Source organism: Bacillus sp. WC2507, assembly GCF_052656125.1.
Window position 1 is genome coordinate 2,685,071 of record NZ_JBQXPN010000001.1, and the last position, 115,343, is coordinate 2,800,413.

The window sequence follows — 115,343 nt, forward strand, 5'->3', positions numbered from 1 at the left end:
TACTTACATCAAGGAGAAGCGGAAGCTCAATTTGAAGTAGACCATGAAGTCAATTCAGGAGCAGAACAAATTGTTGCCGTTCGTAAAAATGATGATGGGGATTTAATAGCTTTTAAAACAAGTAGCGGGAGAGAGTTAGATTATATGACTGCTCTTAGTGAAGCAAAATCAGGGAAGTTAGCTCATGTGGACGTATTTCATAAGTATGGTAGAGATATTATACGTAGTGAACCGGATGGAATAAAAGAAAATAACTTAGATAATTTACCTTCATTTTAAAAGGGTAAACCCCAAGAAGAGAATGTTCATTCCGATATTCTCTTCTTTTTTATAAAGCTTTCCCTACAAATAGAAGATTCATTTCTAAAGTGCAATCATACTTTTAAAGAGCGCTCTAAATTTCTCTTTATCTTCTGCAGTAAATGGTTTTGGTCCCTTTGTACGCTTACCGCTTTTTCGAACCATTGCACTTAAATACCGAGTTTGTAACAATTGTTCAATGTTTTCATTCGTATACTTATAGCCTTTATGGTGTAGAACGATACAGCCTTTTGCTAAAGCAAGCGAAGCAAGACCGTAATCTTGTGTTACGATTAAATCTTCTTTTTTTGCTAACTGCATAATCCGGTAATCTGCAGCATCTGCTCCAGAATCAACATAAATTGTTTCTACGCCTGTTGGCTGTTCTGCATTAGAATAATGAGAAAAGCTAGTAACGAGTGTAACAGGGATTTCTACATTCGTAGCTTCGGAAATAATCACATCTTTTACAGGACAAGCATCTGCATCAACGTAAATTTTCATTTTTATCACTCCTATAACTAGGCTCGTGTTGATAATAATGGTAGATTTTTCTTTTGTCAAACGAGAAAGCTTTATCTCACGTTATTTTTCACAAAGCAAAATAGCCTCACGTAAACGAGAAATCCCTTCCTCAATTTGATCAATATTCACTTTTCCATAAGATAAACGAATATAACCATCTTTCGCACCGAAAATACTACCGGGCATAAAGGCGATTTCTTGTTTTAAACTTTGCATAATAAGTTGTTTTTCGTTTATCGGTTCTTTTAATTTTCCCCATATGTATATACCACCGGTCGGGTTTGAAAATGAGATTTTATCGTGAAGTTGCTTATTTAGGGCACGAACGATAACGTCTCTTTTTTCTGCTAGTTGTTTTCGTAACGGTACGATATGTGACTGAAATGGTACAGTTTCGAAAAATTGCTGCATAAGCCACTGCGGGAAAATGCTCATACCTAATTCCATTTGATGCCGTGCGTCAGATAACCTTTCAACTACAGACTGCGGGGCGACAAGCCAGCCAACTCGTAAGCCTGGTGCAATCATTTTTGATAAGGAATGTACATAAATGACTGTCCCATTTTCATCTATTGATTTTAAAGTAGGGCAAGGTTGTTTCTTTTCTAGCGTAAGTAGACTGGACGGATCATCTTCCACAATCGCAATTCGTAAGTCTGCGCAAAGTGATAACAGTTTTTTTCTACGGTTTGGATGTAGCATTGTGCCCGTAGGATTTTGGAAATTTGGATTTAAAAAGATCATTTTAATACGGTGCTTTCTATATAACTCTTGCACATCGTCTGGATTAATACCGTGTTCATCGACAGGTAATGGGAAAATACGAATACCTGCTGATTGGAATAACGGTAAGGAATAACAGTGCGATGGACTTTCGAAAGCGACAGCATCACCGGGATTTAATAAACATTGTACGATAAGGTGAAGTGCTTGCTGTGCGCCAGATGTAATCATAATGGATTGTTCAGTCGCTTCAACTTTTAAATATTCCTTCATATATTTTACGACCGCTTGTCTTAGCGGAAGATAGCCTTGCGGATGATCATAACTTAATGAATGCGTTAACGGTTGTTCTCGTAAAATCGTTTGTAGTTGCTCGTGAGGATAGAGATTACAACCGAGCTCTCCGTTTGCAAAATCTATAATATTTTCATTTTGTTGTACTTCTGCTCGAATATGGCGAAGTAGGGGTAAGTTTGGTAAGAAAGTACCACCTTCTACGAAATTTCTCCAGTTCGGCGTTAATGTTGGAGAAACACCCCACATATGTGTACTCACACGTGTACCTTTACCAGTCGTACTTTCTACAATTCCCATAGCACGCAGCTCATTATAAGCAGTCGTTACCGTACTTCGGTTTACATTTAATTGCGTAGCTAATTTCCGTTCTGAAGGGAGGAAGCTTCCAGGAGGAAGTTCTCCGTATGTAATACGTTTTTCAATAAAGTCAACAACTTGCTGATAAATTGGGATTTTACTTTCGTTATCTAGCTTCCATTCCATACAAACGCCTCCGCATCTCTTATATACATTCAGTATAACAAATTGGCTGGGGAAAAAAACAGCCAATTGGACGGTGCTATATCCAGCCAATTTTACTATGCTAAATATGGAAGGGGAGATTCGGATGAAACGATGGCAAATGGAGTGGCTCCTAGTATCAGTAGCATTAGTATGGGGAGCAAATTATACAATTGGAAAGTATGGCGTGGCATATATGTCATCCATTCAATTTAATAGTTTACGATTTTTAGTAGCATCTCCGGTATTATTACTTATTACATTTATGATGGAACGCTCATTACGTATTGAAAGAAAAGATTGGTTACGATTAATAGCAGTCGGTATCGTTGGTACGGCAATGTATCAAACGATGTTTATGCTATCTGTGAAATATACTTCAGCAACGAACGCCTCATTATTAATTGCGATGTCACCTATTTTTACAGGGATATTAGCAGTATTACACAAACAAGAACGTTTTTCGATGAAAGTTCAAATTGGTTCAATCGTAGCGTTTATTGGTGCAGCATTCGTTTTATTAACAGGGCATACAGGAGGAGCTACTTACGAGTATGCGTGGCTCGGAAATATAATTGGATTAGTCGCAGCAATTGCTTGGGGATGGTATCCAATTTTAGCACAACCTCTTATTACAAAATACTCCGCAATGAGAGTGACTTCATGGTCTACTTTAATTGGAATTGTACCGCTTGTTATATACTGTTTATTCAATGTAAACACATTAACGTGGCCAGTAGACATGCCAAGCTGGGGTTCTCTAGCATATTCAATCATCTTTGCGACCATCTTTGGGCTAGCAATGTGGTATGTTGGCATTAGTCAAATAGGTTCAACGAAAGTAATGGTTTATATGTATCTTGTACCATTGTTCGCAGTTATCTTTGCGGCAGTAACAATTGGAGAGCAAATTAATATGATGCAACTCGTTGGCGGACTTATAATTTTTGTGGGTCTATATGTTGTAAAAAAAGGCGGAATCAAAAAGCCTGCTCTCAATTTGAAAAAAGTAAGTTAGTGGTAAAAAGGATCTCTTTCATATAGAAGGAGATCCTTTTTGTTTTCGTAATAAAAGAGCTTGTTCAACAGCCCATTTTTGATGATCGTGAATGAGAAGTTCAACAGCAAGTAATGGAGACATCCACCGTAAAACATGATCATCCTCACAGTTTTCAGTTTGTTTCTGCACCATGTTCGCAATATAAAAGAACCCATCGTTTAAATAATATGTTTCTTCCTTTTCCGCATAAAAATATCGTGCTGTATTACCGATATATTGATCAATTTCAATTACCCATCCTAATTCCTCTAGTAGTTCACGGTGCAAACATGCATCTTTTGTTTCATCACCTTCCATACCGCCACCGGGTAAAAAGTAACGGCCTCCTTTTTGGATAGCAGCAATCTTTGAAGAGGAATTAAAAATAATCGCATAACAACTAGGTCTTAATACATAATGAACGGTAGATTTTTTCGAGCCAAATGTGAGTTTCGAAATCATAAAACACGATCTTTCTCTATAAAATACATAAAAGGGATATTAAGGTAAAAATAGAATTATATAAGTATAATCTTATTAGATTGGAGTGGTAAAAATATGATAAATCGAAAATGTTCAAGATGTAAAGAAATAACTGGTGCATTGCATGGTGGTAAAAAAATTAAGGAAGAATTTTTATGTGAGGACTATTTGCAAAAAGGAATCGAGAGCGGGGAAATCGAATTATCACAAGTGGAGCAAGAACAAACTTCGTATCTTTCTATAAAAATATTAAAAATAATGAGTGTGATTTATTTAATAGCATCTATTTTTATGGCTTTTTCAACCGGTCCATTTATACACAATATGGGATTTGATGAAATGTCCGTTTCAGGATCAGAATTAGGTTTAATAAGTATTGTTATGCTAGGTTCTATATTCCAGTCTGTTCTTGTATTTTGCGGGATTTGGGTATTCATTCTCTTAGTAGAAACCGTAATTAAAATATATGAAAAAATGAAGTGAGTGAGAGGGAGAAACATATGCAAGTAAGAAACATCCAAGGGGAAGATTATGTAAAGATTCATTCTGTTTTAAATGATTGGTGGGGCGGGAGAGACATGGCTGCTATGTTGCCAAAATTGTTTTTCGTTCACTTTCAAGAAACGAGTTTTATTATTGAAGAAGATGGCGAAACGTTAGGTTTTTTATGCGGGTTTTTTTCACAAACATATAAAGATGAAGCATACGTTCATTTTATCGGTGTAAATCCAAAGTATAGAAGAAGAGGAATCGCATCGACATTGTATTCTTATTTCTTTGATATTACTCGTGCAAATAACCGTAAAGTTGTAAAAGCAATCACGTCACCAACTAATAAAAACTCGATACAGTTTCATCAAGAAATCGGTTTTCGAATTGATACAGGAGATGATGAGATAGAAGGTGTATCGGTACATACAAATTATGACGGGAACGGCGGTAGTAGAGTTTTATTTTTAAAGCATGTGTAAAAGTAGGCTAGCGCCAAGTTAGCCTTTTTGTTGTGAGGAGGCAAGGATATGGAGAGTTCTCAAAGTAGAAATGAGTATGTAAGACGCATACATACAGTTCAAGATTATATAGAATCAAACATAGACAGTTCACTATCCATTGAAGAGTTAGCGGATATAGCAGGATTTTCGAAGTATCATTTTCATCGGATTTTTAAAGGAATAGTTGATGAGCCATTATCTCGGTATGTGAATCGCTTGAAACTAGAAAGGGCAACACATCTACTTACATATCGAGCAGACATGACGATTACAGATATTGCGTATCACTTCGGATTCACAGATTCAGCTGTTTTCTCCCGAACATTTAAAAATTATTACGGTGTACGTCCGTCTCAATATCGAAATGACAATAGCAAGAATTGCAAAGACGTAAGCAGAGCTTCTCAATACAATGAATGTAAGAAGGTTCGAGGTAATGTTGAAATTGTAACAGCGGATGATATAAACGTCGCATACATAAGACATATTGGTACATATGAGGAGTTAACTATAGCTTTTCCAGAAATGATAGAGAAATTATTTTATTACGCAGCGGAGCAAAACTATCATGTATTTGGGGATACGAAAGTATTAACCATTTACCACGATCATCATGAGTTTACTGAGGATCATCATTTAAGAACAAGTTTATGTATAACAATTCCGGATGCGTCCGCAGTAAAAACGAGTGATATTGGAATAATGGTAATACCTTCTGGAAAGTATGCAGTAGGGCATTTTAAAATATTCCAGGATGAATATAAAGGAGCATGGGATTTCTTATACGGTGAGTGGCTTCCAAATAGCGGATATAAACCGAGAGATTCGTATCCTTTTGAAGTATATAAAAATGATCCCAAGCAGCATCCCAAGCATAAACATATAGTTGATATATATGTACCTATCGAACCTTTTTAATCATAGGTTAAAGGAGAAAGAATAATGAAAACTGCTGAAAAGTTAGATCAAATTATAAAAGAAGAATATAAAAATATGAATGGTATGTTAGTAGTGCAGAAAGAGAATGTTATTTTTGAAAAATATTATAACGGACACGGTCCAGATGATGCATTTCATGTAGCGTCAGTTACAAAAACGATAATCTCTGCGCTAATTGGGATATGTATAGATAAAGGCTATATAAAAAGCGTTGATCAAAAAGTAATAGAGTTTTTCCCGACATATACTGTCAATTCATCTGAAATAACAGTACGACATCTTCTTACAATGACGGCTCCATATCCTTTCATAGACTGGCAGGAACCATTAGAAGAACTATGTACACAAGAGGATTGGGTACAGTATACACTTAATAGAATGGGGAACGGCGGAGAAATCGAATCTTTTAAGTACTCATCTGCAGGAGCGCATGTACTATCAGCAATTATTACGAGCGCAACAGGAAAAAGTGCGCGTGAATTTGCGAATGAATACTTATTTCAGCCACTTGGCATGAGAGAAATTCCAAACTACAATATGAAAGCATTTGGATTTGATGACTTATTCAGAAAAGATGTGAAAGGATGGGTTCACGATCCAAATGGTATTTCGACGGGCGGATGGGGACTAACGTTAACGGTTAGGGATATGGCTAAGTTTGGACAATTGTATTTGAATGAAGGTACGTATGATGGAAAACAAACTCTTTCAAAATCGTGGGTACAAGAATCAACAGCGATGAATTCAAATCAATATGGTTATTTATGGTGGTTACGAAAAGAAGATGGAATCTTTTCATACTGTGCAATGGGTGATGGTGGGAATGTGGTTTGTTGTATTCCAGAGAAGGAATTGGTGGTGGTAATTGCTTCTGAAGTCATACCGAATGCAGGGGATAGATGGAAGTTAATGAAAGAGTGCATATTTCCTTATTTCAAAGATTAATATGGTTATTTTTATGAAAATAAGAATGAAAGGTTTAGTTAAACTTGCTTTGTTCTTCATGATAGAAAAAAGTGTTATATTAACCAAGTTGAGCAACTAAGATTAGAAAACTTCAACACCTATACGATTATTGAATAATTGCAAGGTGTTGAAGTACTTTATAATCTATTAAAGCTGCTTTCAACTAAAAGAAGAAACATCTTTTTTCTTAGCTGTTTAACTATTTTTTAACTTTGTGAAGTATAAGATACATCGTGCCCAGCACAATTGCTAGTAAGGTAAATTTGATTAATTCTATTAGGCTGGCATCCCACTTGTTTTGTACTACATCTGTTAAATAAAATACATTAAACATACCATGTAAAATTGCGGGTGATATTACAGAACCACCATATTCTCTCGTGTACGTCAAAATTAAAGACAATATAAATAATAAAGAGAGATAACTTAATATTCCTACAAACTGAAACTCATAATTTTTATAAAAGATAGCTACTGGTAAATGCCATGAAGACCAAAGCAAAGCTATAATAATAGCTGTTTGCATAAATGAATATTTTTTTCGTAAATAGAAATGAAAATTCCCTCGCCATATAATCTCTTCTAATAATGCAGATAAAGATCCAATTGTAAGACCAACGAGCAAGAGAAATCCTAATTCATTCCAATGATGATATAAGAACTTTATATCATAAATATAAAAATAAAAATGGAGACATAGCCCTAGAAGTAGTGGAAATAATATGGAGAAAATTAGTGTTTTTATTTTTGGGCGTGAAATTCCAAATGTATGAACTATTTTTTGTTTCTTATATAATGTTTGATATGAAATAACCGCTAAAAGCGGAACAACCATTGTAAACCCCAAATAATTACGACCATTTTCTATGTTCAGCAAGATCATATATACAAGTGATGTAAGAAAATAAATACATAATGTTGAATGATAAACTATGTGTTTATTAATATTTTTCACCTGCCTAAGTATGTATAAGTGGTTAATCGAATATCCGATATTTTAATTATATATGAAATGGAAATCGACAGAATGAATATTTCCATATTATTGTTTTTAAGATAGAAAAAGTGTCGAAATTGCATATATTGAACTTGTAGAAAAAAATAAATTATCCCCCGTAACTTTTCACAACAAAAAATCGTTAAACAAAAGAATAGATTTTTTATTACGAATGGGGGAGAACCATGAAAATTCTAATACTAGGCGGTACACGATTTTTAGGAAGAGCATTTGTAGAAGAAGTTTTGAACAGGGGGCACGAGGTTACAGTATTTAATCGTGGAACAAACAAAGAGATTTTCCCTGAAGTGGAACATTTAATCGGTGACAGAAATGGTAATGTATTAAGCTTAGAGAATCGAAAGTGGGATGTTGTCATAGACACGTGTGGCTTTTCTCCGCATCACATTCGGAATGTTGGAGAAGTATTAAAAAATCATATAAAGCATTATATATTCATCTCAAGTCTTTCCGTATATAAAGACTGGATTCCACATGACATAAAAGAAGACTATATATTACAACCTGAACCGACGGAAGAGCAAATAAAGGCTGTAGAGAATGGTGAAGTTTCTCCTTATGAGCATTATGGTGCGCTGAAAGTATTATGTGAAAAAGAAGCAGAGAAGTATTGGCCGGGGCGTGTTTTACATGTAAGAGCAGGACTTCTTTCAGGAATGTTTGATTATACAGATCGACTAACATACTGGATTCAGCGTGTTGCAAAAGGAGGTAAAGTGTTAGTTCCAGGAAGAAAAGACCGTCCAGTGCAGATGGTTGATATAAAAGATGTCGCGTGCTTTGGACTCAACATGGCAGAAAATAATAAAGCAGGTACATTCAATATAACAGGTCCGAATGATAAATTGACGATGGAAGAGCTATTAAATACGTGTAAAAAGGTTACGAATAGCGATGCTGAATTTGTTTGGGTAGACGAATCGTTTATGAGTGAACATAATGTGCAGCCTTGGACAGAAATGCCTTTGTGGATTCCAGAAACTTTCCCATTAGATGGTGAGACGAAGCCGTGGAGAGGCGGGTTTTCTATTTGTATCGAAATTGCGGTTAATGAAGGGCTTACTTTTAGAAGAATAGAAGAGACCGTTACAGATGTGTATGAGTGGATGGAGAGTACGGACGAATGGAAATTAAAAACAGGTATTTCAGGCGAGAGAGAGAAAGAATTGTTAGAAAAGTGGAATGGATAGTTTTTATAGATAATAGGAATGGATAGAAATATGATAGGTCAATTAAAAAAGGTTAGAAAAAGAACGATAATTTCAACTGTAATAATGCTCTTGCTAACTGTCATTCTCGTAAGAAATAGTACGTGGTATATCTCTCGTTCCTTTTCTTCTGAATTTTTTCAATTGCCGATGCCTTTGGATAGTAAAGTGATTAAAGATTATGAAGCGGATGAGAAAAATTGGATTGAAATAGGGAATGGCGGTTATTGGGAAGTGGTAGCGAATCGAGTTATAGAAACGAAGCAATCGAGGGCAGAAGTAATCTCATTTTATCAAAAAATAGGGAAGTTAAAGTATCCAAATTCTAACGTGGTCGGTGTAGAAATTCAGCTCTATTTTAAAGGTGATAGTACGGTAGTAGAAACCGAAAAGGGAAATTATTACCGAGATAAGACGGGAGATACTCGTTATGTAAGTGAATATGCTATTAGAGATATAAAGAAGGAAAAACAACCAAATGATCCAGAGATGATAACATATGTGATACAAGTACATACCCAATTTGATTATTGGTATAAACTTGATTGAACATGAAGAATTATAGGAGGAGAAAAGATTATGTGGAAAAAACACCATTCGCAGTATTTCATCAAACTTAAGTTTAAAAAATCCAGCTATAAAGGCTGCACACGCCGAAGTTCAAAAAAATTTGCAGGTGGAGTTACCGAATGATTTATATCAATTATTACAGGAAACAAACGGTATAGCTGGTGAATACGGAGACTTTATTTGGGATGCTTCAAAAATTAATACTGAAAATATGAATATGAGAAATATAGTTGATTTCAAGGATTTATATATGCCTTTTGACTGTTTATTATTTTTTGCTGATGGCGGAAATGGTGATTTGTTTGGCTATTCCATTTTGAATGGGATAGTGCAAAGCGATGATATATACGTATGGAACCATGAAAATGATAGTAGAACGTGGATTGCTCCTTCGTTAGAAATTTTTATGGAGTGGTGGGAGAGCGGAAAGATAACAATTTAAACATAGTATTAAGAAAAAACGCCTTGTTACTAAAGAAACAAGGTGTTTTTCGTATGTAAATTTATAACTCAATTGGTTCTTCCCCGTACATTTCCCACAGCTTAGAAAACATATTTTTCAGTCCTTCTTCGTCATCCTCATCCTAGTCTAACTTGATATCAACTTCCTCAAATTTTTCTTCTATTTCAAACTCTTTCTCTTTCACACTATCAGTTGTGCCAATTTTTCTGTAAAACACAACGAAGTCTTTATCGTGTATTAGCTAGTAGCAAGACCTCCACCTCAAAATCCGGCTAATACAAGGGAGGCCCGTATAAATAAGTTGTATTAATTACATTATTAGATTGTGTTTGTGACTATATTTTGGAAATTTTCTGTTGATTTGAAATGTGCGATAGTATATATTGTATATAAAGTATATATACAATATTTTTCAAAAGAGGTATTTGCATGCAAATCATTATTAAGAACACTTCAAAGGAACCCATTTACGAACAAATTGGACTCCAAATAAAAAAACTTATTTTACTAGGTGATTTAAAGCAAGGAGATGCTCTTCCTTCAATGCGTCAGTTAGCAAAAGATTTAAGAGTAAGTATTATTACAACGAAAAGAGCATATGAAGAACTGGAAAAAGATGGTTTTATTAATTCGATTGTCGGAAGAGGGTCCTTTGTAGCAGAACAAAACATTGAAACTATGAAAGAAGAAAAATTAAAAACAGTTGAAGAAAAGTTATGTGAAGCGATTCAAAATGCTAAGCAAATGGATGTTTCTTTAAATGAGCTAAAAGAAATGCTTACAATTTTATACGAGGAGGAAAACTCTTGGAAAACGTAATAGAACTTCAAAATGTCAGTAAATCTTTTAAAGGGTTTCAAATAAACAATTTTTCGATGGAAGTAAAAAAAGGATTTGTTACGGGTTTTATTGGAGGAAATGGATCAGGTAAATCTACAACGATTAAAATGATTATGAATCTAATAAACCCGGATAGTGGAAACGTCTCCTTATTTGGCATGAACTATTCGACTGATGCGAAACGAATTAAAGAAAGAATTGGCTTCGTTTATGACGATAATGTGTTTTATGATGAACTCACATTAAAGGAAATTACTAAAATTATTGCGCCTGCTTATAAAAAATGGGATTTTAACCAATTTACATATTATAAAGATCTGTTCGAATTACCATTAAATAAAAAAATGAAAACATTCTCCAAAGGAATGAAAATGAAAGCCTCTCTCGCAATTGCCCTTTCACATCATGCTGAACTAATTATTATGGATGAACCTACATCTGGACTTGATCCTGTATTCAGAAGAGAATTATTGGATGTTCTACAAAATATTATGCAGGATGGAGAGAAAACTATCTTTTTCTCATCACATATTACAACGGATTTAGACCGCATTGCCGATTATATTACATTTATTCAAAATGGAAAGCATATTTTCACAAAAGATATTTATGCCATTGCAGAGGATTATGTTTTAGTCAAAGGACCACTAGATTTGTTAAAGTTTGATACTGAGCGTGAATTTATTTCTGTACGTAAGGCAAATACAGGTTTCGAGGGATTGATTGAAAATGCACATTCTATCGAAAACTTATTTGATAAGGATGTGGTGATTGAAAAACCAAGTTTAGAGGATATTATGTATTTCATGAAAAAGGGGGATTCAAGATGCTTAACTTAATTAAAAAGGATTTGATTTTACAAAAAACTTTCTTGCCTGCTTATCTCTTATTTCTAGTTACCTATTTGTGGGCCGGCATGGATGTAGCATATGTCATAATCATTTGTAGTGCCGTTTTTGTAATTAACACATATCAATCTGATGATAAAGATAATGCTAATATTTTAGTAAACTCATTACCGTATACTAGGAAGGAAATTATAAGTTCAAAATACGTTGGAACCTTACTTTTTACAATAGTAATCATCCCATTTTGTTTAGTTGGAAAATATTTTATTTTAGACAGCATGGAATTTCAACTTTCCTTAGAAAGTTACATACTAGGTTTCTTGGCAGTCATGCTGATAACAGCATTTTACATCCCATTTTTTGTTGCATTTAAAGTGAAAACACTTGTACCAGTTTTTATATTTTTATCTATTGGAGTTATATATTTAATGCGAAATACTCCATATTTATTAAATAAATATGCTAATGGCGTACTGACCTTTTTAAAAGAGATTTCAGATTTGAAATTATTTCTTTTATTTGCTGTCATAGCAGTGGGGTGCTATGGGGTTTCATGGATATTATCTATTCGTATCTATCAGAACAAGGCTCTTTAATAGCAAGTTCTAAAAGGAGGATGGTTTAAATGACATCAAAAAAAGAGTGTCCTAGTCGAATACGAAATTGGCTGAAAACTATTGGAGCATTTTTCGTTATGCAACTAATTTTTATCATCCTTGATATGAATTCGTGGATACCGAACTTCAAGGAAGGAGGAGTTGGGGATCGTCTCGTTAATTCAGAGTTCTTTACGGAATGGTTCGCTCCTTATAAAACAAAGCAATTTAATGTACTAACGGCAGTTATGGCTATTTTATTATTCCTAAATGTAGTAACAAGTGCAATAAAAGACGCTTTTTCTAGAAAAAGAATTAATTAGCACATAAGTTGACCTTGCGTCTTTTTAATAATGTCTTAACTATATTGAAAAACAACAGGAAAAAGATAAAAACTCCACTTATTGATGTTTCACTTTATCTTTTACAATGATTTCTTGAAAATCATTTGATTTTTCAGTTTTGTATATTGATAGAGATGCATTCGTCCCCCATAATGCTTCCAAAGTGTGCGCAGTAATTGTGACATATGTATTTATACTTGTGATGACAAATGATGTGTATTGTTTTTGGAAAGTTCGAAAATTATTGAACGAACTAGAGAAATTTAGTAATCTTATTTGTACAGCACATACATATTAGTTTTGTAATGGTTCGATATTTAAAAAATATGTAAGGGGGAATGGGTGTGGATCTTACGTTTAAAGTTGAGGAAACATGTTTTAATTACCGAGTCGGAGCAATTTGTAAACAAGGTAATAAAATCCTTATATTGCAAGGTAACGGTGAAGATTTTTGGTATGTACCAGGTGGACGAGTGAAAATGCTAGAAAATAGTGAAGACGCGTTAAAACGAGAGCTTGCAGAAGAATTAGGTGTTCCTATGAAAGGAAAGAGATTAATATGGTCAGTAGAAAATTTCTTTACACTTTCTGAGCGAAAGTTTCATGAAATTAGTTTCTATTATGAAGTAGAGCTACATGAGTTACCTGCAAGTGGAGCGAATCAATATATTTTGGAAGAAGAGGGTAGAACGTATTTGTTTAAGTGGGTGCCAGTAGAAGAGTTAGATGCATATAATTTACAGCCCGCGTTTATAAAAGAGAAAGTAAAGGATATAGCAGTTCATACAGAACATATCGTTTTAAAAAAGTAAATGTATTCGGAGGGGAAAAGGGTGAAGGGGACTAAAAAAGAGATTCATATAAATGACAAAGTAACTCATTACACACATATCGAAAAAGGTTCCAGTACGGTTTGCTTTATGTTCTCAGGTTCAGGCTACAATTATGATAAACCATTATTTTATTATGCAACGATGTTAATGCTTGAACATAAAATTGATGTTGTACATATTCATTATTCTTATGATGGACAATTAATGAATCAACCAATGGAAGAAGTAACGAAAATAATGATGGATGATATTAATCCTATAATGAAGGCAGTATTAAAAGGTGAGCAATACAGCAAATCGATGTTTTTAGGGAAATCACTCGGAACAATTCCAATTGCGAATGATTTAATGAAGAGAGAAGAGTTTTTACAGTCAAAAATGATACTACTTACACCTTTACTGACGTTTGATACGATTTTTGGTTCTATCTTACATAGTAATCATGAAGGGCTTTTAGTAATTGGAGAGAAAGATCACCAATATAATGCAGGTCAAATGGATCAGTTACATAAAACGAATTTACAGATAGAAGTTGTCAAAAATGCAAACCATTCTGTAAATGTTGGGGAATTTGAAACAGAGAATTCAATTGAAGCGATAGCGAAAATAATAGAGAAACTTAAAGAAGTTGTTAGGGAAAACTAACTTATCAATACATGCAAAAAGAGGTGCGAATTGCACCTCTTTGACTTTAATAAGCCTTCAACACATGAAGCAAATAATCCTTCCGATTCAATGGATTATAATCAACACGTTTTCGAGTAGGGAAGGGAGGTTTCAGCTTTGTGAAACCAGCTGGCTTCGTTGTAAATATACCTTCTCCTTCTGTAAAGGAATGGAGCATTCTTTTAAAATTCTCTGTTTTTGCAACAGGTAACGCTCCTGTTAATTGGTAAGAATCATTATATAATATAGGCTCTGCAAAAGTTGCTGGAACGGCAGCGAGCTTATACATTGCAGTACTAATTGCGTGCTCCGGTATAGTTAATTCAAACTCATTTACTGGTTCATATACATATGTTTCAGCTTGCTTTAAAGCATCCATTAATACGATCGGTGTTAAATTTCTAAAGTCACTCGCTGTTGTAACAGGACTAGCATAACCTGTATGTGTTAACGTGACAGAAATGTCCGTAACTTCCCATCCGTATAAACCTTGTTTTAACGTTTGAAATACTGTATCTTCAATCGCTTTATGAAATGCTAAAGGTAGTGAGCCGAGCTCAACACCTAATTTATATGTTATGCCAGAATTAAGTTCACCACGTTCGATTTTAAAGCCAATTGTTGCGTAAAATGGATTCGCTTTTTCGCCCATTACTTCAACGCTATTACCTACGCCAATTGGTTTCTCAATGCATACAACTCGCGTATTTGAAAAAGTAACCTGCAAATTATATTTCTCATATAGTGTTGTTTCAATGACTTCTTTTTGCACCTCACCGAAAAGGCGAATGTATAGTTCATTATGAACATTGTCTTTCCACACTTTAATGAGTGGATCTTCTTCACATAGTTCCATAAGAGCAGCGTACAAATCATGAATTCGTTCCGTAGGCACCGTATCAATAGTAGCTTCCATTTGTGGTTCGGCAAAGTGAATATCCTTTATATAATCAGTTCGTTCACCGATAATATCACCAATTTTTATATCACTTAGTCCCCACACTTTACAAAATTCACCGCTTGGAACGGTAGAAGTTTGTAAAGCATCTCCATTATGAAATATGCACATTTTTTTAATCTTTTCCTTATGTGGTAGAGATTCATTGCGCTGTATATCCACATATTTTCTAACTTGTAAGCTACCTGAAAAAACTCTTACATAAGCAATCTTTTCTCCAGAATATTCACGGTCAATTTTAAAAACTACACCGGACAATTTTTCATCTTGAGATGAAGAATTAGCTGGAAGTAAGGCTGAAATATTTTCGAGCAGTTCAGTTACGCCCATGCCTGTCATTGCTGAACCGAAAAAGACTGGATACACATTTGCTTGCGCTATTTGTTTAATGAGTTCTTCTTTTAATAGAGTGTCCGGTACAATTTCGTTATTTACGTATGACTCAAGTAATGATTCATTATATGGTGCTAACAGTTCCATACAATCGTCATATGATTTGTACTCAATGATCCGGGCTTCTTTCGTTCCTTCGTATAGGGCAGAGTAGAAAGGGAATGCTTCATTTGAAAGAATTTCTTTTATTTGTTTCATAACTTTTTCAGTATTTGCACCGCTACGATCAATTTTATTTACGAATAATATTGTTGGGATATTTAGTTTCTGTAATGTTCGCATTAAAATTTTTGTTTGTGCTTGCACACCTTCAACGGCAGAAATAACTAAAATTGCACCGTCTAAAACGCGGAATGATCGCTCCACTTCAGCGATAAAATCAGCGTGTCCAGGTGTATCAATGACATTTACTTTTATATCATCAATAAAAAAAGCAACGACAGATGCTTTAATCGTAATTCCGCGCTGTCTTTCTAATTCCATTGAGTCAGTTTGCGTATTGCCACTATCTACTCGGCCAATTTCTTTAATCACATTCGTTTCATAAAGAATACGCTCAGTCAAACTCGTCTTGCCAGCGTCTACGTGCGCGACAATCCCTATATTTATTGTTGTCATATGTGAATATCCTCATTTCATTTTCCATTTTTATTTCCTCATTTCTATTTGTGTATTGCCGCATTACAATCACTCTCCAGTCATTTAAATTAGTACTATTATAGTGCAATTAACATTTTTTGTAACGCGACAAAGCGCCTTAATTTGGAAAAATATAAATGAAAACAAAATGCTTGCATTCTAAATCGATATAGATTATATTAATTGACATATCAACTATTGATACATCAAATGTTTTTATTTTGATTGTGAAGGAGGGTTAATTTGACAAGTTCATGCTCAAAAGAAGCGATTATTTTATATAAATTACACTTTCTAAATAAAGAAGTAAGTTCGAAGTTTGAAGGGTGTACGGGTATGAGCCAGTCTCGATTAGAGCTTATACTTCAGTTATATGAAGTAGGTGAAATTAGTCAAAAAGCACTTCAACAAGAAGTGAATATTGATAATGCGGCGATTACAAGGCATTTAAAACAGCTAGAAGCAAACGGAATGATTGTAAGACGAAAAAATCCAGATGATAACAGAATTACGTTAGTTTCTCTTACAGAAGAGGGACGAAATAAAATTCAAGCGTTTCAAGAGGAAAAAGAACGTTTTGCAGCATCTGCATTTAAAGGATTAAGTGAGGAAGAACGCGATAATCTTTTAAATATGTTAAATCACATTCAAGAAAATATAAAAGAATTATAAAAAAGGGAGAATACAACTATGACTAACTCAGTAAAAACAAATGATTTTAACGAAATTTTAACAGGACGTCGTTCAATTCGTAAGTACGACCCAACAGTAAAAATTAGCAAAGAAGAAATGACAGAAATTCTTACAGAAGCAACACTTGCACCATCTTCAGTAAACATGCAACCATGGAGATTCTTAGTAATTGAAAGTGACGAAGCCAAAGCAACACTTGCGCCACTTGCGAAATTCAATCAATCTCAAGTAGAAACATCTTCAGCAATGATCGCTGTGTTTGGTGACTTAAACAACTTTGATAACGCAGAAGAAATTTACGGTACAGCAGTAGAGCGCGGTTTAATGCCAGCAGAAGTAAAAGAAGATCAAATGAAAAAACTTTCTGGTTACTTTTCAATGGTTACACCAGAAGTAATGAAAGATACAGTACTAATTGACGGTGGTCTTGTAGCAATGCAATTTATGCTAGCAGCTCGTGCTCACGGTTATGACACTTGTCCAATTGGCGGATTTGAAAAAGACCAAATCGCAGAAGCTTTCGGATTAGATAAAGAACGTCACGTACCAGTAATGTTAATTTCAATCGGAAAAGCTGCTGACAGTGGTTACCAATCAGTACGTCTTCCAGTTGAAAAAGTTGCTGAGTGGAAGTAATTTTAAAAGAAATAAGTGGAATATGAGAGGGGAAACACCATGATTATTATTCACGCAATATTTCAAGTAGATCCAGCAAAACAACAAGCATTTTTAGAAGAAATTCGTCCGCTTATTCATAGTTCAAGAGAAGAAAGTGGAAATGTATCTTACGACTTATATAAAGATACCGAAAAAGAAAATGTATATACGATGGTAGAAGTATGGAAAGATGAAGAGGCAGTTGCGAGTCATAATACGAGTGAACACTTCACATCTTTCGTTAGTAAAGCAACACAATTTTTAACTGCTCCGCTTGATATAAAAGCTTATAATGGAGAGTTAGTGAAATAATAAGGTAGAAAAAGATGACTTTAGCGTATAGCTGAGGTCATCTTTTTTGTATAAGTAGAACCTACTTCCGACACAGTTATGTTGAAAGATAAGTGTTATTCTTACCTTTAGTAACGGTGATTAATTATGTGTTAAATTCGAACATTCGGTTTATTAGAATATTTTTCGGTGGTATAATTCCCTTGTAAATAAATGGTAGAGAGGAGTAAGTGATGGGAGAATTTCAGAGTAAGTTGCATACGGCAACGCAACTTGCAACGAAAATGAGAAATGCTTCAGATCGAATGCAAAGTGCTACTAGTCGCTCTATAAATAAGGCAACGCGTACAACACTATCTGTGAACTTCAAAGCACAAGAAGCAAATCAACAAAATTTACAGATCACGACACAATTTTGCGCTGCTTTTCAACAAACGATTGATAATATCCATTCCGTAGCAAATGAATTTGAGAAAATGGATACCGGACTTCAAAAGACTTTTCAATAATGTAACGGCCTACGTAAAGGGGAAAAGGTAGGGAGAAAAGAAGAGTCAAGAACTTGAAACGAGAATAAGTCAATGTAATCAAAAATTACGAAGTATATTTGAAGAACAAAATGAAAACCGAATTGCACTGCAAAATCAAGAACAAGCTGAGGCTAGTTTCTATGAATGGAAAAATCGAAGTAATCGTTTATTCAGCAGAATACTAGAAACTTGGCATGGTGACAAAGAAGTATTTCACCTGTTCACGAATATGCGGCAAGAGATCAGGCAGTATGAAAGAAAACTTACATTCGAATTAGAGTACGAAAAAGAGACGTTGCTTAAAGAAAAACGGCATCTCAGTGAGAAAGAAAACGACCTTTCCTATGAACAGCAGCAACTACAAAGGGAGGTCAATACATGAGTTTAAACATGTATTTGGGAGAAGTACAAAGTCAAACTCAAAGTATGAACGCTATATGCAATGCTACGATTCAAAGTATGGAACAAGCCATTCAATCTATTGATGCATTTGCGATAGATACAGTATTACAAGGACAAACATACAGTAGTGCAAAGGCCTACCTTGTCCAAACATTTCGGCCATTAGCGCAAGGAATCATATGCTTATGTGAAGAATTAATTCGCCAAAACGAAGCATTTCCAAATGAGTTCCAAGCAAAAGTTGCTTCAACAGATGTGATCGAACATGAAATAAGACAACAAAAACAGGAAATCAATCAATCGATTGCAAGTATAGAAGCAATAGAAGTACTTACACCGATGCCTGGAGTAGACGCAATTGTAACGGTATTAGGAGCAATGAGAAAAAAACTGGAAGAAAAACTAGAGCATTTATATGAATTCAATCATTCGTCCAGCAACAATTACAGCACCGCCCTCCAATTAGCAGCTAGCATCACAGCCGGACTCGCTGAAGTGCAAAGCGGGAAAGGATTTAGTCCTGTGAGTGGTACGTTTAGTACACAAGGGTTGAATATGGATTGGGTGAGTTCTATTCAGGGGATTATGGAAGTACAAGCTCGTCAAAACGAGCTGAAAGAAATTAATTTGCAAGAACAACAATTGAACTTACAAGAGCAGGAAGACGATAGATCATGGCATGAAAAAACAGCCATTTATGCTCAATCATTTTTGCATGGAGTTATCGAATTTTTTCAAGGTGCTGGTGATGCAGCACTAGAAAACTTTGTTGGACTACAACCGCATGAGAATGATAAATTAGAAAGTAAGACAACTTACCTAGCTGGAAGGTTGGCTGGAAATGTTATATCAATAGCTGGGTCCATTGTAGAAATGTTTGAAGGTATTTCGCTTATAGGCGGATCTAATTTCTTAACTTTCGTGGCAGAAGTAGGAACTGGTGGGTTAGCGTCTCCAATTGTTATTCCACTAGATATAGCTGCAACAGCTACTGGGGCTAGTCTTTTTGTACATGGTGGATTTGTTTGGGATAAATCGATTCAAAACGCTAAGGATACTATTCAAAAAATCCAGTCTTCTGGTGGAGGTAAGGGTACGGGTAAGACTACAGAACCATACGATGTAGTACCGTATAGGCCAAGCAATTCACCACTAGAAAATCATCATGGCGTTATGGATGTATGGGCTAAACATAATGTCCCCGATTATGTTAGTAGAGGGGCGAATACTCCAACTATAACTTTAACTAAAGAGCAACACAATGCTACTAAAGCTGTTTATAGACAATGGCTCTTTGAAAAAACAGGGAAAAAGGTTGGAGGTAAAGTAGATTGGAAATCTGTTTCACCAAAAGAAATTCAAGAATTGACGGAAAAAATGTTTGATGCTGCGAATGTACCACGTTTAGCTAGACAAGAGTATTATAGGGCCTTTAATCAATATAATTTTAGGGAGTAATTTAGATGGAAAATATTAATCAGTTGATTAAAAAAGTAAAATCATTACCTAATTGTCGAGTTCAGGAGCCTACAGAATTACCGATAATTGATAAGAATAAGCATATGCTACCAGGTGATTTAAAAGAATTTTATAGTCTTTGTGGTGGTCTAACTTTATTTGAAAATGAGGAATATCCTATTCATATTGTTACCCCAGAGGAGTTTATTTTGGCTAATCCCGTAATTGTAGGAGAGTTATGTGAAGAAGATATTTCATCAAATTGGTATATTATATGCAATGATGGTAAGGATGAATATTTAACAATAGATCTTAGTGAAGAAAGACTAGGTAGATGTTATGATAGTTTTTTTGATCGACATGGAATAGTTGGGGAGTCGCAAATTATCGCAACTTCATTCACTGACTTACTTGAAAAACTTATTAAGAATAATGGACAATATTGGTATTGGCTAAAGAGTGAATTTGAATCACTTGGAGATGCTTATGATGATCAAGAGTGAAAAAGAGGGCCTTTAAGTGGGATAAGAAAGTGAAAGGGTTTTTGAAAGTATGTACTCTATGATGGTTGTACCATCATGAAGTACTATGTGCAATGATAGAATAAGAAAATGAGGTACGAGCTTAGGCGAAATGACATTTTATTGGGCGATGAATATAAACACATGGAATGGGCATGAAACTAACGAACTCGTACAAACTCGTAAGTTGTAACGTAGTAGTTGGCCCGACATAGAAAAGGTGTCATACTGTTACTACAAAACTTACAAATTTATGCTACTTAAAAACAGATGAATTTAAAGCACTTGGTTGTCTATTTGAGGCAATAAGTGCTTTTTTAATTGAAAGGTAAGCTATAAATTTATAGAAATTATTTTTATGAATTAAAGCTAACAGAATATGCACATAGGCTTCAATTGCAGTTATATAGTATGCTTTTCAATGCCAAAAAATATCAGAAAAAGCAGGGTAATATTATTAAATAGCTGGGTCCATTGTAAAAATGTTTGAAGCTATTTCGCTCATAGGCGGATCTAATTTCTTAACTATCGTCGCAGAAGTAGGAACTGGTGGGTTAGCATCACCAATTGTTATTCCATTAGATATAGCAGCAACAGCTGCTGGGGCTCGTCTTTTTGCGCATGGTGGATTTGTTTGGAATAAATCGATTCAAAATGCTAAGGATACTATTCAAAAATTCGAGTCTTCTCCACCTTCTGGTGAGCGTGTTAATAAAGTTAAAGAGAATGGTAAACTTAATAAAGAAGAAAATGCTACTAAGGGGATGGATAATGCTGGTGAAAAAACTAGCGGACTTAATAGTAGTGTTAAGAATGTTAATCCTTCAGAAATTAGATTCAGTCAAACTTCTGTAAATGGTTCAGAAGAGCTTATTGCTAGTATGAAAGCTAATGGCTGGAAAGGTGATCCAATCGATGTTGTTAAAATGCCAGATGGTAAGCTTACGACTATTGATAATACAAGGGTTGCTGCAGCTAGAGAGGTTGGAATAGAAGTTCAAGCAACTATTAGAAACTATAGCGATCCTCTCCCAACAGATATGGTTGCTAGATTTACAACTCCTAAAGGTACGCCTAAGATATGGGGGGAAGCTTTAGATTTAAGAATACAAAAACAAAAAGCAAGTTTTAGAAATAATAATCCAATGGGATCGTATGACCTAGAAAAAATGAAGTGGAAGGAAATGGTGGTAACTATGAAAAATTTTTATATGGATGAATCTATTTATAAATACCCTGAATCTTATGAAAGATTAGTTGAATTAGATTTAGTTAACTTTGATATATGGTTTTTAATGGAATCAGAACAGGCTACTAACATATACTCTGGTATGAAGAAAAGATATCCTAATCGTAAGTTGATTCCTTTTGCTAAAAGAGTTGATAATGATGATACTGCGTGTTTTGAAATTGGAAAAGGAAGTAAAGTTCAACTTATTCATGATTTTGCTTCTGAAGGTTTTGAACAAAGAAAAGAATTTGATGACTTTTGGGAGTGGGTCGAAGTTGCTATGAAAGAAATGATTGATTACAATCGGAGTGAAGAAATTGAATAAACAAAAATTCTATACAAATTTAAGTAAAGAAGTATCTTATGCTTTACGTCATGCTCCGTGGGAATACGAATTGGAGTTAGATGAGAATGGCTGGGTGTCTGTTGAGCAGCTTTTACACGCACTTCATCAATCCATTGAATGGAGCGATGTGAAGATAGAAGATTTAAAAATAATGATTGAGAAATCTGAGAAAAAAAGGCATGAGCTAAAAGAAAATAAAATTCGTGCGTTGTATGGACATTCTATTCCCATGAAAATAGTAAAGGAAGAAGGCGTTCCACCTAAATTTCTTTATCATGGTACATCTCCTCACTTTTTAAATTCTATTGAATCAAATGGGCTATCACCTATGTCTAGACAATATGTCCATCTTTCTGAAGATATTGTAACTGCTGAATTAGTGGGAAAAAGAAAAGATAAGCATCCTGGTATTTTAGAAGTTAATACTGAAAAAGCTAGAGAAGAAGGCGTTAAATTTTATTTAGGAAATGAAAAAGTTTGGTTAGCAGATGAGATTCCTAGTGAATTTATCGCAATTAATAAGAATTAATTGAATCTATTCTACTAGATTATGACGGCAGGAAAAGAATTTTTAGAAGAAAAAGTTTTTTTTAGGATGGATGTTTGAATCGACCATGTTATCTGTTTTAAAATAAACAAATGAATAGCGAGTTACATATGGAGAATAATCAACAAGAGAGACTTCACATTTGAGGTCTCTTTTGTTGATTTAAATTGAAAATTATTATTTAAGCGAATACTCTTTTGTACCTCGTATTTCACATACACACAGGCTTCAATTGCTGTTACATAGTATGTTTTTCAACGTCAAGAAACATTAGAAAAAGCAGGATAATATTATTCAATAACCGGGTCCACTGTAGAAATGTTTGAAGGTATTTCGCTCATAGGCGAATCTAATTTTTAAACTTTCGTGGCAGAAGTAGGAACTGATGGGTTTGTTTGGAATAAATCGATTCAAAATGCTAAGGAGACTCTTCAAAAATTCGAGTCTTCTCCATCTTCTAGAGAGCGTGTTAATAAAGTTAAAGAGACTAAAAAGCTCGATAAAGAAAGAAATAATTCTAAAAATACAGGTAATCCTAGTAAAAAACCAAAATCTCAACTTAAAAAGGTGTTCGATGCAGCTGACAATTATCCCTTACATAATAGAGTATATACTAATCATATTTTAGAAAGGCATGGAAGTAATACCAATAATCCAGCTTTTGCAAACAAATCAAAATTTAATTCTGACTTTGATATAAGGGCCGGAATAGATAGTACATTAAAAGGAAATGGTGTGTTAGTTAAGCAAAATACTTTTGGGAGAGAAGGATATATATTCGAACAAACTTTCAGACAACCCATTGGTATTAAAGCTAATGGAAGGCCTGTTAGCACTTTGAAAGTAGTTATTGATAAGAATGGAAATGTAATAACTGCGTTCCCTAAAAAATAGGAGGATTATAATATGAGTTTAGACTTTTACATCGGAAAAAATATGGATAGCATTAATTTTAAATCAAAATGTGTGGAATTCGATGATGAGCTTCAAAACTATCTATACTATATTAGAAACAAGGTTTCTTTTGATATTCAGCCTCTATATGGAATAGATCCTTATGACGATACAATTTTTGATGAAAATGATATAAAAAATATAATTGCAACTTGTGTTAATCTATTGGATAGTAAATTATTGGAAGGGTTTGGTGATGAAGCTTCAGTTTGTATATTAAATATCAAAAGATTATGTGAGGAAGCATTACAGAGACGAGAAAGACTATTTTCAATCGGAGACTAAAATGGTACATTTGAAGGTTCAGTAAAAATGCCTAGCGGTAAGGAGAACTATTCTTTCTGTGCTTCAAGATCAATACACTACTATGATATTGTAAATCTTGATCATTACAATGTTCCTAATAAAACTAATCCGATTTCAAAAGCAAATGAAAAACAGATTATCATTACTCTCATGGAGTATATCATCCCAAAAAAAGAGCTAGCTTATAAGCCTTAATATGTTTTTCCTTTCAAATGTTTATTTTTTAATATACTCGTACCACCAATCGCTATCATCCATCCAAGCTGTAATTTTATCCAGCTCACCATTTGTCAATACTTCTGTTTCAAAGTATGCCAATCCAGTTGACGGATTAGAAACCACCTTCCCTTTTGTTCTACGTTCATTCATAGCATTTATTACTTCTTAAACTATTAAAATGCCAAAACTACCAGATTTAAAATAATTAAGTTTTTAATCTTATATTTTACACACAAGAATGACAAAGCTTACAGTGTTAAAGTAATTATACACAGGCATATAAGACAAATGAGAAATAAAGAACTTATTTTTGAAGTGGAAAGAAAAAGAAGCAGGCTATTAAAAAGCAAAGACTCATGATAGTTGTACCATCATGGAGTACTGTGTGCAATACTAGGGTATAAAAACAAAGTACGAGCATAGGCGAGATGACATTTTATTGGGCGATGAGTCACAAAATAAAATCGGTCATATCGCAAAAGGAGCAAAAGCATCAAGTGGAGTAAGTACAATTGCTAATGCAGTAAAACTAGCAAAAGAATTGAAGCCAATGCTTGAAATGTTACAATCATTTAAGAGGGATGCGTCCTATGCATTCTCTAGTGTTGGTGGAACTATTGTAACCAAAATACCTCAAGGTGAATTGATAGAAGCTTATTATAAGTTTGCGAAGTCAAAAGATGGTGCTAAGGGTACGGGAAAAGTGTATCCAACGAGGCAAATAGATTCAGTAGCAGAAGCACATATAATTGATAGAGTGAAAGAGCTAAGAGGAAATTTGACTAGTGGATATAAAAAGTCTGGGAACTTTGCTCTAGCAGAAGTGAATGTTAATGGTATTGATAAATCAGAGTTTTTTGCTCAAAGTAGCATAGATGAGTTTACAGATAGTATAAAGGAAAGAGTGCCTAATATTTCTTTGCAACCTAAAAATCCTATGTTTAATGCAACAATTACACAGGACATGATTCGTACTAGTAGCAGAACTAGCCAATCAATTTCGATTTACGGGAGCAATAATTTAATGCATAAAGGTGTTACGTTAAAAGCAAGGGGAACAAATGATTTTTCTTTAGATGTTACAATAATAAATAAAAAATAGGAGTCGATTTATTTGGATAAGTTAATTAAAATTCTCCCTCCTCCAGAATTCCCACAAAAAACTGGGGATAAAGAACAATGGGGAAAATTTTTCGGCGCTCTTGGTACGGAATTGCCTACAGACTATGTAAAATTTATGGAAATTTATGGCGCAGGCGGTATTGACAATTTCTTGTGGATATTAACTCCTTTTGTAAACGATGAAAATGTAAATTATCTTGGTAGGCAGAAGGAAATGACAGATTCATATATTCAATCTAAGAAAAATTTTCCGCAATATTATAAACATGATGTTTACCCTTCAAGTGGGGGGATACTTCCATGGGCATACACTGATAATGGTGATGAATTGCACTGGTTAACAGATGGAAAACCTGATGAATGGAAAATTGTGGTATACGAATCGAGATCACCAGAGAATTATACTTACTCACTTACGATGGTAGAATTTTTATATCAAATAATAACGAAAGAATTAATATGCAATGCATTTCCTGATGATTTTCCAAGTGATGAAACTACATTTGTTTCAGTAAATGTTGAGTAGTTATTTAACCTTGATTGGCTATGTGCCTTTCAAGGTTTTTTAGTAAACTAAAAGGTTTTATTCTTTGAGAAATTTCACGTGTGAATCAAAAAATTATGATAGTAAATTGATATTCAAATATAGCGACAAACCTTACAGGAAAATAGTTATCTGTTAAAAGAAATCACAATTCATAAGTGTTGATTTCTTTTTATGGATTTGAATAACAAATATTATATCTCTCCTTGGATCAAGGCAAATAGCTACCACAATATTAGGCGATAAGGCACTAAATAAAAATAGGCCATATCGCAAAAGGAGCAAAAGCATCAAGTGGAATAAGTACAATTGCTAATGCAGTAAAACTAGCAAAAGAATTGAAGCCAACGCTTGAAATGTTACAATCATTTAAGAGGGATGCGTCCTATGCATTCTCTAGTGTTGGTGGAACTATTGTAACCAAAATACCTCAAGGTGAATTGATAGGAGCTTATTATAAGTTTGCGAAGTCTAAAGATGGTGCTAAGGGTACGGGTGATACTAGATTTGCTTATAAGAATAATCCTATAGATAATCCAAAGGCGGCAAAAGATATACATGAAAATCCAGATGCAGTTTAAGGGTTTTCTCCAAATCCAAAATCGGAGAGTATAGGTGGATTTGCTGATGCACTAGACTGGACAAATCCAGAACAAGTGGCTCAGGCAACTGTAAGAAGGCAGAGTTATCATGATAAAAATGATAATATTATAGAACTAGTTAATAAAATGAAGAATGAGGGAAATTCAATTGAAGAAATTGCAAGAGCGGTAAATAATCAAAGAAATCAGAATCGATTAAATGATTATATAGATGATCCAAAAGGACTAGAGCGTGTAATGGCTAAAAATGAGGTTAAATATGGTAATCCACATGGTCCAACAGCAGAATTTTCATTTAATAAGTATGGTTCATGGGAAAAAGTGATTGAAAAGTCAATGAGTGCAAACCCAGGAATGGACGCATGTTGTGGTTTAAATGATAAATATTATCATTTATATAGAATTGGGAGTAAGTAATAATTTATTGTATGGTTAAAAATGATAATCTAGTAAGTATACTACTTGGGAAGGTGTGCAAGAATGAATGACACTAAAATAAATATTATTAATGAAGACTTTGATAAAGATAACATAATTATTTTTTTTGAAAAAAACGGAAGAAACATGTGCCTTACTTTTGGATTATATGAGTTTGAAAATGAGATGGAGTATTGGGATATGCCAACGAAATTAAAAAAATATAATGGGAAAATGGGATTTATTTTTGATAAAAATATTAATAGAATTGATTTAGAAATGGAAATAGCTCGATTTATAAAACATAATGATTTAAATAAACTAGACTTTTAATGTGTTTTCAGGAAAAAAATAAGGTAACTATTCAGCTGCCAAATTGATTTAGTTATTTAATATTTTTATTTACATCCGACAATAATTATACAAATCGGGATGTCTGTTTGATGAAGCGTAATAGATATGATGTTTTATTTTTAGGGAAAAGAGACTCTGAGATTACAACTCATAGTGACTAGTTGATAAATATAAATACCTGGAATGGGTATAAAACTCACGAACTCGTACAAACTCGTAAGGTTTAACGTAGTAGTTGTCATAACATACAAAAGGTGTCATGACAACTACTACAAAACTTACAAATTTAATACTACTTAAAAACATATGAACTTAAAGCACTTGATTGTCTATGAAAGACAACAAGTGCTTTTTATTTTAAGATTACAACATAGGGTACGGGTGAAACTGTAAAAACAAAATTACATGTGAGTGAAAAATCTTTGGATCATGCAAACATTGGTGACTTTACTAGAAACCCTAAAAACGGAGAAATTTCAAAAATGAAGGGTGGTGGGCATGGTCAAGCATGGTTTCCTGAAAATTGGTCTAAGGAAGATATAAGGGAAGCTGGAGAATATGTGACAAATATGCCTGAATACAAGGATATTGCGGATGGTGTAACGATATTTGGCGATTATAATGGTGTTAGGATAGGGATAATCAAAACTAATGGAGAGATAGGAACTATTTTTCCTGATAATATGTTACAACCATAATTTTTACAGGGAGGTTTTAATTAATGTTTGAGGAAAAAGTAAGGATTGTCTTAGGGTTGCGAGCATTACTTGATGATAATGATCCAAGAATTGAGCAGAAATGGGAAGAACTTATAGCCTTACTGAGTGAAAGCGAAAACTTAACTTTGAATTTTTTACAAATATGTACAAAAAAGGAGCTCTTATTATTAAGTGAGGTTTTCGAAGAAGTTGCTTATAATTTGCAAAGTAAAAAGTATATTGAAATACTATACTCGTTAGATCAAAGATATCCAGACCTAAATTTAAAAAAACATATACAAATTGCTGAGAGCTACATGGACTAAAATTAGGTGATTAATATCATTGAATTCCACAACTCATAAGAAAAACAGTGTAGGAGATAAGAAAGTGTATACAGTTGAATTAATCATAATAAGCGGATTTGACTGTAGTTATACTACATTGTTTATTGGTGGATAGTATAAATTAATTTCCTCTTTAGAAGTAATAAGTTACTATATATAATTGTTTATTTGAAGATGAGTATTAAAAAAGAGGCATTAATAATTGTGCAGAACTTAAAGGGATACAAATAATAGAGGTAGATTAGTAGTTATTAAGAAGTGATTACAGTTCGAAAATGTAGCCTCATTGAAAAGAGAGGCCCTCGTTAGTAAACGGTTATAATACCCTATGGGTGAATTTTCCCTGTGGGGTTTAAGAGGGTGGAGTAAGGGAGCCAGCGTTGCCGAGGATATTAAGATACAATATTTATAGGAGGATAAAATGAATAGTAATTATAAATTTATTGAAGATAAAGAGAAAAATGATGAATTGATGTCAATATATTTTAACTTTATAAACGGTAAGTACTTGGAAAGAGCTTTGAGTTTTTTGTAAAAAAGGAGGGGTTTGGACAAGAAATAGTATTCGTTCATTTTCAATCTGATTTAGATGAATTTGATATGTCACAGCTACCTACACCTTTAGATGATAAACATGTGTTAGTTGAATTAGATTCTCCAGCTGTTGAGTCTGAACAACAATTGTATTTGGACTTTGAAACTTTTTATAATTATTTGGAAGAACATGTGAAAAAGGAAGTGGAAAAAAATCCAGAAAGAAATGGATTAATAGACTTATTAGTGCAAGTTAAGCGCAGCTTAAATTTGTAATAGCTTATAGCTATTTTGCTAAATTCTGAGGGCAGAAAAGAACTTTTTCAAAAATATGTTTTCATTAGTATTGTAGTATATTTCAATAAGGCAGATTGTCTGGTATTGAATTAGTAAAGAGGAAGTTATAGATGAAGAAGAGTCAACAAAAGAGACCTCATATTTGAGGTCTCTTTTGTTGAGTGTATTGAAAAAATCCCCAATTAAACATTAGCATGAGATAACAACTATAAGGGTATGGATAAAACACTATCTAAAAAGAAATCAATACCCGATTTTGTGAAAAAACAATGGGAAGCAGGGAATAGATTTAATAAGGAAAAGCGCTCTCGATATCCTTATAATGAAGTAGAGTTAGAGAAAAAGGAAATCAATAGGAAGAAATATGTTGTGGATTCTTATATTCCGGGTGAAGAAATTGTCTCGAGGAAATTTATCCAATTGGCTGAAGTAAAAGAAAAGACGGCATTAAGTTATTTAAGTGAGTTTACTAAAAAGTATTCTTCCGGTTCAGAAATTTCTTCAGGTAAATTTAATCCTAATGCTTTAAAAGGTGGTCGACTAGATGGAGAATTAATTTTGGAAGTCCCTGTACAAACAAAACCAGTTCCACAAAAAATTATTGAAGAGGCGAATGAGAAAGGGATTATTATTCGTGATATTAATGGGAAGGTGTATAATTAATGGAAATTTATTATTGTGATAAGTGGTCTAATATAAAGAAGAAGCCTTGGAATATTATTGATGAGAATGCAGCCAAGATACTTCATGGAAATCGACATTCTTATACTGCTGTTCTCAATGATGGAGAGCAGCCAAAGTATTTAGTAAATGTCACTGATAAATGGGTATCGGTAAGTTTTTTGGATGATTTTCTTCGTAAATATTTACACTACGATTTTATTGTTAAAGAAGATAATAGAGTATTCCTAAGGACAATAATGTATTGGGAATATGACGGGGATACACAGTTAAAAAGTATGATTTTGGGGTATCAAGAAAATGGTCATATTGCTATGGAACAAAAAGATTCTAAAACTGGTGAAGTAGAAGAACGAGAGATAAAAGATGATGTATCTAGAAATTGGGATATATTCCCCGAGTTTGGCCAATACCTATATTTGTGCAAAGAGGAGAGGTAACTCTTTTGAATATAAACATGAAACTAATGAACTCGTGATTTTTGAGCCTCAAGGTAATTACCTTAAGGTTTTTTTATTGCTCTCAAATAAATGTTTCCTTTATTCGAAATCTATAGATATGTTATTATTTTTGTATAAATTGGAAATTAGAAAGTGAATGTTAAACTGTGCTGCAAGATAATAAACTTGATAGTAGTGGAAATGTGAAAACATTTAGGATAGATGTAAAGGGAAATATTATTGGAGAATGGCCATAATTTAGAAGCTAGGAGGAATCAAATAGAATGAGAAATCAATTATGTATAGAAGAAAAATGTAAAAGGGGAATAGAGTATCATAAAGAGTTTATTGAAGAAAATAGAGAAGAGATTAAAAGTTTAGAAGAAGATGAAAAAAATGGTATTCAAAGATATCCTAATGATAACAAAAGTATTATATTAGAAAATTATTTGTCGAATTTTATACATGAGATGAACGATATTAGGGCCATGTATTCTTTAGGAGAAGACATAAGTACAATGGAAGCATATTTTTATAATGCATTGGATGATTTAGAGCAAACAGGTACTAACAATGTTGGATATATATATATGCTATGGATGATTTCCTTAGGAATTCTATTAGAAACGGATAAAAAGAATATAGAAAGATTAAAAAAGATAGTTGATAAAAAAAATATGAACGACGCAGTAATTGATTTTCTCTTATGTGCTAGTGATATCGGATACACAAACATGACGAATAGATATTATAAAGACAATCCATATGCAAAAACGAGAGAGATGATAGAACTTGCACAAACAGATAAAAAAGAAGCGTCTAAAAGATTACAAACGTATATGGAGAAAGAATGGTTTAGAGACCATTATGATTATGAGTGGAAAAACGCGCATAAAGAACCTGGATATGTAGGATATTGGAGCTTTGAAACGGCAGCGCTTGTGAAAATTTTGGAACTTGATGATACAAATTTAAAAGATAATAATCATTATCCATATGATTTGGCACATTATAAAAATGAAATAAAATTTAAGCATATAGACTTAAGTGAATATCACTATGAAGATGAGACAGAAGAAATAGAGGAAATAGTAGAAGGAATTGAACATAATCCTGCATTGGAAAATATTATTCCGCCAAAATGGCATTCATTGGTCGATGAATTAATCCATGATTATGAGAATATGGACGATAGTAGTTTTTATGAAAAATACAAAAAAACAATAGGAATAGGTCAAGTGTGGTTCTTACCACAAGAATATGAAGAAGAAAATGAGCAAAAGGATCTATTAGGAAGTTTAATTGTGTTTGCCCTTACGGTAAGAGATTATATATTACAACTGGACTATAAAGAGGATTTAGAGGACTACATTGATAATCTTAAAAATTTCTGGAATGGATCAGAAATAAAGTTAATTCAATTTATATTAGAGAATGATCAAAATTATTATGCATGGGTACCGAAAGAAATAAATATCCCAAATATGTATGAAGTGAAGATAGAGGTTGTCGAAGTAGAAGAAATTCAATAACCAGTACATCAAAAACATATAGAATTCAATAAATAAAAGAGGTTATAAATAGTGGTAGTTTTGGGAATCCAACTGCTATTTTGTTTGTATTTACAAAGGGGTTTGTTAGTTATGTAGAGTGTTACAGAGTTTTATGTAGGGGAAGTAAATAAGTTCAGGGCACGGATGGAGTTGAGAAGATTGTTAATCTTTCTAATAATGAAAAGGGAATCTTGAAATTAATCATAAGTTTAGAGGCAATAGGATAAAAAAGGATATGATGAATAAAGGAGATGTCGTGAAGGTATGGGAGAAAAACTTAGTTTTTTAAAAAAGTACAAAAAGAATATTCGGATCATTCCGTATCATGAGATAAATAAACTTGGTTGTTCGGAAATACCAAGCTCATGGTTTGAATTGTTTCAGGAAGAAAACACAAGCAAAAGAGTTGAGGCAATTTTAAAAGTATGGGAAAAGCAAGCTGGTGCGGAATTAAGAAACACTATTTCATATTTGTCTATGCATCTTGTAGAAGTCGAGCTTATGGAAACTGACGGTAAGTATTCAATTTTATACACTATTAAAACAGACACAGGTGAAATTCTATATTATGAGGGAGGTAATCCAAAAGCTGAGTTTAATAATGAAGCTTTAGAAACAAATTGGGGGGGATTCCCTTCGTCTATACAAGACTTCTATCAAACTGTACATAATGGTTTTTATTTTTATGCGAGTCACTCAATGGGATTAGTTCCTTTGAAAGAAGTAACTTTTTTTGATGATGACGAATGGGGAATTATCGAAGAATTAGAAGAACCTTTACAAATTGATTTACAAACTACTTTTGGTTTCTTCAAAAATGGTTCGGGTGGTTATGTAGCAGTGGATTATAAGAATTGTATTAATGATAATGCGACTTTATGGTGGACGAACGAAGAGCCTAAATACAATGTTGATTTTTGGGATGTAGTTGATGAATGGATAGTAATAGGATTTCAGCTTTAGATTAAAGAAAGGTCATAATTTTGGAAGCTAGGAGGAATTGAATGGTATGAGAGATCCTTTATGTATAGAAGAAAAATGTAGAGAAGAAATTGAATGTAATAAAGAGTTTATTGAGGAAAATAGAGAGGAGATTAAAAGTTTTGAAGAAGATGAAAGGAATGGTATTCAAAGAAAGCCTAACGATAATAAAAGTCTTATAGAAGGAAGATATCTATTAAATTTTAATTATGAGTTAGAGGATATTAACGCAAAATACTCCATAGGAGAAGCTATTCATACAATAGAAGGAGATTTTGACAACACTCTTATTGATTTGGGGCATATAGGGGAAAGAGAAGTTGGATATTTAAATTTAATTTGGATGATATCTCTAGGGATTTTATTAGAGACGGAGAAAAAGAATCTTGTAAGTTTAGCTAAGCTAGTTGAGAAGGAAAATATGAACGACGCAGTAATTGATTTTCTTTTATGCGCTAGTGATATCGGATACACAAACATGACGAACAGATATTATAAGGAAAATCCATATGCAAAAACGAGAGAGATGATAGAACTTGCACAAACAGATAAAAAAGAAGCGTCTAAAAGATTACAAACGTATATGGAGAAAGAATGGTTTAAAGGCCATTATGATTATGAGTGGAAAAACGCGCATAAAGAACCTGGATATGTAGGATATTGGAGCTTTGAAACGGCAGCGCTTGTGAAAATTTTGGAACTTGATGATACAAGTTTAAAAGATAATAATCATTATCCATATGATTTGGCCCATTACAAGAATACAATGAAATTTAAGCATATAGACTTAAGTGAATATCACTATGAAGATGAGACAGAAGAAATAGAGGAAATAGTAGAAGGAATTGAACATAATCCTGCATTGGAAAATATTATTCCGCCAAAATGGCATTCATTGGTCGATGAATTAATACATGATTATGAGAATATGGACGATAGTAGTTTTTATGAAAAATACAAAAAAACAATAGGAATAGGTCAAGTGTGGTTTTTACCACAAGAATATGAAGAAGAAAATGAGCAAAAGGATCTATTAGGAAGTTTAATTGTGTTTGCCCTTACAGTAAGAGATTATATATTACAACTGGACTATAAAGAGGATTTAGAGGACTACATTGATAATCTTAAAAATTTCTGGAATGGATTAGAAATAAAGTTAATTCAATTTATATTAGAGAATGATCAAAATTATTATGCATGGGTACCGAAAGAAATAAATATCCCGAATATGTATGAAGTGAAGATAGAGGTTGTCGAAGTAGAAGAAATTCAATAACCAGTACATCAAAAACATATAGAATTCAATAAATAAAAGAGGTTATAAATAGTGGTAGTTTGTGGAATCCGACTGTCACTATTTTTGTATTTACATTCGTGTATTTAATTTAAGTAAAGTGTTGAATGTCTTTCAGAAAACAGAAAATCATATAAAAAGTATATTAGTCTTTTGTTTATTACAACTTAGATGGAAAACTGAATTTTTATAGTTGGTTAAATCTTGATGGGAAGGTTAATAGATAAATAAAATGGGTTATAAAATTGATATTATATATCGAGATTTTCAACAACATGCTAATGGTTGGAAAGGTTTTTAGCAAACTGTAGACTTATTTAGTATTGTAATAAGTGGTTAAATGTACAATAGAAACTTTGGAATAGAATGAATGAATGAGAAGAAAGAAAAAAATTTTAAAGGCTTCCAATTTAGAGGTGAATTCTATGAAAATTGAAATTATAAAAAATGAAGGAATGTATAATGGTCAAAATATAGTGAGTTTTTCTACTAAGTTTGGTCGTGGGAAAGGTAGTTGGAATGGAGAAAATCCAATCGAAGGTCGAGAATATTATGTCGAGTTAGAAATAGGAGATACAGTAGTGTGGGGAGAAGAGGTTAATAAATCTGACAAAGATCAATACTGTATCAAAAATGATGGGAATTCCACAATTATAGTTTGTGAAGTGGAAACATTTTCTGAGTATGGATGTTGTGATTTTAAAATTGGGTCAAGTATATTCACTGTCGAAATTGATGGAGAAGCATATCGGAAAGGAACTTTTGTTGAAATCAGTACTCAAAATCTTCTTTTGTATGATATAAACTTGTAAGTATGAGACATTAATAGGCGAAATACATATTAAATTTTTGTTTGAAAAATATTATGCTTAATTGAAGCTTTAATTGGTGTAAAAGGATGTTTTTTATGTAAAAAAAATTGAGGTGACACATGGAACTGCTGGCCAATTCATTAGGCTTAAATAAAGAATTGGTATTGGTGCCTTTTAAAAATATATAAATTTGTTCGGTGCTAAAAAATCGTATTATCATAAATGTTAATAGAGACAAAAAAGTATGGGAAGAAGAGTTTTAATATTAGAAATTTTATTGGTGTTAATAACGAAAGTCTATATAAGGCAAGTTGAGGAATGCAGGTTGAGTGAGGAAATTCAATAGAAGTGGAGAATATTGATTTGAAAACAATAATCAAAAATATAGGTAATAAAAATATAAAAGCTAAAGTAGAAGAACCATTAAGTCTTCATGTAGAAACTTTATTTAATTTATTATCTAATGTAAAAGATAAATTAGCAGATAGATTTTCAATACAAATTGGATGGTCTGTTTATAGTTTATATAAGTATGAAGATTATTATCAAATTATCACCCGGGATTATACTAGAAACCCTTTTATAGATACGACGGAAGATTTAACGATTGCATTATGGATACAACTAGAGCAATCGCATTGCTTACGTCGATTAAATATAGAGGGAGAATTAATAAAATTTAACGATAAGATTGTGATAGCGAAAAATGTGTTGCAACAAGAAGAGGTGTATTTACAAAGATCTAGTGGTTGTGATGAAGGTGATTCAGGTTGGTATATAGGTCCTATCAATGAAGAAGTATCAGGAGAATTGGAAATCATATACGCCTACGAATTATTAAAAATGAAACCTGCAATTATTCAAGTGCTAGCTTTACCGTATGAGTATTTAGTAGTATTTGAGAAGGACAAAATTAAAGCGATTTTAAATGAATGTGATGTTGATATTTGGAGTGAAATAGAAAATAAATGAAGTGACTATAACGGGGAAAGTTTCATGGAGGATTAGAAAATGAATGTTGAAATGAAACCTGAAATTAAAGAAGTTCTGAAAAAAATTAAATTTATAGATAGATATAAAAAATTGTCTGGAAACTTTAGCTCAAATCTTAATGATTTAAATGATAGACTTGAGGGTTATGATATGGAAAAGGTAAATGAAATATTTATAAGGTTGGGATATGCAGCAACTTTTGATAAAAAGGAGAAATTTTTTAAGGTAGGTGTTCTAGATTATTCTCCAAATTATATGGTATGGTTTCATATAATTTTAGAACATGGAATGACAGTGTTTGTATGGGTTGTCTATCATAATAATGAAGTAAGACTAGGTAGTCCTTGGAGTGTTTATTCAAGGTTATTGATGAATGCAAGTGAAAGAATAAAAACACCAGTATATCGAAACTATATGGAGTTAGAGGAAATATTAAAAGAGGCATTTTTAATGTATGATGATTTTAAAAGTGAAATAAGTAATGTGTATAGTAAAACCCACAATTGAAAGTAGTAAGTAATACGATACTGTAAATTATTATACATAAGTGATTCATATACTCAAAACATTATTACTTTGTGTGAATGCAACAACCAGATGAAAAAACTAGAAAATAGGCATGTTTTTAAGAGGTATAGAAGGTAGGGATTATTAACTTTGAAAATTTATTATTGTGACGAATGGTCAGATATTAGAAAGAAACCTTGGAATATAATTGATGCATGTAAAGCATACTTGTGTCATCAAAATCACGAACCATATACGGCCGTGTTAACTGAAGGTGAAAGGATTAAGTATGTTATTAATGTTACAAAAGATTGGGTTTCAGTTGGGTTTTATGATGACTTAGTTCGTAAGTATTTAAATTATGATTTTGAAGTTATAAATGATAATAGAATTTTCTTAAGAACAGCTATGTATTGGGAATATAATGATACGAATGAAAAAGAAAAAGCTAGCATGATTTTCAATTTCCGCGAAAATGGTTATACAGTAATGGAAAAGGTGGATGTGAATAGAGGATTAGTTGAGGAACGAGAGGGTGATGATAATCTTGAAAATCACTGGGATGTGTTTCCTGATTTTGGTCATTATATTCATTTGTGCAGAGAGGAAAGATAGTGAATGTATATAAGGTGTCAAATGCCCAATATGAAAATTACGTGAGTTAAGCACTTCATTGTCAACGGACGACAATAGGTGCTTTTTTTACGTGCAGTGAAGAAAAAATATAAGTTTCCTTTTTGCTCTATTTCATATTTGAATTACATGTTATAATTTGGAAAAAATATGTATTGTTAATTTTCTGATAATAGAAAAGGTGGTAGATACTGTATGAGTACATTAAAGAAAATCACTAACAATATCTCGAAGGTTATTATAGGAAAAGATGAATCGATTGAACTTGCAGCTATAGCCCTTATAGCAAAAGGGCATATTTTATTAGAAGATGTACCTGGGACGGGAAAAACAACATTAGCGAAAAGTTTAGCGAAAAGTGTGGACGCTAAATTTCAAAGAATACAATTTACAGCGGATACTTTGCCTGGAGATGTTATTGGTCTTGAATATTTTAATGTAAAGGAATCGGATTTTAAAACGAGATTAGGACCTATTTTTGCAAATATAGTATTAGTCGATGAAATTAATCGAGCTGTACCGAGAACACAATCTTCGTTACTTGAAGTTATGGAAGAACGTACTGTTACGATTGCGAAACAGACACATTCATTACCAGAACCTTTTTTAGTTATTGCAACGCAAAATCCACTCGAATCAGCAGGTACATTTCCTTTACCTGATGCTCAATTAGACCGATTTTTACTTACGATTCGACAAGGTTATCCTACGAGGGAAGCAGAAAAGGAAATGATGAATCGTTTTCAAAAGAATGATCCGCTAGATACGTTACATTCTATTATTTCAGGTGAAGAAATTATTATGATGCAAAAACGCGCAAGGGAAGTGCTAGTAACAAATGATGTGCAAGATTATCTCCTTGAAATCATTGAAGCAACTCGTAATCATGAGCTGATTGAAATTGGAGTAAGTCCGCGGGGGACGTTGGCATTTATGAGAGCGATTCAAGCACGGGCAATATTAAATGAAAGAGATTATTGTACGCCAGATGATATAAAACTACTAGCTGCATCCGTTTGCGCTCATCGTTTAACGTTAACGATTGAGGGAGAGATGAAAACGACGAAAGAACAAATCATGAAAGAAATCCTTCATACGATTAGTGTGCCAGTGGAGAATGTACGATGAATCAACAGCTTGTGTATACACCTTTAGCGGAGCCTTTCGTAATGGGAGTTATGTCAGTGGTAGCCGTTATTTTAAGTGTATTTTCAAGTAATCTATTGTTTTTATCTCTCGTATTTTTGTATGTAATTTTAATAGGTGCTATGCATGTGTACATGCGTAAAGTATCTCGTGTTGAATGGGAATACAGTCAGGGGAATTCAAACGTTTTTATAGGTGAAACGAATACGTGTAAAATTAAAATTTCAAACAAGTCGATATTTCCTATTCTTAATATCGTATTTCGATTTAAATGTGAAAATAAGCTAACTTGGAATCATGATGAAATAAATAAAAATTATAGTACAGGTTCAAATTATTATATGAATTTTAATTTAAAAGGAAGAGAGTCAGTTTCATTTGATTTACAAGCTGTAGCGTTAAAAAGAGGAATTGCGAAATGGGAAGAAGTTGAAATTGTTATTACTGATCTCTTTGGATTCATAACGAACCATATAACATATAAACAAGTTGATACGCCCTCCTATTTAGTCTTACCAGCTGTTCCGAAAATGCAAGTTCCTGAATTACAAGAATGGTCACGGGGATTTCGAAAAGCGATGTCTTCACCGCTATATGATGAAACGAAAGTAATGGGAGTGAAGTCTTATGAAAATGAAGATTTTCGTTCCATCCACTGGAGTGCAACAGCGAAAACAGGGACGATAACTGCGAAAAAGTACGAGCGAACACAATCAGATAAATATGCGATTTATCTCAACTTGCAAAATAAAAGTGGTGTTTCTTTGCGAAATGATACAGAAGAATTAATTGAATTAACGGCAGGCATATGTAAACAACTGCTCATGCAAAACTGTTCATTTGAAGTATGGATCAATAGTGTAAAAGATAACGGTTTGCTACATATAAAAAATGGGGATAATCGGAAACATTTGCAAAATGTATTAAAGGTACTTGCCTCAATATCGAATCAGGACACGCCAGTATCTTCTTCTTATTTTTACACAGCAGGCTTTCGTCGAAAGAAACTGGATGCGGTTCCTTTAATTATTGGTACTTCACCAAAGAAATACAGTAGAACGAATAAATGGATTGTAATTAAAGAATAAGAAGGGGCTTATGTCATGGTTAATAAAGCGCGGCATATGAAAGTGAAGTTATGGAGTGTTAGAGTTTTAATGCTACTTTTCTTTACGGTTAGTGCGATAACGTTATCACAAGGTGTGGTGCATGTGCAAGACATAGTAAAAGAACGTTTTTTTAATAAGACGGAGACAATGTTGGAAAGAAATTATGATTTTACTAGTATAAACGAACAGTTTGATGAGCCTGAAAGAATTATAGATGAAGAAACAGGAGTTGTAGGTACAAGAACGAAAATAGATAGGAAAATCCCGCTTTTTAAACGGGAGAATTCATGGAGTGATGTGCTTTCTATGCTTTCAAATTCATGGATTAGTATAGTTTTTTATGTAGTTATTGCAGGGGTAATTATATATTTTCTTTATAAATCCGTTAGGAAAAAGTTAACGAAACCAGAAATAGAACAGGAGAAAAAATCGGTAACAAAAGAAAATACGGTAAGAACCGAAAATAACAAGAAAGTCATTCATCAGTTAGAACAGTCGTTACCGACAGATACGATAAGAAAAACGTTAGTTGGATGGGAAAGAACATTACCATTTCATGAACAGAGAAGGTCCTATGAAACGATGCAACAGTGGTTAAAAAGAATTAGTAGAACGAGAAATATTACTTCGTTATATGAGTCTGTTCGTTATGGTGAAAAGACGTATACGGAGTTAGATGTGGAAAAAATAATGAAGTGGGTAGAGGGAGATGGGAAGGTGGATATATAAATATCCACCTTTTCTTTTTTTATACGTAAATTTGATTAACATGAATTATTTTCTTATATGAAACCGTCTTCAAATAGGAAAACAAAATTAACTTTATTTACTTATACTTCATTACATGTTAACCTATACTTAATTTTTATAAATTATAATTAATTTTTAAGTTTTTTAAGGGTGTGAATGTGTAATGAAATCGGTATTAAAAAGCATACTTATTTCCTTTGTTTTTTCAGCAGTAGGTATGTGTTGGTTACTGTTCTTATTATTCAAAGGGGACGGAGACTGGTTATTGTCTTGGATAGGCGTATTAATGGCATATTTATCTTTATTCACTTTAATAGATTTATTTTGTAAAAATACATACGATAAAAAAATAAGTAAGTGGCTTATAAAAACAGCGGTGACTAGCTTTAGTTTTGCTGTATTAGGAATCTCATTTTGTATCATACACGAGCTATTAACACCATGGAGTCTCAGTTTAATGGTGTGGTATTGGTTGGTAATGTTAGTTTTATTTTTAACAACCATAATATCGTTAGTCAGTCTCGTATTTGTTAATCGTAAAAATCATAATTTCACCGGTGTATATAGAATACTTATACTTCTAAATGTACTGCTTACGTTAGGACCAGTATTATGGCCACTATTACTTTCTATTATCGGAAATGGTATGAACGCTAGTGCAGGATGGTAAAGGTGAATATAGATTAGTTGCTTAAATAAAAAAGAACGTATTTACATAAAAAGTGAAAACACGTTCTTTTTTTATTCATTTTAATACGAACACAATGAATAAATCATCTTAAAATAATTAAGACAAGGTGAAATGAAAATGGGGGCAGTTAAGGGACTGTCCTTCTTTTTTTATGTCCTTTTTATTTTCATACATAATTCTTTCTCAGCTTAGCGTAACAAAATTTGAACGTAAGTATTTCGTAAGGAATGGATAAGAAAAAAGAGAGGTTTATCATATAGGATAAAAGTATAGCTTGAATCAATACGATATGAATAGGGGAGAGAAAACCTTATGAAAAAATGTAATTTAATGAAGTTAGCGAGTTTGACAGTTTTATTAGCGGGTACTACTCTATTTACACCTGGTTTTACTGTGAAAGCAGAGTCTACTCAAAGTATTTCTAATTCGTCACAAGTACATGATCAAAAGAATCGGAATGGATGGAAACAAGTCATGCAGGAAACAATCCAAATTGGGGCGCCAGGGGTATTAGCTAAGACGTATAATAACGGAAGAGTTAATAGTTATACTGCTGGTTTGGCGGATTTAAATACAAAGAAACCAATGAAATTAGATTATCGTTTTCGGATTGGAAGTGTGACGAAGACTTTTACTGCTACGACTGTTCTTCAATTAGTAGGAGAAAATCGTGTGCAACTTGACGATCCAATTGAAAAGTGGCTACCGGGAATTATTCAAGGAAATGGGTATGATGGCAATCAAATTACGATACGCCAACTTTTGAATCATACGAGTGGTATCGCTGAATACTTAAAGTCAAAAGACGCTGATATTATGAATTCGAAAAAAACGTATACAGCAGAAGAAATAGTGAAAATAGGCCTTTCTCTGCCTCCAGATTTCTCGCCGGGTAAAGACTGGTTGTATTCAAACACAGGATACGTCATATTGGGAATGCTAATTGAAAAAATAACTGGTAATAGTTATGCGGAAGAAATTGAAAAGCGAATTATTGAACCTTTGGATCTGTCAAATACGTTTTTACCAGGAAATTCACCCGTCATCCCAGGAAAGAATCATGCTCGTGGGTATATGAAAATTGACGAAACAAGTGAGTTGAAAGACATGACGTATTATAATCCGAGTTTAGCAAATGCAGCTGGAGATATGATTTCTAATGCGGACGATTTAAATAAGTTCTTTTCATCTTTACTTGGTGGTAAGTTACTGAAAGAACGCGAGCTAAAAGAAATGCTTACTACAGTTCCTATAGAAGGGAAAGGTCTTGGTGATGGATATGGTCTTGGAATCTATGAAACTAAACTTCCAAATGGTGTCTCAGTTTGGGGGCACGGCGGATCAATTCCTGGGTTTATGACTTTTGCTGGCGGAGTAATGGGAGGCAAGCATACATTTGCTGTCAATGTTAACTCTTTAGGTCCGGTTGATATTCTTACACAGTTTAATAAAATGATGCAAATAGAATTTAAGAAATAAATGAAAAGAAAACGAATGGGATCCTGCTTTAAAGGATCGTATTAGCATCCATAGTATGACATCAAGTGTAATTCAATCGTATAGTTTAGTATAAAAAAGGATGTCAGCTGCATGACATCCTTTTTATTGTGGGGTAAAGAGGTATGTTTCATTTTGAAAATTGTTATTTTTGCGAGTATTCCATATAATGATAGGTATAGGGTCTATACAGGGGAATTATGAATGAAAAATACTTTAGTTTGTTAATTGTTTTTATTTTAATAAATAAAAGTAAATTGATGTGGAGTGAAATACATTGGGAGAAAATCAGTTTAGATGGAGTAACACACAATTACGAGAACATGTTGAAGTAATAGACGGCACAAGAAGTCCGCACATTTTATTAAAGAATGCAACATACTTAAATTCCTATATGCGCGAGTGGGTGCAAGCAAATATTTGGATCTATGATGACCGCATTGTATATGTAGGAGAAAAACTACCAGCGCAACTACATGAATGTGAAGTCATTGATTGTGATGGAAAGTATGTAGTTCCTAGTTACATAGAACCGCATGCACATCCATATCAATTATATAATCCAGAGACTTTAGCGAATCATGCGATGCAATTTGGGACAACAACTTTCATTAATGATAATTTAACTTTATTTTTTACATTACAACGTGAAGAAGCATTTCGTTTATTAGATGAATTTAAAAAGATTCCAGCAAGTATGTATTGGTGGTGTCGTTTTGATGGACAAACTGAATTGCAAAACGGGGAATCTATGTTTAATAGTGAAGAAATAATAGAGTGGCTGCAGCATGAAGCAGTTCTGCAAGGTGGTGAGCTAACAGCATGGCCCAAACTATTACATGGCGATGATGAAATGCTAACTTGGGTGCAGGAAACAAAGCGATTACAGAAAAAAGTAGAAGGGCATTTTCCAGGAGCATCTGAAGCAACGTTAGCAAAATTAAAGCTGTTAGGTACAGACTGTGATCATGAAGCGATGACAGGTCAAGAGGCGTTAACTCGTCTTATGCAAGGTTACACTGTTTCCCTAAGAAATTCTTCAATCCGCCCAGATTTAGAAGTTTTACTGAAAGAATTGTTGGAACTAGGAGTAAATCAGTTTGATAGATTTATTCTTACTACAGACGGCTCACATCCTTCGTTTTATGAAAATGGAATGACAAACGTTATGATATCTACCGCGATAAAACAAGGAATCCCAGTAATAGATGCTTATCATATGGCAAGTTATAATATCGCTCGTTATTATAATATGGAACATCTACATGGTTCAATTGCGACAGGTAGAATGGCTAATATGAATATTCTAGAAAGTAAAGAAAACCCAGTACCAATTAGTGTCATTGTAAAGGGACAATGGGTGAAGCGTGACGGTGTAAATACACATGAAGCATTACATATAGACTGGAGTGAATGTAAAGTAACTCCATTATCATTAGATTGGACAATAGAAAAAGAGGATATGATTTTCTCAAATAAAACGGGTATACACTTATTAAATAACGTGATAACAAAACAATATACGAGTGAAATCGACATAGACTGTGATGAATTGTCCATAGATCATGATGAATGTTTCCTTATGATGATTGCTCGTGATGGTACGTGGCGAGTGAATACAGTTGTAAAAGGTTTTGCCAAGGAACTAGGTGGTCTTGCTAGCACTTATTCTGGTACCGGCGATATCATTCTTATTGGGAAGAATAAAGAAGATATGCTTATAGCTTTTCATAGAGTAAAAGAGCTTGGCGGGGGAATGGTAATAGCTGAAAAGAATGAAATATTACACGAAATCGCATTACCATTGCTCGGAATTATGTCAAATTTAAAAATGAGTGAATTAATACAGGAAGAGAAACAAATGGTGAAACTACTCCAAGAGCGTGGTTACGCGTATGACGATCCGGCATTTACCATTTTGTTCTTTTCTGCGACGCACTTGCCTTTTATACGGGTAACGCCTATAGGGCTATATGATGTGAAAAATAGTAAGGTAGTGACTTCACCGGTGAATTTGATAAAGCAATGTTAATATGAAAGGCTCTATAAAAGTCCAATTTATAGGGCCTTTTACATTGTTAGCATAAGAATATTGTGAGCCTCAAATAATATAGTATCTAAATTACTTGAGGTGAAACGTAAGTATGAAAAAAATATTGTATATTTTAAGTGTATTTATATTATGTGTATCTATTCAACAAGTTGTACATTCTCAAACAGATGCACCAGAGCTATCTTCTGATTGTCTTGAAAAAAGGAAAATTCGAGATGACAAGCATGTGGAAAATATAATAAGTGACATTAAATCCACATTTAATTTAAATATTGATGAACATAGTTTTTGGGAAGTAAGTAAAAGAGATCTGGAGGCTGCCCATTTGATGTATGGTGGAAAGGAAAATGATTCTTATTATAATTCGCTAACTAAAATTTATGATAGTGGTGGATTTAGCGAGCAGCCCAGCTTATTTGTGAGGGCGCAAGAAGCATTTTTACTTTATAAAGAAAAAGATAATATCAATGTAATGAAACGCCTAAAACTAGACGTTGAAAAAGGGGAATGGCTCGTTATAAAAACGAAAAAGAAGAAAGGGAAAAAAATGAAATTCAAACCGTTGCAATGTGAAAAAGATTATTTGAAAAAGAGAAATGAGTATCATAATCCAAAATGAAATAACGGAAATTTTGAAAGAGAAAAATTTCGTCAATACTTGTAAATGAGGCGGTAAAAATCCCTAGTAATTTCGCCATAAAAAAACGTCATTTTAATGTTTGAAATGACGTTTTTTTATATCCTTAAATCTTTTGTATCGCACTCTCAATCTTCTTCACCAAATCAGCTGACACTTTATGAAAATACCCCAAAACTACCTTTCGAATATCATCGGATATAACTTTCAAATCACTAGCTAAGTTTTCAGCGAGATGTTCTTTTTCTATCGGCTGTAACTCCGTATAAAATTCTCCAGCCTGCGTAAAGTCATCTTGTTTCGTTATAGAAGTTCTTTCAAGTTTACCTTCAACGTACCTTCCGTCACCGCTCGTTATTTGATTAGCAGGTGTCCAATCTTGCTGTTGGTTAATCGTTAATTTGCGGAATTCAGGTCCAATTCTTCTTCTTTGAGAATCGCTGTAAATGTTAGCTCGCCCTTGCAACATTTTATCATCTGATAGTTCTGCACCGTCTAGTAAATTAGAAGGGGAGAAGGCGACTTTTTCTACTTGCTCCATATAATTTTCAGGGTTTTTATTTAATACCATTTTGCCTACTGGTATAAGAGGATACGCCTTTTCATCCCATACTTTTGTATCATCTAAAGGGTCATAAGAAAGATGTTCTTCATCTTTCGGATCCATGAGCTGGACATATAAACCGTATTCCACTGGCTTACCATTTGCAATTGCATCATATAAATCTCTCCCGCTATAATCAGGGTTTTCGGCAGCCAGTTTATTTGCTTCCTCACTAGTAATGAATTGTACACCTTCAAATGGGTACCAATGATACTTTACATACTTTCGATTACCTTCTGCATTTCTCCAAACATATGTATTTACACTATGCCCTGGGATATGGCGAAGACTTTTGGCTGTACCAGCATCAGAGTATAAATGGACAACGAAATGAATGGATTCAGGTGCTTTAGCGACAAAGCTCCAAAATCTATTCGGGTCTATTAAGTTATTTTTAGGTGAAGGTAACAACGCTTGAATTGTTTCTGGGAAACGCATCGGATCACGAACGGAAAAGACAGGAATGTGATTACATAAAAGATCGAAAATGCCTTCTTTTGTATAAAATTTTGTGGAAAAACCGCGTACATTCCTAGCAGTATCAGGTGTTCCTTTCGTACTAACAGCTAATGAAAATCGCACCATAACAGGAACTTTCTCATTAGAATGTTGTAGAAAACTAAGTTTAGTATGTTCAGACATGGGATAGATCGTTTGAAAATAACCGAATGCACCAAATCCTTTTACATGAACAGGTCTTTCTAAAATTTTTTCGTGAATAAATTCTTGTAACGCCTCGTGAAGTACGCTATCTTGCTTTAGAACAGGTCCACGTGAACCAACTGTTTGAGAGTGAAGTATAGCTTGTTCATTACGTTCTCCATTTTCATTAAAGCCTTTCCCTAGTAAAGATTGCCCTTGTTTATCATAGTTTTCATCCATCGATATAGCCTCCAAATCTTTTTTGCCCATTGTTACTAAATATGATTTCATAGCCTTGATTATGTATGACACGCAAAGTTCAAAATAGTAACAGACCGCTAGATGAAAAAAACGCGTATGCAGTGGACCTGTTGAAATAGAAGAAATTATGGAAAAATGAATATCGGGAAGAAAATTACTATTAAAATTTCAATCTTAAAAATGAATTTATACATGATTTTATAGAGAATGAACATCAATAAACAGGGAAAATAATTAGGAGGAATTGAACATGTCGGATTGGTTTCAATTAGATAAAGAATATATGATGCCCACGTATTGTCGTACGAAGGTTGCAATAGAAAGAGGAGAAGGTTGTAAACTGTATGATGTGGATGGTAAAGAGTATATAGATTTGTTTTCTGGCGTAGGAGTAAACGTATTAGGCTACAATCACCCGAAAATTGTGCAAACAACTATGGAGCAAGTTACGAAATCGTTGCATCTTCCATTTCATTTTTTAAACCCAGTTGCGATTGAGTATGCAAAGAAATTAGTTGATTGCTCTTTAAAAAATGGAAAAGTCTTTTTTACAAACTCAGGTACGGAAGCGACAGAAACAACGTTGAAATTAATTGATAAATATAGAGCTAATACGCATGAGGAACGTGAAGGAATCGTAGTGTTGAAGAATAGTTTCCACGGGCGTACGTTAGGAGCACTTCATTTTACGAGACAAGAAAGTGTATATCAAAATTTCCCTAAAACATCGATTCCGGTATATGAAGTAGAGCGCGAGAATATAGGACAATTAGAAGAAACAATTGTTAAAGAAAATCCAATTGCGATTATGCTAGAGCCAGTGTTAGGAAGCGGGGGGATATATCCTTTATCAAGTGAATATTTACATGGTGTTCAAAACTTATGTGAAAAATATAATGTCATTCTTATCGTTGATGAAGTTCAAAGTGGTATGGGGAGAACTGGTAAACTATTTGCTTATCAAAATTTCAATATTACACCCGATATTATTCAAATTGGTAAGGGAGCAGGAGGCGGGATACCGCTTGGTGGAATTATTGTAGGTGAGAAGTTATGTGATGTATTTTCACCAGGAGATCACGGCACAACGTTTGCTCATTCTTCAATGGGAACGGCTTTAGGGTTAACGGTTTTACATACATTGATTGACGATGGTTTAATGCAAGAAGCGTATGAAATGTCACTATATTTACATGATAAATTGAGAGAAATTCAGAATGAAAATTCTTATTATATTCAGGAAGTACGTCATGCTGGTATGATGTTTGGAATTAGTTTGAATGATACGAATAAAAATGTAAAAAAAATACAGATGGAGCTAATGGAAAAAGGGATGTTAGTTGACGTTACACAAGGGAATATCATCCGTTTACTCCCTCCGTATATAATTACAAAAGAGGAAATTGATGCATTTATTTATGAGTTTATCGCTTGTATTCATAGCTTAGCAGCAATAGCAAGTGTTTAAAAAGCTTTATGAAAAAGTACCTTATTTTTAATGCAAATAGGAAGAAAATAGGGTTGAAAAAAATAAATTTATGTATTTAAATAAAAAGCTGAAAAAGGTACTCGTATAGCGCCTTCTTCAGCTTTTTAAAATAGTAAATTACTTAACATAGGGAGCATCTCATTGGACAAATAATTAATTATGTGAAACAATAATAACAGATAAGGAGACATTAATTTTCCTTAAGTGCTTCGAATTAATTTTATTCAATAAGAGAAGGTGTGCTTAAAGAAGTTAAATTAAATAAGGAGCTGTTTTATTATATGCAACAAAATAATGATTTAAATTTTGAACCTCAAGACGTTAATATTGTCAATCCTAAACAAGCCAGGAAAGCAGTAGTTGCTACTGGTATAGGGAATGCAATGGAGTGGTTTGACTTCGGATTATACGCGTATTTAGCGGTTATCTTAAGTCAATTATTCTTCTCAGGTGTTGATAATAGTGGATTGCAACTTGTACTTACATTCGGTACATTTGCAGTAGCCTTTCTCGTTCGACCAATCGGAGGTGTATTCTTTGGTAGAATAGGAGATAAGTACGGCCGAAAAATCGTGTTAAGTACTACTATTATTTTAATGGCACTTTCTACATTATTCATCGCATTACTACCAACCTATGAACAAATTGGTGTATGGGCACCAATACTACTTTTAGTTGCCCGAATGATTCAAGGCTTCTCTACAGGCGGCGAATATTCAGGTGCAATGGTTTATATCGCAGAATCTTCTCCAGATAAAAAGCGTGGTATACTCGGTAGTGGTCTTGAAATTGGAACACTCTCAGGTTACATTGCTGCATCGGTAATTGTTACCATTTTGACGTTATTGTTAACAGATGAGCAAATGCTCAGCTGGGGCTGGCGTATTCCTTTCTTAATAGCTGCACCAATTGGTTTGGTCGGTTTATATTTACGCCGTCATTTAGATGAATCTCCCATTTTTGAAGAGATGGAAAAAGCACAAGAGGAATCTGAAGACAACGAACAATTTTCATTTATGGACATATTAAAATATCACAAAAAAGACTTCTTATTAAGCACAGTAATTGTCGCCTTCTTTAATATTACAAATTATATGATTCTTTCGTATATTCCTTCTTATCTAACTCAAGTACTTAAAGTCAAAGAAACAACTGGCTTATTAATTATTTCGATTACGATGGCACTTATGATTCCACTAGCATTATATTTCGGTAAATTAAGTGATAAAATTGGTAATAAACGCGTCGTGCAAATTGGTTTACTTGGTTTAACTGTATTTGCAATTCCAGCATTTTTACTAATAGGTAACGGACATATTGCAGCAATATTTGCAGGTATTTTCGTATTAGGTTTCTTCCTAAGTGTTTATGAGGGTACATTACCTTCATTATTACCATCACTATTTTTCACTGATGTACGTTATCGAGCACTTTCGATTTCCTTTAATATTTCTGTATCAATATTCGGTGGAACAACACCGCTCGTATGTTCATACTTAGTTCATGCGACTGGTAACCCGCTTGCACCAGCATTTTATTTAACAGGTGTAAGTATTATTGGATTAGTTGTATTTAGTGTATTATTCGTTACAACATCAGGACGTGCACTAAAAGGTTCATATCCTACAGTAGAAACGAAAAAAGAAGCACACCAAATCGCTAAAGAAGACCCTGAAGAAACGCTTTGGTGGCATGAAGAGTCATTAGAAATTGAAGCAGGGAAAAACGCGTCAATTTAAAAAGTAACGTAGAAATATAAAAAGACTCCTATGAAAATAGGAGTCTTTTTGTTGTGTTATTTTTTTCTTTTCTTCAAGCTTTTCTGATACACGTAAAGCTTATGAACCTCTTCCTTAAATTCCTGAAGTAGCATCATATTCTCATCATTTGAATAACGCACTGTATTATAAGCATTTATAATAATATGACTCTCAATATTTACATCTACTTCACTATTTATTCTATCTAACCATGCCTCAATAGTTTCTCCTCGATTTCTATTTAAAGGGGGAGTTAACTTACTTTCAAGCTTAAAAATCTCTTTTCGAATTTCGTTATGTGGCGGTTTGTTTCGTTTCAAACGTTTTTGGCTCATTCCTTCTTTATCAGTGATAATAGTAGATTCGAAGGCAGGCATATTTGGTAAACTAAATTGCTTTCGTCTTTTTATTATTTTCCAAACGACGTAAATAGCAATGGTTGTACATACTATAATTGTAATGCTATTTATGAGAGTTGGATCAAAATCACGCTGTCCAAATTCCTCCTTAATTTGAGGGTCTTTTAGATTTCCTTTATTCGACCAAAAATCGTCTGTCTCTTTTGATTCCGCTGCTGAAAATAAAGGATTGATAGCGTATCCGAATCCTAATGCAACTATTTCGACAATATAAGAAAAAATAAGACGTATATAAGGAAATACTAGAATAAGTAAAGCGCTAAATGTTCCAATTGTAATAATAGAAGTAAAACGTAATAACTGTTGATTACGATTGGAACCCGTTAACCAAAATGCAATCATAATGTGTAAGACTAATAGTAATAATTTCCATAATGGTGGAAAAGGTGCGAAAAATATAGCTGAAAAGACGAACCATACAATACCACCTAATGACTTTTGAACTGGATATCCAGGACCGACTACATGTACGATAAAGAAGAAAAGCGGTAACATAATTGTGCCAAATAGAGAGAAAGAGAGAAAGATTGAACAACCGATTATTTGAGTAAGTAACAGTATGACAAACCCTATTGTTTTTTTCTTCATAAATTTATGAATTAGAAATACACCCATATAGCCTGTTACTAAAAATATAGCAATAGAAACCAGTTCATCCCTTTCTGTTACTAACGAAAGGAGGAGCAGAATAAAGTCATGAACGTGATAGAGCCAAGTTTTCAAGCTTTTCCACCATCCCTTCGTTAGTAATGAGAAACGTAGGCTGCGAGAGAAGAGGGAGTTCATTTCTCTGTAAACCAATGTATATCATTGTAGACGTTCGTTCTCTTTTTCTCGTTACATAATGAAGAAATCCTTGTTTCGGAAGTAACGTACTATCATCTGAAATACGTGCTAATTCTTCTAAAGATATTCCGTAATGTGCTTGTCCTTCGTTTAATGGTAAGTGCAGTGGACCACCTTCAGCTAATACACTAATAAATAATTCAAACGGTATTTGATGCTTCGTTGCGTATTGACAAATGTATGTTGCAAATGAAATAAGGTCTTCTATATTATCTTTCCAACCAAACCCGCGATCAGCAGCTAATGAAAGACAAATTGTCCAACTATAATTTTTTACAGGTTCATATTGCTTCGCTTGTAATTCCTGCATTTTAGCAGATGCTTTCCAATGAATAGAACGGAAAGATTCACGCTCATATCGTTTAACACCGATAATAGATGTTTCATCATTGTAAAAAGAAAAATTCGTTCGATAAGATCCTGTTAAAAGTTGCTGAAGTTCTTGCAAACCTGCTACTTCTTTAGGAGAAGGATACACAATAATTTCAGTCCGTAATTTATTGAAAATAGGTAAATGTACAGTTAAAAGATGAAAAGGATCTTTCAAAACGCATTCGAACTGTTCAATTTGAAACACACCACGCTTCGTTGCGGTTAATGTTAAATCCCATCTTTGCGCTGAATGAGCAGGTTGTGAAAATGGGAAAGAGAATAGTGTTTTTGATATTTGTTCAATTCCTTGATCTTTTTGTGGTAGTAGTGACGGATTTAAATGAAAATAACAAACACCGTTAACGAGTGGTATATTTGCTCCATTTTTTAAATGAATAAAAAACTGTCCAGATTCATTAGGGAATAACCGAGTTATTTGTTTCTCGTTTATCACTTGAAACCTTTTCTCTATATAAGCGACATATTTATAAATGAAAATCGCAAATAAGTAATAGAAGAAAAAGAGAAACATAATAATTCGTTGTGGCATAAAAAATGTAAATAGTATAGCGCCTGGGACGGTTAGTTGAATAATATGGAGTTGGAAGAATAACGGTACAGTTACAACGCGCTGTCCATTCATGCTTGCTCAATCTCCACTGGTACGTCAACTTCTTTTAAAATTCTTTGCATAATTTCATTTTTTGTCGTACGTAATGCACCTTCCATTGATAAGACGATACGGTGATTCCAAACAGAAGGAACTAAAAATTGTATATCTTCTGGTGTGCAATATTCTCTCCCTCGTAAAAATGCTAATGCCTGTACTGCACGCACTAAAGCAAGTGTGGCACGTGGACTTACACCGTTAGCGATGTAATCATGATTTCTTGTAGCATGAGCAAGTTTAATAATGTAATGTTCTAACGGTTCTGATACGAAAATCTCCTTTACTCGTTTCTGTGCTTCTAAAATGTCTTCTAAAGAAATAACAGATGTGACACTTTCTAGAGGTGTATCCTTACGAAAACGTCGCATCATTTGTAGTTCATCTTCAGGATTCGGATACCCTATTGAAATTGTCATTAAAAAACGATCAAGCTGTGCATCTGGAAGAGGGAAAGTTCCTTGTGATTCAATTGGATTTTGCGTCGCAATGACAAAGAAAGGTTTCGGAAGCAGAGTAGATTGCTTTTCAAGCGTTACTTGTCGTTCTTCCATCGATTCTAATAAACTAGACTGTGTTCTCGGCATAGCGCGGTTAATTTCATCGGCAAGCAAAATATTAGTCATGACTGGTCCGAGTCTTAACTCGAATTCACTCGTTTTTGGATTGAAATATTCAATACCTGTCACATCGCTCGGAAGTACATCCGGTGTAAATTGGACGCGAGAAAAATTACCACCAATACTTTTAGAAAGTGTTTTCGCAAGTAACGTTTTCCCAGTACCAGGCACATCTTCGAGTAATACATGCCCGTCAGCAAGCAAGGAAACAAGGAGTAAATCTATTACATTCTCTTTGCCAACAAACACAGAACTTATATTTTCTTTTAATTTATTTATCATATGTATCATTCCTTTCAAAATATAAACGGATATTTCTATATTTTAACAAATTATTCAGAAAATTTATATGATTTTTCAATTCAAAGAAATAAATATTCGATTATTAAATTATACTCTTGCGTATTTTGGAATGCGAATATATAATATCGGTATACGATGTATCGTAAGTCGATATATCAGAAAGCGATGTATCGGAGGTGGTTATAATGAATGCGAAAGCGCAAAAATATATTCCGTTAACTGAAGCAACATATTACATATTGTTGTCATTAGTAAAGCCAATGCACGGTTACGGAATTATGCAAATGGTAGAAGAGATGACAAATGGAGAAGTAAAACTCGGTCCTGGTACTTTATACGGGAATACGACGAAGTTATTAAAAGAGAAATTAATAGTTGAAGTTGCCTCTACAGATAGAAAGAAGTGCTATGAGTTAACGTCCTTTGGGAGAGAAGTGTTGGAACTAGAGTACAACAGGTTGCAGAGATCAGTAAGAAATGGAAATAGTATTTTAGGGGAGTGAATGGAAGATGGAGACTAAAAGGGTATTCAAATTTTTTACGGCATGGAATTTAGAAAAAGAAGAAGCTTTTTTACGAAAGATGCATCAACAAGGTTGGGGATTACAAAAATATAATTTAATGTATACGTTTAAGAAAACTGAGCCAAAAGATGTAATATATAAAGCTGATTTTAGATTGGCCTATAGAGATTCAAAAGAAAAACAACAAGAGTATTTCGAAATATACGAAATGTCAGGTTGGAAACGCGTAACAAGTTTCACAAGATGGAATTATTTTTGTAAAGAAGTAGAAGAGGTAAATGAATTGCCTGATATTTACTCAGAAAAGGAGACGAGGATACAAAAACTAAATGAATTATTGCTATTCCTTGTTATTATATCAGCAAGTATATTACCATCAATGTATAACCTATTTTTAAGCCCGATGGAATCAAGAGTGCCAATTTGGGCGAAAGTTATGACAGGTCTTTCAGGTTGTATGTGGATGTATATCTTTATAAGACTCTCTTGGAAAATTAAGAAATTAAAAAGTGAAATATTATAATAAATAAAAAGTGGAGTTCAAAAGAAGTTGATTTTGTAAGGGGAATATCGGAATCAACTTCTTTTGTTTCTATATAATTATATTTTTGTTCACTCTTTTTTATATAATAAAAATCTATATGAAGGTACAAAATTAACAGTTACAAAGATAAACCCCACAATACCCCGAAAATAATGAATGAAGAAAAAACGATTTATATCGAGGATCAAAAAATAAAAGATGACTAAAAAGGTGTGGGGTGTGATTTATAATAAGGAAGAAAAACGTTTTTTATTAACATATAAAACGAAAAACCCCCTATAGAAAATTGGTAGGGGGTAATAAAAATGTTTAAGAAAAAGACTGATTTTGAGCAGGTTTAATAAATTGCTCAGGATTTTCAACAAGTCCACATACAGCACATTGGACGCGGTAAGTTGGTCCTTGATAAGCCATATGAAAAGCATTCATCGTTTCATTTGTGTATTCTTCTTCTACTTGACCAGTTTGTGGATTTAATTTGACTGGTTTTACTTGTTGCTCAAGAATATTAAAGCGAGTACGGTTCGTTTTACAACTTGGACATAGCATTGGTTCCATATGTATACACCTCCATTTGTAGCATTTCTTAAACTTTTTAATTTTATGCACGTAAAAAAACTTTCTCAATATAAATGGGTATTTAAAGTATTTAAAATTCAGAAAAAATAAAATATAATAAAAGTACGAACTGGTTATGTCCAAACCAAATCTCCTGTTTTATGCCAATAAGCTGGGGGCCGAGAAATCGGCCTCATTTTTTTGTGCTCGTTATTATAGGAAACAAGGTTTTTATGAGACTTTTGTCGAACTTTTAGGGATGGATATAAAGGGGGATGTAAAATGAATTTAAAAATGAAGTACATCATTTTATATGTAGAAAAGTTTGAAGAATGTTTAAGGTTTTATAAAGATGTTCTACAGCTACCTATAAAAGCAGAGCACGGTACATATATCGAATTTAATACGGGAACTACCATTTTAGCGATGAACACACGGCAAGATGTGAAAGAATTAACAGGACTACCACTTACAGAAGGCGAGTTACAATCTTCCCATTTCGAATTAGGGTTCGTTGTCGAAAATGTACAAGAAAAGATTGAGCAATTTAGAGAGCAAGGTATTAAGATTTTAGTTGAACCAATTGTGAAACCGTGGGGACAAACCATTGCATATATTGCAGATCCAGATGGGAATTATATTGAAATTTGCAGTTCATTAGAATAGAAGGAGAAAAAGAGATGGGGTTTCCGAAACTAGAAACAGAACGTTTACAATTAAGAGAACTAACACTGTTAGATGCAGAAACGATGTTCCGTTATTTTTCAAAAGAATCTGTTATACGTTATTTTGGAATGGATTCTTTTGAAAATATTGAGCAAGCGAAAACAACGATTCAAGCGTTTAAAAATCGTTATGAAGAGGGAACTGTATTTCGCTGGGGAATTGAGAAAAAGGGCACAGGCCAATTAATCGGAACGTGCGGATTTCATTTAATAAACAAGCATCATAAGCGAGCTGAAATTGGTTATGAATTAGACGATACATATTGGGGACAAGGGTATGCAACGGAAGCGTTACAGGCAATTTTAACTTACGGATTTGAAACGCTGCAACTTATAAGAATTGCTGCGGTTGTATATGTAGAAAATAAAGCTTCTCAAAAATTATTAAGTAAAGCAGGATTCCAAGAAGAAGGATTACTTCGAAAACATATGATTCAAAATGGAGTTGCTCATGATACGATTTTATATTCTTTATTAAAAGAAGAGTGGAAGAAGTAATGAGTACAAATGAGCTTATAAAAATAATGAAGAAACATAAAGAAAATAGGTTCATTCTAGGTATAGATGGCTTAAGTCGATCAGGAAAAACAACATTTGTAACAAACTTAAAGGAAAATATGAAACAAGAAAGTATTCCGTTTCATATTTTCCATATAGATGATCACATAGTCGAGCGTAATAAACGATATCAAACTGGCTATGAAGAATGGTATGAGTATTATTATTTACAGTGGGATATTGAGTGGCTTCGGCAGAAGTTTTTTCAAAAGTTACAAAATGAAACAAAACTGAAATTACCGTTCTATAATGATGAGACAGACTCATGCGAAATCAAAAAAGTACAGATCCCCATAGTAGGTGTAATTGTAATTGAAGGTGTTTTTCTACAGCGAAAAGAATGGAGAGATTTCTTTCATTATATGGTGTACTTGGATTGTCCAAGAGAGACAAGGTTTCTGCGGGAAAGCGAAGAGACCCAAAAGAAACTTTCGAAGTTTCAAAATAGGTATTGGAAAGCAGAGGATTATTATTTAGAAAATGAAACACCACAGAAGAGAGCGAACTTACTTATAGAATGATTAGAAAATAGAAGGGTGAATAGAATGAAGATTTTATGGGATTTTGATGGGACGTTATTTGATACGTATCCTGCATATACAATGATACTTTCTGAAGTATTAGGTGATACAGTAGATAAACAAGAAATATACAAAAATTTAAAAATATCATACTCACATGCAATCCATTATTATAAGGTTTCATGTGAGCAGGAAGAAAAGATTAAAGCTTTGAAGGGGAAATTCACTCCAAAAGATATGAAACCTTTTGCAGGTGTCGAAGAGATTTTGAAATTTGCGGATAAAAATGTGATTATGACCCATAAACATAGGGCGGGGGTTATGGGGATTTTAGAATATTACGGCTGGGACAAATACTTCGTAGACATGGTTACTATTGACGATGGTTTCCCACGTAAACCGAACTCTTTAGCGTATGATCACTTACATAAAAAGTATAATATTGATTTAGCTATTGGAGATAGAGAGTTAGATTTATTACCTGCAAAAGAATTAGGTATTTCAACATGTATGTTTCAAGGGAACTGTGATGCAGCGGATTATTCTATATCGCATTACTCGGAATTTTTTAAGGTAGTGAGTGATAAAAAACTCCCTTTATAAATAGTTAGAACAAAACCTCAGCTTTTTGCTTGAAAAGTTGAGGTTTTTCTATGTTATAACAAATTATTTTTTAAGTATTGAGAAGGAGATTATTACAACAATTTGAATTATATAGTTATAGATAAATCTATAGATGAAAAGATTTCAATAAAGCGAGTGATCACATGAGTATTTTTATTTTAGAAGACGATGTCATACAAGCACAGCAATTAAAGAGGCTAGTTGAAGAGATTTGCGAGAAATATATGTTGCCCTTTGACTTTATTGAGGCAACTAGTAAAAGTGAGAACATTATTACTAATATTCCTAAGGCGAGGTATGTCCCAATCTATTTTTTAGATATAGAGATAAAAAGAGAAGAGCGTAGAGGTTTACAAGTGGCGCAAGAAATACGTAAGTATGACACGCAAGGGATTATTGTGTTTGTAACAACGCATTCTGAATTTGCACCTATTTCATATCAATACATGGTATCAGCTTTAACTTTTATTGATAAAGGGTTGCGATACGAGGAGAGGCGTAAAGTTTTTGAACAATGTTTACTTCAGTATGAAGCGCGTAATAAGCATATCGTTCCATCGGACGATTTTATCGTTGAAAATAGTAATGCAACTGTGCGGGTTCCTTTTCATGAAGTTGAATATGTTATGACTGATGAACCGCACCGTTTAGCATTAGTGACGCTAGATCGTATCGTTTATTTTTATGGAACATTAAAGGAGATAGAAATAATAGATGAACGTTTATTTCGTTGTCATCAATCATATATCGTGAATACGAAGCAAATGTCTTCTTACGATGCGAAGCAAAAAATGATAGTTTTAAAAAGCGGGAAACGCATTCCAGTATCACGGCGTTTAGTGAGTAAAGTACGTAATATGTTAAAGGGTGAGATGTGATGTATATTTATGATTTATTTGCAATCCTGCTTACTAGTATGTGCCATACGTTTTTATACATTCAATTAATCCGGTACAACAGATTGTCAGTTAGAATGTTACTAGCTTTAAGTGCAGTATTCATTATTTTACTAGCTATTGTTGTAACAGTAACGAGATATCCAGAGTTGAATAGTACGATTGTGTTATTTTTAATAAGTTTAGGATTAATGCAAAATGAATTGAAATTTAAGCATAATGTATATTTTGCACTAGTCAGTATGGTTATTATAACGTTAGTGAAAATGTTGCTTTTTGATTTAGGAATGAAAATCTTTATGTTAACGCCATTCAATTTATATTTATGGACAGGTAGCATGATTCATCTTATCGTATCGATACTTACTTTTATCGGTATTTTAGTAGCTCGTAAAAGAATTCAAAAAATTGCTCAATATATAGTAGGTAGTCCGCTATACTATGTAACTTATGTATTATTAATTGTCGGATTTATGATTGAACTAATTTTGACTCGGCCATCTACTGCATTTTTAGCAAAATTAAATCAACAATACAGTGAAGAAAGTTATATTTCAGCGATTATTGTATTTTTATTATTACTAATCATTGTACTAATAAGCTCACACTTATCGAAAGAAAAGTTACGAGAAGAGCATGAAAAACGTTTAGATAAAGAGTTATTAGATTATGTCGAGAAATTAGAGGATATGCATGATGAGCTTGCTAGTTTCCGTCATGATTATATGAATGTATTACTATCGTTAGAAGAGGGAATACGTACAAAAAATGTGAAGGAAATTGAACAAGTGTATTATGATGTGATAGCTCCTACGTTAAAAACAATAAATGATCATGAACTTGATATTGCGAAATTATCTCGCATTCATATTCCTGAAGTGAGAAGTGTATTAAGAGCAAAAGTTGGAACAGCCCAGCAGCAACAAATAAAAGTAATGCTCGATATACCAGAGAGCATTGAAAGTGTTTCGATGACGATCATTTCATTTATTCGCATCATTTCAGTTTTAGTAGATAATGCAATTGAAGAAGCGGTACATAGTGAGGAAAAGATATTGCAAATCGCATTCTTTGAGATGGATTCACGACAATATTTTATTGTGCGTAATAGTTCAAAGGGTGAAGCGATTGATTTGCAAAAAATTTATGAGAAAAACCATTCAAGTAAAGAAGGGATTAGAGGATACGGGTTATTTTCATTAAAACGTATCATGAATAAAACAAATAATGCGACGTTAGAAACAACTTATGTAAGTCCTTATTTCACGCAAACATTCATATTAAAAGAAATGAAATGACCATCTATGATGAAAATGAAACCGAATAGGAAATAGCTACATATTTTCTTCACTCGTTTTTATACACTTTAAGTAAGAGGTGAAGCGAGATGAATGGTCTTATTTTCACAACAATGATTAGCTTTGGTTTACCGCTTATAGCACTTTTATATGCTGTTTGGAAGAAACGTTATATTCCATATATGTTAGGTGTATTGGCTTTTGTTGTATCACAAATATTGATCCGCATACCAATACTGAATTATGTAAATGGAACTAGCACAAATTTTCAGATGTTTTCTGTTATGCAGCCTGTACTATTTGCAGTTTTGCTTAGTGTATCAGCTGGAATTTTTGAAGAGATAGCTCGTTTTATCGCAATGCGCTATTTTATGAAACAACGAGATTGGCAGTCTGGTTTTTTATTTGGAGCAGGGCATGGTGGTATTGAGGCGGTACTGATAGTTGGTATCCCGGTATTGTCTTTATTATTGTCACAAACAGTCATCCAAAATGGTGATAGTTATTATTTCGGCGGTATTGAGCGCATCTTTGCGATGGTATTACATGTTGGGCTTTCCTTCATTGTATTGCAAGCTGTCGTCCAAAAGAAATTTCGTTATGTTGTATATGCAATTCTCATCCATGGCACTGCAAATGCATTAGCTGGAATTATATCGCTATATGTACCAGGGGAAAGCGGGATCATTATGTCAGAAGTTTCAATAGCAATTTGTGCTTTAGTCGTTTTTAGTTATAGTTTCATTTTAAAAAGAAAGGGTGTATGAAAATGAGAAAAATGTTACTTATTATGATAAGTGCTATCGCGGCGTTCGCGCTCGCAGCATGTACCGGTAATAAAGTAGATGAAAGTGCGTCTAAAAAATTTATTCCGAAAGCGGAAGAAATTGTATCATTATTAAATGAGGCGAAATATAAAGAAGTGCATGAAAAATTTGATAGTAAAATGAAAGCTGCATTGCCAGAAGAAAAGATGAAAGATCTTACACCTGTAATTGAGAAAGCTGGTACATTCGAAAAAATTGAAAAACAATCGATTGAAGAAAAAGATGGTTTATATACTGTTATTCTTGTAGCGAAGTATAGTAAAGAACAACGGACATTTATTATAACTTATAATGATAAAGAAGAAATAGCAGGTTTAGTTATTAAATAAAAGCAGATACAGTGGGAGTTTCCGCTGTATCTGCTTTTTGTTTTAATTAAATTATGGTTATTTTTGCTAATATGAACTTATAGTTATATAGAAGGGATGGGTTAGTATGAAAACTGAACTAGTTCCTAAAAAGAAGTACAGTATAATAAGCTACATATCTTTACTCATCGGCATTTTATGTTTTCTGTTCGTATTTATTACACCGACAAGAATAGCGAATGTGGGTAATGTAGTGGGAGATTATATTACAGTTGCCCTCACAGTTGCAGGTATCATACTTTCTGTCATTACGATGACGAGAAGACAGAGAAGAAGGGGATTGCTATTCTTTCATTCATACTGTCCTTATCATTATTTATATTTTGGGTTATCACGATTATATTATTGTTTACTGGTCAAATTAGTTTTGCGCCGTAATATGCAATAAAAAGAGTCCTTCTCGTATGAAGGACTCTTTTTATTCGGTATCTTCAGGTTGATATTCTAAAATATCCCCAGGTTGGCATTCTAATGCTTTACAAATGGCTTCTAAAGTTGAAAAACGAACTGCTTTTGCTTTTCCGTTTTTCAAAATAGAAAGGTTAGCCATTGTAATCCCAACCTTCTCCGAAAGCTCTGTTACACTCATTTTTCTTTTCGCTAACATTACATCAATATTAATAATAATTGCCATATTATTCACCTCAGACCGTTAAATCATTTTCTGATTTTATATCTATAGCATCTTTTAATAGTCTTTGGAGTACGGCAGCAAAGACCGCGATTACCATTGAAGCAAAAATCATAATCATTCCGATAATAATAATGCCAGGGGCGTCATCTCTCTCTGCCACAAGATAGAAAAGTGGCATACCTAATACATATAATACACTAATTGCTAGTGCACTGTACTTAATATTTTTTAAAGCTTTAACTGACAACTCTGAGAATGCGTTGTTTTTGTCAATATAGTTTAAAAGTTTAAATGTTTGATACAGCGCAAAATAATATGGTATTGCTGTTGCGTATAAGTTGATAAACACAAGATATTTAATATATGCAATATCAGGATATAGCTCTGCAGCGAAAGTACCTATTTTAGGGACTAAAAAAATGCACATAGCAAGAACGGGGATACCCATTAGAATCACAGCTGTCTTTAAGAAGAGTGTGGATCCTTGTTTCATAAAAAGCACCTCATTTATTTAATATCTTATTAATTTACCACAAAATTTATTGTTAAACAATAAATTTTTATTTATTTTGATTGTTGATTTGTTGTTAAACAATTAACTAATGAAAAGAATACTAAATCTTCTTTATAAGATAGATGATACATACCGATATGTAATTCACGAATAAAAGAGAAAGTAACTATTGTTAGCTTTATAAGAATTGGGGACTAATAAAACATATGTAGGTAGTGAAAAGTAAAGGGAAATCAGAACTTTGTATGTAAATGAATGTGAAACTATTGGAGGCGCAATAATGTCGGAAGTGGGTTTAAAGATGAAGAAGTTACTGTTAGTAGGAACAATCACACTAAGTATGTTAGGTACTGAAGGCATGATGAATCACCATATGGTGGAAGCAAAAGTGAAAAAAATAGAACGTCAACCGAAAAATGTAATCATAATGGTTATGGACGGAACGAGTTCTTCAGCAACTACATTAGCTCGCTTGTATAAAGGGAAACCACTTGCATTAGATGAAATTGTAACAGGAGGAGTTCGTACATATTCGGCGGAATCAGCTATTACAGACTCAGCCCCGGCAGCAACAGCTTTAGCGACGGGGAATAAATCCAATTCAGGATATGTAGGTGTATTACCTTCTACTGTGAGTTCACCTGGCTTAAAACCAATAGAAGAAGAGGACAAGTTACGGCCAGTTGCCAATGTTTTAGAAGGTGCCAAACGTACTGGTCGCGCAACTGGAATTGTTGCTACAGCTGAAATTCAACATGCTACTCCTGCTGGATTCTCCGCTCATCATGTGAATCGTAAGAATTTTGAAGTGATCGCGGAGCAACAAGTGTATCAAAATATAGATGTCGTATTAGGCGGGGGGAAATCGGCACTGCTCCCTATAAAAAATAACGGAATTCGAAAAGATGATGAAGATTTAATAAAAGTGATTCAAAACAAAGGATATGACTTTGTTGAAACGAAAGATGCATTATTGAAATCCAAATCTAATAAAATTTGGGGCTCTTTCTCACATAATGCCTTAGCATTCGATATGGATCGTGAAGCAACAAATCCGGAGCAGCCAACACTTTCTCAAATGACAGAGAAAGCAATTCAAACGTTATCAAAAGATAAAGATGGTTTCTTTTTATTTGTGGAAGGAAGTAAGCCAGATTGGGCAGCTCACGCAAATGATCCAATTGGGATAATTAGTGATGTGTTGGCATTTGATGAAGCGGTAGCAAAAGCGTTGCAATTTGCAAAAAATGATGGTAATACGATGTTAATTGCTGTAGCTGACCATGGTAATAGCGGGATTTCTATTGGAAATATGAATACGACAAAAGGATATAATACTACGCCGGTTTCTACATACATTGATCCATTGAAAAAGGCGAAGATGACACTTGAAGGGACTACAAATAAACTGAAATCTAATTTGTCGAATGTAGAAGATGTAGCTAAATTATACGGTTTGGACAATTTAACTTATGATGAAAAAGAAAGATTAAAAGCAGCAAAAAAGAAAATAGATGTAGGTCCAATTTATACTACATTATTGGCCAATCGTGCGAACATAGGCTTCACAACAGGAGGACATACAGGTGAGGATGTGTTTTTATATTCTTACGGTCCTCAAAAGCCATACGGTTTGATCCAAAACACAGACATTGCGAAGACAATGGCGAAAGCAATGGGCTTTAATTTAGAAGAAGTAACAAACAAATTATTTGTAGAGAGTGAATCAGTCTTTAAACAAAACGGTGCAACTATAACGATAGACAAAACTGATGCAGCAAATCCTGTGCTCATAGTAAAACGTAATAATGTAAAAGCTCAATTATTGGTTAACAAAAATATTATTCGTATCAAGGGTAAAGAGTATGAATTAGGAAGCGTTGTTGTAGAGAGTAAAGGGAAATTCTATGTACCAGAAAAAGCAATCCACTTATTTATAAAGCATTCTAGTTAAAAAAATGTCAATTCCTTAACTTGTACTTAGGAATTGACATTTTTTGTGTAGATGAAATTTCACTCGAAAAAAAGAGTAAAGAGAATCGCATTTTCTGTAAAAAAACTTGCTATCAGTTTATAAATTATTTTGCATGGAGATTTTGCAATATTAGACGTATTGTTATTTTATATTTTCACCCTGCATAAAAAAATATTTCTCAACAATTGTACATCAATAAAATATTGAATATTCACATTATAACGAATATTATGTTGTTATCGATAAAAAACGATGATTCTCAACAATCGGGGAGGAAATACATTGAAAAAGAATAAGAAGTTAAAACCTTTATCAGTATTAGCAACAGCCGCAGTACTAAGTAGTACTTTTGCTTTTGGAAGTCAAGCAGCATATGCTGATGCGCCATCATCTCTACCAATAGATGAGCATTTAATACCGGAGGAGCGTTTAGTGGAAGCGCTGAAACAACGGGGAGTAATTGATCCGGCTGCATCACAGGCTGAGGCTTCAAAGGCTGTCGAAAAATATGTTGAGAAAAAGAAAGGGGAAAACCCTGGGAAAGAAATTTTGACAGGAGATAGTCTTACGCAAGAAGCTTCTGATTTTATGAAAAAAGTAAAAGATACAAAAATGAAGGAAAATGAACAGGCGCAGCAACCTGAAGTAGGACCAGTGGCTGGACAAGATGCAGGATTGAATTCTAGAAAATTAAATGGAAAAGTACCTACAACACCAGCTAAGCAAGAAGAGTACAATGGAGCTGTTCGAAAAGATAAAGTACTTGTTTTACTCGTAGAATTTAGCGATTTTAAGCATAACAATATTGATCAAGAACCAGGATACATGTATTCAAAGGATTTTAATCGTGAACATTATCAAAAAATGTTATTTGGTGATGAACCATTCACTTTATTTGATGGATCGAAGATTAATACATTTAAGCAATATTATGAAGAACAATCTGGTGGTAGCTATACAGTTGATGGGACTGTAACAGAATGGCTTACTGTTCCGGGAAAAGCGTCAGATTATGGTGCTGATGCGGGTACAGGGCATGATAACAAGGGGCCTTTAGGACCAAAAGATTTTGTGAAAGAAGCATTAAAAGCAGCGGTAGCAAAAGGAATCAATTTAGCAGACTATGACCAATTTGATCAATACGATCAAGATGGTGATGGAAATAAAAATGAGCCAGATGGAATTATTGATCATTTAATGGTTGTACATGCAGGGGTTGGTCAAGAAGCTGGCGGTGGTAAATTGAAAGATGATGCGATTTGGTCACATCGTTCAAAACTAGGTTCAAAGCCATATGCAATTGATGGCACGAAATCTTCTGTCTCGAACTGGGGCGGAAAGATGGCTGCATATGATTATACAATCGAGCCTGAAGACGGAGCAGTTGGTGTGTTTGCACATGAGTATGGCCATGATTTAGGCTTACCAGATGAATATGATACAAAGTACTCAGGACAAGGTGAACCAGTTGAGTCATGGTCTATTATGAGTGGTGGTAGCTGGGCTGGAAAAATTGCAGGAACAGAGCCAACGAGTTTCTCACCACAAAATAAAGAGTTTTTCCAAAAGAATATGAAGGGGAACTGGGCGAATATCCTTGAAGTAGATTATGACAAACTTAGCAAAGGAATCGGTGTTGCAACATATGTAGATCAAAGTACTACAAAATCTAAACGACCTGGAATCGTTCGTGTTAACTTGCCGGACAAAGATATAAAAAATATCGAATCGGCATTTGGTAAGAAGTTCTATTACAGTACAAAAGGAAATGACATTCATACAACACTTGAGACACCAGTATTTGACTTAACAAATGCAAAGGATGCTAAGTTCGATTATAAGGCATTTTACGAACTGGAAGCGAAGTATGATTTCCTTGACGTATATGCGATTGCAGAAGATGGAACGAAGACACGCATTGATAGAATGGGCGAAAAAGATGTAAAAGGTGGCGCGGATACAACGGATGGTAAGTGGGTTGATAAATCATACGATTTAAGCCAATTCAAAGGGAAAAAAGTAAAACTGCAATTTGAGTATGTAACAGATATTGCAGTAGCTTATAAAGGATTTGCGTTAGATAATGCAGCCTTAACTGTAGATGGAAAAGTTGTTTTCTCTGATGATGCAGAAGGTCAGCCAGCAATGACGTTAAAAGGCTTTACTGTATCTAACGGATTTGAACAGAAAAAACATAATTACTATGTAGAGTGGAGAAATTACGCTGGTTCTGACACTGCGTTACAACATGCACGTGGCCCAGTATTTAATACAGGAATGGTTGTGTGGTATGCGGATCAAAGCTTTACAGATAACTGGGTAGGCGTTCATCCAGGTGAAGGGTTCTTAGGTGTAGTAGATTCTCATCCAGAGGCAATTGTAGGGACATTAAACGGACAACCTACTGTGAAGAGCAGTACGCGTTATCAAATTGCCGATGCGGCATTCTCATTTGATCAAACGCCAGCATGGAAAGTAAATTCGCCAACTCGCGGTATATTTGATTATAAAGGATTACCAGGTGTTGCGAAATTTGATGATTCTAAGCAATACATCAACAGTGTTATTCCAGATGCCGGACGTAAGTTGCCGAAACTAGGATTGAAGTTTGAAGTAGTAGGTCAAGCTGAAGACAAGTCTGCAGGTGCAGTTTGGATCCATCGCTAAAATAAAATGAAAAGGAGCTGTCATAAGTTGGTGAAACCTGACTTGTGGCAGCTCTTTTCTTCTTGTGAAAAAGTTCTCAGTTTTTTTATATATTTATTGGCAAAAATAGAAGTTTCTTCGATAAATGAAATGCTCCATCTGTCCGATTATATAAGCTATTTTGGACGTAAGTAATTTGTAAGTAATGAGTAAGAAAAAAGAGATTTTTATATTATATAATATTTATTACATCTACTTTTAACACCTGATACTAATAGTATGCTATAATGTGAATTAGCAACAAAAAGGAAAGGAATTAGAACAATGACATTAGAAAATACTAAAAATTTAAAAAAACAAGTTGCTCCGTATGAAAAATCAACGATTAAAAAAAGTGTGTGGCAACTTATTAACACAGTCGTGCCATTTATTGTTTTATGGTACCTTGCTTATAAAAGCTTGTCCGTTTCTTATTGGTTAGCATTAGTGCCATCTCTGTTAGCTGCTGGTTTTATGACAAGAATTTTCATAATTTTTCATGATTGTACCCATTATTCATTCTTTAAAAGTCGACCTGCAAATAGAATAGTAGGGACATGTATGGGTGTTTTAACATTATTCCCATTTGATCAATGGGGGCATGAGCATTCTATTCATCACGCTACAAGTGGTAATTTAGATAAGCGAGGTACAGGAGATATTTGGACGCTTACAGTGGATGAATATGTAGCTGCGCCATTTAGACTTCGTTTAGCATATCGTTTATATCGCAATCCATTTGTTATGTTTGGATTAGGTCCAATTTATGTTTTCTTGCTTAAAAATAGATTTAACCGAAAAGGTGCTAGACAGAAAGAACGTATGAATACGTATTTGACGAATATTATAATCGTTGCTTTAATAGCTATACTTTGCTGGGCAATTGGGTGGCAATCGTTCCTGTTAGTGCATGGTACGATATTCTTAATAGCAGGTTCAGTAGGAATTTGGCTGTTTTACGTACAGCACACATTCGAGGATTCTTATTTTGAAGAGGATAAAGATTGGGAATATGTGAAAGCGGCAGTGGAAGGAAGTTCATTTTATAAACTTCCAAAAATCTTGCAATTCCTAACTGGTAATATTGGATTCCATCATGTTCACCATTTAAGCCCAAGAGTACCTAATTATAAGCTAGAAGAGGCACACAATAATACGCTTCCGTTAAAAAATGTACCAACGATTACACTTGCTACAAGCTTACAATCACTCCGTTTCCGTCTTTGGGATGAGAAAAGTAACAATTTTGTTAGCTTTAAAGAATTCAAAAAAATAATTAAAAACAATGTTTCTGTTCGAGTGAAATCTGAACTATAATTTCATCGAATATAAAAAACTCTCCTTAATCATTTTCGATTTAAGGGGAGTTTTTGTTTAAATAGTAAATGTCAGATAAGAAGAAAACTTAAAGAATTCAATTTGTAATCGCGGAAGATTAGGAAATGTTCGTTAGGCATGAATATAAGATAACAGTAATTATATTATGTTAACAACTTGAGATGTTATGAATTTTTTATATATTATTATGACTGTTCATAAATCCGCCGAAAATTAATAGTAAAAGGGGGATAGTACAAAAATACTTGTAGAATAATATTTAAAAATAAGGAAAAAAGCTATTCTTTTCGTAAGAATAGCTTTTTTGTAAATGTTCTTAAGTTGATGGGCATGGGATAGAATATAAAAAATAAGGATTCACAAAGCTAAGAAGTTTTTATTTACTTTATTGAATTAAAGAAGCTGCTAATTCAATAGCAAATGATTACAACCCGCTATTTCTCCCAAAGCTCGATCAATCGACCTTCAGGGTCCTTTATCCAAATAAACTTTCCAAAATCACTAATTTCTTCTTTCTTTTCCAGAGGTACACCAATTTGTTCAAGATGCTGAATAGTCTCATTCATATTATGTACTTGGAAATTTAACATTACTTGCTGTTCTATTGGAAAATAATTATCGTTTTCGGTAAAGAAAGAAAAAATAGTCTCATTTCCTAATTGGGGTTTAATCACAGTCCCATTCCAATTGTCTATTTCAATTTTCAACACATCACTGTACCATTTTTTTATAGCATCAATATTTTTAGTTCTCCAAAATATTCCCCCGAAACCTTTTATCATCGTAGATAGCCCCTGTCTCTTTTAAAATTTTATGGCATTATATATTCAATATATCAAAACAGTAATAGTAAGGGAAATAGAAGAGTTTGACGTTCCAGTATTAAATATGGGGCCGGTAGGAAAAGATGCACATCAATGGACAGAACGTCTCGACGTGAATTACGCATTTGAAACGCTATTAGATATGTTACCGAAATGTATTGAAAAATTATTAGTTTCTAATAAAATTACACAAGCGTAGTAGGGCGTAGGTAAGGGATAAAACTAGATTTAAATGTTTATAAAAAAGTCGCATCGTTTTGAAAAAAGCTTAACCGTTTTACAATTATACCCAATGTGCTAAAATCACTTTGGGTATATGGTAGTTTTTTAAAATTTCTATATTAAAAAGAGACAGGTGTAGGGATATTTTCTTAACTGCTTTTTTTTATTAATGTGGGTTAGAAAGGGTTTGTTTCGAAATGATGTTAAAAAGTTAAATGATGAGACTTATCAAAAGGAGTTGGACACTGTGATTTATGATAAAGCTAAGTACTACTTTGACGATATTCCAGAGGATCTCCCAATTGAGCAAGCATATGTACATACTGGTATGTTTCTTGGGTGGATAATTGAAAAAAATTTATATAGTAAAGAATTTGAAGAAAAGTCTAAAGATGATATTAATAGGTTTAAGCTTAGACAAATCACCGGTACGCAAATCTATATGAAGTGGGGTGGTGTGTTTGCAGACGACATGTTAAATGATGAGGGCAATCAATTTGCAATGTATTACTTTAATACTGAAAAGCGTTGGGAGTATATGAATGATTATATGGATGTTTTTGTACATGTTGGCGAAACACTTTATCAAGTACAAGATAATTGGGAAAACTATTTTGAATTAAAAGAAGAGATTGAATATAGCTATATGTTTTGGAAAAGTAATATACAGAAACTGTAATAGCTTATTCTTGAAAAAAAGATTAATTAAGAAATACGAAAGAATAGTATAATGTCGCATGTAATGGGGGATTGATTTTTTATTTAATCACAGCAAAATAACTAAATTGTTACTTAACAGTTTCATAATCCATCTTTCCATTTAGACGTTTTGTTCCTTTTTTCTATCCGCTTTTTTAGCTTTCGAATCAAATATAGAAAGAGGACAAAACGTCAATTTAAATTTTATTCTTACAAGAAATCACAATGTGCGATCCATTCATTTGTTTTACTATTTTTAGCAAAGTAAATTCCGCCGCCATGAATAATCTTTAATTGTGCTTTTGGATCGCCTGTTATTTGAAAAATATATTCATAATCCGCGGGCCATTGGATACCTGATTGGGCAAAGCTAGCATAACCTCCTAATTTGTGTATGTAGTGATTTTCTTCAAATATGTCCTCGTAGTAGTCAATCTCAATTGTGTTTTCAAGTTCAGAAATTCTATCTTGCAAGTTGTTTGGGAAATCTTCCGTATCCCATTGTGGAAACTCATTAGTTACTAACCTTGGTATTAAAGGAAAAGGTTTTAAATTTGGAAACGTAAGTGACATTTCATTCGGTACTAGTCCCTCTAAAGAATCATATTCTCTAATACAAAAATTTCCTGATAAATTAGATAAATCTTTAGCAAAGTTTGGAGAAAGAAATACTGCGATGGCTCTCAAATCTTTTACTGCTTCTGGAATGAAAGGTAATTGAGTTAAATTAAGCATCATGATTGCATACATTTTGTCTTGATAACGGTCGATTGGGTAAGTTTCACCTGGTAATGAATAGAGAATCTTTCCAATCCAACTTTCATTTATACATAATTCGGGTCTTTTTCCACCTGTTTGAAAAATAGTTGCTCTTCTTCTTAGAATATTCTTTATATGATCTAATTCCAAAGTGTTTCTCCTCCTATATATTTCATACTCTCTTTATTTTAATGGTTTTGAAATAAAGTTCCAATGCTTATAAAAAAGTTACGATGATTATAATAAAGTGGCGATAAAATATAAAAAGGAAATTGATTTTTTGTTAAAAATCAATTTCCTTTTTACGTGTTAAAAATATTTTAACTTTATTATAAAGGAACCTAAATCATAGCCTGTTTTAATTATAGCTACAGTTGAAATTAAAGCTAATGAGTATTTAATATATTGATTGTTGAGGAATTTCTTTATGTTTTTCACTTTGTACATCTCCATTGTATTGATAATATTAGTTTATAGTATCACAAAAGTAATGATTAATAGTCATTACTTTTCTAAGGAAAGATACTTAATTGACGGAAAACTCAACAAAATAATGGATAACATAACGATGAAACTTTTTTAAAAATTTCATCGTAATTCACAAGGAAAGACTTCATTCTGATTCAATCTTTTATCAAAATAGATCATATTTGTTAACTATAGAATACAGATTTGTAAGGGGTTATTGAACAAACTTTTTTTAAAACTACACTAGAATCTCAAAAGAATATTGAAATAAAATTATTACAATATAATAAAGAATAAAACGGGAGAGTATGTAATCCACTATTTACTAATTAAATGCATGTAAATTCATAGCTAACGTGATCTCTTTTATACTTTTACTTTTTCGTTTGTCCAGATAATTCAACAGACTTTTGCGTACAGCGCTGCATTGCTGAAATGATAGCTGTTCGTAAGCCTTTTTCCTCTAATGTTGCTACAGCTTCTATCGTTGTTCCGCCAGGAGAACAAACCATATCTTTCAATTCACCTGGATGTATGCCTGTTTCTAGCACCATTTTTGCAGAGCCTAATACAGCTTGAGCTGCAAATTTATATGCTTGATTTCTTGGCATACCATCTAGCACAGCAGCATCTGCCATCGCTTCTATAATCATATATACGTATGCTGGTGAAGAGCCACTTACAGATGTTACAACGTCCATTAATTTTTCGCTTACAATCTCTGTTTGACCAAAGCTATTGAAAATGTTTAGCACATCTTCTAAATCTTTTTCTGTAACCATTTCATTAGGGCATAATGCAGACATTCCTTCTCCAACAAGAGCAGGTGTATTAGGCATTACTCTTACAACCTTTAATTTTTTATCAAAAGATTCCTCTGTACTTTTGATGCTTTTTCCAGCAGCGATTGTTACAACAATAACATCGTCTTTTATCTGCTCTTTCACTTCGTTAATTACTGAAGAATATAAGTCTGGTTTAATTGATAAAATTAAAATATCAGCATTTTTAGCGACTTCATTGTTGTCAGTAGTTGTAGTTAGTCCATATTGTTCACTAGCATTTTTTAAATTCGTCGTGTTTAAATCTGAACAAATGATTTTATTTGAAGACACTATATTTTTATTTAGCATCCCGCCAATGATAGCCATCCCCATATTTCCGCATCCGATAAATCCAATTTGTTTGTCCATAATAACTCAATCTTGCTCCTTTTATCATAAATTATATCGGTCTGATATTGTTATTCTAAAATAATAATGATATCTTCATGCAATATAAAGAAACATTCTAAGAGAATATATTCCTTTTTGCAACACCAAAAGTTAAAAATCAATTATATTCGACATTATGTAAATATATACACTGTAATTTAAGGTTTAATATTTATGTATATGACTTAATATTATATCGATTTGTATTTTCATTCAGTAGATCAATAATTTCATACAAGTAACTTGCGGGTCTATTTATTTTAAAAATACCTCTTGACACCGAATCGAACTATATCGCATAATATAAAAAAATTAAACCGAAAATCGTTGAAGGGAAATAGTACATATGTCTTCTTGCGAAAGAGAGTGGAATTCACCGGCTGAAAGATTCCTCGTATAGAATATATCGAACCTATCCCTGAGTCTTAAATGAAAGTTTAGGCGTTCGCCTGCGTTATAGGCACCAAGTGGATATCTATGTATATCAATTAAGGTGGTACCGCGGAACAATGACCGTTTCGTCCTTTTTATTTTATTAAGGGCGAAGCGGTCATTTTTATTTTGTCCTCTAATACGATAGGTGCAGCATTGATGAGAAGAGACATAGCAGCAAATTGTATGAATAAAAGTGTGATTGATAAAAAACTTTGATTTTAGACTTGGGGGATATAAAAGTGAAAAAACAACGAATTGTTGTAAAGATTGGGAGCAGTTCTTTGGCGGATAGTCACGGGAGCATCTCTATAGAACAACTTTCAGATCACGTTGCCGCATTGGCTCGATTGAAAGAGGAAGGGCACGAGGTGTTATTGATTACATCTGGGGCTGTCGCTGCAGGTTTTTCGGCTCTAGGATATCCTAACAGACCTGTGACAATTAAGGGAAAACAGGCTGCTGCGGCTGTCGGACAAAGTTTGTTAATGCAGGCGTATACGGAGGAATTTCGTAAATATGGCATCGTTACTGCGCAACTATTACTGACGAGAAGTGATTTTTCTAGAAAAGAACAATATAGTAACGCTTACGCTACTTTAGGAGAGTTACTAAACCGTTCTGCTCTTCCAATCATTAATGAAAATGATTCCATCTCTTTAGAGGAGCTAACATTCGGTGATAATGATATGCTGTCAGCTTTAGTAAGCGGGCTTGTTTCGGCGGATGTGCTTATGATTTTTACGGATGTGAACGGTTTATATGACAAAAATCCGCAGAAAAATGCGGATGCGAAAAAATATTATTTCCTTCCTGAAGTTACGGAAGAAATCGCTTCTCTTGCAGGAGATGCTGGCTCAAAACTTGGGACTGGCGGTATGAAATCAAAAATTGATGCGGCAAAAACGGCACTATCTCTTGGAGTGAGTGTATTTATCGGAACAGGACGTGGACAAGAGAAATTTGTAGATGTGTTGAAGGGCAAAGGTGACGGAACGTATATCGGAAATGCTCCTCAAAAAGAAATGAAGATGAATAAGCAATGGATTGCTTTGCATTCGCTTGTTAGCGGACAAATTGAAGTAGATGCCGGGGCAGCTTCTGCTATCATTCAGCATGGTAAGAGTCTTCTTCCTGCTGGTGTTACGAATGTATCAGGATTTTTCAAAGTGGGCGAAGTCGTAGAAGTGATCACGCAACAAGGGCGCATAATTGGAAAAGGACAATGCACATATAGCGCAGAGGAACTAAGAGATGTCAAAGGTATGCAAAGCCAAGATATTCAGGCAAGAGGCGACAGGCATAATTATGAAGTCATCCATAGAGATCATTGGGTTTCATTTTAAGAATAGAGATCACTTTAACATTAAGAAGGAGGAAACAAAAATGAATGAAGTGTTGGCAAAAGGGAAAAGGGCAAAAGAGGTTGCTCGAGAACTTGTGCTTAAATCTACAAGTCAAAAAAACGAAGCACTTGCTGCAATTGCTGAAAGGCTAATAGTAGAAACAGCTTATATTTTAGAGGAAAACAAACGTGATATCGAAGAAGGGAAGGCGAAAGGATTTTCTCATTCTCTTCTTGATCGCCTTATGCTTACGGAGCAGCGTATTATTGATATGACAGAGGGGATTAAGCAGTTAATTGAATTACGTGATCCTGTTGGAGAATGTGTAAGTGCATGGGAAAGGCCAAATGGATTATCTATTCAGGAGATGCGCGTACCACTTGGTGTTGTTGGGATGATTTACGAGGCAAGGCCGAATGTAACCGTGGACGCTGCTACAATTTGCTTGAAAACAGGAAATGCAGTTATATTACGTGGTAGTTCTTCTGCTATTCATTCTAATAAAGCTATTGTTGCTGTACTTCACCGAGCGCTTAAACAAACGAGCTTGCCACAAGAAAGTGTACAACTCATAGAAGATACGTCGCGAGATAGTGCAAAGCAGTTGTTTACAATGAATGATTACCTAGATGTTCTTATTCCAAGAGGTGGCAAACAATTAATTGATACTGTAGTGAGAGAAGCCTCTGTTCCAGTACTTGAAACGGGTGCGGGAAATTGTCATATTTTCATTGATGAAACAGCGAATAAACAAATGGCATTTGATATTATTATAAACGCAAAAACGCAGCGTCCATCTGTATGTAATGCAATTGAAACAATTGTACTTCATGAGAAGTGGGCGCAGCAATATGGTAACGAGTTGTTTTCTAGATTGAAGGAAAGAGGCGTGGAGTTACGCGGTGATCAGAAAGCACTGGCAATTGATTTTTCAATGGTACTTGCTTCAGAAGAAGACTGGGAAACGGAATTTTTATCTCTCACGTTAGCAGTGAAAGTAGTTTCTTCTATAGAAGAAGCGATTCATCACATAAATACGTATGGATCTATGCATTCTGAAGCGATTATTACTGAAAATGAGGAAAACGTCAGCAAATTTTTCACTTCTGTTGATGCGGCGGCACTTTATCATAATGCATCAACTCGTTTTACTGATGGATCTGAATTCGGATTCGGAGCAGAAATTGGCATCAGTACACAAAAGCTACACGTAAGAGGACCAATGGGGCTTCCAGCATTAACTTCTACAAAATATGTGATTCGTGGAAATGGACAAATTCGAAAATAAAAATAAAAGACACTCAATTCGTTTGGGTGTCTTTTATTTTAAAAACTATTTACCATACAAATAACCCAACAAGCATAGCGCTTAATAAGGAAACAGCCATTCCACTCACAAGAAGCTTCCAAACATTTTTCCCGATGACTGATGATTTTTCGCCGCCAAATAATGAATTGTAAGTTCCATAAATCATACCTACTGTACTAAAGTTAGCAAAAGAAGCTAGAAATGTTGTTGCAACCGCAACTGTATGCGGTTGTAAAGACTTTAAGTTTGATTTTAAATCCATCATGGCAACAAATTCATTCGTCGTTATTTTGATCCCCATTAGTTCAGCTACATACATAGCATCACTGCCCGATAAACCGAGTAAAAAAGCGAAAGGACTAAAGATAATGGAGAAGATTTTTTGAATTGTTAAACCTGTTACAAAAAATCCTAAAATCCCATTTAAACATGCTGTTAAAGCTACATATCCAATTACCATAGCTAAAATAACGATAACCATATTCATCCCGACTAACATACTGTTTGAAATAGTAGAAAAGAAATCCTTTTTTTCATGTTTTGAAGGTGTATATACGACATCTTCTTCTTTCGAAACTTCCACAGGATTTAATACATTGGCTAAAATTAATGCGTTAATACAGTTTAATGGGATTGCGCTGAAAATATATGTTGCTGGAACCATTGATAAATAAGCGCCAAGAATGGATCCGCTTACGCTACTCATACTCATAATTCCAAAAGTCAACAAACGATTTTCTTTTAACACAGATAATTGATCACGAACAACTGCAAGTGCTTCCGTATTTCCTAAAAACATCATTTGAATGGAAAAGAAGCTTTCTAACTTTGGCAAGCGAGAAATCTTTGAAATAACTGCACCTACTTTATCAATAATCCAAGTTAAGATTCCGAAATAAGATAGAATATCGAAAAAAGTAATAACAAAAATGATAGGAAGTAATGCACTAAAGAAGAAATCAATGTGTGGACTGTCCATAGCTGAAGGAAATGCAAATCGAATTCCTTCATTCGCACACGATAGTAGCCAACTGAAAAATGACGCAATTTTATTAATGATAATACTGCCGAGCTTCGTGCCTAACATAAACCATGTAATAAAGAGTTCCAATATGATTAGAATAACGATCGGTCTCCATTTTATATGTTTTTTATTAGGCGAACATAGAAAAACGATTAATATGACAACGAAAATCCCTAACATATTTAATATGAAATGCATCTCAACAACTCCTTGAGAGTTATTATTTGTATATAAAAAAGCTCCTATTCTTCCTAATTTAGAATGAGTGTATTTCAATTTATATTTTTTATTAATTCTAAAAATTTAGAAGGTATAATTCGATAAAAATAGAATTTAATACATAACAAACAAGGAGGGGATAAAAATGGAGGTCTATCACATAACGAGTAGAAAGAGGGAAACTTATAACGTTCAAGTAAAATATTCGATACTTTTCGAATGCGCGCTTGGCATTGCAGCAATTACTCATAAAAGGCTAATCGATACTCTTGAAAAGAGTCAAACTGAATGGGAAGAAATTAAGGAATCCTTAACAAAAGAAATGAGAGAGCACTTACAGTTTGTAGAAGAACATAATACTTGGAAAGCGTTGCTTCAGATGTTGTATGAAGAGGATTCTCAGGACTTATCGCAGTTTAATTTTAAAATTGATTCACTTTTAGAAGAAGATTTGAAATATATATGTTTACCGTATTTAGGAGAGAAGTATGAAGAGAAAAGACGTTTAGCAGCAAGTGGAAACGTAACTGCAATACATGAACTAATGGAACTGACACAAGAACATCAGTTTTTCTCTACTTATATTCGTTTTATATGTGATGTTGATGTACAAGTGCTGAAATCTCATTTAATCGCTGTTATGACAGGTTGGTATGAGAGCGTTATTCAGAAAGAGGAAGAAGAAATCCTTTCTATATTAAAACGAGACTATGAAGCGAAAAATGAAATGAATAAAAAGATGAAACCAGAAGAGTTTGTCGAGTGGGCGACTGGCGGTGTGAACTATATGCCAGAACCAAGTGTTCATCACGTGCTTCTTATCCCGCAAATGACATACAGACCGTGGAATATTGAGGCGGATATTGAAGATACGAAAGTATTTCATTATCCAGTTGCAAACGAAAGTATCCATCCTGAAGATCCATATGAACCGAATTATTTTTTAGTTCAAAAACATAAAGCGCTTGGAGATGAAGCGAGGTTACGCATTGTAAAAATGTTGTTCGAAAAAGAACGAACATTGCAGGAAATAACGGAAAGACTGCAACTTGGTAAATCGACTGTACACCATCATTTGAAATTGTTACGTGCAGCGAAGTTAGTGGATATTCATGATGGAAAATACGTATTAAGAAAGAAAGCAGTACAGTCTTTAGCGAAAGAATTAGATATGTTTTTGAATAGATAATTAACAACGAGAATGTACATAAAGGGAGGAATATAAAAGAAAAGTTGGTGTATGAAATTGAAAAATGTATTGAAAAATCGTTCGTTCTTTTTTATGTGGATTGGTAGTGCAATCTCAGAATTAGGAGGGGGTTTCGGAACGTTATGTAATTCAATTCTAGTATATGAGTTAACAGGATCGGAAATGGCATTAAGTAGTATGTGGTTATTATATTTCATCCCATCACTCATACTGCAATTAATAAGTGGCCCATTTATTGATAAATGGAGCCGGAAGTGGATTATGATTTTTTCACAATGGATACGAGCGTCCGTATTCTTATTACCTTTGGTGATGCTAGTTTCAGGTAGTATAGAAGTTTGGCACATTTATGTTGTTCAAATTGTAGTGGGACTTATTACACCACTTTATACACCTGCAAGTCAAGCAATTACACCGAGCATTGTAGGGACAGAACAACTTCAAGATGCAAATGCGTACATTGATGGAATGACTCGCCTTATGATGTTTCTTGCGCCAGTATTAGGCGGAGTAGTCATTCATTTAATTGGAACAGAACTTACATTATCTTTTGTATGCATTTGTTTATTTGTTAGTGGTGCATTATTACTTAATATAAAAGAAAAAAGAACAAAACAACCTATTCGGAAAACATGGCTAGAACAGTTTCTTCGCGGTTTTACATATTTTTTCACAAAACCAGTTATTGTTTGGCTCGGTATATTTCTTACTTTCGTGCAATTTGGGGTTGGCGTAACGATGGTTACAAATCTTCCTTATATAAAAAACGAGCTGTCAGCGGGATATGCGGAATATGGTTATTTTATGGCCGGATTCCCACTTGGCTATGTAGTTGGATCTATACTAGTCGGAAAAGTAACGTATAAAAGTCGACGTATACTTATGCTTGGGGGATTGTTTATAGGAGGACTAACATACATTTCTCTAGGGTTCAATCATAGTATAGTAATTGCGTTGTTCATTGAAGTAGTTGCAGGTATTTGCATTGCCTTTTTCAATGTTCATAACACAACCATTTGCCAAAAAACAGTACCAAACAATATGATAGGACAAGTATTTTCAGTGCGATTATTTTTCATACGATCCGCTATGCCGTTAGGTGTGTTATTAGGAGGCATACTGAGTGAAATGTGGGGAGTAAGAGCGCTATATTTAATCATCGGTGCAATTATATGTGTCACTTCTTTAATAGGAATATTACTTCCGTATTTCAAATTTTTAGATGAGGCGATAGAAGAGAAATCAGCATAATTCAAAAAATTAAAACTTTATAATTGAAAATAATTATCATAATCAACTATAATAGGAGCATACTAGTATTCGTATTACAAAGAGGGAGTGGGAGTATATGTTTATTGAAACGAAGACATTTACAGTAAAAGAAGGTACATCAAATATAGTCGTAGAACGTTTCACTGGAGAAGGAATTATTGAAAAATTTGAAGGTTTCATCGATTTAAGTGTTCTCGTGAAAAAAGTAAGACGCGGAGACGAAGAAGTAGTCGTTATGATTCGCTGGGAATCTGAAGAAGCATGGAAAAACTGGGAAACAAGTGAAGAACATTTAGCAGGGCATAGAGCGAGTCGTGGTAAACCAAAACCAGATCATATCATTAACGTTGATCACGCAGTTTATTATGTAAAATCATCGAAAGCGGCTTATCAACAGTCGTAATATATATGTAAAGATAGAGGATATTTGTTTAGTAATAAACAAATATCCTCTTCTTTTGATTTATAGTAAAATATGGATGTGATATATGTTTAATTGTTTCGTTATAAATGGAGGTAAATGAAGTGAAAAAAATGTTTCTAATGGCAGCCTTGGCGACGACATTATTATCAGCGTGTAGTAATAATAATGTGAAAGAAGAAGTATCTAACAATGAGGAAGAAAAACGTGAAACTAGTGCAAAAATAGTAGAGCAGAAAGAGTATATTATTATTGATAAGAAATATAATGAAATATTTCTAAAAGATGCTAGCTCAAATAAAGAAGATAGTGTGAAAATAAGTTTAAATGATTTAAATTCAACAAAATGGGAGGCACCTGTAAGAAATGGTATCCCAGATATAGGTGATTATATTTCTTTAGAAAAAGAAGAGGGTAAGTATACACCTACATTAGTAAAAGATCTTGTTGGCGAAATAAAGTATGATGGTACAATTAAATATAAAATTTTAGAAGCAACTAATAAATCAGTAAAGTGGTTTCCGCTAAATAAAGAGAACAATGGAGGATATGTTCCGCCAGAGATGGTAAAAGTAGTGAATGCTTCGAAAATAAAAGCTGGAGATATTGTTACAATTCAAGATAAAACAAAAAGTAGTAAAGACGCAATTGTATATGAACTGACAATCGTTGAATAAGTAAGTAGAAGGTTATAAGAAAAGTACAATATATTTAGGTGAGGAATAACTCCATAATAATATGTTTGGAGGTTACAAATGTTAGAAGCACAGACATCTATTAAACATGAACAACATAAAAAATTAGTGCAAACAATAGTAGCGGAAACCTTATCTATGGAAAAGGTAAATGGATTCATGCTAATTGGATCTGTCGCAAGAGGTGATGCATATCCTGATTCGGATTTAGACTTATATATTCTTTTAGAAGACGGACAAAAGAAGAAATTTCATTCTGAAACGAGAGAAGATATTTTAGTTGAATATAAGTATGCAGATGTTAATCAAATACTAGTAAACTTTAAAAACAATCCGATGGAACTATACTCATTTTTAGAAGGGAAAATTTTATTTGATAAAAGCGGTGAGTTGAAAAAGTTAAAGGAAATAGCTACATATGAATTTGAAAACTATCGTGTTTCTAGCGACAAAGTGAAAGGCATTTCTCATTGGTTGCATAGTTCGTTTATTAAAATTCAGTCTGCTTTGAAAGCAAGTGATGAGTTAAAAGCTTCATACATAGTTCATACGTCAACTTGGACATTGTTAGAAGGGATATGGGCTATTAATAATAAGCCAGTACCGCCAGCTGGGGCTGTTTTAAGGTACATTCAAACGTTACCGAATAAGCCAATTCATTTAGATGAGTTACTTAATAAACTATTTTTAGGAGATACAACAGAGCGCACCCCTGCAGCAATTATCCTGATTGAGTGGGTTTTACACAATTTGAAAAATAAATAATGTGGCTATTTTCTATAGGTAAATTAATATTTCACGTCGAACGGTTTATGTAATTACAGTCATAAAAAAACGTTCTAGGCTATGGAGAAAAGTATTAGACTATAAAACATAGTCTTAGACGGAACGCTTGAATATCTTACCTTACATATTTAAGTGTTATGAAGAAGAGTCTACATACCCACTGTTTAAAAGGAGATGAGTGAATGAAGTTAAATCATTTGAATTTAGTTGGTTCGACGCGAGGTTTAAATTCACCTTCGTCCATCATGGAAGAGAATAGTGAATTTAGATAGTCTGGATAAAATCCGTATTGCTTTGCCCATTTATAAATTGCTTCATCATGTGGAAAACCTGGATCACCACCTGAAAGTTCCTTCCGTTCTTTTAATAATTCACAAATTTTTTCATCGATAGTATATAATCTATCATCGTAATAATCAGTAGGGCGTTCAAAAGACATTGTTTTCATAATCATTCCTCCTTTTCTTTATTTTAACAAAAAAGAAAGAACGATACATTTTCTAATGTGAAAATTAAGTAAAAACCTAAAATCATTCATAAATCAAATATTGTAGATTTAAAATGAAGTTTGATAAAAAGGTCTATTTTGCAACGGAATTGTTTATGCATAAAATAACAATAATGTATGCTGATGTAAGAAAATCTAGAGAATTAAGCAGGTTTCCCATATGGTACAGTACGAAACTATTATAAGTAGTACAGTGATATAAATAGGAGGTTACCGCTATGACAGCTGTATTTAAAGATATGGCGTTCCAGTTAAAAACGGAACGACTCGACCTGAATATGTGGGAGGAATCCGATGCAGTTTGGCTTAGAAAATTAGTTGGTGAACGTGGTGTAGACATGCCATCCCTGGACTCTGTTCGTAGCAGTCTTATTGAGATGCGTAAGAAAGCAGCTGAAAATGGTATTTCTCTTCTCACTATTCGTAGACGAGACGAAGGCGATTTCATCGGATACTGTGGCTTAATTATCGGTCGTTCCACTCTTGAAGAGCCGGAGATTGCATACGAGTTATTCCGCAGTGCTCATCGCATGGGTTATGCGACAGAGGCAGCATCAGCAGTATTGGAGGCTGCGATTGCTACGGGTCGCCATAGACTTTGGTCTTCTGTAGGCGCTTGGAATACAGCGTCTTTCCGGGTATTAGAAAAGATAGGATTTAAGCGGCATCACAGTACGTTTGGTGAACGCGGTGAGATTGTTTGGAACGTACGCGATCTGTAGAAATCTGATTAGATTCGAAACAATAAAAATGTAAAAGGAAGCCCATATGTTAGATATGGGCTTTTCTTTATAGTAAAAATTGATTTTGAATATATTTAAGTGTAATAGTCTATCTTTTACCTTAGTTTTTTACATCATCATATAATTCCAGCGCCTCTTTCACATTTAATCCATTCTTCACAATACCATGAATTGCTTGAATCATCGCAGCTGGATGTTCAGATTGCCATATGTTTCGGCCCATATCTACTCCGATTGCACCTTCTTGCAATGCATTGTACGTAATGTTTAATGCGTCTTCGATTGAATCTAGTTTCGGTCCGCCAGCGATTACGACTGGGGCAGGGCATGTGCTCGTTATTTTTTCAAATCCTTCGCAGTAGTACGTTTTAATAATGTCAGCACCCATTTCAACGCATACGCGGGAAGCAAGTGCTAGAAAGCGAGCTTCACGTTTTTGTAATTCTTTCGCAACAGCGGTAATGCCGAGTACTGGCAAGCCGTAATCGTGAGCTTCTGAAACTACATTTGCGAGATTCGTAACTGTTTGTGTTTCATAGTCTGATCCGACGAAAACAGACACGCCGACGCCAATTGCGTTTTGTTTTACTGCTTCTTTTACAGGTGTAACAATTGTTTCATTCGCTAAATCTTTACCAACGACAGTTGCTCCGCCAGATACACGCATAACCATCGGTGTACTGCAGTTTTCAGGAATACAGGAGCTAAGTACGCCACGCGTTAAAAAGAGAGAATCTGTGTAAGGAAGTAAGTTTTTAACTGTTTCAAGTGGTTGTTCTAGCCCGTGAATGGGTCCTAAAAAGTAGCCGTGATCTATCGCTAACATTACCGCTCTGCCATCAGGTAAAATTGTATTTAATCGATTTTTAAATCCCCAAGTCATTTGAAATCACTCCTTCGTTAATGTTGGATTTTCCGTTTGTACCGTATCTTTATTTGGTAAATGTGGTGACTTAATAAAAACTGCTTTAAAAGGTTTGTCAGAATGGTTAATTAAATAGTGAGATTCATGAGGGCGAACTTGCAACACATCGCCTTGTTTAATTGGAACTCTTTCGTTATTCACATAGAAATCTATTTCACCTTCTAATGCATAAAAGACTTCCTCACACGTTGTATGATAGTGATTTTGAAACTCTTGCCCAGGCTGAATGACAACAAGGCCAAGATCAATATTCGGACCTTGTATTAAATATTTCGGCCCGTTATCACCGAAGCGATAGGAGAAGTCATTTTCATTCGCTTTTAACATACATTTCACTCCTTTATGTAATATGTTACAGTGCACCAGGTGCAATCCACATATGTGAGGTGAGCCCTTTATCAGCTAAAGCGAGCTGATTGTCATACACAGTTTTCCATGTTTCATAGAACTCTTTATATAGTTCGTGATTTTCAGTAATTGGCTCGAATGTGTTTTCCCACTGTACAAACTGTTCAGCAGTTTCTTCCATAGAGGAATATATGCCAGCGCCAACTCCAGCAGCAATCGCAGTTCCTAGAGCAGCTGCTTCTTTCACAACTGGTACTTTTACAGGAATTCCAAGTACGTCTGAAAGAATTTGTGGCCATAGTTTTCCTTTAGCAGCACCGCCAGCAAAAACGACTTCAGAAGGGAATGTCCCTGTGAGATTTTCTATTAATTTCAAGTTCCCAAGTGTAACAAAGGCGGCATTTTCTTCAATAGCACGGAACAGTTCTTTTTTTCCGCATTTGTCAGCATCTAAACTTAAATTTAAAAAAGAAGGTGCGGCATGTCGCCAAGAAATGTAGTTCATAACGTTTGAAAAAGTAGGGATAATGCCATGTGAGCCGACAGGTACGTCTTTCGCTTGTTCTTCTAGTAATTCATAAGTATCTACACCGAGTTTGTCAGCGAGTTTCTTTTCTTCTTGGCAAAAAGCATCTCGAAACCAGCGCATAACAAGACCAGGGAAAAAGGCAATTGTTTCATATTGCCATAGGTTAGGAACGACGTGGCAATTTAAGCGAATCGCAGCATGTGGATCTGTTATTGGCTCTGTAATATTCACTTCTTGTTGCCAAAAGCTGCCCCCGCATATTAAAGTTTGATTTGGCTTAACAACTCCAGTTCCGAGTGATGCCATTTGAGCATCACCACCGCCGGCAACGACAGGAATTCCTTCACGTAATCCAGTTAATGCTGCGCACTCTTTTGTAATATTGCCGATAACTGTACCAGCTTCATTTACTGTTGGTGAAAATGGCAAAGTTAGACTGCACTCTTTAGCGATATCGTTATCCCAATTTCTATTTTGTAAATCAAAAATACCGGACGTACATCCGTTTGAAGGATCGATTTGCAGTATGCCGCTTAATTTATATAGAATCCAATCGTTTAGCATCGTAAAAGAATGAATGTTTGTGTATACGTCTGGTTCATGTTTTTTAATCCAAAGTAGGCGAGGTAAAGCGCCTAATGAAAATGTTTGCCCAGACCTTGTATATAACTCTTCCTCAAGTTGTGACCGGATTTCTTTTAGTTCACTAACTTCAGAGGATGCGCGCCCATCAACATTTGCACAAGCCCATATTTCTTGCCCATCTCTATCATATAAAACAAAACCTTCTCGCATACTAGTAGCGCTAATAGCTTGAATAGAAGAGGGAGGTATATTACTTTTTTGCAGAACCTCTTTCGTGCATTGTTGTACGAGCTGCCAGTTTTCTTTTACATCAAAGTTCATAGAGCCTGGGTAACGAGGATCCGTTTTATGAACCCATTCTTTTTGACTTACTGCAATTTGATTACCTAGTAAATCAAAAAGAACAGCTCGAATGCTTCCTGTACCAGCATCGAAAGCTAATAAAGTAGACATTAACAATCACCATCCTTTCGTAATAAGGAGAGGGCAGTTTCCTCATCGGTAATTAAAGTATGAATAAATCTCCCCTTTAAAGCCCCATAAATGGCGTCTATCTTTTCTGTACCTCCAGCAACACCAACGACATGCTTCATTTTGCGCAGAATAGAGAGCGGCGTACCAATAAGGCGGTTGTGATGCGGAAGATGTAATAAATCACCATTCGTATTATAAAACTGTCCTAAAATATCGCCAACACCATTTTGGCTACGAATATACGTCATTTCACGTAGCGTTAATTTTTCTTCTTTTACAATAGTTGCATCTTGAGATAAACCGCCAATACCAACAATTGCCGTATGAGCAAGCGAAGCGACATGAAGCATATCTTTTACACTCGGCTCTGATAGAATACTTTGTGCCATTTCGGTTGTAGATGCTAGAAACGGCGTAGGGATAATGTGAAGACAGCCTTGCATGTAGTGTAAATAGTTTTGTTTTCTCGGGAGATAGTGATTTACTCCGCCTGTTAGCGTTACGATTGAAAGATTAATAGAACTTTCGAAATGTATGTTTTCTAGCATTTTGCTAATTGTTTCACCCCAGCCAATACCGAGTAAATCACCATGCTGGAGATGAGTTTCTAAATATTGTGCAGCAGCTTTTCCGAGAGAAGCGTGATAATTGTCTATTGGAGTCGGGATAATAAAAGCATCTTTTAAGTGGAATTTTTTCATTAGGTCACGCTCAATACTTAAACAGTGCAAACCAGTTCCTTTTACGTGAAATGTAACGATGCCTTCACTACGCGCCTTATCTAATAACCGGACGACTTTATTTCTTGAAATATGAAGAAGTGAAGCGATCTCCTGTTGTGTTAATTGATCTTTATAATAGTACCAAGCTACTTTCGTTAATAAATTCTCTTCAAAGTTCAGCTGTGTCATACTCTTCATCCCTTTCAACAATTGACCACTGCTTAAACATATGTGCCGTATATTTTGTTTATTCCAGTTGAAACGATTAATAGTCTGGTGAAAAAAGTGTTCTAGATATGAAAAAAGGAATATACAATGCTACAAAACAAGTAGAACAAATAATCATTTTCTCAAAAAATGTTCTGTATAAAGGCAGGTGACATCATGTGGAGAAAGTGCCCTTATTACAAGTGAAGAAAATGAGTAAGTCATTTTCAAATCAACTTGTACTAAAAGAAGTGAATTTACAAGTAGAGCGTGAAGATATATACGCTTTAGTTGGGGGAAATGGTGCTGGAAAATCAACATTAATGAAAATATTAACGGGGTTATATTCGTATGATAGTGGAGAAATGTATGTAAAAGGAATGAGGCACCAGTTTTCAAATCCGTCAGAAGCACACGGAAAAGGTATTTATTTAATACCACAAGAACCACTCATTTTTCCGCATATGACCATTGAAGAAAATATATGTATCGGACTAAATGGAAAGAAAAAAGAATTAAAAGTAAAGATTCAGCAATTGATTGAAAGTTTAGGGTGGGATATTGACCTTAATGAACTAGGAGGATCACTATCCATTGCCCAGCAACAGCTAGTAGAAATCGTTAGAGGATTAATAAGAGAAGCTGAGATTCTTATTTTAGATGAGCCAACATCGACATTAACAACTCACGAAATGAAGAGTCTTTTTGTGCTGTTGAAAAGTTTGCAAAAAAAAGGAATTGGGATGATATATATTACGCATCGCTTTCCAGAAATTTTTGAAATTGCCAATAAAGTGGCGATATTACGAGATGGAATGATTGTAAGCCAAGGGGATGTATGTGACTATACATATGACATGTTGATGGAGGGGCTATTGCCAAAAGGGTATAAACAAAAAGAGAAAAAAGAAGTAGTTCAAGAGACAGCAAAGACGAAAAAAATATTAGAAGTGATCAATATAAATGGTCACGCATTCGAAAATATATCACTTACTATACATGCTGGTGAGATTGTAGGTATTGCTGGCATTGTTGGATCAGGCAGAACGGAATTAGCAGAAGTGATATTTGGGTTGAAACCTATAAAATCAGGTTCTATTTTATTAGAAGGAAAATCAATTGATTCAAGCTCTTTGCATAAAAGACTAAGCGAAGGACTTGTTTATGTACCAGAGGACAGAGCAAGAAATGGTACTTTCTCAATTGCATCGGTTAAAGAAAATATAACTGCAGCATGTTTACATCAAAATAGTTGTTTTTTCATTAATCAAGAAAAAGAAAGCGCTTTAGTGAAGGCGTATATAGACCAGTTTCGAATTGTCGTTCCGAATATGAATGAAGAACTTGCATCTTTATCAGGAGGTAATCAGCAAAAAGTTGTGCTTGCAAAATATCTTGCGTGTAATCCAAAAATTATTATTCTTGATGAACCGACTCGCGGAATTGATGCGAAAGCAAGGCTTGAAGTATATGAGACGATAGAAAAAATGAAAAGTGAAGGACTCGCAATATTATTAATCTCTTCAGATGTTGAAGAAATTGTTCAATTAGCAAACCGTGTATATGTAATGAGAAATGGGCGATTTGTTTCTCATATGGAAAAAGAACAAGTGAGTGTGAATGAAGTTACACGTCTAGCATACGGAGGTGTAACGGAATGAAACGTATGTATAAAATGCACGAAACAACTATCATACTGTTATTACTAATTTACATTGTCATTGTCGGAATGATAAATCCTAGTTTTGTTCAGTTTAACTCGTTATCTTTAGTAATGAAATCAAGTGTTATTTTAGTCGTTCTAGCAATCGGCCAATCTTTCGTCTTATTTACGAAAAATATAGACGTATCAGTTGGCTCGATTATGGGATTAAGTGCAGCTGTTTGTGGGATGTTGTTAACGGATGGATATAATGCATTCTTGTCAATACTTGCTGCTATTATACTTGGGGCCATTATCGGTTTCGTAAATGGTATTGGAGTTGCGAAGTTTCGGGTACCAGCCATTATTATGACATTAGGTATGTTAGGAATTATTAGAGGTGCGATGTTAATTTTCACAGGCGGGAAGTGGATTGAAGATATTCCAAACGATTTTAAGCAGCTGTCATCTATCGTCATTCTTGGCTTGCCCATAACTGTATGGTTCGTTCTTATTATTTTACTACTACTATATTTCTTTTTAAGGAAAGTACCATACCGAAGATATTTCTATGCAGTAGGTGATAATGAAGATGGTGCGAGACTTATTGGGATACCAGTAAATAAAGTGAAGATCTATGCGTTTATTATATCGGGCATAAGTGCCGGGCTTGCTGGTTGTATATTTGTTATGAATATCGGGTTCGTTCCTAATCAAACGGGTACAGGATTAGAATTACAAGTAATTGCAGCCGCTGTACTTGGAGGAATTCATTTAAAAGGGGGAACAGGATCTATTTTTGGAGCCGCATTAGGAGCATTATTTTTAGAGGCGATAAGCAGTTCACTCGTCTTTTTAAAAATACCAGCATTTTGGAATAATGCTATTTCGGGCTTTTTATTATTACTTATCATCATATTGGATAGTGTTATGAAAAAGTGGAAGGCAGAAAGGAGGATGAATCTATGAAGTATTTTTACAGATGGGAAGGTGTTCTAATTGTATTACTTCTTATAGAATTCATTCTCTTTAGTTTAATCAATAGTGATTTTTTAAACGTTAGTAATCTCTTATTTAGTACAAATGATTTTCTATTTATAGCAATCGCGGCGATACCAATGACTTTTGTTATTGTAACAGGCGGGATTGATGTTTCTGTAGGATCTATTATGGGGCTAACTTCGATTATAATTGGTGTACTTTGGATGAATGGGATACCTATTTTACTAGCAGTTATAATAGCTCTTATAATTAGTTGTTTAGCAGGAGCTTTCAACGGAATCATTATAAAAATGACAGATGTAGAGCCACTTGTCGTTACACTCGGAACGATGTTTTTATACGGAGGAATTGCACTCGTCATTTCAGGAGGGGCAGGTGCTTCTGGATATGAAGGGATAAGTGGTTTACCTGACGTATTTGTACACCTGGCAAACGGTAGTTTTATAGGAATACCGAATTTACTATGGCTACTGATTATAGTAACGATTTTATGCACTGTATTGTTTCACCGCACCATATATGGGCGCCAAGTTAAACTAACAGGTGCGAATGAAAATGCAGCAAAATACACCGGGATTAAAACGAAAAAAGTAGTCATCATCGCTTACATACTTTCTGGGTTAGGAGGTGGATTAGGGGGCGTTTTCTTAACTGCTTATTTCGGTTCTGCACGTGCTGATATAGGAAGTGAAACAATTTTACCAATCATTACGGCAGTCGTATTAGGCGGGACACTAATTACAGGGGGAAAAGGAAGTATTATCGGTACAGTACTCGCTAGTATTTTCATTGGACTTATGCAGTACGGTCTACAAATGACAGGTTTAACAAATGAACAATCCAACGTAGTAATTGGTATTATTCTTATTCTTTCAGTTATTATGCGACATTTCAAATTACATCAATTCACAATGGGGAAAAGAAGGAATTTGCATAAGGAGGAAATGTCATGAAGAGAAAACTGGGGATTGTATTCATTGTATGCATTTGTTTAATTGGTTTAATAGCTTGTTCTAGTCAGACGGCAGATAAGAAAAAAGCGGATGATGTGAAATTTGCATTTATCCCGAAATTAACTGGAGTTGGCTTCTTTACATCAGGTGGTGAAGGAGCAAAAGAGATGGGGGATAAGCTAGGTGTCCAAGTAAAATATGATGGACCATCTGAAGCGAGTGTTTCGGGGCAAGTAAAATATATAAACAATTTCATTAACCAAAATTATGATGCACTTATGGTTTCTTCTACGTCAGTAGATGGTCTATCCCAATCATTACAACGTGCTAAGAAAAAAGGAATGACTGTTTTAACGTGGGATTCTGATGTGAATCCGAAAGATCGTTCATTTTATATAAGCCAAGGAACACCAGACCAACTTGCTAACTTATTAATTGAAATGACTTCCAAACAAATTGGAGATAAAGGAAAAGTAGCATTCTTTTATTCTAGCCCAACAGTAACAGATCAAAACCAATGGGTAACGAAAGCGAAAGAAATTATTAAAAAGAAATATCCGAATTGGGAAATTGTAACGACGCAGTACGGTGAAAATAATGCGCAAAAGTCTTTATCTGTAGGAGAGAACATTTTAAAAACGTATCCAGATATTAATGCAGTCATTTGTCCAGATGCAACGGCACTTCCGGCGATGGCACAAGCAGCTGAAAACTTAAAAATGGATAAAAAAGTCGTTGTAACAGGGTTTTCTACACCGAATGTTATGCGTGATTATGTAAAACGAGGAACAGTACAGCAATTCGGATTATGGGATGTAAAACAACAAGGTGCACTCGCAACGTATGTAGCAAATGAAATAGTAGTAAAAGGAAAGAAGTTAAAAGTAGGGGATAGCTTTGAAGTAGAAGGAATCGGAAAAGTGAAAGTAGAGCCAAACTCTATTCAAGGATATGATTATGAGGCAGAAGGAAACGGAATTATCGTACTACCAGAACGAGTTGTATTTACAAAGGATAATATTGATAAATATAATTTCTAGTAACGAAAAAACGTCCGAATATATCGGACGTTTTCATTTCTTCATTAATTATGAACCGTTTCTTTTTCATTTAATCCAAGGGTACGACCTGTAGAAGTGTGAAGGTCTTGGAATAATCTTGGATTTTCTGTTAATGAAATGCCGTAAGAAGGAATCATTTCTTTTATTTTTCCTTCCCATTCTACCATTCGGCTTGGGAAACATTTTTCTAATACTTCAAGCATGACGTGAACGGCAGTAGAAGCACCCGGTGATGCACCTAGTAACGCCGCGATTGATCCATCAGCCGCACTAACAACTTCTGTACCGAATTGAAGTGTTCCTTTACCGCCAGCATCAGTATCTTTAATTACTTGTACACGCTGACCAGCAACTACAATATCCCAATCTTCACTTTTTGCGTTCGGAATGAATTCGCGTAATTCTTCCATACGTTTTTCGTGTGATAACATAACTTGCTGAATTAAGTATTTTGTTAATCCCATTTCTTTTACACCAGCAGCTAACATCGTTAAGACGTTATTCGGTTTTACAGAACCTATTAAATCAAGGTTTGAGCCAGTTTTTAAGAACTTAGGAGAGAACCCTGCGAACGGTCCGAATAGTAAAGCTTTTTTATTGTCTATATATCTCGTATCAAGGTGAGGTACAGACATAGGCGGAGCGCCAACTTTAGCTTTACCGTATACTTTTGCATGATGTTGCTCTACAACTTTTTGGTTTTTACATACCATAAATAGTCCACTTACTGGGAATCCACCAATATGTTTTGATTCAGGAATGCCAGTCTTTTGTAGTAGAGGTAGACTACCGCCACCGCCGCCAATAAAGACGAATTTTGCAGTATGATGCTCAATTTTACCACTATTCATATCGTGTACTTTTACTTCCCACAAACCATTCTTCGTGCGTTTAATATTTTCGACACTATGTTTGTAGTTTAGCTCGACATTTTTCGTTTGTAAGTAATCAAACAACATACGTGTTAATGCACCGAAGTTAACATCTGTTCCAGAGTCAATCTTCGTTGCAGCCATCGGTTCGTTTGGTGTACGACCATCCATAATGAGTGGAAGCCATTTTTTTAATGTTTCAGGAGCATCGGAAAATTCCATACCTTGAAACAGTGGATTTTTTGAAAGCGCTTCAAAACGGTTTTTTAGAAACTCAACATTTTTTTCACCTTGTACTAAACTCATATGAGGTAGAGGCATAATAAAATCTTGTGGATTACGAATTAATTTGCTTTTTACAAGATATGCCCAAAATTGTCTTGAAAGCTGGAATTGCTCATTCACTTTTACAGCTTTACCAATATCTATAGATCCGTCAGATTTTTCGGAAGTATAGTTCAGTTCGCATAGCGCAGAATGCCCTGTACCTGCATTATTCCATTCATTAGAGCTTTCTTCCCCGGCACTAGCGAGTTTTTCAAAAACTTTAATTTCCCATTCTGGTGCTAATTCTTTTAGTAATGAGCCTAGCGTTGCACTCATAATTCCTGCACCAATTAAGATAACGTCTGTTTTTTGCTGCATGTTGCTCATGATAATCTCTCCATCCCCTATATTGGCAAAAAAGAGTAGGTGTTTTTTATATCTAAGCCGTAAATTGAAAACACCGCCTAGGCCCCACCTAGGTGTATACCTTTTTTGTCTCAATTATATAACCATCTCATACTCTATTATAATAATTAATAGACTAAAATATCTAGTGTTATCTGATAATTTTAAACTATTTAACGTTTTATTTGCCAAAATTCTTATTTAACAAGCACTTTTCAGTTTAAGAATAGAAAAAAATCACAGTTTGAAATTATCTCGAAAAAGCTTACGTATCGTAAAGTAGGTAGAATGGTTACCTTTTTATGGAATTTATGTTCTTTTAATAGTAAGATTATTCTGTAAGATGATAAAGGGGGATACTAATGCGTACACAAGAACAAATCGCAAACTTATTTCGAAATTTTTCAATAAAGGAATGTAAAGGGTCAAGTGACTTATACGAATACTTATCAATAAAAATTGCTGAAGATGAGGAAGTACTTACACTATCTTCCTACGCTCAAGTAGGCCAACCAGTTCCAAACTTATTATTAGGTGCAGCACATTATTTATTACTAGCAGGGAAAGAACATCCTTTAAAAACGTATTATAGTAGTTTAGTTGAAAATGCGAATACAAATTTAGATAAAGCTTTCGATCACTTTAAAGACTTTTGTAAAGAGTACCGAGAAGAAATTATTACTTTATTACAAACGAAACTTGTTCAAACGAATGAAGTAAGGCGATGTGCGTATTTATATCCAAGCTTCTGTTACATATTTAATAAAGTGAACAAACCGTTAGCGTTAATCGAAATTGGTACAAGTTCTGGATTACAACTGTTCTGGGATCAATATAGCTATTCGTACGGAACAGATGAAACATACGGAAATATAAATTCAAATGTACATTTAACTTCTGAAATAAGAGGGGGAAATGTACCCCAATTTCTAAAAGTAAGTCCACCTGTTGTTGAAAGAATTGGGCTTGATTTACATGTGAATGATTTACATAATGAGGAAGATTATTTATGGCTACGTGCACTAATTTGGCCAGAGCATAAAGAAAGACTTGAAATGTTTGACCAAGCAGCATCTTTAGTAAAAAAAGAATCTGTCGAGTTAATAGAAGGAGACGGTGTAGAGCTGCTGCCATCTATCATTGAACAAATAAGTGAAGATGCTGTAATCTGTATTTTCCATACACATGTCGCAAATCAAATTCCTGAACAAGTAAAACATAAGTTAGAAAAACAAATACAAGAAATCGGTGCAAAACGTAATGTATTCCACCTTTATAACAACATGTGGGACCGGGACCTTCATATTGATTATTATATTAACGGAAACGAATATCGTGAAACGGTTGGGGAAACGGAAGGGCATGGGAGATGGTTTAGTTGGAAGATTGGAGATCGGACTTTATGCTAAAGAAAACCTAACAATTATGAGTTTTGTCACCAATATTCGTAATAAAAACAGTTGACAGAAGGAAATCCGTCAACTGTTTTTTCTTGTTATTAATCTTATTATGTATTCGATGTAAACATTAAATATTTTCCTGCTGCACGTTGCAAATAGCCTATGAGATAATCTTCTTCCTAAAAGAAGTTAAAGAAAGTGGCTTGTTAAAATATTCCTAGTGTCAAAAAAGAACCCACAAGTTATTCAGCTATATTACTAGTTCAAGAAATTATTACTTCAAACGGAAAAACCAAAGGAAAGTAAATGTTTAAAATGAATATATAATACATGCGAGAACGAGCACAATTTGATAGGGGGCTTCCAAATGCATATGGACGAACGAATGAATTGGCAGGTAACTAGTCAGGCTCTTCAGGTAATGAATAACGGAATTGCTATTATAAACCATGATGGTATCATCACATATAGTAACAAACTATTCTGTAGCATGTTACATAAAAAAGAAAATGAAGTAATAGGTGAGCATATATCAACGATTATTCCTAATCGTAAAAAGTTAGTAGTGAATCAAAATGATAGTTTGTACAGGTATGAGTGTAGGAGTGGCAACCGAGTTTTAATTGTGAATGAATCTCATGTATATAAGAATAAGACAGAATATGGATCAATTGCCATTCTGGAAAGCAAGGGAAAAAGTATACAGTCTTTGGAAAGCATCATAAGTCGATATGAAAGTGCCTTAAATTTACTGTCTGAGTGCATTTTAGGTGTAAATGAACAAGGAATTGTCAATTTTTTAAGTGGTTCGTATGCACAATTTTTAGGGATTGATGATCCGAAGGAAGCGATTGGTAAGCATTGTACGGAGGTTGTTGAGAATACGAGGATGCATATTATCGTAAAGACGGGACAGATGGAAATTGGGCATATCCAGCGTATAAGTAATCGGAATATAATCGCAACGCGCATACCTATCATTAAGGAAGGTAAGATTATTGGAGCAATTGGTAAAATTATGTTTCATGATATACAGCAGTTTAAAGCTTTGGGAGATCAAATTAGTGAAATGGAATCGAAGTTATCTTACTATCAAACAGAATTACAGCGGCTACAAGAAGGGCGACTTTCCTTTCAAAGCATTATAGGAGAGAGTGCAAAAATGAAAGAAGTCAAAATGATGGCTTTGAAGGTTTCTAAAAGTCGGTCTACCGTTTTGATAAGAGGAGAGAGTGGTACAGGAAAAGAGCTATTTGCACATGCGGTACATCGTGCAAGTCCGCGTGCTAGTGATACATTTATTCGATTAAATTGTGCTGCGATTCCAAAGGATCTTTTGGAGGCTGAATTATTTGGATACGAAGACGGGGCTTTTACAGGAGCGAAAAAAGGTGGTAAGCCTGGGAAAATTGAGTTAGCGGATAAGGGAACGTTATTTTTAGATGAAATTGGTGATATGTCTTTGGACATGCAGGTGAAGTTGCTTCGTGTATTGCAAGAGAAAGAGATTGAAAGAATTGGAGGTACGAAAATTCAAAAGGTTGATGTTCGTTTCATTGCGGCGACACATAGAAATCTCCGTGAAATGGTGCAAAGAGGGGAGTTCAGAGAGGATTTATATTATAGGTTGAATGTGTTTGAAATCGATATTCCTCCATTACGAGATAGAAAAGAAGATATGATACATATAACGGAATTTTTAATTAAGAAATTGAATGGTGAGCTAGGTAGTAACGTTATTTCATTGGATGAGAGAGTTAGAGATATATTCATGGAGCATGATTGGCCAGGGAATATTAGGGAGCTAGAAAATGTGTTAGAACGAGCGATGAATGTTATAGAAGGAATGATTATTCAAGTGTATCACCTTCCTGCCTATTTACGGAAAAAAAATTTGGAAGAGGAGTTAAACCATGAAATATTTACGATGGACCAAGAGAAGCATGAGACGAGTTATTTACTTCAGGCGGAAGTGGAATCCGCTGAAAAACGTGCGATTACGAGAGCTTTGGAAAAAACAGCTGGAAATGTAAAAGAGGCAGCCGAGCTTTTAGGGATTCATCGGGCTAGCTTATATCGAAAAATAGAAAAATACGAAATGTCATGAAGGAAAGTAAAGGGCAAACAGGCCCTTTTTTTGTTTGTAATAATAACACTGTCTCTTTTTTGCGACATTTTCTTATAGATGCGACATGGTTGCTAATATTTGTAGCGCAAATGCGACATATGAGATTGGACAAGTAAGGGAGATTACGAAGGAATAAGGGAATAAGGAAGGAGTCGATTTTTGGCATGTTTCTTGCTATATAAATAAAAAGGCTTATAGCAGGAAGGGGATGGAATTCAATGTTGGAAAATCAAAGCTTACCGCATTTTATTATGCAAAGTATCGAAAAAACACCAAGTAAAGTGTATTTACAATTTGAAGAACAAAGGGTTACATATGAGGAGCTATATCATCGAATTACAAGAGCCATAGCGGGATTTTGTGAACTCGGTATTCAAAAAGGAGATAAGGTTTGTATTATGCTTCATAATACTCCTGAATATCTGGATGTATGGTTTGCTTTATCTTTTATGGGAGCAATCGCGGTGCCTCTGAATGTGCATTTAAAAGGAGAAGGTTTGCAGTATATTGTATCTCACTCTGATTGTAAGTTAATTATCGTTGATAAGGAATTTGTTCCTCAAATTGTCTCTTGTTTGTCATTTATACATAGGGACATCCAAATTGTTGCTTACGGAAAAAATGAAAGCGCGATCATTGAAGGCGATGGTAAAGAGCGGTTAGTAATGGAATTGAAAGATGTACTAAATACAAATAACCATCACCTTCCAACTGAATTTATTTCCGCCACTTCTATTAACAGTATCCTTTATACCTCAGGAACGACTGGATTACCTAAAGGAGTCATGTTAAGTCATGCTGCCTATGTAAATTCTGCGAAGTCATTTGCTAACTATATGGTTGGCGCAAGTTCAAAAGATGTCTTATTTACTGCGCTGCCGTTATTTCATATAAATGCCCAGGCTCATACAGTACTCGGAGCTATTTCTTCTAATGCGACGATCGCTCTTGGTAAACGGTTTAGTGCTTCTAGATTTTGGAGTGAAATTCGCAGTCATGGCGCAACCATTTTTAATTCTTTAGGATCTATGATTCCTATTCTCTGCAAACAGCCAGAAAAGGAAGACGATAATGACAATTTAGTAAGGGTGACGGCTTGTGCTGCTACTCCTAAGGAATTTTGGAAGCCTTTTGAGGAGAGATTTGGCGTTCGAATTGTGGAAGGCTACGGATTAACGGAAACAACGGGTTTTTGTGTAACGAATCCACTTCATGCCAATAAGCCACCTTCTATTGGAAAACCATATTCTTACGTAGAGACGAAGATTGTCAATGAGGATGGAAATGAAGCGCGGACGGGTGAGATTGGAGAGATTTTTATTCGTTCCTTACAGGGACAAGCATTCATGGAAGGTTATTATAAAATGCTTGATAAAACAGAGGAGGCGATGAAGGAGGGATGGTTCCATACAGGAGATCGCGGTTATCTAGATGAGGAAGGTTACTTATATTTTAGCGATCGAATCAAACAGTGTATCCGGAGGCGTGGAGAAAATATCTCCTCTTGGGAAATCGAAAAAGTTGTGAATAATCACCCGAAAGTACTTGAATCAGCGGCCATCGGTGTCCCGGCAGAAGTGGGAGAAGAGGATGTCAAATTATATGTGATTGTAAAGAAAGATGAAACGATGTCCCATGAAGAGATTATAGATTGGTGTCAAGAACGTATGGCTTACTTTATGGTACCTCGATATGTTCAGTTCAGTGAAACTTTCCCAAAAACTGCGACGGAACGGATTCAAAAATTCAAGCTGCAGGAGGAAGGCATCGGCAGCGCTTGGGATCGCGAACAGGTCGGTTATGTAATTAAAAGAACGAGTTGATGTGCTGATTCTACCTCATTATATATCGGAAAGAAGGGATTGAATTGGAAAATAAGCATGTTGTTACATGGTCCAAAGAAAATGGAATCGCAACGATTATCATTGATAATCCACCTGTGAATGTACTAAGCGATGCGGTGGTAGAGCAACTGACGGTAGTGGTCCATGAAATTGAACGGGATGATGAAGTAATTGTTGTACTTCTAACTGGCGCTGGAGAAAAGGCCTTCGTTGCAGGAGGGGACATTAAATCGTTTCCGGAATGGATTGGGAAAGGGAGTGAATATGCGGAGGGAAAATCATTGTGGCTCCAGAATCCGTTAAATAAAATAGAAAAATTGCCAAAGCCGGTAATCGCTGCTATTAACGGATTAGCGCTTGGGGGCGGGTGTGAATTAGCTTTATCGTGTGATTTACGGATTATAGAAGAACATGCCCAAATCGGGCTTCCGGAAGTGAAATTAGGTTTGTTTCCAGGTGCAGGAGGAACGCAACGTTTGCCTCGATTAATAGGAACTGCAAGTGCGAAGGAAATGATGTTTACTGGTGAAGCACTCACTGCTGAAGTAGCTTGGCGGGTTGGTTTGGTGAATCATGTTGTTCCGCGTGGCGAATCGCTGGATAAGGCGAAGGAACTAGCTGTGAAGATGGCTCGATTCTCTCTTCCTGCATTATCTTTGATGAAGCAATCTATCGATAAGGGGCTATCTTCTTCTCTTGAGGAAGGGTTAAAAATAGAAGCTGAAAATTTCGGACATGTGTTTCAAACGAGTGATGTAAGAGAGGGAGTGGAGGCCTTTATAGAAAAGAGGATACCAATCTTTCATCATAAATAAAAAGCTATAAATATAATAATATGCAAAAAGTAATGCCTGCCTCTGGCAGGCATTACAACAAAATATACAAACAGAAAAGGATACAAAAATAAAAAATCCGTATTATTGAGGGGGATTGGGGTTATGGATTTATTGATTGTATTGTTAGCGCTTGGCTTGCTTATTTTTGTGGCTTACCGAGGTTTCTCAGTCATTTTATTCGCTCCGTTATGTGCGTTGCTCGCTGTGTTTTTAACAGAACCGGCGAATGTTTTACCATTCTTTTCTAATGTTTTTATGGCGAAGATGGTTGGATTCATAAAATTATATTTTCCTGTATTTTTGCTTGGAGCGATATTTGGTAAAGTGGTAGAAATCACTGGAATAGCAGAAAAAATCGCGAAAATTATTATCCGTTTTATCGGTGTGAAAAGAGCGATTCTTTCCATCGTATTAATGGGAGCGATTCTTACATACAGTGGTGTCAGCTTATTTGTCGCAGTATTTGCGATTTATCCATTTGCGGCGCAATTATTTCGTGAGGCGGATATTCCGAAACGTCTTATTCCAGCGACAATCGCATTCAGCGCATTTACGTTTTCGATGGATTCACTTCCTGGATCACCTCAAATCCAAAATGTTATTCCAACTACGTTCTTTAAAACAGATATTTATGCCGCTCCTACATTAGGAATTATCGGAGCACTATTTATCTTTATATGTGGCATGTTGTATTTGGAAAGATGTAGGAAGAAGGCTGCTGCTAAGGGCGAAGGGTACTTCGGAAAAGGCGATGCTACTTCTGAGATGGCTGCTACAACTAGCGCGCAATTGGTGCAAAATCCGATTGCTTCCAGCGATGTAATTCCAGCTAGTTACTGGATAGCATTTCTTCCGCTTGTACTGGTTGGAGTGATGAATAAAGTCTTTACAGAATTCATTCCTGTTTGGTATACAAAGGGATTTGACTTTGCATCCATAGGTTTGAAGGAGTACGGAACAATTGAGATGGGACAAGTCGTGGGGATTTGGTCAGTGGAAATGGCACTTCTTATTGGAATATTATCTGCTATATTATTAAACTTCCAAGCGGTAAAAGAGCATTTTCAATCAATTACAAGCGTTGGTGTGAGTGGTTCAATCTTAGCAGCTATGAACACTGCAGCCGAGTATGGATTTGGTGCCGTTATAGCAGCTTTGCCTGGATTTGTCATGATTCAAAACTATTTAACGGGGACTTTCTCAAATCCTTTAATTAGTGGAGCAGTCATGACGAATATATTGTGCGGGCTGACGGGATCAGGCTCGGGTGGAATGAGTATTACATTAGGTTTGATGGCAGAAAAATATATTGAAGCGGCAACAAACTTTGATATTCCGTTAGATGTGCTGCATCGTGTGATTGCAATGGCGGCAGGAGGTATGGATACTTTACCTCATAACGGAGCAGTTATAACTTTACTTGCAGTTACAGGATTAACGCACAGGGAAGCTTATAAAGAGATATTTGGTATTACGATAATTAAGACACTTGCCGTATTCTTCGTTGTTGGTGTGTATATGATGTTTTCTATTGTATAGTAGGGAGCTTGATATTCAGTTAAAAAGAACGTATCTATCAATTAATTATGAATAAAAGTAATCAAAAATAGCCATCATGTTATGTAACGATGGCTAAGAGAAAAAGGCAATACTACTAGTGGTCGAGAAGTAGTATTGCCTTTTATTTAGTTAAATATATGTACTCAAAATCTCCCCAGGCAATCCATCAATCTCACAAACTTTCTCAGATGTAAAACCTATATTTATTAAAATTTTGCGAGAAGGGATATTGTTTGGATCGATTATTGCTTTTAGTACGTTTACATCTGTCTGCTTCGCAATATTCATTAATTCATTTGCAATCCTGCTACCATATCTTTTTCCCCAATGCTCTGGCAAAATCATATAACCAATTTCAGCTTCTTTAATATTATCCTCGTTTACCGTAACATGTCCAAGACCAACATACTCATTTGAAATAGAATCATATACTTTATAAGAGCCGAATAGTTGATGTTTTTCATTGCGCTTTAACAGCCTTGTAAAATCATTTCGTGCTTCATCTAACGGAATAGCGCGTTCGGTAATTTGCGCCATTACTTCTTCATTTGAAACGAGCTGGAAATATAAATTGAAATCTGTTGGTTCAAATTTATTAAAATATAGTTTCTTCATAATAACTCCTCCAAACTAATTTTTAATGTTCTTCAGAAAAGTTTAATGACACGTAAATCATAATTTCAATTATAAAAGATTATTAAAGGTAATTATTAATTTTTGGTTAGTAACGTACATACAATGTGTAATTAAGTGCGTGCACTATGGAGTGAATGCAGAAAAGGGTGAATGAAGCATATGAATCCATTTGAGCAAATGATGTACGTTGGTATCATTATGTCTATTGTACTATCCGTAATGATTTTAGGATCTTTATATTATAATCCCCGTCTTTCGTTAACTGAATATCCGAAAGATATTCAAAAGGTAGTTTTTCCAAAATCGATTTATGAAAAGAAGCAAACAATATACTTTAATATTGCATATAATGCTATTCTTTTCGGTACTCCTTTCGTTTCTACATATATACTACATAAACATGGAAAATTATTATTTATTGATGCCTATTTACATACTTTTGGTATTTTAATGATTTTTAATGTAGTAGATTTGTTTATACTTGATTGGCTAATCTTTTGCTGGATTACCCCAAGATTTGTTGTGATTCCTAGTACAGAAGGCATGAAGGAATACAAAGATTATAAGTTTCATTTAAGAGGGGCTATAGTCGGCACAAAATTTTTAGCAATCGTAAGTTTGTTTTTAGCGGGACTTGCGACAACTATGTAGCATAAAAAGTATTGTTTCATTTTGTTTGGATAGAAGAATTCTAGGTGACTTTTAACATGTTTTTAGTTTTTATAATACAGTCTCATAAATATTAATATATGTTATATAGATTGAAAATTTATTTTATAAAAAGGGGAAGTGTTATGAAGGAAACAAATGAATCTTCAGGCATTGATTTGAAAAAAGGTGTAAAGTTTTCTATTATAATCCCTGCGCATAATGAAGAAAAGTACATTGGAAAATGTTTAGATTCAATTTCAAAGGCAGCGGAAGTATATAAAGGTCAAACTGAAGTGATAGTGGTTTTAAATCGTTGTACAGATAAAACAGAGGAAATCGCAAAGGAGTATAACTGTATTACATTAAAAAATGATGATAAAAATTTATCTAAAATCCGAAATGCAGGGGCCATGATAGCTACTGGGGAAATAATCATTACTATAGATGCTGATACCCAAATGACAGAGTCTTTTTTGTCTAACGTAGACAAATATTTAGTTTCAGGTAAATACATTGGCGGTGGGGTAACTGGAAAGTTTGAAAGAATATCTTTAGGAATAATTGTTTCCGCACTGTTAATTATAATTCCAATATTTTTTAAGTATGGGGCTATATCTGTCGGGATTTTTTGGTGCTATAGAAAAGACTTTATGGCGATTAATGGATTTAATGAAAATATGCTTATGGCAGAAGATGCAGATTTTGCAAACAGGTTAAAAGAATGGGGAAAACAAAAAAATAAGAAATTCGGTACAATAAAAAATGGAATGATAACTTCGTGCAGAAGATTTGATACATATGGGGATTGGACTTTAGTTAAAAATCCAAAAATTATCTTAGCATATCTAAAAGGAAATGATAAAAAATATGCAGATAAAACCTATTATGATAATCAAGAAAGATAACTGTAGAAATTCTTAAACACATTATTAATAAATGAATTAGTGAAATAAAATAGACTAATAGAAATTAGTTTACTTTCAAATTATTTAAAATTGTTTTTTATGTATTATGAAGACGAATGCCCCTGAAATTTTGCATGAATGGTGGCTAGATATATTCGAAATATATCGCTAGAAACAAAGAAGATGTAACAAATAGTTTTTCCTCTAAAAAGATCACGTCATTTTATATAAGATGACGTGATTTTTTATTTATAGAATAACATATAAATTTGATATTTTTGAAGAAAAAGGATATTTTGAACAACAATATATTAAGTAATATTAATGTATTGTTACAAAAGTTTTGATATTATGTGAAAGTACCTGATTTTATGGAAGCATTTGATATAATAGAAGTCAAAAAATGTAATGGAGGATAATATGAAAAAAATAATTGGCGCAGCAACAGCAACAGTTTTTGGATTGGGGGCTTTTACCACATCTGCAACTGCAGAAACAATCGTAACAGCGGATATACTCAACGTACGTGAAAAGCCAACTACAGAATCAAAAGTTGTCAAAAAAGTAAAGGAAGGACAAAAGTTAAAAGTAATACATACGGAAGAAGGATGGTCAAAAATTGATTTAAATGGTAAAGAAGTATTTGTAAGTGCGGAGTTTACAAAAGATGTGTATCACGTAACAGCGAATTTGTTGAATGTCCGTTCTGATGCAAATACAGAATCAGAAATTCTTGGCAGACTGAAAAAAGATGATGTCATTGAATCAACGCATCAAGTAAAAGACGGATGGCTGCAATTTGAGTATAAAGGAAAAACAGCCTATGCGAATGTTTCTTTCTTATCAAGTACAGCACCAGTTGAAAAAAAGGCTGACGAGAAAACGAAGCAAGTAGCAAAAGTACAAAAAACGGTAAAAGCTAAGGAAGAAGCTAAAACACAGCAGGTAGCAAAAGTAAAGGCTAAAGAAGCAACAAAAGTGCAGGAAGAAGTGAAAGCACAGGAAGAAGTGAAAGTCCAAGAAGTAGTAAAGCCTAAAGAAGAAGCGAAAGTCCAAGAAGTAGTAAAGCCTAAAGAAGAAGTGAAAGTCCAAGAAATAGCAAAGCCTAAGGAAGAAGCGAAAGTCCAAGAAATAGCAAAGCCTAAGGAAGAAGTGAAAGTCCAAGAAGTAGTAAAACCTAAGGAAGAAGCGAAAGTCCAAGAAGTAGTAAAACCTAAGGAAGAAGCGAAAGTCCAAGAAGTAGTAAAACCTAAGGAAGAAGCGAAAGTCCAAGAAATAGCAAAGGCTAAGGAAGAAGCGAAAGTCCAAGAAGTAGCAAAGGCTAAAGAAGAAGAGAAAGCAAGAGAAATAGCAAAGGCTAAGGAAGAAGAGAAAGCAAGAGAAATAGCAAAGGCTAAGGAAGAAGAGAAAGCAAGAGAAATAGCAAAGGCTAAGGAAGAAGAGAAAGCAAGAGAAATAGCAAAGGCTAAGGAAGAAGAGAAAGCAAGAGAAATAGCAAAGGCTAAGGAAGAAGAGAAAGCAAGAGAAATAGCAAAGGCTAAGGAAGAAGAGAAAGCAAGAGAAATAGCAAAGGCTAAGGAAGAAGAGAAAGCAAGAGAAATAGCAAAAGCTAAGGAAGAAGCAAAAGCAAAAGAAGAATCTAAAAATAACATACAGTCTGCTAAACGTGAATTAACGGTAGTAGCGACAGCATATACTGCTGATCCAAGTGAGAATGGTACATATGGTGGACGCGTTTTAACTGCGATGGGGCATGATTTAACGTCAAATCCGAATATGAGAATTATCGCAGTAGATCCGAAAGTAATTCCATTAGGATCTAAAGTATGGGTAGAAGGTTATGGAGAAGCTATAGCTGGTGATACTGGAAGCGCAATTAAAGGTAATCGTATTGATGTATTAATGGGTTCAAAAAGTAAAGCGATGAATTGGGGAAGACAAACTGTTAAAGTGAAAATTTTATAGTAACTATAATGATCCAAATAGAAGTCAGTTCTCTTTATTGAGGCTGGCTTTTATTTTTGGATCACAACATCAGTAAGAATCGCATCAAATATATCTTTTTGCGTGAAGTTATCTGTAAAAATAGCTTCTCTGGTAACTTCAATTGTATCGTGCGGATTATACCATTTTTCTAGGGAATCCTCACCAAATTCATTTCGTTTATCCCTTGTGTTATGTCGTCGAATCGTTTCTTTTAACGATAAATCAAAGTAATATGTATAGACGTTTCCTTCGAAAAAATGTATTAATTCTTTCAGCATATCACCGTATCTACGACTGTTTAAAATGCCTTCTAAAATAACAAATTTACATTTTCCTTTTCCGTACTTTGTAATTTCAAATAGTAAATCATGTGATAAATTCCCCATCGTATCGTGTACTCTAAGCATATCTCTACGTACAACATCCTGTGATACTAAAAGTGTACCTTGTCCGAAATGTTCTTGTAATTGCTTTGCGATTGTTGTTTTACCACTTGCGGAGTTGCCTCTAAGAATGATTAAAGTTGATTTAAGTATAGGATTAGACATAATGTATTCCCCCAGCGTGAATGAGTATATAGAAAATTTTAACAAATAAAGTGCGAAAAGTGTATAATTAATAGGATTGAAATAAAAAGGTGGGAGTTAGATGGAACATGAATTAAATAAGGCGCAGCCGATTTGGAAACGGACATGGTTTCGCTATCTAGGGGCATTTATAATTGTTCAATTACTATTTATTATTTGTGAGATTACAGGATGGGCACCAAATTTTAAGCCAAGTGGAGAGTTTTTAAATAGAATTTTACATTCTGAATTTTTCACGGAATGGTTCACTCCATATGAAATTCCTCATTTTAATTTGTTTACAGCATTTTTTGCGATTACATTGTTACCATACGCATTAATTGGTGCAATGAAAGATTTCACAACAAGGAAAAATACAAATAATTAAAAAGAGGTATTATATGCTATTTCAAAAAGATCATGTATCGGTACGGTACGTAAAAGAAGAGGATGCACAGGTCATTTCAAAATGGTTAACAGACCCAGAAGTCTTGCAGTATTACGAAGGAAGAGATAATCCGCAATCTGTAGAAATGGTACTGAATCATTTTATACATAATCCAAATAGTCATGAAAAAAGATGTTTAATAGAGTTTGATGCCGGTCCAATTGGTTACATACAAATGTACCCAATTGATTCTGAGTGGAAAACATTATATGGCTATGAAGAATCACAAAATGTATGGGGAATGGATCAATTTATCGGAGAGCCGACTTATTGGGGAAAAGGAATTGGAACGAAACTCGTTCAGGCAGCAATTACATATATTATGGAGAACACGGGAGCAGAAGCAATCGCAATGGACCCGAAAGTAAATAATGAACGTGCGATAAAATGTTATGAAAAATGCGGATTTAAAAAGGTGAAGATATTAAAGGAACAGGAGCTGCATGAGGGGAAATTAGAAGATTGTTGGATGATAGAATACAAACAAAGGGAGCTGCGCGAAATGAAAAAAGCTTTAATAGTAATTGATGTGCAAGCAGGTATGTATACAGCAGGAACGCCAGTACATAATGGGGAGAAGTTTTTAGAAATATTACAAGAACTTATTGGGCAATGTCGTTCTAATGATATTCCCGTTATTTATGTACAACATAACGGACCAAAAGATCATCCGTTAGAAAAAGGTACAGAGGGCTGGAAAGTACATGAGGTGATTGCTCCGCAAGAAGGGGATAGTATTGTTGAAAAGGCGACGCCAGATTCATTCCATAAGACAAAATTAAACGAAGTATTACAAGAAAAAGGAATTGAACACGTTATTATTTCAGGTATGCAAACGGAGTACTGTGTGGATACGACAACGCGAAGAGCGTTTAGTGAAGGGTATAAAGTAACGTTAGTGAGTGATGCACATAGTACGTTTAATACAGAAGTGTTACGTGCGGAAGACATTGTAAAGCATCATAATGTGGTGTTTGGAGCGTTTGCTAATGTTGTTGCGTTAAAAGATTTGAAAGTGACTGCCTCTAAATAAGAGGTAGTTTTTTTATTATATGAACGATATCTTGAAAACATCGTTCATATAATTTCACGTACCATAATGAATACATGAAAAAGGAGCACCAAATAATTAAAAAGGGTGCTCCTGCATCGAAATGTTACTTCTTCTTATCTTTATCCAATATATTCTGTTCTTCAGCAAATTCAGTACCATATGCAAAGCGGCGATTAATATGAATGTTATCATTGTTGTGCCGTGTGTGCGAGCTAGAAAAGCGATGAACAATTACTTCAGATAATGTAAAGACAGTAGCGGAAAGGAAACTGCCCCATGCAATTTGCATGTAATTGTCTAATAAAATATTACCGAAAATCCATACGCTTAAATAAGTTAGTAAGAAATCCGACATAATGGCACCAGTATTGCCTATTCGGTTTAATATAATTTTATCAACGAACATATAGGATACGATTGTAACAAAAAGACTGAATGAAATAATTTGGACGAACGTTGCAGGGAAAAATAAAGCGAGTCCAATACTAAATGCGATAATGCACGATATAAATTTGATAAGTACTACAGTAAAACCATTCAATATTTACACCTCCGATTTATACATAGTTTTACAATAAATTTAGGAGTTCATACATTGTAACGAATATATTTACATAAAACTTTTTCATGTTCGATATCTGTCTAAATATTAAAAAAACAAAGGAAAAATGTTATAGTAAAATGAGAGTATATGACATTTTTAGGTAAGGGGGAATCCAAGGTGTGGATTACTTCAGAAGTAGAAATTCCAGATGAGTTATTTGATCATCTTGAACAAGGAAAGTTAGTACTATTTGTTGGAGCGGGAGTTTCTATGAAAGGGAAATCAAACTTACCGAATTTTGATGATCTAGTTGATGAAATTGCGAAAACGTTATATGTAGAAACACGTGAAATTACAGAACCGCATGATTATTATCTTGGTAAAATTGCGAAAACAAAGGATGTACATCAAGTTGCAAGAGATTTAGTTCATATTGAAAAGTCAAAGCCAAATCCGCTTCATTATGCGATTCCGAGGTTGTTTCCTTTAGATACGGAAGTCCGCATTGTAACGACGAATTTTGATAGACATTTTACAACTGCGATGAAAGAAATGAATAGAGAATTAAACGTATATTACGCACCTGCTTTACCTACAGGTAGAGCGTTTAAAGGGCTCGCTTACATACATGGCAATATAGAACAGGAGAAAGAAGCATTAATTTTAACAGATGGTGATTTTGGAAGGGCTTACTTGACGGAAGGATGGGCGAGAAGGTTTTTAGTTGATTTATTTTCAAATTACACCGTTTTGTTCGTTGGATATAGTCATAATGACCCAGTAATGAAATATTTAGCAACTGGTTTACCACCAAGTACAAGGCGTTATGCATTTGTTGCACAAGGAGAAAATACGTACCACTGGGAGCATTTAGGAATAAGACCGATTGTGTATCCGAATAAAGGTAATAATCATCAGTCTCTTGTTAAAGCAGTGAAACGATGGGCGGAATTAATGGGTGATAATTATATTACAAAACGAATGCGAATTCGGGACATAGTAACAGTGCCACCGTCAGTAGAACAGGAACAATTATCATACATAAAACAATCAATAAAAAAAATTGAAACAGTCCGCTACTTTGTTGAATTTGCTCATGATTATGAATGGGTGGAATGGCTTGAAGCTGAAGGGAAATTACAAAATTTATTTTTAGTTACACCAAACTATAATGAGGTAGATGAATTACTTGCAGAATGGTTAGTGGAACAATTTCTTTTTACTCATCAAAAAGAATTATTTCAATTAATTTTTAAAAATCACTCTAAAATATCTCCGTTATTTTGGAGAACAATTTGTAGCTACTTAAACGAAACGAAAAGTAAAATGGACCCGTTGTTGTTTGCAAGATGGACACTCCTTTTATTAGAAACAGCTGAAAAAGATAGTAAATCAATTGAAACAATTTCTTACTTACTACAAAAATGTTCTTTTCCTGAGCATAAAGAGATTGCTTTATTGTTACTAACGTTTATTTTGGATGGGAAACTTAAATTGAAGCGGGAAAGAAAATGGGGAAATGATACGCAAGAATCGATAGAACTTGAGGAATCGAGTCGTTTACCAGTGTCTACATTTTCTTATGTGGAGCAAATTTGGAATGAGAAGATGAAACCGCATATTTCCTATTACGCCGTTCCAATTATGATGATGGGAATAGAGAAGATGCGAATGTTATCACTAAGACAAACGGCACTGAAAAAAAAGGATAAGGAAAATGCGGAAAAAGACTTTCAGCAAAATGATCTTGCATTTTTAATTCAAATTGTAAAAGAGTGTTTAGCCTATTTATGTGAAAACAATGAGAAAAAAGCAAATTATTATATTACAGAAATGATAGAAGCAAACAGCATACTTCAAAATCGAATTGCAATTGATGCGATGAATAAAAATATATTTGTTAGCGCCGATGACAAAATGAAATGGTTGTTACAGGAAGAACTTTTTTTAGATGTCACGTATAAACGTGAAGTTTTTCAACTTATAAAAAATCATTTCGCACTCTCTTTAGAAAAAACGAAGGAAGAAGTCATTCAAATTGTACTGAAGGACCTTGCAGAGGAGCGGGCATTTGATGTTTGTTTCGTGTTAGATTTATTATTCACTTGTGATTCGAATAGTCCATCTACGGCAAAAGGTTATGAGTTAATGAAGCAAAAACATCCTCACTTTCATTCTGATCGATACAGTCTACAAAAGAAAGAGACCACAGAACAAAGTATTACTTGTAATGTAACTGCTGATGGATTATTGCAGCTGAAAGACGAAGAAATTATGAAACAAGTTCGCCAATTTTCTCAAGACGGTGTGTTTGAACAACGTCATTTTTTAGAGATGTTATCGAAAGCATGTAAATTGAATACAGAATGGAGCATTTCATTTGCTTATCAATTAGTTGGCATGCACGAAATAAGTAATGAAGTATGGTTTGTATGTATTAGAGAGTGGCGAAACAACCGAGGACTGACAAATGAACAAATCCAAAAAGTTATTCCGTTATTGCAGAAATTTGTTAGAAATACTGCTTTTCATTGGTTAATTAGTAGTTTTCTATATGAAATTAGTAATCGATTAGAAGAGTTAGAGGAAAATAGTATACGCAATTTGAAACGGTTTGCTTTTTCCGTATTCCCTCAAGTTATGAAAAGTGATACAGATTTTAAGCTGGGAAAACAAGATTTTTACAATGAATCAATCCAGCATCCTGTTGGGAAAATGACAGCTGTATTATTAAAACTGTTATCATATGATCATTTATACGATCGTAATGTGTATGAATATTTATTTTTATTTGAAGAACAAGTAAGAGTTAGTTCAGAACGGACAAATTTTATGCTAGCTCGTTTAGTAGCAGATATTACATTTCTTTATCATATAGAGAAGCAGTGGTGTCGAAAATATTTGTTACCGTATTTAGATTTAAAGAAGGAAAATGAAATTACGAAATATGCATGGGCAGGCTTGTGTTACACGCAAATAAATTTACCTTTATTTACAGAGATGAAGCGATTTATTAAGTATGCGGTAGAACATTTGGAAGTATTACATCCGCATACGAGGGAAGCTTTCTTGAAATGGCTTAGTTTTGTATTTATTAAATGTGTACTGTATTGGGAGCAAAAAACAGAATGGTTATACCCTTTACTTATACGAGAAAATGAAGAAAATAAAATTAAATTTATGCAAATTTTATGCTATTACGTCAAAACATTAAGTGCAAAAGAACAACAAAAATTTTGGACAGCTTGGCTCAGTGTATTTTTGCGAGAGCGACCGAAAATGGGTGAAATCACAGCTAGAGAATATGTAATGCTTTTACGTATTATTTTATTTATGGATGAAATAGTAGAAAGAGGGTTATCTATCATATGTAAAACATTTTTGGACGTGGGTCGAAAAGGAAATCAAACGGAGTTAAAACAGTTATTGAATGAAATACTTGAAAAGACAGAGAGCATAAAAATGTATAAAGAATTGTATGCAAATATATTTTTCACCTTACTGCAAACGCTTCAGGAAGCTGATATACTTGAAACTGAAATCATTCAAATAAAAGAAGTGTTAGTCCGGTATGGAGTAGAAAAATATGTATTAAATGCGATAGATAATGAGATAATTCGCATCGGAATTGTTATGGAGAATTTACAAAAAGAAATGTAGGACGAAAGTGGATTTTTAAAAAAATATATAAAAAGTTGTTGACAGTGTTTTGAAAAGCGTTCTATAATACGAATCATACTTATTCAATTTCAAAAACATTTGAATAAACAAAGTGCAATGAAGAGATCACAGTAGTGGTTAGTCTTACTGTAACAGAGAGCTGGTGGTTGGTGTGAACCAGTACAGGGATAATCATGAATTACAGTCTTGGAGCATCTTTTTCGTAGTAAAGATAGTATTGTCTTTATGAAGGAAAAGCGGTCAATTGATCGTTAACAGTGAAGAGAGGTAGACAGAAATTTAGTCTACAACTAGGGTGGTACCGCGATAAATATCGTCCCTACTGATTTATTCAGTAGGGACTTTTTGTATTTTAGTGGTCCAACTTGAAAATTAAATATTCATGCGTTGAAAGGAAAAGCAGTAGTTGTTGTTTCCCTGTAACAGAGAGCTGGTGGTTGGTGTGAACCAGTACAAAAACAAGAGCGAATTACAGTCCTAGAGCATCTTTTTCGTAGTAAAGATAGTATTGTCTTTATGAAGGGAAAGACGGTCAGATGATCGTTAACAATGAAGAGAGGTAGACGAAAGAAGTCTACAACTAGGGTGGTACCGCGATAAATATCGTCCCTACTGATTGGATCAGTAGGGCTTTTTTGTACAAAAAAAGTGGTTTTTTAGCTAGTAGATAGTGTCTTTGTACTAATTATTAGTTTAAAATAAGAAGAGGTATCGATTCCACTTTAAATTTGTATAATTGACCAGTTCAGAAAATAGAGAATTTTTCATTCTCTTACTATACTTTTAAAACATTAGAGGAGGATTTCCAAATGGCAAATCATGAATTAGATCAATTACGTAAACAGGTAGATGAAATTAACTTACAACTATTACACCTTTTAAACAAACGTGGTGAAATCGTTCAAAAAATTGGGGAACAAAAGCAAGTACAAGGTACGAAACGTTTTGATCCAGTACGTGAGCGTGAAGTGCTTGATATGATCGCAGAGAATAACGAAGGACCATTCGAAACGTCAACGGTTCAACATATTTTCAAAACAATCTTCAAAGCTAGCTTAGAATTACAAGAAGATGATAACCGTAAAGCATTATTAGTATCACGTAAAAAGAAACAAGAAAATACAATCGTTGATGTAAAAGGTGAATTGATTGGTAACGGCACACAAACATTCATCATGGGGCCTTGTGCAGTTGAAAGTTTAGAGCAAGTTCGTCAAGTAGGGCAAGCGATGAAAGACCAAGGCTTAAAATTAATGCGCGGTGGTGCATTCAAACCGAGAACATCTCCATACGATTTCCAAGGTTTAGGAGTAGAAGGACTTCAAATTTTACGTCAAGTAGCAGACGAGTTCGACTTAGCAATTATTAGTGAAATTTTAAATCCGAACGATGTTGAAATGGCATTAGACTACGTTGATGTAATTCAAGTTGGCGCACGTAACATGCAAAACTTCGATTTATTACGAGCTGTAGGTAAAGTTAACAAACCAGTATTATTAAAACGTGGATTAGCAGCAACAATTGATGAGTTTATTAACGCAGCGGAATACATCATTGCGCAAGGTAACGATCAAATTATTCTTTGTGAGCGCGGTATCCGCACATACGAAAGAGCAACACGTAACACATTAGACATTTCTGCAGTACCAATTTTAAAGAAAGAAACACATTTACCAGTTATCGTTGATGTAACACATTCAACTGGACGCAGAGATTTATTATTACCAACAGCGAAAGCGGCACTTGCAATTGGCGCAGATGCAGTAATGGCTGAAGTTCATCCAGATCCAGCAGTTGCATTGTCAGATTCTGCACAACAAATGGACATTCCAGAATTCCATAGATTCATGGATGAGTTAAAAGGATTCAAAAATAAATTATCTTAATTCCATATTATATATGCGCTGAAGAGGAAACAGTAGTGCTTATCTCACTGTTAAAGAGAGCTGATGGTCGGTGTGAATCAGTACAAAGGTAAGCATGAATTACAGCCTTGGAGCATCTTTCTCGCCATTTATGGAGGGGAAGACGGTCAAATGATCGTTAAAGAAGAAGAGAGGTAGACAGAAACTTAGTCTACAACTAGGGTGGTACCGCGATAAACATCGTCCCTACTGAGCGCTCAGTAGGGACTTTTTTGTACAAAAAAATAGTAAAGGGGCAAGAGAAATGAGATACATTACAGCTGGAGAATCACATGGGCCGCAGTTAACAGTTATTTTAGAAGGTGTACCAGCAGGTTTAACATTAACAGCGGAACATATTAATAAAGAATTATTAAGAAGACAAAAAGGGCACGGACGCGGAAGACGTATGCAAATTGAAACTGATACAGTTGAAATTGTAAGTGGTGTTCGTCATGGGATGACACTTGGCTCACCAATAACGTTAATCGTTAAAAATGATGATTTCAAACATTGGACGAAAGTAATGGGTGCAGAGCCAATTTCGGAAAAAGAAAGTAAAGATATGAAACGTACAATTACAAAACCACGTCCAGGACATGCGGATTTAAACGGAGCAATCAAATACGGTCATCGTGATATAAGAAACGTACTAGAACGCTCATCTGCAAGGGAAACGACAGTTCGTGTAGCTGCTGGTGCAGTTGCGAAGCAAATTTTAAAAGAGTTAGGCGTGGAAATTGCAGGACACGTTCTTGAAATTGGTGGTGTGCAAGCGAAGCATATTTCTAACTTATCAATAGAAGAAATTCAAACAATTACTGAAGATTCACCAGTTCGATGTTTAGATAAAGAAGTAGAACAAGAGATGATGGATGCGATAGATAACGCTAAAAGTAGTGGGGATTCAATCGGCGGTATTGTTGAAGTCATTGCAGAAGGTATGCCAATAGGTGTTGGTAGTTACGTTCATTACGATCGTAAATTAGATGCAAAACTTGCTGGTGCGATTATGAGTATTAATGCATTTAAAGGTGCTGAAATCGGCGTTGGTTTTGAAGCAGCAAGACAGCCAGGAAGTAAAGTACACGATGAAATTTTATGGGATGAGGAACAAGGATACACGAGAAAAACGAACAATGCTGGTGGTTTAGAAGGCGGTATGACAACAGGTATGCCGATCGTCGTAAGAGGTGTAATGAAGCCAATTCCTACATTATACAAACCGTTAGCAAGTGTTGACATTGATACGAAAGAAGCATTCCAAGCGAGTATTGAAAGATCTGATAGTTGTGCAGTACCAGCAGCAGGTGTAGTAGCTGAATCTGTTGTAGCATGGGAACTTGCACATGCGCTTGTCGAACAATTCGGAAAAGATCGTATGGATTTAATTCACCAAAATATTACACAACATAACAAATACGCAAAAGAATTTTAATAAAAAGGTGGTTTTAACATGCAAGTAAAAGATCAACTATCATCATTACAACCATATAAACCAGGTAAATCACCTGAACAAATGAAAGAAGTGTACGGAGATCATTCGTTTGTGAAATTAGCATCGAATGAAAATCCATTCGGCTGCTCACCACGTGTTTTAGGTGAGTTGCAAAAATCATGGTTAGAACATGCTTTATATCCTGACGGAGGTGCTACAACACTTCGTCAAACAATTGCAAATAAGTTACATGTACAAATAGAACAAGTACTTTGCGGTAGTGGTTTAGATGAAGTCATTCAAATGATAAGCCGTGCAGTACTTAAAGCAGGAGATAATATCGTAACGGCTGGTGCAACATTCCCGCAGTACCGTCATCATGCAATTATTGAAGGCTGTGAAGTGAAAGAAATTCCTTTAAATAACGGTGTATACGATTTAGACGAAATTTCGTCAGCAGTAAATAATAATACGAAAATCGTATGGATTTGTAATCCGAACAACCCGACAGGCACATATGTGAATGATCAAAAATTGACTCAATTTATTGAAGGTATTAGTGAAAATACGTTAATTGTCATTGATGAAGCGTACTATGAATACGTAACAGCAAAGGATTTCCCAGAGACATTACCGCTTTTAGAAAAACATAAAAATATTCTTGTACTTAGAACATTTTCTAAAGCGTACGGATTAGCTTCTTTCCGCGTTGGATATGCGATTGGACAGAAAGAGCTAATCGAGAAATTAAATGTCGTACGTTTGCCATTTAACGTATCTTCATTAGCGCAAAAAGCAGCGACGATTGCTTTTGGTGATGACGGGTTTATTCAAGAAATAGTTGGTGTGAATACAGAAGGATTACAACAATACGAGAGTTTTTGTAAGGAAAATGAAATACCATTTTATCCATCGCAAACAAATTTCATCTTCTTGCCAGTTGAAAATGCTGGAGAGATTTATGAAGCTTGTGCACATGCAGGGTTTATTATTCGTCCGTTCCCAAATGGTGTCCGTATTACAGTTGGAACAAGGGAGCAAAATGAAGGAGTGATTTCAGTGTTAAAACAACACTTTGAAAATAAAAAAAGAAAGTCTCGAGATGAGGACAATGCGTAAAAAAGTAGTTTTAATTGGAACTGGTTTAATAGGAGGCTCTCTCGCATTAGCAATTAAGAAAGAGCACGATGTAACGATAACAGGTTATGATATATTTCAAGAACAAGTAGAGCGTGCAAAAGAATTACATGTAGTAGATGAAGTAGCAGTAGATTTACAGCGTGCATGTGAAGAAGCGCATTTAATTGTATTTGCTTCTCCAGTTGAAGAAACGAAGAAGCTATTACACAAATTAGTGTCATTTCGTTTACGAGAAGATGTTATTGTAACCGATGTTGGTAGTACAAAAGGGACGATTATGAATGAAGCGGAAGCTTTATTTTCAAAGGAAGTTTCTTTCATTGGTGGACATCCGATGGCAGGTTCTCATAAAACGGGCGTTGAAAGTGCAAAAGCACATTTATTTGAAAATGCATTCTATATTTTAACGCCGATGAATCATGTGCCAAATGAACATGTGGAAGAACTTAAAATATGGTTACAAGGAACAGGATCACATTTTCTCGTTTTAAATACGGAGGAACATGATTATGTAACAGGGATTGTTAGTCATTTTCCGCATCTTATCGCAGCTGGATTAGTAAAGCAAGTAGAGAAACATGCAGGAGATAATCCGCTCATTCATCAACTAGCTGCCGGAGGGTTTAAAGACATTACACGTATCGCATCAAGTAGCCCAAAAATGTGGAGTGATATTGTTAAGCAAAATCGTGAGCATTTAATGGTATTATTAAAAGAGTGGATCTCTGAAATGGAAGATTTATATGATACAGTTTCTACCGGAGATGCTGGCGAGATTCAAAACTATTTTGCAGACGCGAAAGAATACCGAGACTCTTTACCAGTACGAAAGAGAGGGGCAATTCCCGCCTATCACGACTTATACGTCGATGTTTTAGATAAAGTAGGGGCATTGGCTCATATTACGAGTATTTTAGCG

At 34.4% G+C, this 115,343-nt stretch carries 116 protein-coding genes, 9 pseudogenes and 4 other annotated features (2 of these 129 running past the window's edge); of the genes and pseudogenes, 98 read left to right on the plus strand and 27 right to left on the minus strand.

Going from position 1 to position 115,343, the window contains the following annotated elements:
• On the plus strand, positions 1-279 hold the 3' portion of the coding sequence (locus ACUN28_RS14310) for a DUF3892 domain-containing protein (RefSeq protein ID WP_016087319.1). The gene continues 36 nt to the left of window position 1, outside the view; 279 of the gene's 315 nt are visible here — the last part of the coding sequence; its start codon lies beyond the left edge, outside the window; its stop codon occupies positions 277-279.
• Between the two features lie 84 nt (positions 280-363).
• On the opposite strand, the gene ACUN28_RS14315 is transcribed toward ACUN28_RS14310, so the two are convergent.
• Positions 364-804 (minus strand): YaiI/YqxD family protein, encoded by a 441-nt coding sequence (locus tag ACUN28_RS14315; RefSeq protein ID WP_000708783.1) that lies wholly within the window; start codon positions 802-804, stop codon positions 364-366.
• A gap of 81 nt (positions 805-885) precedes the next feature.
• On the minus strand, positions 886-2,328 hold the full coding sequence (pdxR, locus tag ACUN28_RS14320; protein ID WP_016136740.1) for a MocR-like pyridoxine biosynthesis transcription factor PdxR: 1,443 nt from the start codon (positions 2,326-2,328) through the stop codon (positions 886-888).
• Between the two features lie 124 nt (positions 2,329-2,452).
• Here pdxR and ACUN28_RS14325 point away from each other — a divergent pair, with 124 nt between their 5' ends.
• Positions 2,453-3,364, plus strand: a complete 912-nt coding sequence (locus tag ACUN28_RS14325; RefSeq protein WP_016087321.1) for a DMT family transporter — start codon at positions 2,453-2,455, stop codon at positions 3,362-3,364.
• Positions 3,365-3,382: 18 nt separating this feature from the next.
• On the opposite strand, the gene ACUN28_RS14330 is transcribed toward ACUN28_RS14325, so the two are convergent.
• Entirely contained in the window at positions 3,383-3,847 is a 465-nt protein-coding gene (locus tag ACUN28_RS14330) for an NUDIX hydrolase (RefSeq protein ID WP_016136739.1), read from the minus strand.
• 96 nt (positions 3,848-3,943) lie between these two features.
• Between ACUN28_RS14330 and ACUN28_RS14335 the strand changes: the two genes are divergently transcribed.
• The 4 genes from ACUN28_RS14335 to ACUN28_RS14350 are packed head-to-tail and all read left to right on the plus strand — an operon-like array spanning position 3,944 to position 6,744.
• Complete coding sequence (locus ACUN28_RS14335) at positions 3,944-4,351, plus strand: DUF3980 domain-containing protein (protein ID WP_016136738.1); 408 nt, start codon at positions 3,944-3,946, stop codon at positions 4,349-4,351.
• Between the two features lie 17 nt (positions 4,352-4,368).
• On the plus strand, positions 4,369-4,839 hold the full coding sequence (locus ACUN28_RS14340) for a GNAT family N-acetyltransferase (RefSeq protein ID WP_001198088.1): 471 nt from the start codon (positions 4,369-4,371) through the stop codon (positions 4,837-4,839).
• 48 nt (positions 4,840-4,887) lie between these two features.
• Entirely contained in the window at positions 4,888-5,778 is an 891-nt protein-coding gene (locus tag ACUN28_RS14345) for an AraC family transcriptional regulator (protein WP_016136737.1), read from the plus strand.
• Positions 5,779-5,802: 24 nt separating this feature from the next.
• Positions 5,803-6,744: a serine hydrolase domain-containing protein gene (locus tag ACUN28_RS14350; protein WP_016136736.1), complete on the plus strand. Its 942-nt coding sequence runs from the start codon at positions 5,803-5,805 to the stop codon at positions 6,742-6,744.
• A gap of 220 nt (positions 6,745-6,964) precedes the next feature.
• Here the strand turns inward: ACUN28_RS14350 and ACUN28_RS14355 are convergent, their stop codons facing one another.
• Complete coding sequence (locus ACUN28_RS14355) at positions 6,965-7,720, minus strand: CPBP family intramembrane glutamic endopeptidase (RefSeq protein ID WP_080120061.1); 756 nt, start codon at positions 7,718-7,720, stop codon at positions 6,965-6,967.
• Between the two features lie 227 nt (positions 7,721-7,947).
• Between ACUN28_RS14355 and ACUN28_RS14360 the strand changes: the two genes are divergently transcribed.
• From ACUN28_RS14360 to ACUN28_RS14370, 3 genes are read left to right on the plus strand one after another with little or no spacing between them, the layout of a single operon-like run.
• Positions 7,948-8,973: an SDR family oxidoreductase gene (locus ACUN28_RS14360; RefSeq protein ID WP_016136734.1), complete on the plus strand. Its 1,026-nt coding sequence runs from the start codon at positions 7,948-7,950 to the stop codon at positions 8,971-8,973.
• Positions 8,974-9,003: 30 nt separating this feature from the next.
• A complete protein-coding gene (locus tag ACUN28_RS14365; RefSeq protein ID WP_000580171.1) occupies positions 9,004-9,540 on the plus strand; it encodes a hypothetical protein in 537 nt (178 codons plus the stop codon).
• A 46-nt stretch (positions 9,541-9,586) separates the two neighbouring features.
• Complete coding sequence (locus ACUN28_RS14370) at positions 9,587-10,003, plus strand: SMI1/KNR4 family protein (protein WP_033658743.1); 417 nt, start codon at positions 9,587-9,589, stop codon at positions 10,001-10,003.
• Positions 10,004-10,064: 61 nt separating this feature from the next.
• Here the strand turns inward: ACUN28_RS14370 and ACUN28_RS14375 are convergent.
• Positions 10,065-10,151: pseudogene (locus tag ACUN28_RS14375) on the minus strand (DUF4240 domain-containing protein); the annotation flags it as partial.
• Positions 10,152-10,453: 302 nt separating this feature from the next.
• Here ACUN28_RS14375 and ACUN28_RS14380 point away from each other — a divergent pair.
• From ACUN28_RS14380 to ACUN28_RS14405, 6 genes are all read left to right on the plus strand, one after another.
• Positions 10,454-10,843 carry a GntR family transcriptional regulator gene (locus tag ACUN28_RS14380; RefSeq protein WP_001165710.1) on the plus strand — a complete coding sequence of 130 codons (390 nt, stop codon included), beginning with the start codon at positions 10,454-10,456 and terminating at the stop codon, positions 10,841-10,843.
• Positions 10,831-11,703, plus strand: coding sequence for an ABC transporter ATP-binding protein (locus ACUN28_RS14385; protein ID WP_000432458.1), 873 nt, complete (start codon positions 10,831-10,833; stop codon positions 11,701-11,703). The genes ACUN28_RS14380 and ACUN28_RS14385 overlap by 13 nt, the downstream gene beginning before the upstream one ends.
• Positions 11,691-12,308: an ABC-2 transporter permease gene (locus ACUN28_RS14390; protein WP_006927587.1), complete on the plus strand. Its 618-nt coding sequence runs from the start codon at positions 11,691-11,693 to the stop codon at positions 12,306-12,308. Before ACUN28_RS14385 ends, ACUN28_RS14390 begins: the two co-directional genes overlap by 13 nt.
• Positions 12,309-12,337: 29 nt before the next feature.
• Entirely contained in the window at positions 12,338-12,631 is a 294-nt protein-coding gene (locus ACUN28_RS14395) for a YfzA family protein (protein WP_016136733.1), read from the plus strand.
• A 365-nt stretch (positions 12,632-12,996) separates the two neighbouring features.
• The gene (locus ACUN28_RS14400; RefSeq protein WP_016136732.1) at positions 12,997-13,464 is read left to right on the plus strand and encodes an NUDIX hydrolase; all 468 of its coding nucleotides are present in this window, start codon (positions 12,997-12,999) and stop codon (positions 13,462-13,464) included.
• Positions 13,465-14,130: an alpha/beta hydrolase gene (locus ACUN28_RS14405; RefSeq protein WP_116329450.1), complete on the plus strand. Its 666-nt coding sequence runs from the start codon at positions 13,465-13,467 to the stop codon at positions 14,128-14,130. It abuts the gene before it with no gap.
• Positions 14,131-14,176: 46 nt separating this feature from the next.
• Here the strand turns inward: ACUN28_RS14405 and ACUN28_RS14410 are convergent, their stop codons facing one another.
• On the minus strand, positions 14,177-16,120 hold the full coding sequence (locus ACUN28_RS14410; RefSeq protein WP_016136730.1) for an elongation factor G: 1,944 nt from the start codon (positions 16,118-16,120) through the stop codon (positions 14,177-14,179).
• 264 nt (positions 16,121-16,384) lie between these two features.
• Here ACUN28_RS14410 and ACUN28_RS14415 point away from each other — a divergent pair, with 264 nt between their 5' ends.
• The 12 genes and pseudogenes from ACUN28_RS14415 to ACUN28_RS14470 all read left to right on the plus strand — a co-directional run bounded on the left by ACUN28_RS14415 (position 16,385) and on the right by ACUN28_RS14470 (position 24,056).
• Positions 16,385-16,813, plus strand: coding sequence for a MarR family winged helix-turn-helix transcriptional regulator (locus tag ACUN28_RS14415; protein ID WP_000204180.1), 429 nt, complete (start codon positions 16,385-16,387; stop codon positions 16,811-16,813).
• An 18-nt stretch (positions 16,814-16,831) separates the two neighbouring features.
• On the plus strand, positions 16,832-17,470 hold the full coding sequence (locus ACUN28_RS14420; RefSeq protein ID WP_000185396.1) for a nitroreductase family protein: 639 nt from the start codon (positions 16,832-16,834) through the stop codon (positions 17,468-17,470).
• A gap of 39 nt (positions 17,471-17,509) precedes the next feature.
• The gene (locus tag ACUN28_RS14425) at positions 17,510-17,803 is read left to right on the plus strand and encodes a putative quinol monooxygenase (protein ID WP_016087332.1); all 294 of its coding nucleotides are present in this window, start codon (positions 17,510-17,512) and stop codon (positions 17,801-17,803) included.
• Between the two features lie 212 nt (positions 17,804-18,015).
• On the plus strand, positions 18,016-18,291 hold the full coding sequence (locus tag ACUN28_RS14430) for a TIGR04197 family type VII secretion effector (RefSeq protein WP_016087333.1): 276 nt from the start codon (positions 18,016-18,018) through the stop codon (positions 18,289-18,291).
• Between the two features lie 64 nt (positions 18,292-18,355).
• Positions 18,356-18,694, plus strand: a complete 339-nt coding sequence (locus tag ACUN28_RS14435) for a DUF3958 family protein (RefSeq protein WP_033660085.1) — start codon at positions 18,356-18,358, stop codon at positions 18,692-18,694.
• Complete coding sequence (locus tag ACUN28_RS14440; protein WP_016087334.1) at positions 18,691-20,172, plus strand: T7SS effector LXG polymorphic toxin; 1,482 nt, start codon at positions 18,691-18,693, stop codon at positions 20,170-20,172. The genes ACUN28_RS14435 and ACUN28_RS14440 overlap by 4 nt, the downstream gene beginning before the upstream one ends.
• A gap of 5 nt (positions 20,173-20,177) precedes the next feature.
• Entirely contained in the window at positions 20,178-20,675 is a 498-nt protein-coding gene (locus ACUN28_RS14445; RefSeq protein ID WP_000427919.1) for an SMI1/KNR4 family protein, read from the plus strand.
• Positions 20,676-21,157: 482 nt separating this feature from the next.
• Positions 21,158-21,868, plus strand: a pseudogene (locus tag ACUN28_RS14450) (hypothetical protein); the annotation flags it as partial.
• Positions 21,869-21,889: 21 nt separating this feature from the next.
• Complete coding sequence (locus ACUN28_RS14455; RefSeq protein ID WP_033660162.1) at positions 21,890-22,249, plus strand: hypothetical protein; 360 nt, start codon at positions 21,890-21,892, stop codon at positions 22,247-22,249.
• On the plus strand, positions 22,242-22,799 hold the full coding sequence (locus tag ACUN28_RS14460) for an RNA 2'-phosphotransferase (RefSeq protein ID WP_016087336.1): 558 nt from the start codon (positions 22,242-22,244) through the stop codon (positions 22,797-22,799). The genes ACUN28_RS14455 and ACUN28_RS14460 overlap by 8 nt, the downstream gene beginning before the upstream one ends.
• Positions 22,800-23,183: 384 nt before the next feature.
• Positions 23,184-23,711 (plus strand): hypothetical protein, encoded by a 528-nt coding sequence (locus tag ACUN28_RS14465; RefSeq protein ID WP_016087337.1) that lies wholly within the window; start codon positions 23,184-23,186, stop codon positions 23,709-23,711.
• Positions 23,712-23,723: 12 nt separating this feature from the next.
• A complete protein-coding gene (locus ACUN28_RS14470) occupies positions 23,724-24,056 on the plus strand; it encodes a hypothetical protein (RefSeq protein ID WP_016087338.1) in 333 nt (110 codons plus the stop codon).
• A gap of 237 nt (positions 24,057-24,293) precedes the next feature.
• Here the strand turns inward: ACUN28_RS14470 and ACUN28_RS14475 are convergent.
• Positions 24,294-24,500: pseudogene (locus tag ACUN28_RS14475) on the minus strand (N-acetylmuramoyl-L-alanine amidase C-terminal domain-containing protein); the annotation flags it as partial.
• A 232-nt stretch (positions 24,501-24,732) separates the two neighbouring features.
• Here ACUN28_RS14475 and ACUN28_RS14480 point away from each other — a divergent pair.
• From ACUN28_RS14480 to ACUN28_RS14600, 25 genes and pseudogenes are all read left to right on the plus strand, one after another.
• A pseudogene (locus tag ACUN28_RS14480) lies at positions 24,733-25,003 on the plus strand (T7SS effector LXG polymorphic toxin); the annotation flags it as partial.
• Positions 25,004-25,053: 50 nt separating this feature from the next.
• A complete protein-coding gene (locus ACUN28_RS14485) occupies positions 25,054-25,398 on the plus strand; it encodes a deaminase domain-containing protein (RefSeq protein ID WP_223267306.1) in 345 nt (114 codons plus the stop codon).
• A 12-nt stretch (positions 25,399-25,410) separates the two neighbouring features.
• Complete coding sequence (locus tag ACUN28_RS14490) at positions 25,411-25,944, plus strand: SMI1/KNR4 family protein (protein WP_016087341.1); 534 nt, start codon at positions 25,411-25,413, stop codon at positions 25,942-25,944.
• A 214-nt stretch (positions 25,945-26,158) separates the two neighbouring features.
• A pseudogene (locus ACUN28_RS14495) lies at positions 26,159-26,708 on the plus strand (T7SS effector LXG polymorphic toxin); the annotation flags it as partial.
• Entirely contained in the window at positions 26,691-26,981 is a 291-nt protein-coding gene (locus ACUN28_RS14500) for a hypothetical protein (protein ID WP_431154208.1), read from the plus strand. The pseudogene ACUN28_RS14495 and the gene ACUN28_RS14500, both read left to right, overlap by 18 nt.
• A 63-nt stretch (positions 26,982-27,044) precedes the next feature.
• The gene (locus tag ACUN28_RS14505) at positions 27,045-27,314 is read left to right on the plus strand and encodes a hypothetical protein (RefSeq protein ID WP_016087344.1); all 270 of its coding nucleotides are present in this window, start codon (positions 27,045-27,047) and stop codon (positions 27,312-27,314) included.
• A gap of 443 nt (positions 27,315-27,757) precedes the next feature.
• Positions 27,758-28,033, plus strand: coding sequence for an EndoU domain-containing protein (locus ACUN28_RS14510; RefSeq protein WP_016087345.1), 276 nt, complete (start codon positions 27,758-27,760; stop codon positions 28,031-28,033).
• Between the two features lie 23 nt (positions 28,034-28,056).
• Positions 28,057-28,359, plus strand: coding sequence for a hypothetical protein (locus ACUN28_RS14515; RefSeq protein ID WP_016087346.1), 303 nt, complete (start codon positions 28,057-28,059; stop codon positions 28,357-28,359).
• 442 nt (positions 28,360-28,801) lie between these two features.
• Positions 28,802-29,190: pseudogene (locus tag ACUN28_RS14520) on the plus strand (hypothetical protein).
• Between the two features lie 237 nt (positions 29,191-29,427).
• Positions 29,428-29,874, plus strand: coding sequence for a hypothetical protein (locus ACUN28_RS14525; RefSeq protein ID WP_000361832.1), 447 nt, complete (start codon positions 29,428-29,430; stop codon positions 29,872-29,874).
• A complete protein-coding gene (locus ACUN28_RS14530) occupies positions 29,874-30,332 on the plus strand; it encodes a hypothetical protein (protein ID WP_016087349.1) in 459 nt (152 codons plus the stop codon). Before ACUN28_RS14525 ends, ACUN28_RS14530 begins: the two co-directional genes overlap by 1 nt.
• 284 nt (positions 30,333-30,616) lie before the next feature.
• Positions 30,617-31,864 carry a PoNi-like cognate immunity protein gene (locus ACUN28_RS14535; protein ID WP_116329453.1) on the plus strand — a complete coding sequence of 416 codons (1,248 nt, stop codon included), beginning with the start codon at positions 30,617-30,619 and terminating at the stop codon, positions 31,862-31,864.
• Between the two features lie 285 nt (positions 31,865-32,149).
• On the plus strand, positions 32,150-32,848 hold the full coding sequence (locus ACUN28_RS14540) for a hypothetical protein (protein WP_016087351.1): 699 nt from the start codon (positions 32,150-32,152) through the stop codon (positions 32,846-32,848).
• Between the two features lie 46 nt (positions 32,849-32,894).
• Complete coding sequence (locus ACUN28_RS14545) at positions 32,895-34,142, plus strand: PoNi-like cognate immunity protein (RefSeq protein ID WP_016136727.1); 1,248 nt, start codon at positions 32,895-32,897, stop codon at positions 34,140-34,142.
• Positions 34,143-34,585: 443 nt separating this feature from the next.
• Positions 34,586-34,972 carry a hypothetical protein gene (locus ACUN28_RS14550; RefSeq protein ID WP_016087353.1) on the plus strand — a complete coding sequence of 129 codons (387 nt, stop codon included), beginning with the start codon at positions 34,586-34,588 and terminating at the stop codon, positions 34,970-34,972.
• Between the two features lie 363 nt (positions 34,973-35,335).
• Positions 35,336-35,944, plus strand: a complete 609-nt coding sequence (locus ACUN28_RS14555) for an immunity protein Imm33 domain-containing protein (RefSeq protein WP_002108115.1) — start codon at positions 35,336-35,338, stop codon at positions 35,942-35,944.
• A 39-nt stretch (positions 35,945-35,983) separates the two neighbouring features.
• Positions 35,984-36,472 (plus strand): hypothetical protein, encoded by a 489-nt coding sequence (locus ACUN28_RS14560; RefSeq protein ID WP_016087354.1) that lies wholly within the window; start codon positions 35,984-35,986, stop codon positions 36,470-36,472.
• A 150-nt stretch (positions 36,473-36,622) separates the two neighbouring features.
• Positions 36,623-37,087 (plus strand): hypothetical protein, encoded by a 465-nt coding sequence (locus ACUN28_RS14565; RefSeq protein WP_016087355.1) that lies wholly within the window; start codon positions 36,623-36,625, stop codon positions 37,085-37,087.
• A 213-nt stretch (positions 37,088-37,300) separates the two neighbouring features.
• On the plus strand, positions 37,301-38,233 hold the full coding sequence (locus ACUN28_RS14570; RefSeq protein ID WP_016087356.1) for an AAA family ATPase: 933 nt from the start codon (positions 37,301-37,303) through the stop codon (positions 38,231-38,233).
• Positions 38,230-39,339: a DUF58 domain-containing protein gene (locus ACUN28_RS14575; RefSeq protein WP_016087357.1), complete on the plus strand. Its 1,110-nt coding sequence runs from the start codon at positions 38,230-38,232 to the stop codon at positions 39,337-39,339. Before ACUN28_RS14570 ends, ACUN28_RS14575 begins: the two co-directional genes overlap by 4 nt.
• Before the next feature lie 15 nt (positions 39,340-39,354).
• Complete coding sequence (locus ACUN28_RS14580; protein WP_016087358.1) at positions 39,355-40,089, plus strand: hypothetical protein; 735 nt, start codon at positions 39,355-39,357, stop codon at positions 40,087-40,089.
• A 184-nt stretch (positions 40,090-40,273) separates the two neighbouring features.
• The gene (locus ACUN28_RS14585) at positions 40,274-40,780 is read left to right on the plus strand and encodes a DUF3902 family protein (RefSeq protein WP_016087359.1); all 507 of its coding nucleotides are present in this window, start codon (positions 40,274-40,276) and stop codon (positions 40,778-40,780) included.
• 333 nt (positions 40,781-41,113) lie between these two features.
• The gene (locus ACUN28_RS14590; RefSeq protein WP_016087360.1) at positions 41,114-42,280 is read left to right on the plus strand and encodes a serine hydrolase domain-containing protein; all 1,167 of its coding nucleotides are present in this window, start codon (positions 41,114-41,116) and stop codon (positions 42,278-42,280) included.
• Positions 42,281-42,575: 295 nt separating this feature from the next.
• Positions 42,576-44,330 carry an adenine deaminase C-terminal domain-containing protein gene (locus ACUN28_RS14595; RefSeq protein WP_016087363.1) on the plus strand — a complete coding sequence of 585 codons (1,755 nt, stop codon included), beginning with the start codon at positions 42,576-42,578 and terminating at the stop codon, positions 44,328-44,330.
• Between the two features lie 112 nt (positions 44,331-44,442).
• Complete coding sequence (locus ACUN28_RS14600; protein WP_016087364.1) at positions 44,443-44,970, plus strand: hypothetical protein; 528 nt, start codon at positions 44,443-44,445, stop codon at positions 44,968-44,970.
• Positions 44,971-45,094: 124 nt separating this feature from the next.
• Here the strand turns inward: ACUN28_RS14600 and ACUN28_RS14605 are convergent, their stop codons facing one another.
• Positions 45,095-46,474, minus strand: a complete 1,380-nt coding sequence (locus tag ACUN28_RS14605; protein ID WP_016087365.1) for a catalase — start codon at positions 46,472-46,474, stop codon at positions 45,095-45,097.
• 271 nt (positions 46,475-46,745) lie between these two features.
• Here ACUN28_RS14605 and ACUN28_RS14610 point away from each other — a divergent pair, with 271 nt between their 5' ends.
• Together ACUN28_RS14610 and ACUN28_RS14615 are read left to right on the plus strand one after the other, a co-directional pair.
• The gene (locus ACUN28_RS14610; protein ID WP_016087366.1) at positions 46,746-47,963 is read left to right on the plus strand and encodes an aspartate aminotransferase family protein; all 1,218 of its coding nucleotides are present in this window, start codon (positions 46,746-46,748) and stop codon (positions 47,961-47,963) included.
• A gap of 302 nt (positions 47,964-48,265) precedes the next feature.
• Entirely contained in the window at positions 48,266-49,723 is a 1,458-nt protein-coding gene (locus ACUN28_RS14615) for an MFS transporter (protein WP_016087367.1), read from the plus strand.
• A gap of 56 nt (positions 49,724-49,779) precedes the next feature.
• On the opposite strand, the gene ACUN28_RS14620 is transcribed toward ACUN28_RS14615, so the two are convergent.
• Genes ACUN28_RS14620 through ACUN28_RS14630 form a run of 3 tightly spaced genes read right to left on the minus strand, consistent with a single transcriptional unit; the run spans position 49,780 to position 52,950 of the window.
• A complete protein-coding gene (locus ACUN28_RS14620; RefSeq protein WP_016087368.1) occupies positions 49,780-50,886 on the minus strand; it encodes a DUF4018 domain-containing protein in 1,107 nt (368 codons plus the stop codon).
• The gene (locus tag ACUN28_RS14625; RefSeq protein ID WP_016087369.1) at positions 50,858-52,024 is read right to left on the minus strand and encodes a DUF58 domain-containing protein; all 1,167 of its coding nucleotides are present in this window, start codon (positions 52,022-52,024) and stop codon (positions 50,858-50,860) included. The genes ACUN28_RS14620 and ACUN28_RS14625 overlap by 29 nt, the downstream gene beginning before the upstream one ends.
• Positions 52,021-52,950, minus strand: coding sequence for an AAA family ATPase (locus ACUN28_RS14630; RefSeq protein ID WP_016087370.1), 930 nt, complete (start codon positions 52,948-52,950; stop codon positions 52,021-52,023). The genes ACUN28_RS14625 and ACUN28_RS14630 overlap by 4 nt, the downstream gene beginning before the upstream one ends.
• 206 nt (positions 52,951-53,156) lie before the next feature.
• Here ACUN28_RS14630 and ACUN28_RS14635 point away from each other — a divergent pair, with 206 nt between their 5' ends.
• The gene (locus tag ACUN28_RS14635; RefSeq protein WP_016087371.1) at positions 53,157-53,474 is read left to right on the plus strand and encodes a PadR family transcriptional regulator; all 318 of its coding nucleotides are present in this window, start codon (positions 53,157-53,159) and stop codon (positions 53,472-53,474) included.
• A gap of 7 nt (positions 53,475-53,481) precedes the next feature.
• A complete protein-coding gene (locus tag ACUN28_RS14640) occupies positions 53,482-54,018 on the plus strand; it encodes a DUF2812 domain-containing protein (RefSeq protein WP_016087372.1) in 537 nt (178 codons plus the stop codon).
• 330 nt (positions 54,019-54,348) lie between these two features.
• Here the strand turns inward: ACUN28_RS14640 and ACUN28_RS14645 are convergent, their stop codons facing one another.
• The gene (locus ACUN28_RS14645; protein ID WP_000433610.1) at positions 54,349-54,597 is read right to left on the minus strand and encodes a hypothetical protein; all 249 of its coding nucleotides are present in this window, start codon (positions 54,595-54,597) and stop codon (positions 54,349-54,351) included.
• Between the two features lie 282 nt (positions 54,598-54,879).
• Here ACUN28_RS14645 and ACUN28_RS14650 point away from each other — a divergent pair, with 282 nt between their 5' ends.
• From ACUN28_RS14650 to ACUN28_RS14690, 9 genes and pseudogenes are all read left to right on the plus strand, one after another.
• Positions 54,880-55,263 carry a VOC family protein gene (locus ACUN28_RS14650; RefSeq protein WP_016087373.1) on the plus strand — a complete coding sequence of 128 codons (384 nt, stop codon included), beginning with the start codon at positions 54,880-54,882 and terminating at the stop codon, positions 55,261-55,263.
• A 14-nt stretch (positions 55,264-55,277) separates the two neighbouring features.
• Positions 55,278-55,820, plus strand: coding sequence for a GNAT family N-acetyltransferase (locus ACUN28_RS14655; RefSeq protein WP_016087374.1), 543 nt, complete (start codon positions 55,278-55,280; stop codon positions 55,818-55,820).
• Positions 55,820-56,401, plus strand: a complete 582-nt coding sequence (locus ACUN28_RS14660; protein ID WP_016087375.1) for a kinase — start codon at positions 55,820-55,822, stop codon at positions 56,399-56,401. The genes ACUN28_RS14655 and ACUN28_RS14660 overlap by 1 nt, the downstream gene beginning before the upstream one ends.
• Positions 56,402-56,425: 24 nt before the next feature.
• Positions 56,426-57,004: an HAD-IA family hydrolase gene (locus ACUN28_RS14665; protein ID WP_016087376.1), complete on the plus strand. Its 579-nt coding sequence runs from the start codon at positions 56,426-56,428 to the stop codon at positions 57,002-57,004.
• A 164-nt stretch (positions 57,005-57,168) separates the two neighbouring features.
• Entirely contained in the window at positions 57,169-57,903 is a 735-nt protein-coding gene (locus tag ACUN28_RS14670; RefSeq protein ID WP_016087377.1) for a LytR/AlgR family response regulator transcription factor, read from the plus strand.
• Positions 57,903-59,219, plus strand: coding sequence for a GHKL domain-containing protein (locus tag ACUN28_RS14675; protein WP_016087378.1), 1,317 nt, complete (start codon positions 57,903-57,905; stop codon positions 59,217-59,219). Before ACUN28_RS14670 ends, ACUN28_RS14675 begins: the two co-directional genes overlap by 1 nt.
• An 89-nt stretch (positions 59,220-59,308) precedes the next feature.
• On the plus strand, positions 59,309-59,986 hold the full coding sequence (locus ACUN28_RS14680) for a YhfC family glutamic-type intramembrane protease (protein WP_016087379.1): 678 nt from the start codon (positions 59,309-59,311) through the stop codon (positions 59,984-59,986).
• Between the two features lie 2 nt (positions 59,987-59,988).
• The gene (locus ACUN28_RS14685; protein ID WP_016087380.1) at positions 59,989-60,375 is read left to right on the plus strand and encodes a DUF3887 domain-containing protein; all 387 of its coding nucleotides are present in this window, start codon (positions 59,989-59,991) and stop codon (positions 60,373-60,375) included.
• A gap of 106 nt (positions 60,376-60,481) precedes the next feature.
• Positions 60,482-60,792: pseudogene (locus tag ACUN28_RS14690) on the plus strand (hypothetical protein).
• A gap of 40 nt (positions 60,793-60,832) precedes the next feature.
• On the opposite strand, the gene ACUN28_RS14695 reads toward ACUN28_RS14690, so the two are convergent.
• A complete protein-coding gene (locus tag ACUN28_RS14695) occupies positions 60,833-61,048 on the minus strand; it encodes a helix-turn-helix domain-containing protein (RefSeq protein WP_000974619.1) in 216 nt (71 codons plus the stop codon).
• Between the two features lie 10 nt (positions 61,049-61,058).
• A complete protein-coding gene (locus tag ACUN28_RS14700) occupies positions 61,059-61,541 on the minus strand; it encodes a DUF2975 domain-containing protein (RefSeq protein ID WP_016087382.1) in 483 nt (160 codons plus the stop codon).
• A 301-nt stretch (positions 61,542-61,842) separates the two neighbouring features.
• Here ACUN28_RS14700 and ACUN28_RS14705 point away from each other — a divergent pair, with 301 nt between their 5' ends.
• The 3 genes from ACUN28_RS14705 to ACUN28_RS14715 all read left to right on the plus strand — a co-directional run bounded on the left by ACUN28_RS14705 (position 61,843) and on the right by ACUN28_RS14715 (position 67,539).
• Positions 61,843-63,516, plus strand: coding sequence for an alkaline phosphatase (locus ACUN28_RS14705; protein ID WP_016087383.1), 1,674 nt, complete (start codon positions 61,843-61,845; stop codon positions 63,514-63,516).
• Between the two features lie 303 nt (positions 63,517-63,819).
• Positions 63,820-66,204 carry an immune inhibitor A domain-containing protein gene (locus ACUN28_RS14710; RefSeq protein WP_016087384.1) on the plus strand — a complete coding sequence of 795 codons (2,385 nt, stop codon included), beginning with the start codon at positions 63,820-63,822 and terminating at the stop codon, positions 66,202-66,204.
• A gap of 303 nt (positions 66,205-66,507) precedes the next feature.
• Entirely contained in the window at positions 66,508-67,539 is a 1,032-nt protein-coding gene (locus ACUN28_RS14715; protein WP_016087385.1) for a fatty acid desaturase, read from the plus strand.
• A gap of 455 nt (positions 67,540-67,994) precedes the next feature.
• Here ACUN28_RS14715 and ACUN28_RS14720 read toward each other — a convergent pair whose 3' ends face one another.
• A complete protein-coding gene (locus ACUN28_RS14720) occupies positions 67,995-68,342 on the minus strand; it encodes a VOC family protein (RefSeq protein ID WP_016087386.1) in 348 nt (115 codons plus the stop codon).
• Positions 68,343-68,373: 31 nt separating this feature from the next.
• On the opposite strand from ACUN28_RS14720, the gene ACUN28_RS14725 reads away from it, so the two are divergent.
• The gene (locus ACUN28_RS14725) at positions 68,374-68,583 is read left to right on the plus strand and encodes a hypothetical protein (RefSeq protein WP_016087387.1); all 210 of its coding nucleotides are present in this window, start codon (positions 68,374-68,376) and stop codon (positions 68,581-68,583) included.
• A 270-nt stretch (positions 68,584-68,853) separates the two neighbouring features.
• Positions 68,854-69,285: a DUF7832 domain-containing protein gene (locus ACUN28_RS14730; protein ID WP_016136724.1), complete on the plus strand. Its 432-nt coding sequence runs from the start codon at positions 68,854-68,856 to the stop codon at positions 69,283-69,285.
• A 230-nt stretch (positions 69,286-69,515) separates the two neighbouring features.
• Here ACUN28_RS14730 and ACUN28_RS14735 read toward each other — a convergent pair whose 3' ends face one another.
• The gene (locus tag ACUN28_RS14735; RefSeq protein ID WP_016136723.1) at positions 69,516-70,214 is read right to left on the minus strand and encodes a DUF1963 domain-containing protein; all 699 of its coding nucleotides are present in this window, start codon (positions 70,212-70,214) and stop codon (positions 69,516-69,518) included.
• A 692-nt stretch (positions 70,215-70,906) separates the two neighbouring features.
• On the minus strand, positions 70,907-71,725 hold the full coding sequence (gene proC / locus ACUN28_RS14740; protein WP_016087390.1) for a pyrroline-5-carboxylate reductase: 819 nt from the start codon (positions 71,723-71,725) through the stop codon (positions 70,907-70,909).
• Positions 71,726-72,064: 339 nt separating this feature from the next.
• Positions 72,065-72,275, plus strand: a binding site (T-box leader).
• 145 nt (positions 72,276-72,420) lie between these two features.
• Between proC and proB the strand changes: the two genes are divergently transcribed.
• Positions 72,421-73,524, plus strand: coding sequence for a glutamate 5-kinase (gene proB / locus ACUN28_RS14745; RefSeq protein WP_016087391.1), 1,104 nt, complete (start codon positions 72,421-72,423; stop codon positions 73,522-73,524).
• A gap of 40 nt (positions 73,525-73,564) precedes the next feature.
• Positions 73,565-74,812: a glutamate-5-semialdehyde dehydrogenase gene (locus tag ACUN28_RS14750; protein WP_016087392.1), complete on the plus strand. Its 1,248-nt coding sequence runs from the start codon at positions 73,565-73,567 to the stop codon at positions 74,810-74,812.
• 49 nt (positions 74,813-74,861) lie between these two features.
• On the opposite strand, the gene ACUN28_RS14755 is transcribed toward ACUN28_RS14750, so the two are convergent.
• Entirely contained in the window at positions 74,862-76,055 is a 1,194-nt protein-coding gene (locus tag ACUN28_RS14755) for a NupC/NupG family nucleoside CNT transporter (protein WP_016087393.1), read from the minus strand.
• Between the two features lie 166 nt (positions 76,056-76,221).
• Between ACUN28_RS14755 and ACUN28_RS14760 the strand changes: the two genes are divergently transcribed.
• From ACUN28_RS14760 to ACUN28_RS14780, 5 genes are all read left to right on the plus strand, one after another.
• Entirely contained in the window at positions 76,222-77,265 is a 1,044-nt protein-coding gene (locus ACUN28_RS14760) for an ArsR/SmtB family transcription factor (RefSeq protein WP_016087394.1), read from the plus strand.
• 51 nt (positions 77,266-77,316) lie between these two features.
• Entirely contained in the window at positions 77,317-78,537 is a 1,221-nt protein-coding gene (locus ACUN28_RS14765; protein ID WP_016087395.1) for an MFS transporter, read from the plus strand.
• A gap of 97 nt (positions 78,538-78,634) precedes the next feature.
• Positions 78,635-78,961: a heme-degrading monooxygenase HmoA gene (gene hmoA / locus ACUN28_RS14770; RefSeq protein ID WP_000469503.1), complete on the plus strand. Its 327-nt coding sequence runs from the start codon at positions 78,635-78,637 to the stop codon at positions 78,959-78,961.
• A 107-nt stretch (positions 78,962-79,068) separates the two neighbouring features.
• A complete protein-coding gene (locus tag ACUN28_RS14775) occupies positions 79,069-79,656 on the plus strand; it encodes a hypothetical protein (RefSeq protein ID WP_033660084.1) in 588 nt (195 codons plus the stop codon).
• 78 nt (positions 79,657-79,734) lie between these two features.
• Positions 79,735-80,439 (plus strand): nucleotidyltransferase domain-containing protein, encoded by a 705-nt coding sequence (locus ACUN28_RS14780; protein WP_016087397.1) that lies wholly within the window; start codon positions 79,735-79,737, stop codon positions 80,437-80,439.
• Positions 80,440-80,656: 217 nt separating this feature from the next.
• On the opposite strand, the pseudogene ACUN28_RS14785 reads toward ACUN28_RS14780, so the two are convergent.
• Positions 80,657-80,908, minus strand: a pseudogene (locus ACUN28_RS14785) (hypothetical protein); the annotation flags it as partial.
• Positions 80,909-81,186: 278 nt separating this feature from the next.
• Between ACUN28_RS14785 and ACUN28_RS14790 the strand changes: the two are divergent.
• Positions 81,187-81,690 (plus strand): GNAT family N-acetyltransferase, encoded by a 504-nt coding sequence (locus ACUN28_RS14790; protein WP_016087399.1) that lies wholly within the window; start codon positions 81,187-81,189, stop codon positions 81,688-81,690.
• A 121-nt stretch (positions 81,691-81,811) separates the two neighbouring features.
• Here the strand turns inward: ACUN28_RS14790 and lsrF are convergent, their stop codons facing one another.
• From lsrF to ACUN28_RS14810, 4 genes are read right to left on the minus strand one after another with little or no spacing between them, the layout of a single operon-like run.
• Positions 81,812-82,594: a 3-hydroxy-5-phosphonooxypentane-2,4-dione thiolase gene (gene lsrF, locus ACUN28_RS14795; RefSeq protein WP_000219782.1), complete on the minus strand. Its 783-nt coding sequence runs from the start codon at positions 82,592-82,594 to the stop codon at positions 81,812-81,814.
• Positions 82,595-82,600: 6 nt separating this feature from the next.
• The gene (locus tag ACUN28_RS14800; RefSeq protein WP_000909986.1) at positions 82,601-82,963 is read right to left on the minus strand and encodes a cupin domain-containing protein; all 363 of its coding nucleotides are present in this window, start codon (positions 82,961-82,963) and stop codon (positions 82,601-82,603) included.
• Between the two features lie 25 nt (positions 82,964-82,988).
• Entirely contained in the window at positions 82,989-84,551 is a 1,563-nt protein-coding gene (gene lsrK / locus ACUN28_RS14805; RefSeq protein WP_016087400.1) for an autoinducer-2 kinase, read from the minus strand.
• Entirely contained in the window at positions 84,551-85,483 is a 933-nt protein-coding gene (locus tag ACUN28_RS14810; RefSeq protein WP_016087401.1) for a sugar-binding transcriptional regulator, read from the minus strand. Before ACUN28_RS14810 ends, lsrK begins: the two co-directional genes overlap by 1 nt.
• Before the next feature lie 197 nt (positions 85,484-85,680).
• Between ACUN28_RS14810 and ACUN28_RS14815 the strand changes: the two genes are divergently transcribed.
• From ACUN28_RS14815 to lsrB, 4 genes are read left to right on the plus strand one after another with little or no spacing between them, the layout of a single operon-like run.
• Entirely contained in the window at positions 85,681-87,162 is a 1,482-nt protein-coding gene (locus ACUN28_RS14815) for a sugar ABC transporter ATP-binding protein (protein WP_445423396.1), read from the plus strand.
• Positions 87,159-88,112 (plus strand): ABC transporter permease subunit, encoded by a 954-nt coding sequence (locus ACUN28_RS14820; protein ID WP_016087403.1) that lies wholly within the window; start codon positions 87,159-87,161, stop codon positions 88,110-88,112. Before ACUN28_RS14815 ends, ACUN28_RS14820 begins: the two co-directional genes overlap by 4 nt.
• Positions 88,109-89,098 (plus strand): ABC transporter permease, encoded by a 990-nt coding sequence (locus ACUN28_RS14825; RefSeq protein ID WP_016087404.1) that lies wholly within the window; start codon positions 88,109-88,111, stop codon positions 89,096-89,098. The genes ACUN28_RS14820 and ACUN28_RS14825 overlap by 4 nt, the downstream gene beginning before the upstream one ends.
• Positions 89,095-90,138 carry an autoinducer 2 ABC transporter substrate-binding protein LsrB gene (gene lsrB / locus ACUN28_RS14830; RefSeq protein ID WP_000823634.1) on the plus strand — a complete coding sequence of 348 codons (1,044 nt, stop codon included), beginning with the start codon at positions 89,095-89,097 and terminating at the stop codon, positions 90,136-90,138. The genes ACUN28_RS14825 and lsrB overlap by 4 nt, the downstream gene beginning before the upstream one ends.
• A gap of 44 nt (positions 90,139-90,182) precedes the next feature.
• On the opposite strand, the gene ACUN28_RS14835 is transcribed toward lsrB, so the two are convergent.
• Positions 90,183-91,685, minus strand: coding sequence for a malate:quinone oxidoreductase (locus ACUN28_RS14835; protein WP_016087405.1), 1,503 nt, complete (start codon positions 91,683-91,685; stop codon positions 90,183-90,185).
• Positions 91,686-92,065: 380 nt separating this feature from the next.
• On the opposite strand from ACUN28_RS14835, the gene ACUN28_RS14840 reads away from it, so the two are divergent.
• The 5 genes from ACUN28_RS14840 to ACUN28_RS14860 all read left to right on the plus strand — a co-directional run bounded on the left by ACUN28_RS14840 (position 92,066) and on the right by ACUN28_RS14860 (position 99,450).
• Entirely contained in the window at positions 92,066-93,112 is a 1,047-nt protein-coding gene (locus ACUN28_RS14840; protein ID WP_016087406.1) for a DUF2332 domain-containing protein, read from the plus strand.
• Between the two features lie 358 nt (positions 93,113-93,470).
• Positions 93,471-95,210, plus strand: a complete 1,740-nt coding sequence (locus ACUN28_RS14845; protein WP_016087407.1) for a sigma-54-dependent Fis family transcriptional regulator — start codon at positions 93,471-93,473, stop codon at positions 95,208-95,210.
• A 239-nt stretch (positions 95,211-95,449) separates the two neighbouring features.
• A complete protein-coding gene (locus tag ACUN28_RS14850; RefSeq protein WP_016087408.1) occupies positions 95,450-97,054 on the plus strand; it encodes an ATP-dependent acyl-CoA ligase in 1,605 nt (534 codons plus the stop codon).
• A 44-nt stretch (positions 97,055-97,098) separates the two neighbouring features.
• Entirely contained in the window at positions 97,099-97,890 is a 792-nt protein-coding gene (locus tag ACUN28_RS14855) for an enoyl-CoA hydratase (RefSeq protein WP_016087409.1), read from the plus strand.
• 123 nt (positions 97,891-98,013) lie between these two features.
• On the plus strand, positions 98,014-99,450 hold the full coding sequence (locus ACUN28_RS14860) for a GntP family permease (RefSeq protein WP_016087410.1): 1,437 nt from the start codon (positions 98,014-98,016) through the stop codon (positions 99,448-99,450).
• Positions 99,451-99,600: 150 nt separating this feature from the next.
• On the opposite strand, the gene ACUN28_RS14865 is transcribed toward ACUN28_RS14860, so the two are convergent.
• Positions 99,601-100,086 (minus strand): GNAT family N-acetyltransferase, encoded by a 486-nt coding sequence (locus tag ACUN28_RS14865; RefSeq protein WP_016087411.1) that lies wholly within the window; start codon positions 100,084-100,086, stop codon positions 99,601-99,603.
• A gap of 180 nt (positions 100,087-100,266) precedes the next feature.
• On the opposite strand from ACUN28_RS14865, the gene ACUN28_RS14870 reads away from it, so the two are divergent.
• The 3 genes from ACUN28_RS14870 (at position 100,267) to entB (ending at position 103,628) form a co-directional block, all read left to right on the plus strand.
• The gene (locus ACUN28_RS14870) at positions 100,267-100,758 is read left to right on the plus strand and encodes a hypothetical protein (protein WP_016087412.1); all 492 of its coding nucleotides are present in this window, start codon (positions 100,267-100,269) and stop codon (positions 100,756-100,758) included.
• A gap of 143 nt (positions 100,759-100,901) precedes the next feature.
• Positions 100,902-101,663, plus strand: a complete 762-nt coding sequence (locus ACUN28_RS14875) for a glycosyltransferase (RefSeq protein WP_016087413.1) — start codon at positions 100,902-100,904, stop codon at positions 101,661-101,663.
• Between the two features lie 420 nt (positions 101,664-102,083).
• Positions 102,084-103,628: a cell wall-binding protein EntB gene (gene entB, locus ACUN28_RS14880; RefSeq protein WP_445423397.1), complete on the plus strand. Its 1,545-nt coding sequence runs from the start codon at positions 102,084-102,086 to the stop codon at positions 103,626-103,628.
• A gap of 50 nt (positions 103,629-103,678) precedes the next feature.
• Here entB and ACUN28_RS14885 read toward each other — a convergent pair whose 3' ends face one another.
• Positions 103,679-104,197, minus strand: a complete 519-nt coding sequence (locus ACUN28_RS14885) for a kinase (protein ID WP_016087416.1) — start codon at positions 104,195-104,197, stop codon at positions 103,679-103,681.
• 100 nt (positions 104,198-104,297) lie between these two features.
• Between ACUN28_RS14885 and ACUN28_RS14890 the strand changes: the two genes are divergently transcribed.
• The 3 genes and pseudogenes from ACUN28_RS14890 (at position 104,298) to ACUN28_RS14900 (ending at position 105,696) form a co-directional block, all read left to right on the plus strand.
• Complete coding sequence (locus ACUN28_RS14890) at positions 104,298-104,603, plus strand: YfzA family protein (protein ID WP_016087417.1); 306 nt, start codon at positions 104,298-104,300, stop codon at positions 104,601-104,603.
• Between the two features lie 13 nt (positions 104,604-104,616).
• Positions 104,617-105,150, plus strand: a pseudogene (locus ACUN28_RS14895) (GNAT family N-acetyltransferase); the annotation flags it as partial.
• Between the two features lie 15 nt (positions 105,151-105,165).
• Positions 105,166-105,696 carry a cysteine hydrolase family protein gene (locus ACUN28_RS14900; protein WP_033656358.1) on the plus strand — a complete coding sequence of 177 codons (531 nt, stop codon included), beginning with the start codon at positions 105,166-105,168 and terminating at the stop codon, positions 105,694-105,696.
• A 124-nt stretch (positions 105,697-105,820) separates the two neighbouring features.
• Here the strand turns inward: ACUN28_RS14900 and ACUN28_RS14905 are convergent, their stop codons facing one another.
• Entirely contained in the window at positions 105,821-106,258 is a 438-nt protein-coding gene (locus tag ACUN28_RS14905; RefSeq protein WP_016087419.1) for a YndM family protein, read from the minus strand.
• 150 nt (positions 106,259-106,408) lie between these two features.
• On the opposite strand from ACUN28_RS14905, the gene ACUN28_RS14910 reads away from it, so the two are divergent.
• The 5 genes from ACUN28_RS14910 to tyrA all read left to right on the plus strand — a co-directional run.
• Positions 106,409-109,921, plus strand: coding sequence for a DUF4020 domain-containing protein (locus ACUN28_RS14910; protein WP_016087420.1), 3,513 nt, complete (start codon positions 106,409-106,411; stop codon positions 109,919-109,921).
• 108 nt (positions 109,922-110,029) lie between these two features.
• Positions 110,030-110,266: a binding site (T-box leader), on the plus strand.
• Between the two features lie 54 nt (positions 110,267-110,320).
• Positions 110,321-110,556: a binding site (T-box leader), on the plus strand.
• A 195-nt stretch (positions 110,557-110,751) separates the two neighbouring features.
• Complete coding sequence (locus ACUN28_RS14915; protein WP_001273580.1) at positions 110,752-111,828, plus strand: bifunctional 3-deoxy-7-phosphoheptulonate synthase/chorismate mutase; 1,077 nt, start codon at positions 110,752-110,754, stop codon at positions 111,826-111,828.
• A gap of 9 nt (positions 111,829-111,837) precedes the next feature.
• Positions 111,838-112,058, plus strand: a binding site (T-box leader).
• Between the two features lie 53 nt (positions 112,059-112,111).
• Entirely contained in the window at positions 112,112-113,284 is a 1,173-nt protein-coding gene (aroC, locus tag ACUN28_RS14920) for a chorismate synthase (RefSeq protein ID WP_016087421.1), read from the plus strand.
• Positions 113,285-113,302: 18 nt separating this feature from the next.
• A complete protein-coding gene (gene hisC, locus ACUN28_RS14925; protein WP_016087422.1) occupies positions 113,303-114,403 on the plus strand; it encodes a histidinol-phosphate transaminase in 1,101 nt (366 codons plus the stop codon).
• Positions 114,396-115,343: the 5' portion of a prephenate dehydrogenase gene (tyrA, locus tag ACUN28_RS14930; protein ID WP_016087423.1), read on the plus strand. 153 nt of this gene lie beyond the right edge of the window; only the first 948 of its 1,101 coding nucleotides appear in the window; it begins with the start codon at positions 114,396-114,398; the stop codon falls past the right edge of the window. The genes hisC and tyrA overlap by 8 nt, the downstream gene beginning before the upstream one ends.

What these genes read in the sequence shown, in the direction of transcription:
- lsrK (WP_016087400.1), bottom strand. Translation starts at nt 84,551, where the DNA reads ATGTCTACTTTATTAGCTTTCGATGCTGGTACAGGAAGCATTCGAGCT.
- ACUN28_RS14610 (WP_016087366.1), top strand. Translation starts at nt 46,746, where the DNA reads ATGTCGGATTGGTTTCAATTAGATAAAGAATATATGATGCCCACGTAT.
- ACUN28_RS14845 (WP_016087407.1), top strand. Translation starts at nt 93,471, where the DNA reads ATGCATATGGACGAACGAATGAATTGGCAGGTAACTAGTCAGGCTCTT.
- ACUN28_RS14330 (WP_016136739.1), bottom strand. Translation starts at nt 3,847, where the DNA reads ATGATTTCGAAACTCACATTTGGCTCGAAAAAATCTACCGTTCATTAT.
- ACUN28_RS14440 (WP_016087334.1), top strand. Translation starts at nt 18,691, where the DNA reads ATGAGTTTAAACATGTATTTGGGAGAAGTACAAAGTCAAACTCAAAGT.
- ACUN28_RS14760 (WP_016087394.1), top strand. Translation starts at nt 76,222, where the DNA reads ATGGAGGTCTATCACATAACGAGTAGAAAGAGGGAAACTTATAACGTT.
- ACUN28_RS14545 (WP_016136727.1), top strand. Translation starts at nt 32,895, where the DNA reads ATGAGAGATCCTTTATGTATAGAAGAAAAATGTAGAGAAGAAATTGAA.
- lsrF (WP_000219782.1), bottom strand. Translation starts at nt 82,594, where the DNA reads ATGACTTGGGGATTTAAAAATCGATTAAATACAATTTTACCTGATGGC.
- ACUN28_RS14350 (WP_016136736.1), top strand. Translation starts at nt 5,803, where the DNA reads ATGAAAACTGCTGAAAAGTTAGATCAAATTATAAAAGAAGAATATAAA.
- ACUN28_RS14825 (WP_016087404.1), top strand. Translation starts at nt 88,109, where the DNA reads ATGAAGTATTTTTACAGATGGGAAGGTGTTCTAATTGTATTACTTCTT.
- ACUN28_RS14820 (WP_016087403.1), top strand. Translation starts at nt 87,159, where the DNA reads ATGAAACGTATGTATAAAATGCACGAAACAACTATCATACTGTTATTA.
- ACUN28_RS14780 (WP_016087397.1), top strand. Translation starts at nt 79,735, where the DNA reads ATGTTAGAAGCACAGACATCTATTAAACATGAACAACATAAAAAATTA.
- ACUN28_RS14550 (WP_016087353.1), top strand. Translation starts at nt 34,586, where the DNA reads ATGAAAATTGAAATTATAAAAAATGAAGGAATGTATAATGGTCAAAAT.
- ACUN28_RS14360 (WP_016136734.1), top strand. Translation starts at nt 7,948, where the DNA reads ATGAAAATTCTAATACTAGGCGGTACACGATTTTTAGGAAGAGCATTT.
- ACUN28_RS14655 (WP_016087374.1), top strand. Translation starts at nt 55,278, where the DNA reads ATGGGGTTTCCGAAACTAGAAACAGAACGTTTACAATTAAGAGAACTA.
- ACUN28_RS14720 (WP_016087386.1), bottom strand. Translation starts at nt 68,342, where the DNA reads ATGATAAAAGGTTTCGGGGGAATATTTTGGAGAACTAAAAATATTGAT.
- ACUN28_RS14640 (WP_016087372.1), top strand. Translation starts at nt 53,482, where the DNA reads ATGGAGACTAAAAGGGTATTCAAATTTTTTACGGCATGGAATTTAGAA.
- ACUN28_RS14810 (WP_016087401.1), bottom strand. Translation starts at nt 85,483, where the DNA reads ATGACACAGCTGAACTTTGAAGAGAATTTATTAACGAAAGTAGCTTGG.
- ACUN28_RS14420 (WP_000185396.1), top strand. Translation starts at nt 16,832, where the DNA reads ATGACTAACTCAGTAAAAACAAATGATTTTAACGAAATTTTAACAGGA.
- ACUN28_RS14840 (WP_016087406.1), top strand. Translation starts at nt 92,066, where the DNA reads ATGCGTACACAAGAACAAATCGCAAACTTATTTCGAAATTTTTCAATA.
- ACUN28_RS14705 (WP_016087383.1), top strand. Translation starts at nt 61,843, where the DNA reads ATGTCGGAAGTGGGTTTAAAGATGAAGAAGTTACTGTTAGTAGGAACA.
- ACUN28_RS14800 (WP_000909986.1), bottom strand. Translation starts at nt 82,963, where the DNA reads ATGTTAAAAGCGAATGAAAATGACTTCTCCTATCGCTTCGGTGATAAC.
- ACUN28_RS14470 (WP_016087338.1), top strand. Translation starts at nt 23,724, where the DNA reads ATGAGTTTAGACTTTTACATCGGAAAAAATATGGATAGCATTAATTTT.
- ACUN28_RS14535 (WP_116329453.1), top strand. Translation starts at nt 30,617, where the DNA reads ATGAGAAATCAATTATGTATAGAAGAAAAATGTAAAAGGGGAATAGAG.
- ACUN28_RS14580 (WP_016087358.1), top strand. Translation starts at nt 39,355, where the DNA reads ATGGTTAATAAAGCGCGGCATATGAAAGTGAAGTTATGGAGTGTTAGA.
- ACUN28_RS14395 (WP_016136733.1), top strand. Translation starts at nt 12,338, where the DNA reads ATGACATCAAAAAAAGAGTGTCCTAGTCGAATACGAAATTGGCTGAAA.
- ACUN28_RS14790 (WP_016087399.1), top strand. Translation starts at nt 81,187, where the DNA reads ATGACAGCTGTATTTAAAGATATGGCGTTCCAGTTAAAAACGGAACGA.
- ACUN28_RS14575 (WP_016087357.1), top strand. Translation starts at nt 38,230, where the DNA reads ATGAATCAACAGCTTGTGTATACACCTTTAGCGGAGCCTTTCGTAATG.
- hisC (WP_016087422.1), top strand. Translation starts at nt 113,303, where the DNA reads ATGCAAGTAAAAGATCAACTATCATCATTACAACCATATAAACCAGGT.
- ACUN28_RS14585 (WP_016087359.1), top strand. Translation starts at nt 40,274, where the DNA reads ATGAAATCGGTATTAAAAAGCATACTTATTTCCTTTGTTTTTTCAGCA.
- ACUN28_RS14340 (WP_001198088.1), top strand. Translation starts at nt 4,369, where the DNA reads ATGCAAGTAAGAAACATCCAAGGGGAAGATTATGTAAAGATTCATTCT.
- ACUN28_RS14650 (WP_016087373.1), top strand. Translation starts at nt 54,880, where the DNA reads ATGAATTTAAAAATGAAGTACATCATTTTATATGTAGAAAAGTTTGAA.
- ACUN28_RS14590 (WP_016087360.1), top strand. Translation starts at nt 41,114, where the DNA reads ATGAAAAAATGTAATTTAATGAAGTTAGCGAGTTTGACAGTTTTATTA.
- ACUN28_RS14455 (WP_033660162.1), top strand. Translation starts at nt 21,890, where the DNA reads ATGAAAAATTTTTATATGGATGAATCTATTTATAAATACCCTGAATCT.
- ACUN28_RS14605 (WP_016087365.1), bottom strand. Translation starts at nt 46,474, where the DNA reads ATGGATGAAAACTATGATAAACAAGGGCAATCTTTACTAGGGAAAGGC.
- ACUN28_RS14445 (WP_000427919.1), top strand. Translation starts at nt 20,178, where the DNA reads ATGGAAAATATTAATCAGTTGATTAAAAAAGTAAAATCATTACCTAAT.
- hmoA (WP_000469503.1), top strand. Translation starts at nt 78,635, where the DNA reads ATGTTTATTGAAACGAAGACATTTACAGTAAAAGAAGGTACATCAAAT.
- ACUN28_RS14380 (WP_001165710.1), top strand. Translation starts at nt 10,454, where the DNA reads ATGCAAATCATTATTAAGAACACTTCAAAGGAACCCATTTACGAACAA.
- ACUN28_RS14765 (WP_016087395.1), top strand. Translation starts at nt 77,317, where the DNA reads ATGAAATTGAAAAATGTATTGAAAAATCGTTCGTTCTTTTTTATGTGG.
- ACUN28_RS14725 (WP_016087387.1), top strand. Translation starts at nt 68,374, where the DNA reads ATGGCATTATATATTCAATATATCAAAACAGTAATAGTAAGGGAAATA.
- ACUN28_RS14560 (WP_016087354.1), top strand. Translation starts at nt 35,984, where the DNA reads ATGAATGTTGAAATGAAACCTGAAATTAAAGAAGTTCTGAAAAAAATT.
- ACUN28_RS14425 (WP_016087332.1), top strand. Translation starts at nt 17,510, where the DNA reads ATGATTATTATTCACGCAATATTTCAAGTAGATCCAGCAAAACAACAA.
- ACUN28_RS14675 (WP_016087378.1), top strand. Translation starts at nt 57,903, where the DNA reads ATGTATATTTATGATTTATTTGCAATCCTGCTTACTAGTATGTGCCAT.
- ACUN28_RS14670 (WP_016087377.1), top strand. Translation starts at nt 57,169, where the DNA reads ATGAGTATTTTTATTTTAGAAGACGATGTCATACAAGCACAGCAATTA.
- ACUN28_RS14755 (WP_016087393.1), bottom strand. Translation starts at nt 76,055, where the DNA reads ATGCATTTCATATTAAATATGTTAGGGATTTTCGTTGTCATATTAATC.
- ACUN28_RS14750 (WP_016087392.1), top strand. Translation starts at nt 73,565, where the DNA reads ATGAATGAAGTGTTGGCAAAAGGGAAAAGGGCAAAAGAGGTTGCTCGA.
- ACUN28_RS14665 (WP_016087376.1), top strand. Translation starts at nt 56,426, where the DNA reads ATGAAGATTTTATGGGATTTTGATGGGACGTTATTTGATACGTATCCT.
- ACUN28_RS14900 (WP_033656358.1), top strand. Translation starts at nt 105,166, where the DNA reads ATGAAAAAAGCTTTAATAGTAATTGATGTGCAAGCAGGTATGTATACA.
- ACUN28_RS14645 (WP_000433610.1), bottom strand. Translation starts at nt 54,597, where the DNA reads ATGGAACCAATGCTATGTCCAAGTTGTAAAACGAACCGTACTCGCTTT.
- ACUN28_RS14850 (WP_016087408.1), top strand. Translation starts at nt 95,450, where the DNA reads ATGTTGGAAAATCAAAGCTTACCGCATTTTATTATGCAAAGTATCGAA.
- ACUN28_RS14500 (WP_431154208.1), top strand. Translation starts at nt 26,691, where the DNA reads ATGAAGAATGAGGGAAATTCAATTGAAGAAATTGCAAGAGCGGTAAAT.
- ACUN28_RS14635 (WP_016087371.1), top strand. Translation starts at nt 53,157, where the DNA reads ATGAATGCGAAAGCGCAAAAATATATTCCGTTAACTGAAGCAACATAT.
- ACUN28_RS14685 (WP_016087380.1), top strand. Translation starts at nt 59,989, where the DNA reads ATGAGAAAAATGTTACTTATTATGATAAGTGCTATCGCGGCGTTCGCG.
- ACUN28_RS14835 (WP_016087405.1), bottom strand. Translation starts at nt 91,685, where the DNA reads ATGAGCAACATGCAGCAAAAAACAGACGTTATCTTAATTGGTGCAGGA.
- ACUN28_RS14875 (WP_016087413.1), top strand. Translation starts at nt 100,902, where the DNA reads ATGAAGGAAACAAATGAATCTTCAGGCATTGATTTGAAAAAAGGTGTA.
- ACUN28_RS14630 (WP_016087370.1), bottom strand. Translation starts at nt 52,950, where the DNA reads ATGATAAATAAATTAAAAGAAAATATAAGTTCTGTGTTTGTTGGCAAA.
- ACUN28_RS14890 (WP_016087417.1), top strand. Translation starts at nt 104,298, where the DNA reads ATGGAACATGAATTAAATAAGGCGCAGCCGATTTGGAAACGGACATGG.
- aroC (WP_016087421.1), top strand. Translation starts at nt 112,112, where the DNA reads ATGAGATACATTACAGCTGGAGAATCACATGGGCCGCAGTTAACAGTT.
- ACUN28_RS14335 (WP_016136738.1), top strand. Translation starts at nt 3,944, where the DNA reads ATGATAAATCGAAAATGTTCAAGATGTAAAGAAATAACTGGTGCATTG.
- ACUN28_RS14365 (WP_000580171.1), top strand. Translation starts at nt 9,004, where the DNA reads ATGATAGGTCAATTAAAAAAGGTTAGAAAAAGAACGATAATTTCAACT.
- ACUN28_RS14885 (WP_016087416.1), bottom strand. Translation starts at nt 104,197, where the DNA reads ATGTCTAATCCTATACTTAAATCAACTTTAATCATTCTTAGAGGCAAC.
- ACUN28_RS14600 (WP_016087364.1), top strand. Translation starts at nt 44,443, where the DNA reads ATGAAAAAAATATTGTATATTTTAAGTGTATTTATATTATGTGTATCT.
- pdxR (WP_016136740.1), bottom strand. Translation starts at nt 2,328, where the DNA reads ATGGAATGGAAGCTAGATAACGAAAGTAAAATCCCAATTTATCAGCAA.
- ACUN28_RS14345 (WP_016136737.1), top strand. Translation starts at nt 4,888, where the DNA reads ATGGAGAGTTCTCAAAGTAGAAATGAGTATGTAAGACGCATACATACA.
- ACUN28_RS14405 (WP_116329450.1), top strand. Translation starts at nt 13,465, where the DNA reads ATGTATTCGGAGGGGAAAAGGGTGAAGGGGACTAAAAAAGAGATTCAT.
- lsrB (WP_000823634.1), top strand. Translation starts at nt 89,095, where the DNA reads ATGAAGAGAAAACTGGGGATTGTATTCATTGTATGCATTTGTTTAATT.
- ACUN28_RS14540 (WP_016087351.1), top strand. Translation starts at nt 32,150, where the DNA reads ATGGGAGAAAAACTTAGTTTTTTAAAAAAGTACAAAAAGAATATTCGG.
- ACUN28_RS14870 (WP_016087412.1), top strand. Translation starts at nt 100,267, where the DNA reads ATGAATCCATTTGAGCAAATGATGTACGTTGGTATCATTATGTCTATT.
- ACUN28_RS14860 (WP_016087410.1), top strand. Translation starts at nt 98,014, where the DNA reads ATGGATTTATTGATTGTATTGTTAGCGCTTGGCTTGCTTATTTTTGTG.
- ACUN28_RS14700 (WP_016087382.1), bottom strand. Translation starts at nt 61,541, where the DNA reads ATGAAACAAGGATCCACACTCTTCTTAAAGACAGCTGTGATTCTAATG.
- ACUN28_RS14615 (WP_016087367.1), top strand. Translation starts at nt 48,266, where the DNA reads ATGCAACAAAATAATGATTTAAATTTTGAACCTCAAGACGTTAATATT.
- ACUN28_RS14715 (WP_016087385.1), top strand. Translation starts at nt 66,508, where the DNA reads ATGACATTAGAAAATACTAAAAATTTAAAAAAACAAGTTGCTCCGTAT.
- ACUN28_RS14625 (WP_016087369.1), bottom strand. Translation starts at nt 52,024, where the DNA reads ATGAATGGACAGCGCGTTGTAACTGTACCGTTATTCTTCCAACTCCAT.
- ACUN28_RS14430 (WP_016087333.1), top strand. Translation starts at nt 18,016, where the DNA reads ATGGGAGAATTTCAGAGTAAGTTGCATACGGCAACGCAACTTGCAACG.
- ACUN28_RS14775 (WP_033660084.1), top strand. Translation starts at nt 79,069, where the DNA reads ATGGAGGTAAATGAAGTGAAAAAAATGTTTCTAATGGCAGCCTTGGCG.
- ACUN28_RS14515 (WP_016087346.1), top strand. Translation starts at nt 28,057, where the DNA reads ATGTTTGAGGAAAAAGTAAGGATTGTCTTAGGGTTGCGAGCATTACTT.
- ACUN28_RS14390 (WP_006927587.1), top strand. Translation starts at nt 11,691, where the DNA reads ATGCTTAACTTAATTAAAAAGGATTTGATTTTACAAAAAACTTTCTTG.
- ACUN28_RS14410 (WP_016136730.1), bottom strand. Translation starts at nt 16,120, where the DNA reads ATGACAACAATAAATATAGGGATTGTCGCGCACGTAGACGCTGGCAAG.
- ACUN28_RS14325 (WP_016087321.1), top strand. Translation starts at nt 2,453, where the DNA reads ATGAAACGATGGCAAATGGAGTGGCTCCTAGTATCAGTAGCATTAGTA.
- ACUN28_RS14915 (WP_001273580.1), top strand. Translation starts at nt 110,752, where the DNA reads ATGGCAAATCATGAATTAGATCAATTACGTAAACAGGTAGATGAAATT.
- ACUN28_RS14570 (WP_016087356.1), top strand. Translation starts at nt 37,301, where the DNA reads ATGAGTACATTAAAGAAAATCACTAACAATATCTCGAAGGTTATTATA.
- ACUN28_RS14525 (WP_000361832.1), top strand. Translation starts at nt 29,428, where the DNA reads ATGGATAAAACACTATCTAAAAAGAAATCAATACCCGATTTTGTGAAA.
- ACUN28_RS14315 (WP_000708783.1), bottom strand. Translation starts at nt 804, where the DNA reads ATGAAAATTTACGTTGATGCAGATGCTTGTCCTGTAAAAGATGTGATT.
- proC (WP_016087390.1), bottom strand. Translation starts at nt 71,725, where the DNA reads ATGGACAAACAAATTGGATTTATCGGATGCGGAAATATGGGGATGGCT.
- ACUN28_RS14695 (WP_000974619.1), bottom strand. Translation starts at nt 61,048, where the DNA reads ATGGCAATTATTATTAATATTGATGTAATGTTAGCGAAAAGAAAAATG.
- ACUN28_RS14505 (WP_016087344.1), top strand. Translation starts at nt 27,045, where the DNA reads ATGAATGACACTAAAATAAATATTATTAATGAAGACTTTGATAAAGAT.
- ACUN28_RS14680 (WP_016087379.1), top strand. Translation starts at nt 59,309, where the DNA reads ATGAATGGTCTTATTTTCACAACAATGATTAGCTTTGGTTTACCGCTT.
- entB (WP_445423397.1), top strand. Translation starts at nt 102,084, where the DNA reads ATGAAAAAAATAATTGGCGCAGCAACAGCAACAGTTTTTGGATTGGGG.
- ACUN28_RS14910 (WP_016087420.1), top strand. Translation starts at nt 106,409, where the DNA reads ATGACATTTTTAGGTAAGGGGGAATCCAAGGTGTGGATTACTTCAGAA.
- ACUN28_RS14660 (WP_016087375.1), top strand. Translation starts at nt 55,820, where the DNA reads ATGAGTACAAATGAGCTTATAAAAATAATGAAGAAACATAAAGAAAAT.
- ACUN28_RS14530 (WP_016087349.1), top strand. Translation starts at nt 29,874, where the DNA reads ATGGAAATTTATTATTGTGATAAGTGGTCTAATATAAAGAAGAAGCCT.
- ACUN28_RS14865 (WP_016087411.1), bottom strand. Translation starts at nt 100,086, where the DNA reads ATGAAGAAACTATATTTTAATAAATTTGAACCAACAGATTTCAATTTA.